102 protein-coding genes and 2 riboswitches (2 of these 104 only partly in view) are annotated in these 110,904 nt (G+C 67.9%); of the genes, 46 read left to right on the top strand and 56 right to left on the bottom strand.

The annotated features are described in order from the left end of the window. Together Q5Z10_RS01220 and Q5Z10_RS01215 are read right to left on the bottom strand one after the other, a co-directional pair. Nucleotides 1–194, bottom strand: the start of a protein-coding gene (locus tag Q5Z10_RS01220; protein WP_303637546.1) for an acyl-CoA dehydrogenase family protein. Its footprint begins 973 nt before the window's first position; only the first 194 of its 1,167 coding nucleotides appear in the window; it begins with the start codon at nucleotides 192–194; its stop codon lies beyond the left edge, outside the window. Nucleotides 195–207: 13 nt separating this feature from the next. Further along, nucleotides 208–1,713: a CoA-acylating methylmalonate-semialdehyde dehydrogenase gene (locus Q5Z10_RS01215; RefSeq protein ID WP_303637545.1), complete on the bottom strand. Its 1,506-nt coding sequence runs from the start codon at nucleotides 1,711–1,713 to the stop codon at nucleotides 208–210. 115 nt (nucleotides 1,714–1,828) lie between these two features. On the opposite strand from Q5Z10_RS01215, the gene Q5Z10_RS01210 reads away from it, so the two are divergent. Further along, nucleotides 1,829–3,196, top strand: a complete 1,368-nt coding sequence (locus tag Q5Z10_RS01210) for a helix-turn-helix domain-containing protein (RefSeq protein WP_303637544.1) — start codon at nucleotides 1,829–1,831, stop codon at nucleotides 3,194–3,196. Between the two features lie 112 nt (nucleotides 3,197–3,308). Here Q5Z10_RS01210 and Q5Z10_RS01205 read toward each other — a convergent pair whose 3' ends face one another. Together Q5Z10_RS01205 and Q5Z10_RS01200 are read right to left on the bottom strand one after the other, a co-directional pair. Then, nucleotides 3,309–3,746 carry a YfbO family protein gene (locus tag Q5Z10_RS01205; protein WP_303637543.1) on the bottom strand — a complete coding sequence of 146 codons (438 nt, stop codon included), beginning with the start codon at nucleotides 3,744–3,746 and terminating at the stop codon, nucleotides 3,309–3,311. Nucleotides 3,747–3,790: 44 nt separating this feature from the next. After that, nucleotides 3,791–5,665: a patatin-like phospholipase family protein gene (locus Q5Z10_RS01200; protein ID WP_303637542.1), complete on the bottom strand. Its 1,875-nt coding sequence runs from the start codon at nucleotides 5,663–5,665 to the stop codon at nucleotides 3,791–3,793. Between the two features lie 211 nt (nucleotides 5,666–5,876). Here Q5Z10_RS01200 and Q5Z10_RS01195 point away from each other — a divergent pair, with 211 nt between their 5' ends. The 6 genes from Q5Z10_RS01195 to Q5Z10_RS01170 all read left to right on the top strand — a co-directional run bounded on the left by Q5Z10_RS01195 (nucleotide 5,877) and on the right by Q5Z10_RS01170 (nucleotide 13,523). After that, nucleotides 5,877–6,926, top strand: coding sequence for a bifunctional nicotinamide-nucleotide adenylyltransferase/Nudix hydroxylase (locus Q5Z10_RS01195; protein ID WP_049403797.1), 1,050 nt, complete (start codon nucleotides 5,877–5,879; stop codon nucleotides 6,924–6,926). Nucleotides 6,927–6,990: 64 nt separating this feature from the next. After that, nucleotides 6,991–8,400 carry a nicotinate phosphoribosyltransferase gene (locus Q5Z10_RS01190; RefSeq protein WP_303637541.1) on the top strand — a complete coding sequence of 470 codons (1,410 nt, stop codon included), beginning with the start codon at nucleotides 6,991–6,993 and terminating at the stop codon, nucleotides 8,398–8,400. A 91-nt stretch (nucleotides 8,401–8,491) separates the two neighbouring features. After that, nucleotides 8,492–8,723: riboswitch (cobalamin riboswitch) on the top strand. Between the two features lie 220 nt (nucleotides 8,724–8,943). Beyond that, entirely contained in the window at nucleotides 8,944–11,241 is a 2,298-nt protein-coding gene (metE, locus tag Q5Z10_RS01185; protein ID WP_303637540.1) for a 5-methyltetrahydropteroyltriglutamate--homocysteine S-methyltransferase, read from the top strand. 63 nt (nucleotides 11,242–11,304) lie between these two features. Continuing rightward, complete coding sequence (locus Q5Z10_RS01180; RefSeq protein ID WP_303637539.1) at nucleotides 11,305–11,976, top strand: epoxyqueuosine reductase QueH; 672 nt, start codon at nucleotides 11,305–11,307, stop codon at nucleotides 11,974–11,976. 56 nt (nucleotides 11,977–12,032) lie between these two features. Further along, a complete protein-coding gene (gene pncA, locus Q5Z10_RS01175) occupies nucleotides 12,033–12,659 on the top strand; it encodes a bifunctional nicotinamidase/pyrazinamidase (protein WP_303637538.1) in 627 nt (208 codons plus the stop codon). Nucleotides 12,660–12,803: 144 nt separating this feature from the next. Next, entirely contained in the window at nucleotides 12,804–13,523 is a 720-nt protein-coding gene (locus Q5Z10_RS01170) for an NYN domain-containing protein (protein ID WP_303637537.1), read from the top strand. Here the strand turns inward: Q5Z10_RS01170 and purU are convergent. Next, nucleotides 13,516–14,367 (bottom strand): formyltetrahydrofolate deformylase, encoded by an 852-nt coding sequence (purU, locus tag Q5Z10_RS01165; RefSeq protein WP_303637536.1) that lies wholly within the window; start codon nucleotides 14,365–14,367, stop codon nucleotides 13,516–13,518. The two genes, Q5Z10_RS01170 and purU, sit on opposite strands and share 8 nt — an antisense overlap. A gap of 114 nt (nucleotides 14,368–14,481) precedes the next feature. Here purU and Q5Z10_RS01160 point away from each other — a divergent pair, with 114 nt between their 5' ends. Next, on the top strand, nucleotides 14,482–15,393 hold the full coding sequence (locus Q5Z10_RS01160) for a LysR family transcriptional regulator (protein WP_303637535.1): 912 nt from the start codon (nucleotides 14,482–14,484) through the stop codon (nucleotides 15,391–15,393). 3 nt (nucleotides 15,394–15,396) lie between these two features. Here Q5Z10_RS01160 and Q5Z10_RS01155 read toward each other — a convergent pair whose 3' ends face one another. The 3 genes from Q5Z10_RS01155 to Q5Z10_RS01145 form a co-directional block, all read right to left on the bottom strand. Then, entirely contained in the window at nucleotides 15,397–16,500 is a 1,104-nt protein-coding gene (locus Q5Z10_RS01155; protein WP_303637534.1) for an NADH:flavin oxidoreductase/NADH oxidase, read from the bottom strand. A 121-nt stretch (nucleotides 16,501–16,621) separates the two neighbouring features. Beyond that, on the bottom strand, nucleotides 16,622–17,428 hold the full coding sequence (locus Q5Z10_RS01150; RefSeq protein WP_303637533.1) for an NAD-dependent protein deacetylase: 807 nt from the start codon (nucleotides 17,426–17,428) through the stop codon (nucleotides 16,622–16,624). Between the two features lie 43 nt (nucleotides 17,429–17,471). Then, nucleotides 17,472–17,882: an acyl-CoA thioesterase gene (locus Q5Z10_RS01145; RefSeq protein WP_303637532.1), complete on the bottom strand. Its 411-nt coding sequence runs from the start codon at nucleotides 17,880–17,882 to the stop codon at nucleotides 17,472–17,474. Between the two features lie 92 nt (nucleotides 17,883–17,974). Between Q5Z10_RS01145 and Q5Z10_RS01140 the strand changes: the two genes are divergently transcribed. Next, nucleotides 17,975–18,610 carry a LysE family translocator gene (locus Q5Z10_RS01140; RefSeq protein WP_303637531.1) on the top strand — a complete coding sequence of 212 codons (636 nt, stop codon included), beginning with the start codon at nucleotides 17,975–17,977 and terminating at the stop codon, nucleotides 18,608–18,610. A 145-nt stretch (nucleotides 18,611–18,755) separates the two neighbouring features. Here Q5Z10_RS01140 and Q5Z10_RS01135 read toward each other — a convergent pair whose 3' ends face one another. The 4 genes from Q5Z10_RS01135 to Q5Z10_RS01120 form a co-directional block, all read right to left on the bottom strand. Further along, on the bottom strand, nucleotides 18,756–19,775 hold the full coding sequence (locus Q5Z10_RS01135) for a ribonucleotide-diphosphate reductase subunit beta (protein WP_303637530.1): 1,020 nt from the start codon (nucleotides 19,773–19,775) through the stop codon (nucleotides 18,756–18,758). A gap of 127 nt (nucleotides 19,776–19,902) precedes the next feature. Next, nucleotides 19,903–22,314, bottom strand: a complete 2,412-nt coding sequence (locus Q5Z10_RS01130; protein WP_303637529.1) for a ribonucleoside-diphosphate reductase subunit alpha — start codon at nucleotides 22,312–22,314, stop codon at nucleotides 19,903–19,905. 574 nt (nucleotides 22,315–22,888) lie between these two features. Further along, nucleotides 22,889–23,989 (bottom strand): cell division protein ZapE, encoded by a 1,101-nt coding sequence (gene zapE, locus Q5Z10_RS01125; protein WP_303637528.1) that lies wholly within the window; start codon nucleotides 23,987–23,989, stop codon nucleotides 22,889–22,891. Then, nucleotides 23,986–24,657 carry an alpha/beta hydrolase gene (locus Q5Z10_RS01120; protein WP_303637527.1) on the bottom strand — a complete coding sequence of 224 codons (672 nt, stop codon included), beginning with the start codon at nucleotides 24,655–24,657 and terminating at the stop codon, nucleotides 23,986–23,988. The genes zapE and Q5Z10_RS01120 overlap by 4 nt, the downstream gene beginning before the upstream one ends. A gap of 43 nt (nucleotides 24,658–24,700) precedes the next feature. Here Q5Z10_RS01120 and Q5Z10_RS01115 point away from each other — a divergent pair, with 43 nt between their 5' ends. Then, complete coding sequence (locus Q5Z10_RS01115; protein WP_303637526.1) at nucleotides 24,701–25,558, top strand: EamA family transporter; 858 nt, start codon at nucleotides 24,701–24,703, stop codon at nucleotides 25,556–25,558. Between the two features lie 80 nt (nucleotides 25,559–25,638). Here Q5Z10_RS01115 and Q5Z10_RS01110 read toward each other — a convergent pair whose 3' ends face one another. The 3 genes from Q5Z10_RS01110 to Q5Z10_RS01100 all read right to left on the bottom strand — a co-directional run bounded on the left by Q5Z10_RS01110 (nucleotide 25,639) and on the right by Q5Z10_RS01100 (nucleotide 28,541). Beyond that, nucleotides 25,639–27,084, bottom strand: coding sequence for an ExeM/NucH family extracellular endonuclease (locus tag Q5Z10_RS01110; RefSeq protein ID WP_303637525.1), 1,446 nt, complete (start codon nucleotides 27,082–27,084; stop codon nucleotides 25,639–25,641). A 120-nt stretch (nucleotides 27,085–27,204) separates the two neighbouring features. Further along, nucleotides 27,205–27,723: a c-type cytochrome gene (locus tag Q5Z10_RS01105; protein WP_303637524.1), complete on the bottom strand. Its 519-nt coding sequence runs from the start codon at nucleotides 27,721–27,723 to the stop codon at nucleotides 27,205–27,207. Nucleotides 27,724–27,923: 200 nt separating this feature from the next. Next, entirely contained in the window at nucleotides 27,924–28,541 is a 618-nt protein-coding gene (locus Q5Z10_RS01100; RefSeq protein ID WP_303637523.1) for a TetR/AcrR family transcriptional regulator, read from the bottom strand. Nucleotides 28,542–28,697: 156 nt separating this feature from the next. Between Q5Z10_RS01100 and Q5Z10_RS01095 the strand changes: the two genes are divergently transcribed. From Q5Z10_RS01095 to Q5Z10_RS01085, 3 genes are read left to right on the top strand one after another with little or no spacing between them, the layout of a single operon-like run. Then, nucleotides 28,698–29,861 (top strand): isovaleryl-CoA dehydrogenase, encoded by a 1,164-nt coding sequence (locus Q5Z10_RS01095; protein WP_303637522.1) that lies wholly within the window; start codon nucleotides 28,698–28,700, stop codon nucleotides 29,859–29,861. Between the two features lie 10 nt (nucleotides 29,862–29,871). Beyond that, a complete protein-coding gene (locus Q5Z10_RS01090; RefSeq protein WP_303637521.1) occupies nucleotides 29,872–31,482 on the top strand; it encodes a carboxyl transferase domain-containing protein in 1,611 nt (536 codons plus the stop codon). 8 nt (nucleotides 31,483–31,490) lie between these two features. After that, a complete protein-coding gene (locus Q5Z10_RS01085) occupies nucleotides 31,491–33,491 on the top strand; it encodes an acetyl/propionyl/methylcrotonyl-CoA carboxylase subunit alpha (RefSeq protein ID WP_442758932.1) in 2,001 nt (666 codons plus the stop codon). 24 nt (nucleotides 33,492–33,515) lie between these two features. On the opposite strand, the gene Q5Z10_RS01080 is transcribed toward Q5Z10_RS01085, so the two are convergent. Together Q5Z10_RS01080 and Q5Z10_RS01075 are read right to left on the bottom strand one after the other, a co-directional pair. Continuing rightward, on the bottom strand, nucleotides 33,516–34,679 hold the full coding sequence (locus Q5Z10_RS01080) for a putative peptide maturation dehydrogenase (protein WP_303637519.1): 1,164 nt from the start codon (nucleotides 34,677–34,679) through the stop codon (nucleotides 33,516–33,518). Then, nucleotides 34,676–34,801 (bottom strand): hypothetical protein, encoded by a 126-nt coding sequence (locus tag Q5Z10_RS01075; protein ID WP_303637518.1) that lies wholly within the window; start codon nucleotides 34,799–34,801, stop codon nucleotides 34,676–34,678. The genes Q5Z10_RS01080 and Q5Z10_RS01075 overlap by 4 nt, the downstream gene beginning before the upstream one ends. On the opposite strand from Q5Z10_RS01075, the gene Q5Z10_RS01070 reads away from it, so the two are divergent. After that, nucleotides 34,800–35,084: an NHLP-related RiPP peptide gene (locus Q5Z10_RS01070; RefSeq protein ID WP_303637517.1), complete on the top strand. Its 285-nt coding sequence runs from the start codon at nucleotides 34,800–34,802 to the stop codon at nucleotides 35,082–35,084. The two genes, Q5Z10_RS01075 and Q5Z10_RS01070, sit on opposite strands and share 2 nt — an antisense overlap. A gap of 7 nt (nucleotides 35,085–35,091) precedes the next feature. Here the strand turns inward: Q5Z10_RS01070 and Q5Z10_RS01065 are convergent, their stop codons facing one another. From Q5Z10_RS01065 to aceB, 4 genes are all read right to left on the bottom strand, one after another. After that, nucleotides 35,092–37,590: a putative peptide modification system cyclase gene (locus Q5Z10_RS01065; RefSeq protein WP_303637516.1), complete on the bottom strand. Its 2,499-nt coding sequence runs from the start codon at nucleotides 37,588–37,590 to the stop codon at nucleotides 35,092–35,094. 15 nt (nucleotides 37,591–37,605) lie between these two features. Beyond that, complete coding sequence (locus tag Q5Z10_RS01060) at nucleotides 37,606–38,649, bottom strand: GGDEF domain-containing protein (protein ID WP_303637515.1); 1,044 nt, start codon at nucleotides 38,647–38,649, stop codon at nucleotides 37,606–37,608. 323 nt (nucleotides 38,650–38,972) lie between these two features. Continuing rightward, nucleotides 38,973–40,274 (bottom strand): isocitrate lyase, encoded by a 1,302-nt coding sequence (gene aceA, locus Q5Z10_RS01055; protein WP_303637514.1) that lies wholly within the window; start codon nucleotides 40,272–40,274, stop codon nucleotides 38,973–38,975. Nucleotides 40,275–40,343: 69 nt separating this feature from the next. Further along, the gene (gene aceB / locus Q5Z10_RS01050; RefSeq protein ID WP_303637513.1) at nucleotides 40,344–41,981 is read right to left on the bottom strand and encodes a malate synthase A; all 1,638 of its coding nucleotides are present in this window, start codon (nucleotides 41,979–41,981) and stop codon (nucleotides 40,344–40,346) included. Nucleotides 41,982–42,090: 109 nt separating this feature from the next. Between aceB and Q5Z10_RS01045 the strand changes: the two genes are divergently transcribed. The 4 genes from Q5Z10_RS01045 to Q5Z10_RS01030 all read left to right on the top strand — a co-directional run bounded on the left by Q5Z10_RS01045 (nucleotide 42,091) and on the right by Q5Z10_RS01030 (nucleotide 47,302). Further along, on the top strand, nucleotides 42,091–43,059 hold the full coding sequence (locus Q5Z10_RS01045; RefSeq protein WP_303637512.1) for a LysR family transcriptional regulator: 969 nt from the start codon (nucleotides 42,091–42,093) through the stop codon (nucleotides 43,057–43,059). Between the two features lie 155 nt (nucleotides 43,060–43,214). Then, on the top strand, nucleotides 43,215–44,645 hold the full coding sequence (locus Q5Z10_RS01040) for a hypothetical protein (RefSeq protein WP_303637511.1): 1,431 nt from the start codon (nucleotides 43,215–43,217) through the stop codon (nucleotides 44,643–44,645). After that, nucleotides 44,642–46,384: a hypothetical protein gene (locus Q5Z10_RS01035; RefSeq protein WP_303637510.1), complete on the top strand. Its 1,743-nt coding sequence runs from the start codon at nucleotides 44,642–44,644 to the stop codon at nucleotides 46,382–46,384. Before Q5Z10_RS01040 ends, Q5Z10_RS01035 begins: the two co-directional genes overlap by 4 nt. 9 nt (nucleotides 46,385–46,393) lie before the next feature. Further along, on the top strand, nucleotides 46,394–47,302 hold the full coding sequence (locus Q5Z10_RS01030) for a LysR family transcriptional regulator (protein WP_303637509.1): 909 nt from the start codon (nucleotides 46,394–46,396) through the stop codon (nucleotides 47,300–47,302). Nucleotides 47,303–47,365: 63 nt separating this feature from the next. Here the strand turns inward: Q5Z10_RS01030 and Q5Z10_RS01025 are convergent, their stop codons facing one another. Then, nucleotides 47,366–48,622 carry an MFS transporter gene (locus tag Q5Z10_RS01025; protein ID WP_303637508.1) on the bottom strand — a complete coding sequence of 419 codons (1,257 nt, stop codon included), beginning with the start codon at nucleotides 48,620–48,622 and terminating at the stop codon, nucleotides 47,366–47,368. A 123-nt stretch (nucleotides 48,623–48,745) separates the two neighbouring features. Then, entirely contained in the window at nucleotides 48,746–49,372 is a 627-nt protein-coding gene (gene lepB / locus Q5Z10_RS01020) for a signal peptidase I (protein ID WP_303637507.1), read from the bottom strand. Nucleotides 49,373–49,623: 251 nt separating this feature from the next. Between lepB and Q5Z10_RS01015 the strand changes: the two genes are divergently transcribed. Both Q5Z10_RS01015 and Q5Z10_RS01010 read left to right on the top strand, forming a co-directional pair. Continuing rightward, the gene (locus Q5Z10_RS01015) at nucleotides 49,624–50,025 is read left to right on the top strand and encodes a hypothetical protein (RefSeq protein ID WP_303637506.1); all 402 of its coding nucleotides are present in this window, start codon (nucleotides 49,624–49,626) and stop codon (nucleotides 50,023–50,025) included. 3 nt (nucleotides 50,026–50,028) lie between these two features. Then, entirely contained in the window at nucleotides 50,029–50,475 is a 447-nt protein-coding gene (locus Q5Z10_RS01010) for a 3-dehydroquinate dehydratase (RefSeq protein WP_303637505.1), read from the top strand. 61 nt (nucleotides 50,476–50,536) lie between these two features. Here the strand turns inward: Q5Z10_RS01010 and dcp are convergent, their stop codons facing one another. From dcp to arfB, 3 genes are all read right to left on the bottom strand, one after another. Continuing rightward, complete coding sequence (dcp, locus tag Q5Z10_RS01005) at nucleotides 50,537–52,693, bottom strand: peptidyl-dipeptidase Dcp (RefSeq protein WP_303637504.1); 2,157 nt, start codon at nucleotides 52,691–52,693, stop codon at nucleotides 50,537–50,539. Nucleotides 52,694–52,804: 111 nt separating this feature from the next. Beyond that, the gene (locus tag Q5Z10_RS01000; RefSeq protein ID WP_442758931.1) at nucleotides 52,805–53,407 is read right to left on the bottom strand and encodes a lysophospholipid acyltransferase family protein; all 603 of its coding nucleotides are present in this window, start codon (nucleotides 53,405–53,407) and stop codon (nucleotides 52,805–52,807) included. A gap of 4 nt (nucleotides 53,408–53,411) precedes the next feature. Continuing rightward, nucleotides 53,412–53,843, bottom strand: coding sequence for an alternative ribosome rescue aminoacyl-tRNA hydrolase ArfB (gene arfB, locus Q5Z10_RS00995; protein WP_303637503.1), 432 nt, complete (start codon nucleotides 53,841–53,843; stop codon nucleotides 53,412–53,414). A gap of 133 nt (nucleotides 53,844–53,976) precedes the next feature. Here arfB and Q5Z10_RS00990 point away from each other — a divergent pair, with 133 nt between their 5' ends. Beyond that, nucleotides 53,977–54,504, top strand: coding sequence for a DUF2059 domain-containing protein (locus Q5Z10_RS00990; protein ID WP_303637502.1), 528 nt, complete (start codon nucleotides 53,977–53,979; stop codon nucleotides 54,502–54,504). An 84-nt stretch (nucleotides 54,505–54,588) separates the two neighbouring features. On the opposite strand, the gene Q5Z10_RS00985 is transcribed toward Q5Z10_RS00990, so the two are convergent. Continuing rightward, complete coding sequence (locus Q5Z10_RS00985) at nucleotides 54,589–55,386, bottom strand: pseudouridine synthase (protein ID WP_442758952.1); 798 nt, start codon at nucleotides 55,384–55,386, stop codon at nucleotides 54,589–54,591. Then, nucleotides 55,383–55,964 carry an O-methyltransferase gene (locus tag Q5Z10_RS00980; protein WP_303637500.1) on the bottom strand — a complete coding sequence of 194 codons (582 nt, stop codon included), beginning with the start codon at nucleotides 55,962–55,964 and terminating at the stop codon, nucleotides 55,383–55,385. Before Q5Z10_RS00980 ends, Q5Z10_RS00985 begins: the two co-directional genes overlap by 4 nt. A 299-nt stretch (nucleotides 55,965–56,263) precedes the next feature. On the opposite strand from Q5Z10_RS00980, the gene Q5Z10_RS00975 reads away from it, so the two are divergent. From Q5Z10_RS00975 to Q5Z10_RS00960, 4 genes are read left to right on the top strand one after another with little or no spacing between them, the layout of a single operon-like run. Further along, complete coding sequence (locus tag Q5Z10_RS00975; RefSeq protein WP_303637499.1) at nucleotides 56,264–56,875, top strand: PIG-L deacetylase family protein; 612 nt, start codon at nucleotides 56,264–56,266, stop codon at nucleotides 56,873–56,875. Beyond that, nucleotides 56,875–58,014, top strand: coding sequence for a glycosyltransferase family 2 protein (locus Q5Z10_RS00970; protein ID WP_303637498.1), 1,140 nt, complete (start codon nucleotides 56,875–56,877; stop codon nucleotides 58,012–58,014). The genes Q5Z10_RS00975 and Q5Z10_RS00970 overlap by 1 nt, the downstream gene beginning before the upstream one ends. Continuing rightward, nucleotides 58,001–58,606, top strand: coding sequence for an LbetaH domain-containing protein (locus Q5Z10_RS00965; RefSeq protein WP_303637497.1), 606 nt, complete (start codon nucleotides 58,001–58,003; stop codon nucleotides 58,604–58,606). The genes Q5Z10_RS00970 and Q5Z10_RS00965 overlap by 14 nt, the downstream gene beginning before the upstream one ends. Before the next feature lie 5 nt (nucleotides 58,607–58,611). Then, a complete protein-coding gene (locus Q5Z10_RS00960; RefSeq protein WP_303637496.1) occupies nucleotides 58,612–59,397 on the top strand; it encodes a YaiO family outer membrane beta-barrel protein in 786 nt (261 codons plus the stop codon). A 52-nt stretch (nucleotides 59,398–59,449) separates the two neighbouring features. Here the strand turns inward: Q5Z10_RS00960 and ubiB are convergent, their stop codons facing one another. Both ubiB and Q5Z10_RS00950 read right to left on the bottom strand, forming a co-directional pair. Then, nucleotides 59,450–61,105: a ubiquinone biosynthesis regulatory protein kinase UbiB gene (gene ubiB, locus Q5Z10_RS00955; RefSeq protein WP_303637495.1), complete on the bottom strand. Its 1,656-nt coding sequence runs from the start codon at nucleotides 61,103–61,105 to the stop codon at nucleotides 59,450–59,452. Next, a complete protein-coding gene (locus Q5Z10_RS00950; RefSeq protein WP_303637494.1) occupies nucleotides 61,102–61,737 on the bottom strand; it encodes a ubiquinone biosynthesis accessory factor UbiJ in 636 nt (211 codons plus the stop codon). The genes ubiB and Q5Z10_RS00950 overlap by 4 nt, the downstream gene beginning before the upstream one ends. 173 nt (nucleotides 61,738–61,910) lie before the next feature. Between Q5Z10_RS00950 and ddlA the strand changes: the two genes are divergently transcribed. Then, nucleotides 61,911–62,996, top strand: a complete 1,086-nt coding sequence (ddlA, locus tag Q5Z10_RS00945; protein WP_303637493.1) for a D-alanine--D-alanine ligase — start codon at nucleotides 61,911–61,913, stop codon at nucleotides 62,994–62,996. Between the two features lie 79 nt (nucleotides 62,997–63,075). Here ddlA and Q5Z10_RS00940 read toward each other — a convergent pair whose 3' ends face one another. The 3 genes from Q5Z10_RS00940 to oleC form a co-directional block, all read right to left on the bottom strand. Beyond that, nucleotides 63,076–63,231 (bottom strand): DUF1328 domain-containing protein, encoded by a 156-nt coding sequence (locus Q5Z10_RS00940; RefSeq protein ID WP_005407633.1) that lies wholly within the window; start codon nucleotides 63,229–63,231, stop codon nucleotides 63,076–63,078. A gap of 121 nt (nucleotides 63,232–63,352) precedes the next feature. Beyond that, nucleotides 63,353–64,339, bottom strand: a complete 987-nt coding sequence (gene oleD, locus Q5Z10_RS00935; RefSeq protein ID WP_303637492.1) for a 2-alkyl-3-oxoalkanoate reductase — start codon at nucleotides 64,337–64,339, stop codon at nucleotides 63,353–63,355. Then, a complete protein-coding gene (oleC, locus tag Q5Z10_RS00930) occupies nucleotides 64,336–65,994 on the bottom strand; it encodes an olefin beta-lactone synthetase (RefSeq protein WP_303637491.1) in 1,659 nt (552 codons plus the stop codon). Before oleC ends, oleD begins: the two co-directional genes overlap by 4 nt. 104 nt (nucleotides 65,995–66,098) lie before the next feature. On the opposite strand from oleC, the gene Q5Z10_RS00925 reads away from it, so the two are divergent. Further along, entirely contained in the window at nucleotides 66,099–66,530 is a 432-nt protein-coding gene (locus tag Q5Z10_RS00925) for a YkgJ family cysteine cluster protein (RefSeq protein WP_019338515.1), read from the top strand. 32 nt (nucleotides 66,531–66,562) lie between these two features. Here the strand turns inward: Q5Z10_RS00925 and Q5Z10_RS00920 are convergent, their stop codons facing one another. The 4 genes from Q5Z10_RS00920 to Q5Z10_RS00905 all read right to left on the bottom strand — a co-directional run bounded on the left by Q5Z10_RS00920 (nucleotide 66,563) and on the right by Q5Z10_RS00905 (nucleotide 72,074). After that, nucleotides 66,563–67,453: an alpha/beta fold hydrolase gene (locus Q5Z10_RS00920; RefSeq protein ID WP_303637490.1), complete on the bottom strand. Its 891-nt coding sequence runs from the start codon at nucleotides 67,451–67,453 to the stop codon at nucleotides 66,563–66,565. A 140-nt stretch (nucleotides 67,454–67,593) separates the two neighbouring features. After that, nucleotides 67,594–68,610 (bottom strand): 3-oxoacyl-ACP synthase III, encoded by a 1,017-nt coding sequence (locus tag Q5Z10_RS00915; RefSeq protein ID WP_008264841.1) that lies wholly within the window; start codon nucleotides 68,608–68,610, stop codon nucleotides 67,594–67,596. 101 nt (nucleotides 68,611–68,711) lie between these two features. Continuing rightward, on the bottom strand, nucleotides 68,712–69,029 hold the full coding sequence (locus Q5Z10_RS00910) for a DUF4156 domain-containing protein (RefSeq protein ID WP_303637489.1): 318 nt from the start codon (nucleotides 69,027–69,029) through the stop codon (nucleotides 68,712–68,714). A 195-nt stretch (nucleotides 69,030–69,224) separates the two neighbouring features. Next, nucleotides 69,225–72,074 carry a M16 family metallopeptidase gene (locus Q5Z10_RS00905; RefSeq protein WP_303637488.1) on the bottom strand — a complete coding sequence of 950 codons (2,850 nt, stop codon included), beginning with the start codon at nucleotides 72,072–72,074 and terminating at the stop codon, nucleotides 69,225–69,227. A gap of 405 nt (nucleotides 72,075–72,479) precedes the next feature. On the opposite strand from Q5Z10_RS00905, the gene Q5Z10_RS00900 reads away from it, so the two are divergent. Continuing rightward, on the top strand, nucleotides 72,480–72,956 hold the full coding sequence (locus Q5Z10_RS00900) for an XAC0231 family protein (protein WP_303637487.1): 477 nt from the start codon (nucleotides 72,480–72,482) through the stop codon (nucleotides 72,954–72,956). Between the two features lie 69 nt (nucleotides 72,957–73,025). Next, entirely contained in the window at nucleotides 73,026–73,505 is a 480-nt protein-coding gene (locus tag Q5Z10_RS00895) for a tRNA (cytidine(34)-2'-O)-methyltransferase (protein ID WP_303637486.1), read from the top strand. Nucleotides 73,506–73,575: 70 nt separating this feature from the next. Here the strand turns inward: Q5Z10_RS00895 and Q5Z10_RS00890 are convergent, their stop codons facing one another. Further along, nucleotides 73,576–74,739 carry an acyl-CoA dehydrogenase family protein gene (locus tag Q5Z10_RS00890; RefSeq protein ID WP_303637485.1) on the bottom strand — a complete coding sequence of 388 codons (1,164 nt, stop codon included), beginning with the start codon at nucleotides 74,737–74,739 and terminating at the stop codon, nucleotides 73,576–73,578. 223 nt (nucleotides 74,740–74,962) lie between these two features. Here Q5Z10_RS00890 and Q5Z10_RS00885 point away from each other — a divergent pair, with 223 nt between their 5' ends. Together Q5Z10_RS00885 and Q5Z10_RS00880 are read left to right on the top strand one after the other, a co-directional pair. Then, nucleotides 74,963–76,639 carry an electron transfer flavoprotein-ubiquinone oxidoreductase gene (locus tag Q5Z10_RS00885; RefSeq protein ID WP_303637484.1) on the top strand — a complete coding sequence of 559 codons (1,677 nt, stop codon included), beginning with the start codon at nucleotides 74,963–74,965 and terminating at the stop codon, nucleotides 76,637–76,639. 67 nt (nucleotides 76,640–76,706) lie between these two features. Beyond that, nucleotides 76,707–77,108, top strand: coding sequence for a c-type cytochrome (locus Q5Z10_RS00880; RefSeq protein ID WP_303637483.1), 402 nt, complete (start codon nucleotides 76,707–76,709; stop codon nucleotides 77,106–77,108). On the opposite strand, the gene Q5Z10_RS00875 is transcribed toward Q5Z10_RS00880, so the two are convergent. Beyond that, nucleotides 77,102–80,740 (bottom strand): ATP-binding protein, encoded by a 3,639-nt coding sequence (locus tag Q5Z10_RS00875; RefSeq protein WP_303637482.1) that lies wholly within the window; start codon nucleotides 80,738–80,740, stop codon nucleotides 77,102–77,104. The genes Q5Z10_RS00880 and Q5Z10_RS00875 overlap by 7 nt on opposite strands. A gap of 74 nt (nucleotides 80,741–80,814) precedes the next feature. Between Q5Z10_RS00875 and Q5Z10_RS00870 the strand changes: the two genes are divergently transcribed. The 7 genes from Q5Z10_RS00870 to pnuC all read left to right on the top strand — a co-directional run bounded on the left by Q5Z10_RS00870 (nucleotide 80,815) and on the right by pnuC (nucleotide 89,627). After that, nucleotides 80,815–81,453, top strand: a complete 639-nt coding sequence (locus Q5Z10_RS00870) for a response regulator (RefSeq protein WP_303637481.1) — start codon at nucleotides 80,815–80,817, stop codon at nucleotides 81,451–81,453. A gap of 351 nt (nucleotides 81,454–81,804) precedes the next feature. Continuing rightward, on the top strand, nucleotides 81,805–82,575 hold the full coding sequence (locus Q5Z10_RS00865; protein WP_303637480.1) for a hypothetical protein: 771 nt from the start codon (nucleotides 81,805–81,807) through the stop codon (nucleotides 82,573–82,575). Between the two features lie 108 nt (nucleotides 82,576–82,683). Next, the gene (locus tag Q5Z10_RS00860) at nucleotides 82,684–84,705 is read left to right on the top strand and encodes a peptidoglycan-binding protein (RefSeq protein ID WP_303637479.1); all 2,022 of its coding nucleotides are present in this window, start codon (nucleotides 82,684–82,686) and stop codon (nucleotides 84,703–84,705) included. Nucleotides 84,706–84,949: 244 nt separating this feature from the next. After that, nucleotides 84,950–85,357 carry a glycine zipper 2TM domain-containing protein gene (locus Q5Z10_RS00855; RefSeq protein WP_303637478.1) on the top strand — a complete coding sequence of 136 codons (408 nt, stop codon included), beginning with the start codon at nucleotides 84,950–84,952 and terminating at the stop codon, nucleotides 85,355–85,357. A gap of 120 nt (nucleotides 85,358–85,477) precedes the next feature. Continuing rightward, nucleotides 85,478–86,602: a phosphotransferase enzyme family protein gene (locus tag Q5Z10_RS00850; RefSeq protein ID WP_303637477.1), complete on the top strand. Its 1,125-nt coding sequence runs from the start codon at nucleotides 85,478–85,480 to the stop codon at nucleotides 86,600–86,602. Nucleotides 86,603–86,702: 100 nt separating this feature from the next. Further along, nucleotides 86,703–86,798, top strand: a riboswitch (TPP riboswitch). Between the two features lie 70 nt (nucleotides 86,799–86,868). After that, entirely contained in the window at nucleotides 86,869–89,046 is a 2,178-nt protein-coding gene (locus Q5Z10_RS00845; protein WP_303637476.1) for a TonB-dependent siderophore receptor, read from the top strand. Between the two features lie 8 nt (nucleotides 89,047–89,054). Beyond that, nucleotides 89,055–89,627: a nicotinamide riboside transporter PnuC gene (gene pnuC / locus Q5Z10_RS00840; protein ID WP_303637475.1), complete on the top strand. Its 573-nt coding sequence runs from the start codon at nucleotides 89,055–89,057 to the stop codon at nucleotides 89,625–89,627. A gap of 55 nt (nucleotides 89,628–89,682) precedes the next feature. On the opposite strand, the gene Q5Z10_RS00835 is transcribed toward pnuC, so the two are convergent. From Q5Z10_RS00835 to Q5Z10_RS00820, 4 genes are all read right to left on the bottom strand, one after another. Then, nucleotides 89,683–90,102 carry a hypothetical protein gene (locus tag Q5Z10_RS00835; protein WP_303637474.1) on the bottom strand — a complete coding sequence of 140 codons (420 nt, stop codon included), beginning with the start codon at nucleotides 90,100–90,102 and terminating at the stop codon, nucleotides 89,683–89,685. A gap of 136 nt (nucleotides 90,103–90,238) precedes the next feature. Beyond that, nucleotides 90,239–91,213, bottom strand: coding sequence for a Dyp-type peroxidase (locus Q5Z10_RS00830; RefSeq protein ID WP_303637473.1), 975 nt, complete (start codon nucleotides 91,211–91,213; stop codon nucleotides 90,239–90,241). A 229-nt stretch (nucleotides 91,214–91,442) separates the two neighbouring features. Further along, nucleotides 91,443–92,015, bottom strand: coding sequence for an OmpO family porin (locus Q5Z10_RS00825; protein WP_303639242.1), 573 nt, complete (start codon nucleotides 92,013–92,015; stop codon nucleotides 91,443–91,445). Between the two features lie 295 nt (nucleotides 92,016–92,310). Beyond that, on the bottom strand, nucleotides 92,311–92,685 hold the full coding sequence (locus Q5Z10_RS00820) for a hypothetical protein (protein ID WP_303637472.1): 375 nt from the start codon (nucleotides 92,683–92,685) through the stop codon (nucleotides 92,311–92,313). Nucleotides 92,686–93,188: 503 nt separating this feature from the next. Here Q5Z10_RS00820 and Q5Z10_RS00815 point away from each other — a divergent pair. Continuing rightward, entirely contained in the window at nucleotides 93,189–93,563 is a 375-nt protein-coding gene (locus Q5Z10_RS00815) for a hypothetical protein (protein ID WP_303637471.1), read from the top strand. 70 nt (nucleotides 93,564–93,633) lie between these two features. Then, nucleotides 93,634–94,110 (top strand): YybH family protein, encoded by a 477-nt coding sequence (locus Q5Z10_RS00810; protein WP_303637470.1) that lies wholly within the window; start codon nucleotides 93,634–93,636, stop codon nucleotides 94,108–94,110. 66 nt (nucleotides 94,111–94,176) lie between these two features. Here Q5Z10_RS00810 and Q5Z10_RS00805 read toward each other — a convergent pair whose 3' ends face one another. From Q5Z10_RS00805 to Q5Z10_RS00785, 5 genes are all read right to left on the bottom strand, one after another. Continuing rightward, entirely contained in the window at nucleotides 94,177–95,202 is a 1,026-nt protein-coding gene (locus Q5Z10_RS00805; RefSeq protein WP_303637469.1) for an NAD(P)H-dependent glycerol-3-phosphate dehydrogenase, read from the bottom strand. A gap of 20 nt (nucleotides 95,203–95,222) precedes the next feature. Continuing rightward, nucleotides 95,223–95,741 (bottom strand): protein-export chaperone SecB, encoded by a 519-nt coding sequence (gene secB / locus Q5Z10_RS00800; protein WP_046985370.1) that lies wholly within the window; start codon nucleotides 95,739–95,741, stop codon nucleotides 95,223–95,225. A 99-nt stretch (nucleotides 95,742–95,840) separates the two neighbouring features. Beyond that, a complete protein-coding gene (locus Q5Z10_RS00795) occupies nucleotides 95,841–96,278 on the bottom strand; it encodes a rhodanese-like domain-containing protein (protein WP_303637468.1) in 438 nt (145 codons plus the stop codon). A 56-nt stretch (nucleotides 96,279–96,334) separates the two neighbouring features. After that, nucleotides 96,335–96,766, bottom strand: a complete 432-nt coding sequence (locus tag Q5Z10_RS00790) for a hypothetical protein (RefSeq protein WP_303637467.1) — start codon at nucleotides 96,764–96,766, stop codon at nucleotides 96,335–96,337. 32 nt (nucleotides 96,767–96,798) lie between these two features. After that, on the bottom strand, nucleotides 96,799–97,266 hold the full coding sequence (locus Q5Z10_RS00785) for a YiiD C-terminal domain-containing protein (protein ID WP_303637466.1): 468 nt from the start codon (nucleotides 97,264–97,266) through the stop codon (nucleotides 96,799–96,801). Between the two features lie 35 nt (nucleotides 97,267–97,301). Between Q5Z10_RS00785 and Q5Z10_RS00780 the strand changes: the two genes are divergently transcribed. The 3 genes from Q5Z10_RS00780 (at nucleotide 97,302) to Q5Z10_RS00770 (ending at nucleotide 100,470) form a co-directional block, all read left to right on the top strand. After that, entirely contained in the window at nucleotides 97,302–98,090 is a 789-nt protein-coding gene (locus tag Q5Z10_RS00780) for a uroporphyrinogen-III synthase (RefSeq protein ID WP_303637465.1), read from the top strand. Nucleotides 98,091–98,193: 103 nt separating this feature from the next. Then, complete coding sequence (locus Q5Z10_RS00775; protein ID WP_303637464.1) at nucleotides 98,194–99,168, top strand: uroporphyrinogen-III C-methyltransferase; 975 nt, start codon at nucleotides 98,194–98,196, stop codon at nucleotides 99,166–99,168. A 6-nt stretch (nucleotides 99,169–99,174) separates the two neighbouring features. Continuing rightward, nucleotides 99,175–100,470: a heme biosynthesis HemY N-terminal domain-containing protein gene (locus tag Q5Z10_RS00770; RefSeq protein ID WP_303637463.1), complete on the top strand. Its 1,296-nt coding sequence runs from the start codon at nucleotides 99,175–99,177 to the stop codon at nucleotides 100,468–100,470. Between the two features lie 96 nt (nucleotides 100,471–100,566). On the opposite strand, the gene Q5Z10_RS00765 is transcribed toward Q5Z10_RS00770, so the two are convergent. Beyond that, complete coding sequence (locus tag Q5Z10_RS00765; protein ID WP_303637462.1) at nucleotides 100,567–101,862, bottom strand: acetyl-CoA C-acetyltransferase; 1,296 nt, start codon at nucleotides 101,860–101,862, stop codon at nucleotides 100,567–100,569. A gap of 93 nt (nucleotides 101,863–101,955) precedes the next feature. Here Q5Z10_RS00765 and Q5Z10_RS00760 point away from each other — a divergent pair, with 93 nt between their 5' ends. Continuing rightward, nucleotides 101,956–102,843 (top strand): hypothetical protein, encoded by an 888-nt coding sequence (locus Q5Z10_RS00760; RefSeq protein WP_303637461.1) that lies wholly within the window; start codon nucleotides 101,956–101,958, stop codon nucleotides 102,841–102,843. Between the two features lie 80 nt (nucleotides 102,844–102,923). On the opposite strand, the gene Q5Z10_RS00755 is transcribed toward Q5Z10_RS00760, so the two are convergent. From Q5Z10_RS00755 to Q5Z10_RS00740, 4 genes are all read right to left on the bottom strand, one after another. Continuing rightward, nucleotides 102,924–103,544, bottom strand: a complete 621-nt coding sequence (locus Q5Z10_RS00755; protein WP_303637460.1) for a superoxide dismutase family protein — start codon at nucleotides 103,542–103,544, stop codon at nucleotides 102,924–102,926. A gap of 31 nt (nucleotides 103,545–103,575) precedes the next feature. Then, entirely contained in the window at nucleotides 103,576–104,145 is a 570-nt protein-coding gene (locus Q5Z10_RS00750; protein ID WP_303637459.1) for a superoxide dismutase family protein, read from the bottom strand. Nucleotides 104,146–104,238: 93 nt separating this feature from the next. Further along, entirely contained in the window at nucleotides 104,239–105,687 is a 1,449-nt protein-coding gene (gene ntrC / locus Q5Z10_RS00745) for a nitrogen regulation protein NR(I) (RefSeq protein ID WP_303637458.1), read from the bottom strand. After that, on the bottom strand, nucleotides 105,680–106,741 hold the full coding sequence (locus Q5Z10_RS00740; protein WP_303637457.1) for a two-component system sensor histidine kinase NtrB: 1,062 nt from the start codon (nucleotides 106,739–106,741) through the stop codon (nucleotides 105,680–105,682). The genes ntrC and Q5Z10_RS00740 overlap by 8 nt, the downstream gene beginning before the upstream one ends. Before the next feature lie 139 nt (nucleotides 106,742–106,880). Here Q5Z10_RS00740 and Q5Z10_RS00735 point away from each other — a divergent pair, with 139 nt between their 5' ends. Then, nucleotides 106,881–107,162 carry a type II toxin-antitoxin system RelE/ParE family toxin gene (locus Q5Z10_RS00735; protein WP_303637456.1) on the top strand — a complete coding sequence of 94 codons (282 nt, stop codon included), beginning with the start codon at nucleotides 106,881–106,883 and terminating at the stop codon, nucleotides 107,160–107,162. Nucleotides 107,163–107,175: 13 nt separating this feature from the next. After that, nucleotides 107,176–107,472 carry a HigA family addiction module antitoxin gene (locus Q5Z10_RS00730; RefSeq protein ID WP_303637455.1) on the top strand — a complete coding sequence of 99 codons (297 nt, stop codon included), beginning with the start codon at nucleotides 107,176–107,178 and terminating at the stop codon, nucleotides 107,470–107,472. A gap of 91 nt (nucleotides 107,473–107,563) precedes the next feature. Here Q5Z10_RS00730 and Q5Z10_RS00725 read toward each other — a convergent pair whose 3' ends face one another. The 3 genes from Q5Z10_RS00725 to mltA all read right to left on the bottom strand — a co-directional run. Further along, the gene (locus Q5Z10_RS00725; protein ID WP_303637454.1) at nucleotides 107,564–109,609 is read right to left on the bottom strand and encodes a TonB-dependent receptor; all 2,046 of its coding nucleotides are present in this window, start codon (nucleotides 109,607–109,609) and stop codon (nucleotides 107,564–107,566) included. 162 nt (nucleotides 109,610–109,771) lie between these two features. Next, complete coding sequence (locus Q5Z10_RS00720) at nucleotides 109,772–110,086, bottom strand: hypothetical protein (RefSeq protein WP_303637453.1); 315 nt, start codon at nucleotides 110,084–110,086, stop codon at nucleotides 109,772–109,774. Nucleotides 110,087–110,170: 84 nt separating this feature from the next. Continuing rightward, nucleotides 110,171–110,904 carry the 3' portion of a murein transglycosylase A gene (gene mltA / locus Q5Z10_RS00715; protein WP_303637452.1) on the bottom strand. Its footprint extends 433 nt past the window's final position, so only the last 734 of its 1,167 coding nucleotides appear in the window; the start codon falls outside the window, past its right edge — the gene reads right to left on this strand; its stop codon occupies nucleotides 110,171–110,173.

Here is a 110,904-nt window from a genome sequence, read left to right as displayed (position 1 = left end):
CCGCCGACTTCCGGGTCCATGTACAGACCGCAGAAGCCCAGTTCACCGGCCTTGGCGATCGCCTCGCGCGGAAAGATGCCCTCCGCATCCCATCGCGCGGCGTGCGGCGCCAGTTCGGCCTGTGCGAAGTCGCGCGCGGCTTCGCGGTACGCCTGCTGCGCTTCGTCCTGTTCCGTCGTCATCGAGTGGCTCATGGCTGTTCCCTGCTTACTTCAGGCTGATCGTGGTGTTGACGCCGTGGCTCAGCGTCTCGTCGTCGAACCAGCGCGCGGTGACGGTCTTGGTCTGGGTGTAGAACAGCACCACCTGCTTGCCGTACGGGCCCAGGTCACCCAGCTTGGAGGCGCGCGAACCGGTGAACGAGAACAGCGGCACCGGCACCGGGATCGGCACGTTGATGCCGACCTGGCCGACATCGATGTCTTCCTGGAACCTGCGCGCGGCCGCGCCGCTCTGGGTGAACAGTGCGGTGCCGTTGCCGTTCGGGTTGCTGTTGACCAGCGCGATGGCCTCGTCCAGCGTTTCCGCTTCGAGGATGACCAGCACCGGCCCGAAGATTTCTTCCTGGTAGATGCGCATGTCGGTGGTGACACCGGCAAAGATGGTCGGGCCGACGAAGTTGCCCTTCTCGAAGCCATCGACCTGCGGCGCGCGGCCGTCCAGCACCAGCTTGGCGCCCTGCTCCACGCCCGAGGCGATCAGCCCCTCCACGCGCTCACGCGCGCTGCAGGAAATGACCGGGCCGACATCGGTGCCGGCCACGGTGCCACCGCTGACCTTCAGGGTCTTTGCCTTGGCCACCAGGTCCTGCACCCAGCCACGGGCCTCGCCCACCAGCACCAGCGTGGAAGCGGCCATGCAGCGCTGGCCTGCGGCACCGAAGGCGGCACCGACCATCGCATTGAGGGTCTGTTCCTTGTTGGCGTCCGGCAGCACCACGGCATGGTTCTTGGCGCCCATCATGCACTGCACGCGCTTGCCGGCCAGCGAGGCACGGTTGTAGACGTGGGTGCCGACGCGGGTCGAACCGACGAACGACACCGCCTTGATGTCCGGGTGGTCGCAGATCGCGTTGACCACTTCCTCGCCACCGTGGACGACGTTGAGCACGCCCTTCGGAATGCCGGCTTCCAACGCCAGTTCGACCAGGCGCATGGTGACCATCGGGTCCTGTTCGGACGGCTTGAGGATGAAGGTGTTGCCGGTGGCGATCGCCATCGGGAACATCCACAGCGGGATCATCGCCGGGAAGTTGAACGGGGTGATGCCGGCGCACACGCCCAGCGGCTGCATGATGCTGTAGGTATCCACGCCATTGGCCACGTTGTTGGCCAGCTCGCCCAGCTGCAGGTTGCCGATGGCCGCAGCATGCTCGACCACTTCCAGGCCACGGAACACATCGCCTTCGGCGTCGGGCAGGGTCTTGCCCTGTTCGGCGGTGAGGATGTGCGCCAGCTCGCTCATGTGCTCGCGGATCAACTGCTGGTACTTCAGGAAGATGCGCGCGCGGGTGCCGATCGGGGTCTTGCGCCAGGTGGTGAAGGCTTCCTTGGCGGCAGCGACGGCGGCGTCCACTTCGCCGGTGGTGGCGAACGGCACCTGGGCCAGCACGTCCTGGGTGGCCGGGTTGATCACGTCCTGCCAGTGGGAGGTGGCCGATTCAATGAACTGGCCATCGATCAGCATGCGGATACGGGGCGCTGCAACAGTCATGACGACAATCCCACAGGGTGCGAAAGATGCTTGGCATTATTCACAGCGCCGGCCTCGATTTCCGGACTGAATCCGCTTAATCTGGCCAACACGCCAGACGATTCCTGTTAATTCTGTGAATTATTCAGCCACCCAGCGGCAACTCGGCCTTCGCCTGCTGCGGCTGCGAGAACAGCGCGGCTACAGCCAGGCGGCCCTGGCGCAGGCGCTGGGGCTGTCGGCAAGCTACCTGAACCAGATCGAGCGCAACAAGCGCCCGCTGACGCCTGCGGTACAGAAGAAGCTGGGCGAGGTACTGGGCGATATTTCGGCCCTGTTCGACGAGGATGAGCCCGCGGCGCTACAGGAAGCGCTGGGCGAGACCCTGCGCGACCTGGGCCTGGCCGAGGTCAGCGCCACCGAACTGCGCGCGCTGGCCGGCAACCTGCCGCAGGTCAGCCGCGCGCTGCTGGACCTGCATCGCCGCCACCTGGCCCTGCGCGAGCACGCCGCCGCGCTGGAATTCCAGCTGGGCGAGCCCGGCGCCGGCAACACCCTGCCCGCCGGCGACCAGGTGCGCGAGTTCTTCAACCGCATGCACAACCACATTCCCGAGCTGGACGAACTGGCCGAACAGCTGTTCGCCGAGTGGGGGTTGTCGCCCGGGCACGTTGCGCCGCGTCTGCGCCAGCTGCTGGCCGATCGCCATGGCGTGCTGGTGGAGGTGGCCGCGCTGCAGGCCGGGCGCGAGAAGCGCCAGTACGACGCCGGTGCGCGGCGGCTGTGGCTGCCCGATTACCTGGAGCCGGGCCAGCAGGCATTCCAGATGGCCGCCGAACTGGCCCTGCACGGGTACCTGCCGCAGATCGATGCGGTGGTGGCGCGTGCCGGCTTCAGCGATGACGCGCGCATCGCGCAGGCACGTATCGGCCTGTCGAACTACTTCGCCGGCGCGCTGGTGATGCCCTACATGCGCTTCCTGCGCGCGGCCGAGAGCAGCAGCTACGACATCGAACTGCTGGCCCATCAGTTCGGCGTCGGCTTCGAAGCGGTCTGCCATCGGCTGAGCACGCTGGCACGGCGCAGCGCACCCGGCCTGCCGTTCTTCTTCATCCGCGTGGACCGCGCGGGCAATGTGTCCAAACGCCACTCAGCGACCGATTTCCACTTCTCGCAGGTGGGCGGCTCGTGCCCCCTGTGGATCGTCTACGAGGCCTTCAACCAACCCGGGCGCATCCTTACCCAGACCGCGCGCATGCCTGATGGACGGCGCCACTTCTGGCTGGCGCGGCAGGTCAGCAGTGGTCCTGTCGGCCATGGCCAGCCACGCAAGACGTTTGCGGTGGCGCTGGGCTGCGATCTGCAGCACGCCGAGCGCCTGGTGTATTCGCTGGGGCTGGATGTGCAGAGCCCGGGCAACTCGGTGTCGATCGGGCCGGGCTGTCGGGTGTGCCCGCGCGAGGACTGCATGCAGCGCGCGTTCGCGCAGCTGCCGGGCCGGTAGCGCCGGTCCATGTCCGGCGAGCGCAGCGGCAGCTGGCGCACCACCGGCAACGCGGTCTGAAAACAGCGTCAGATCCCGCGTCTTGCGCCAAGCGGATCTGAGCCCACCTGCATCAATCCCAGAACACGGTCAGCACGCGATGGCCGGCAGAGGGCACCGGCGCGTCGATGTGCTGCCCGTACGGCCAGCCTTCGCCAACGCCGTCGCATTCCAGGCCCTGCAGCCAGCCTTCCACGGTTGCGGCATCGGCGCGGGTCAAGACGTGAACGTTCTCTGCGGCGGGCCATTCGCTGTCGTCTTCCAATGCACTGCCCCAGTCCTGGTGCAGGCCCACGTAGACGCCTTCCACTTCAGGCTTCCCGGCGATCGCAGCCAGGCGTGCGTACAGCTCGGCGATCGGCGGGCGACCGTAACCCCACTGGTTCGGTGCGATGCACGCTTCGCAATCGTTGCCTTCGAAATACGCAGCCAGCGGTACCACCGGCAGGTGCTCCGGATCGCGTGCGTCGAGGCGTTCAAGCAGGTCCAGCAGGTCCTGGCGGGCGGACATGGGGCATTCCTTGCAAGGAGGGGCGGCGATTGTATCCGTCGCGGTCAGTAGATCGGCGTGACCTTCATCTGCGGCAGCGGGCGCGGTGCGCCGTCGGTCAGGTCCGGGCCCAGGTCTTCCCAGGTACGGCCCTGCTCCACCATCAGGCCCCACAACCGCTGCGATGCCAGCCGCTTGTCCTCCGAGCCCAGCTTGTATGACGGGGGATTGGGTTCACCACGGGCGACCATCGAGTAAGCGGCGTGGTAGGCCAGCACCTGCTGCGCCGGATCATCGGTACGCGACACCTCCAGCGTGTAGCGCTGGTAGGCCGAGGCCAGGTTGCGCCAACGGATCCAGTAGTGGTTCTGGAACGAGAACGCACAGAAGCGCGCACCGGCCAGACTGCCCTTGTCGGCGATGCGGGTCAGCACCTCCTGTGGCATGTCCAGGTTCATGCCGCCCTCGTCGCCCTGCAGGCTCACGTGCACGATGCGGTCGCGGTAGCCGGGCGCGCGCGCCTGCAGCAGATCGCGCCAGTTCTGCATGGTCGCCACCACCGCGAACAGGAAGCGGCCCAGCTCGGCAGCCGCCAGCGGCGTGGCGATCGACTGGTAGGTGCGCTGCCAGCCATGGCGGTTCTCGGTGGGCAGGAAAACCGCATGTTCCAGTGCCTGGCGGCCACTGCCGCGCGGGTTCATCTCTTCGGCATGCTGCGGATAGACCAGGTTGATGGCGAACGTCGGCCAGCGCGGCAGGGCCGCGTCGAACAGATGGATCGGGAAGTTGCTGCTGATGCCGCCGTCGGAGAACCAGCAGATGCGGAACGCGGTGATCACTGGGCCGCAGGCCTGTCCGGCACTGGTCAGGCCTTCCATGCTGTCGGCCACGTTGTGCTCCTGGTCCGGTGCGGCAGCCGACGGTTCGCAGCGGCGCTCGCGGCGCGATGGCTCGTGCAGCGGCACTGCGCTGATCAGCAGCGGGAAACTCAGGCTCATGCGCGTGGCCACCAGCACCGGCAGCTGCGGGCCCTGCGGCAGGTGGAAATAGCGCCGCCCTTCCACCTCCAGCGGCGGGCCGGCCTGCGTCACCAGCCACTGCACCACGCTGGCGGGGAACAGCTGCTCGAACTCCTCGCGCAGGAACCAGAACTGCGCGCCGCCCAGCGGCAGCGTGCGTGGTTCGTTGTGCGAGATGCAGGTGGTGATCATCTGCAGGCTGATCGCATGCGGGCTGTCCGGCTCGCCGGCATAGCGCGGTGCAGCGTGCAGGTCGGCGAAGGTGAGCGGCGCGTCCAGCGGCTTGCCGGACAGCTGCTGCAGGCAGGTGTGCAGCCACTCGGTCAGCGCGGGCGTATCCGCATCGCGACCCAGCCCGCTGCACAGGCCCAGCAGGTTGCGCCGCGCCACCCGCGCCACCCGCAGCGCGGCAGCAGCCACGCCCGCACCATAGGCGCACAGCACCGACGGCAGCAGCGTCGCCGCCACGCCGCTCCAGCCGCCGCCCCACCACCCCAGGCCCAGCAGCAGCGCCAACGACACCAGCACCTCCAGCGGCGCGATCTCGAACACGGCGACGGCCAGGCACAGCAGCTTGCGCGGCAGGCTGGCATTGCCGGTCAGCACCACCAGCAGCCGATAGGCGGCACGTGCACCGCGCGCCGGCTGGAACAGGCGGTAGATGAAGCCACGCTGCGACAGCTGCGCCGATACCGCCGACAGCCCGCCATAGCCGGCATCGTCGGGCAGCTGCTCGCCGGCCTGCTGGCGGCGATCGCCGCACGCCGCCGCCGCCGCCACCGCCGCGGCGATGGCCCCGGCCGAGGTGCCGCCGATGCTCTTGAAGCGGTAGTCACGGGCCAGCGCCAGTACCGCATTGGGGTACACGATGCCGCTGGTGATGCCGCCCTTCATGACCAGATCGCAGTACTTGTCCGCCACTGTCGTGCCCCATGCATGCCGTCCGCCGCGTGGATGCCAGTATGGCGCAGAGGCTTCTCAGGGCCTGAGAACGGCAGCCCAGTCCGGGCAGCACGCCGCGGCGTTCAGCAGACGGCATGGCTGCGGGCTTGACCGCCTGCACCATCGGCGTAGCATCTGCGGCAAGCCAAGGGACAGACCCGCGGCTGCCACAACGACATGAGGGATTCTCATGGAATTCGACTATCTGGTTTTCATCGGGCGTTTCGAGCCCTTCCACAACGGCCACGCCGCCGTTGCCCGCCTGGCCCTGAGCCGGGCCCGCAAGCTGATCTTCCTGGTCGGCTCTGCCGATACCCCCCGCAGCCTGCGCAATCCCTGGACCGTGGCCGAACGCGCCGTGATGATCCAGGCCGCCCTCGACGGCCACACCGACCGCCTGCTGATCCGCCCGCTGCGCGACCACCTGTACAACGAAGCGCAGTGGATCGCCAACGTGCAGCGCCAGGTGGCCGAAGCGCTGCGCAACGACGGTGCCGCCGCCGATGCGAAGGTTGGCCTGATCGGCATGGACAAGGATGCCTCCAGCTACTACCTGCGCGAATTCCCGCAGTGGCCGCTGGTCGATGTGCAGCACACCGCCACCCTGTCGGCCACCGAACTGCGGCGTTACCTGTTCGAAGCCGGTGACGTGGATTTCCACGGTGCGCTGCTGATGCTGCGGGGCAACGTGCCGGCGCCGGTGTACGACATGCTCGAAGCGTTCCGCAAGAGCGCACCTGCCTACGGCCAGCTGGTGGCCGAGTACCGCTTCATCGAACAGTACAAGGCGGCCTGGAAGGATGCGCCCTATGCGCCCACCTTCGTCACCACCGATGCGGTGGTGGTGCATTCGGGCCACGTGCTGCTGGTGCGGCGCCGTTCGGAACCCGGCAAGGGCCTGTGGGCGCTGCCCGGCGGCTTCGTCGGCCAGGAGCAGAGCCTGCTTGACAGCTGCCTGCGCGAACTGCGCGAGGAAACCCGGCTGAAGATCCCACTGCCCGTGCTGAAGGGATCGCTGAAGGGCCAGCAGGTGTTCGACCACCCCGACCGCAGCCAGCGTGGCCGCACCATCACCCACGGTTTCCACTTCGAGTTCCCGGCCGGTGAGCTGCCGCCGGTGCGTGGCGGCGACGATGCCGACAAGGCGCGCTGGATTCCGGTCAGCGAAGCGCTGGACATGGGCCCGCAGCTGTTCGAAGACCACCTGCACATCCTGGAGTATTTCCTCGGCCGCGGCTGACAGGCCCGGCTTTCCCACTGGCGGACAGACCGCCGGTGTCACTCGACGCGAAGGAGCTTCCGTCATGCAGTACCTCGATAATCTTCTCCTCAACACCGACAGCTACAAGGCCAGCCACTGGCTGCAGTACCCGCCGGGTACCGATGCCACGTTCTTCTACGTGGAATCGCGTGGCGGCCTGCACGACCGCACGGTGTTCTTCGGCCTGCAGGCGATCCTCAAGGATGCGCTGGCACGGCCGGTCACCCACGCCGACATCGACGACGCCGCTGCGGTGTTCGCCGCCCATGGCGAACCGTTCAACGAGGCCGGCTGGCGCGACATCGTCGACCGCCTGGGCGGCCACCTGCCGGTGCGCATCCGCGCCGTGCCCGAGGGCAGTGTGGTGCCCACGCACCAAGCGCTGATGACCATCGAGTCGACCGATCCGGCGGCGTTCTGGGTGCCCTCGTACCTGGAAACCCTGCTGCTGCGTGTGTGGTACCCGGTCACCGTGGCCACCATCAGCTGGCATGCGCGGCAGACCATCGCCGGCTTCCTGCAGCAGACCAGCGACGACCCGCAGGGGCAGCTGCCGTTCAAGCTGCACGACTTCGGCGCGCGCGGCGTATCCAGCCTGGAATCGGCCGCACTGGGCGGTGCCGCGCACCTGGTCAGTTTCCTCGGTACCGATACCGTGTCGGCGCTGTGCCTGGCCCGCGCGCACTACCACGCGCCGATGGCGGGTTATTCCATTCCCGCTGCCGAGCACAGCACCATCACCAGCTGGGGCCGCGAGCGGGAAGTGGAGGCGTACCGCAACATGCTGCGCCAGTTCGGCAAGCCAGGCGCGATCGTCGCAGTGGTGTCGGACAGCTACGACATCTTCCGCGCCATCAGCGAGCACTGGGGCACGACGTTGCGCGATGAAGTGGTGGCCTCGGGTGCGACACTGGTGATCCGCCCGGATTCGGGTGATCCGGTGGAGATCGTTGCCGAAAGCCTGCGCAGGCTGGACGAGGCCTTTGGGCACACGCTCAATGCCAAGGGCTACCGCGTACTCAACCACGTGCGCGTGATCCAGGGGGATGGCATCAACCCCGGCACGATCCGCGCGATCCTGCAGCGAACGACCGGAGACGGCTATTCGGCCGACAACGTGGCCTTCGGCATGGGTGGCGCCCTGCTGCAGCGGCTGGACCGGGATACCCAGAAGTTCGCGCTGAAGTGTTCGGCGGCCCGCATCGATGGCCAGTGGGCCGATGTCTACAAGGATCCGGTCACCGATGCCGGCAAGACCAGCAAGCGTGGCCGCATGCGCCTGCTGCGGCGGGTCGCCGATGGCAGCCTGCACACGGTGCCGCTGCCCGCCGACGGTGATGAGCGCCTGCCGCCCGGCTGCGAAGATGCGATGGTGACCGTGTGGGAAAACGGCCGCCTCCTGCACGACCAGCGCCTGGATGACATCCGCGCGCGCGCCGCGGCCCAGCACTGAGACCGCCACGCCCCGGGCCCGGCCGGCGATGCACGCCGCGCCGGGTCCTCTGCTGCTGGCTGCCGCCCCTTGACCATTGCCGCCAACCGGCCTACCTTGTGCACGCCGAAGGTATCCATCTCTTCATGCGAATGAAGGGATGGATTTAAACGGGAATCCGGTGAAGGCGCGTCGCGCGCCCATTCCGGAGCTGCCCCGCAGCGGTGAATGGAAACGAATCCTGCCAACAGCACTGGGCATGCGCCTGGGAAGCGGCAGGTACTAGGTGGGCCGCACGGCCCGTGTCCATCAGCCCGAATACCGGCCCCGGCCGGGGGACACGACCGTCCCCTGACTCGACCTGGACTCTCCGCGGGGAGGGTTGCCGGGACCAGCGACGTCCTGCCTGAGCGGGATGCGTGGTCACGTGCGCCCTTTTCACGGCATCCGGTTCGCCCGCGGGGGCGAAGGTCGCTGGCAAGGCGCCCGTGGACCGGCAACGGTACGCGTCGCCCTGCAGTTCCTTCGTTCCTCAATGCCGATACGCAATGAGGACACGCTGCAATGACCACTGTTACCAACCTGGGCTTCCCCCGCATCGGCGCCAAGCGCGAACTGAAGCGGGCGCTCGAACGCCACTGGGCCGGCGATGACGATGCCGCCACCCTGCTGGCCACCGCCGCCGCACTGCGCGCGCGGCACTGGCAGCTGCAGATCGAGGCCGGTGTGGATGTGCCGCCGAGCAACGATTTCAGCCTGTATGACCAGGTACTGGATACCGCCTGGCTGTTCGATGCCATTCCCGAACGTTACCGTGCGCTGGCGGCGCGCGATCCGCTGGCCGCCTACTTCGCCACCGCGCGCGGGCTGCAGCGCGATGGCACCGACCTGCGCGCGCTGGAAATGACCAAGTGGTTCGACACCAACTATCACTATCTGGTGCCGGAACTGCATGCCGGCCAGGCGTTCACGCTGCGGGGCGACAAGCCGCTGGCCGAGTTCAACGAAGCCAGGGCGCTGGGCATCCATACCCGCCCGGTGCTGCTGGGGCCGGTCAGCTTCCTGCTGCTGTCCAAGACTACCGACGGCAGCAACGCACTGGCCCTGCTGGACGCACTGCTGCCGGCCTACGTGCAGCTGCTCGGCCAGCTGGCCGATGCCGGTGCCGACTGGGTGCAGCTGGATGAGCCGCTGCTGGTGCAGGACCTGGGCCCCGATGCGCACGCCGCCTTTGAACGGGCCTATGCGGCGCTGGCCGCGGCGAAGCGCCCGAAGCTGCTGGTCGCCACCTACTTTGGTGCGCTGGACGACAACCTCGGCCTGGCGGCGCGGCTGCCGGTGGATGGCCTGCACGTGGACCTGGTACGCGCACCGGAACAGCTGGATGCACTGCTGAAGGTCCTGCCGGCCGAGCGCGTGCTGTCTGCCGGCCTGGTCAACGGCCGCAACATCTGGCGCACGCACCTGGACAACGCCCTGATCCTGGCCCGCTTCGCCCACGTCAACCGGGGTGCCGACAAGCTGTGGCTGGCACCGTCGTGTTCGCTGCTGCACAGTCCGGTCGACCTGTCGCTGGAGAAGAAGCTGGATGACGAACTGAAGGGCTGGCTGGCGTTCTCGACCCAGAAGCTGCAGGAACTGCGCCTGCTGGCCGATGCGCTGGACGGCAAGGCCAGCGCCGATGCCGGGCTGGCCGCCAACCGCGCCGCGCTGGAGGGCCGCCGCCGTTCGCCGCGCGTGCACAACCCGGCCGTGGCCGCGCGCCTGGAGGCGCTCACCGCCGCCGATGCCCAGCGCCACAGCGCCTACCCGCAGCGCCGCACCGCGCAGCACGCCGCGCTGCAGCTGCCGCTGCTGCCGACCACCACGATCGGCTCGTTCCCGCAGACCCTGGAGGTGCGCGAGGCACGTGCCCGGTTCAAGTCCGGCAAGCTCGGCCTGGCCGAGTACGAGGCGTTCCTGGAACAACAGACCGCGCAAGCCGTGCGCGTGCAGGAAGAGCTCGGCCTGGACGTACTGGTGCACGGTGAGTTCGAGCGCAACGACATGGTGGAGTATTTCGGCGAGCAGCTGCAGGGCTTTGCGTTCACCGGCAATGGCTGGGTGCAGAGCTATGGCTCGCGTTGCGTGAAGCCGCCGGTCATCTTCGGCGATGTCAGCCGTCCGCAGCCGATGACCGTGCGCTGGTCCAGCTACGCACAATCGCTCACCGACAAGCCGATGAAGGGCATGCTGACCGGTCCGGTGACCGTGCTGCAGTGGTCATTCGTGCGCGATGACCAGGAACGCGATGTCACCTGCCGGCAGATCGCGCTGGCGCTGCGCGATGAAGTACACGATCTGGAGGCGGCCGGCATCGGCGTGATCCAGGTGGACGAACCGGCGATCCGCGAAGGCCTGCCGCTGCGACGCGCGCAGTGGCGCGCCTATCTGGACTGGGCGGTGGAATCATTCCGCATCAGCACCAGCGGCGTGCGCGATGCCACCCAGATCCATACCCACATGTGCTACTCCGAGTTCAACGACATCATCCACTCGGTCGCCGCGATGGACGCCGACGTGATCTCGATCGAGACCTCGCGCTCGCGCATGGAACTGCTGGACGCGTTCGTGAAGTTCAACTATCCCAACGAGATCGGCCCGGGCGTGTATGACATCCACTCGCCGCGGGTGCCGGACAAGGCCGAGATGGTTGACCTGCTGCGCCGGGCGCTGGCCGTGCTGAAGCCGGAACAGCTGTGGGTGAACCCGGATTGCGGGCTGAAGACCCGCGGTTGGCCCGAAACCCGCGCGGCGCTGCAGGCGCTGGTCGCCGCCGCAGTGGAGCTGCGCAGCGAACACGAAGACGCCCGCGTCGCCTGATTCTTTCCCGCAATCCGATGCACGGGCCGCCGCCGTTGCCGGCGGCCCGTGCGGTACTGAACGATGACCGAACTCCAGCGCCCCACCCTGACCCTGCCCGACAACGGCCAGCGCCTGCTGCTGCATTCCTGCTGCGCACCGTGTTCGGGCGAAGTCATGGAGGCGATCACCGCCTCCGGGATCGACTACGCGATCTTCTTCTACAACCCCAACATCCACCCGGTGAAGGAGTACGAGCTGCGCAAGCAGGAGAACATCCGCTTCGCCGAGCAGCACGGCATTCCCTTCATCGACTGCGACTACGACACCGACAACTGGTTCAGCCGCGCGCGCGGCATGGAGAACGAACCCGAGCGCGGCATCCGCTGCACGATGTGCTTTGACATGCGCTTCGAGCGCACCGCGCTGTATGCGCATGAGCACGGCTACGACACCATCAGCTCGTCGCTGGGCATTTCGCGCTGGAAGAACATGGCGCAGATCAACGAGTGCGGTGTCCGCGCCGCTTCGCGCTATGAGGGCCTGCAGTACTGGGACTACAACTGGCGCAAGGGCGGCGGTGCCAGCCGCATGATCGAGATCAGCAAGCGCGAGCAGTTCTACCAGCAGGAGTACTGCGGCTGTGTGTACTCGCTGCGCGACGCCAACCGCCACCGCCGCGAGACGGGCCGCCCACGCATCCAGATCGGCCTGCTGTATTACGGCCAGGACAACGACGCGCCCGGCGGCGATTGACGTCCGTGCGAGGGGCGGCCACGCTGGTCGCCCCTCTTCCGTTGTACGGACCTGCCATGACCGCCCTGCCCGCCGACATCGCCCTGCTGGTGATCGACCTGCAGCCGGACTTCATGCCCGGCGGCGCGCTGGCCTGTGACCAGGGCGACGCCCTGGTGGCACCGATCGCCCGCCTGCTGGCCGAGCGCCGCTACCGCACGGTGGTGGCCACCCAGGACTGGCACCCGGCCGACCACGCCTCGTTCGCCAGCCAGCATCCGGGGCACCTGCCGTTCGAAGCCATCCTGCTGCACGCACAGCCGCAGACCCTGTGGCCGGACCACTGCGTGCAGGGCAGCGACGGTGCCGTGCTGCACCCGGGCGTGGACTGGACCGTGGCCGACCTGATCCTGCGCAAGGGCACCCGCCAGCAGGTGGATTCGTACAGCGCGTTCCGCGAGAACCATGGCCCCGATGGCACCCGTCCGGCGACCGGCCTGGCCGGCTGGCTGCACGAGCGCGGTATCCGCGAAGTGCATGTGTGCGGCCTGGCGCGCGACTACTGCGTGCTGTGGAGCGCACAGGACGCGGTGAAATCCGGGTTCCGGGTGACGTTCCTGTGGGAACTGACGCGGCCGGTGACCGAGGCCAATGACGGGATGGTGCGCGAGGCGCTGGCCAAGGCGAAGATCGCGATCCTGTAGGCGGCGTGTCGCCTCTGCCGCTTGTGTGCCTGATTCGAACCCGGCAGAATCGAAGCCATCCAGCCCTCCAAGTACGCCCCCCAACAGATCGCGGGACGGCCGAACCGGGGGCTTTTCATTGGATGAAGCCAGGAGGGCAACGGTATGCCGACGGCAGTTCTCATTGATGGCGGCTACTTCATCAAACGCTTTCGTCGCATCGAGCCCCACAGCGCCTACAACGCTCAACGCGCCGCCGAAGTCGCCCATCGATGGGCCATCGCCCATCTCAAGCATTCAAGTGGCGATCGACGGGATCTCTATCGCATCTTTTTCTACGACTGCCCACCGCTGCGCAAGAAGATGCACAACCCGATTTCCGGCCTGTGTATCGACTACTCGCGATCCGACGAAGCACTTTTCAGATCCAGCCTGCATGAGGCATTGAAGCAGAAGCGCAAAGTGGCCCTGCGTCTTGGCCACCTCACCGACTTCAGTTCGTGGACGACCGGATCACGAACCTTCGACGACCTCCTCAAGGGCAAGCGAGCGTTCGGCGATCTTCAAGCCGATGAGCTGCAGCCCAATGTGCGGCAGAAGGGCGTGGATATGCGCATCGGCATCGACATTTCCTCACTCGCACTCAAGCGCCAGGTGCGCCAGATCATTCTGATGGCCGGCGACGCCGACTTCGTACCGGCCGCGAAGCTCGCCCGGCGTGAAGGGGTGGATTTTGTGCTCGATCCGATGTGGTCGTCCATTCTCAAAGGACTGATGGAACATATTGATGGCGTGCGCTCGACCTGCCCCAGGCCCTTGGAGCAGCAGCGTGGGCATCCTGGGCACATCCCCTGTTCAATCCCCGGTACTGCCCGCGTTACCTGAACACCACCGTGCGGTGTCCGTTGAGCAGGATCCGGTGCTCCACATGCCGGCGTACCGCGCGCGCCAGCACCTGCGATTCGGTATCGCTGCCCAGCCGCACCAGTTCGCGCGGGCCCATCGCGTGGTCCACACGGGCCACGTCCTGCTCGATGATCGGGCCTTCGTCCAGATCCTCGGTGACGTAGTGTGCCGTGGCGCCGATGATCTTGACCCCACGCGCGTGCGCCTGGTGGTACGGCTGCGCGCCCTTGAAGCTGGGCAGGAAGCTGTGGTGGATGTTGATCGCCCGTCCCGCCAGGGCGCGGCACAACGTCGGCGACAGGATCTGCATGTAGCGCGCCAGCACCACCAGGTCGATGCGTTCGCGCTCGACCAGATCGATGATCTGCTGTTCCTGCGCCACGCGCGTTGCCGCATCTACCGGCAGGTGGTGGAACGGCACCTGGTAGGACGCGGCCAATGCCGCGAAGTCGCTGTGATTGGATACCACCGCCGCGATGTCCACCTTCAGCTGCCCGCTGTGGGCGCGGAACAGCAGGTCGTTCAGGCAGTGCCCCTGCTTGCTGACCAGTACCAGCAGGCGCGCCCGGCGCCGGCCGTCATGCAGCTGCCAGTCCATGCCGAAATCGGCGGCCAGCGCGGCCATTGCCGCATGCACGGTGTCCAGCGCCAGGCCGGCATCACGGTCGAAGTGCACGCGCAGGAAGAAGCGGCCGCTGTCCTCGTCGCCGAACTGCTGGGCGTCGAGGATGTTGCAGCCATGGTCGAACAGCAGGCCGGACACGCGGTAGACGATGCCGGTGCGGTCGGGACAGGACAGGGTGAGGATGGAATCGGGGCGCATCGCCCGAGTGTAGGGCAGCGCCGCGGCACGGTGGCCGATGGTCACCATTGCAACCGAATCGCTTCGGACAGACCCAAGCGATACTTGCGCTTCCGCATGGCAAGCTGGTCGGTCATGAACCTGTTGCAGCTCATCCGCAGCTTCACCCGCACCGCAGAGACCGGCAGCATTGCCGCTGCGGCCCGTACCCTTGGCATCAGTGCCACCGCGGTCGGCCAGAACATCAACCGGCTGGAAGCCCACCTGGGGGTGCGCCTGCTGAACCGCAGCACGCGGCAGCTGGCACTCAGCGAAGCCGGCACGCTGTACCTGGCCCAGGTGCGCCACATCGAAGCTGACCTGGCGCGTGCGCAGGCGATGGTCACTTCCGGTGACATCGAGCCGGCCGGGCCGCTGCGCATCGCCAGCAGCCGGGCGTTTGGCCGGCACGTGCTGGCGCCGTTGCTGCCCGCGCTGCAGCAGCGCCACCCGCAACTGCAGCTGGAACTGCGGCTGACCGACCGGGCCGTGCAGCATGGCCCGGAAACGGTCGACGCCAGCATCCGTATCGGTGCACAGCTGGAAGACGGCGTCGTGGCACGGCAGCTGGCGCGCATCCCGTTCGTGTTCTGCGCATCCCCGGCCTATCTGCAGGCGCACGGGACGCCACAGCAACCGGCGGAGCTGGCGTGCCACCGTGGCCTGCTGCACCGCTTCCCCACCGATGGCCGGCCGCTGCGCTGGGGACTGCTGAAGGAGGGCCAGCGGGTGGATGCGGCGCTGCCGCCGAGCATGGTCTGCGATGACATCGACGCCCTGGCCGAACTGGCCGCCGCCGGTGCCGGCATTACCCGGCTGGCGGCGTTCGTGGCCGCGCCCTACCTGCGCGACGGGCGTCTGCAGGCGGTGTTCGATGCCGGCAGCCCCTGGCAACCGGCACCGATGGAGGTCTTCTTCTGCGTCAGCGACCGCCGCGACTTCACCGCCAAGATCCGCGCGCTGTTCGAGCACCTGCAGGCCGGCCTGCCGCCGGCCTGGCGGGTGTAGGCGTCAGCGCACGCTGAACACACCGCGCGCATCGCGCGGTTCGCAGCGCAGGTACTGCGGCGACGGCACCACGCTGTCGCCCAGCGCGGCAGCGGCATGCCACGGCCAGCGCGGGTCGTACAGGATGCCGCGGGCCAGCGCGATCGCATCGGCCTGGTTGTGGCGCAGGATCGATTCGGCCTGTTCCGGTTCGGTGATCATGCCGACCGCGATGATCGGCATGCGCACCTTCTTGGCCTTGATCGCCGCAGCGAACGGCACCTGGTAGCCGGGGCCGGCACTGATCTTCTGGCGCTCATCCAGACCGCCGCCGGACACATGCAGGACGTTGCAGCCGCGGGCATCGAGCACCTGTGCCAGCGCCTCGCTCTGCACGATGTCCCAGCCACCCTCCACCCAGTCACTGGCAGAAATACGCACGCCCACCGCGACCTTGTCCGACACCGCCGCACGCACCGCGTCGAACACTTCCACCAGCAGGCGCAGCCGGTTGGGCAGCGAGCCACCGTAGCCATCGGTACGGCGGTTGCTCAGCGGCGACAGGAACTGGTGCAGCAGGTAGCCGTGCGCCGCATGGATCTCGATCAGTTCGAAGCCCAGCCGTTCGGCGCGCACGGCACTGGCGGCAAACGCGGCCACGACCTCGGCGATACCCGCCTCATCCAGTTCCTGCGGCGCCGGATCGCCGGCATGGAACGGCAGCGGCGACGGCGCGACCGTGGCCCAGCCACGGGCGTCGTCGGCCGGCAGCTGGCCCCCGCCGTCCCAGGGGCGCTTCACCGAGGCCTTGCGCCCGGCATGGCCCAGCTGCACGCCCAGCGGCATCGACGACCAGCGCCGCACGCTGGCCAGCACCTGCGCCAGCGCGGCTTCGGTGCCGTCGTCCCACAGGCCCAGATCGGCCCAGCTGATGCGGCCGCGCGCTTCCACCGCCGTGGCTTCCAGGATCAGCAGGCCGGCGCCGGACTGGGCCAGATTGCCCAGATGCATGGCATGCCAGTCGCTGGCGCGGCCATCTTCGGCGGAGTACTGGCACATTGGCGCGATGACAATGCGGTTGGACAGGGTCAGGGGGCCGAAGGAAATCGGCGAGAACAGCTGGCTCACGGCAGTGGGGGTGTAGCAGAGGGGGGGCGTATTGCACCGCTGTGCGGCGCGCGGATCAACCGTCTGGATGGATCGCTGTTTCGTGCGACCGCGCTGCGCGCTCGCCGGGCTTGGCCCGGCGCTACCGGCTGACGAACCCGACCAGGGCCTCGGCGCAATCGCGTTCGTCCTTGAACTGCAGCAGGTCGTCGGCCCGGGTACGCCCCCGGTTCAACGCGGCCACCGGCAGGCCTGCGCTGGCCGCCGCCTGCACGAAGCGGAAGCCGGAATAGACCATCAGCGAAGAACCCACCACCAGTACGGCGTCTGCGCGCTGCAGGTGCTCATGCACCGCCGCCACGCGCTCGCGCGGCACGTTCTCGCCGAAGAAGACCACATCCGGCTTCAGCAGGCCGCCGCAGCGCGTGCACTCCGGCACCACGAAGGCGGAGAAGTCGGTTTCCAGGTCGGCATCGCCATCGGGCGCGGTGCCCGCCTCCAGCGCGTCCCAGCCGGGATTGGCGTCAAGCAGGCGCTGCTGGAACAGCTCACGGTCGCTGCGCTGTTCGCAGCCCATGCAGCGCACCTGGTCCAGCCGTCCGTGCAGATCGATCACGTTGTGGCTGCCGGCGCGCTGGTGCAGGCCGTCCACGTTCTGGGTCAGCAACACCTGCAGCTTGCCGCAGGCTTCCAGTGCGGCCAGCGCCTGGTGGGTGCCGTTGGGCCGGGCATGGCCGAAACGCGGCCAGCCCAGCAGGCTGCGCGCCCAGTAGCGCTGGCGGGTGGCGGCCTCGCCCATGAAGGCCTGGTAGGTCACCGGCGGCGTACGCTTCCACTGGCCATCGGTGTCGCGGTAATCGGGGATGCCCGAGGCGGTGCTGCAGCCGGCGCCGGTCAGCACGAACAGGCGCTGGGCGCGGTCGATGAAGTCGGTCAGCGGCGGGCTCATGAGGGTCAGATGGGGGCGCCGGGGCGCCCCTGCAAGCAGGGCCTCAGGCGGCCGGTACGCCGGGCAGGCGCGGCACGGCGGTGGGCTGGCCGTCCTCGCCCAGCGCGATCATCACGAAGTGGCCGCGGGTGCACAGCTGGCGCTCGCCGCTGTGCAGGTCCTCGGCGATCAGTTCGACCTCGACCTTCATCGAGCTGCGGCCGACCTCGACGATGCGGCCGATGGTTTCCACCATCTGGCCGATGCGGATCGGCAGCTTGAAGTCGACCTGGTCGCTGCGCGCGGTCACCACGGTGCGCCGCGAGTAGCGGGCGGCGGCGAGGAAGGCCGCCTTGTCCATCCATGCCAGCGCCTGGCCACCGAACAGCGTGCCCATGTGGTTGGTGTGGTTGGGGAAGACGATTTCGGCCATGCGCACTTCAATCGGCGGCACGGTCTCGGGGATCGGGGTCATGACGATGCTTCGGGGGTGGGGTGCCGATGATTTTACGGCAGGGCGGTGAAGGTACGGCGTTACAATCGGCGAGCCCTCCAGGACCGCTCGCCATGCCCGCCACCTCCGATCTGCTGGCCTTCGCCCTGGTGTCGCTGGCCATGGTGCTCACCCCGGGCCCGAACATGATCTACGTGATCTCGCGCTCGATCTGCCAGGGGCCGATGGCCGGCTTGATCTCGCTGGGCGGGGTGGCGCTGGGCTTCGTCTTCTACATGCTGTGCGCGGCACTGGGCATCACCGCGCTGCTGATGACCGTGCCGTTTGCCTACGACGCGCTGCGCATCGGCGGTGCCCTGTACCTGCTGTACCTGGCCTGGCAGGCGCTGAAGCCCGGCGGCCGCTCGCCGTTTGCAGTGCGCGCGCTGCCGGTGGACGGCCCGCGCAGGCTGTTCGCGATGGGCTTTCTGACCAACGTGCTGAACCCCAAGGTGGCGGTGATGTACCTGTCGCTGCTGCCGCAGTTCCTGCACCCGGACAGCGAAGGCAGCGTGCTGCTGCAGTCGGTGGTGCTGGGCTCCACCCAGATCGCGGTGAGCGTGACCGTGAACGGCATCATCGCGTTGATGGCCGGCAGCATCGCCGGCTTCCTGGCCGCGCGGCCGACCTGGCAGACGGTGCAGCGCTGGCTGATGGGCACGGTGCTGGCCGGGCTGGCGGTGCGCATGGCGGTGGATGGACGGCGGTAGCGCAGGGCCATGCCCGGCGAGCGCGCAGCGCGGCCAGCGCTTCCCGTGGCGTCGGTTGGAATGTGCCGGGCATGGCCCGGCGCTACCCACAAAAAACCCCGGCGTTGGCCGGGGTTTTTTGTTGCGACAGGGCTGACCGGTTCGATCAGAAGTTCATGTCGAACGCCACTTCGCCCTGCACGCCCACCTGGTAGGCCGAGGCGCGACGTTCGAAGAAGTTGGTCAGTTCCTGCACGTCCTGCAGTTCCATGAAGCTCAGCGGGTTGCGCACGTTGTACTTGCGCTCCATGCCCAGGCGGTGGAAATGGTTGTCGGCGCAGTGCTGCAGGTACTGGCGCATGTCGCGGGTGGAAATGCCCGCCACGCCGCCGGACAGCACGTCTTCGGCGAACTGCACTTCGCACTCGATGGCCTCGGCCAGCATGTCGTAGACATCCTGCTTCATCTTGTCGTCGAACAGGTCCGGCTCTTCCTCACGGATCACGTCCACGCACTCGAAGGCGAAGTCCATGTGCGCGCTTTCGTCGCGGAACACCCAGTTGGTGCCCGACGCCAGGCCGTTGAGCAGGCCGCGCGAACGGAAGTAGTACACGTAGGCGAACGCGGCGAAGAAGAACAGGCCTTCGATGCAGGCGGCAAAGCAGATCTGGTTGAGCAGGAACTGACGGCGCTGTTCGCGGGTCTCGATGCGGGTCAGGTCCTGGATCGAGTCGATCCACTTGAAGCAGAAGTCGGCCTTCTTCTTGATCGAGTCGATGTTCTCCACCGCGGCGAAGGCTTTGACGCGCTCGTCCGGATCCGGCAGGTAGTTGTCGAGCAGGGTCAGGTAGAACTGCACATGCAGCGCTTCTTCGTACAGCTGGCGCGACAGGTACATGCGCGCTTCGGGCGCATTGAGGTGCTGGTACAGGTTCAGCACCAGGTTGTTGGACACGATCGAATCGCCGGTGGCGAAGAACGCGACCAGGCGGTGGATCAGGTGGCGCTCACCCGGCGACATCTTGCTGTGCAGGTCGCTGATGTCGATCTGGAAGTTGATCTCTTCCACCGTCCAGGTGTTCTTGATCGCGTTCCGGTACATGTCATAGAACTGCGGGTAGCGCATCGGGCGCAGGGTCAGTTCAAAACCGGGATCGAGCAGCATCTGCTTGGGCTTGTCGGCCATGGGTGTTTCCTTGTCTTCTCGGGTCAAAACGCCGGGCGTGGCCCGGCGCTACCTTGGTGTTTTCTGCAGTCGAGCATGGCTCGACTCGACAGAGGGGTGTGCCGGCCAAAGACCGGCACGGCCACGCTTACTGGCAGGCCTCGCAGGCTTCCGGGTTCTCCAGCGAGCAGGCAATCGCCTCTTCCGGGCTGAACACCTTCTCCGGGCCGGCGTTGGCGGCATGGCTGACCGTGGTCTTGGCAATCTTGGTGGCCGGACGCGAACGCAGGTAGTAGGTGGTCTTGATGCCCTGCTTCCAGGCGTACATGTACATGGACGACATCGCACCGATGCTCGGGCTTTCCATGAACAGGTTGAGCGAGGCGGACTGGTCGATGAAGGCGCCACGGTCGGCCGCCATGTCGATCAGCGAACGCATCGGCAGCTCCCACGCGGTGCGGTACACGTTGCGCAGGGTTTCCGGGATCTGGGTCAGGCCCTGGATCGAACCTTCGGCCAGCTTGATCGCATCGCGCATTTCCGGCGTCCAGTGGCCCAGCTTCTTCAGCTCGTTCACCAGGTAACGGTTCACCTGCAGGAAGTCACCGGACAGGGTCTCGCGCTTGAACAGGTTGGACACCTGCGGTTCCACGCACTCGTAGCAGCCGGCGATCGATGCGATGGTCGCGGTCGGCGCGATCGCGATCATCAGCGAGTTGCGCAGGCCGTGCTCCTTGATGCGCTCGCGCAGGGCATCCCAGCGCGCGCTGTCCTCGGGCACCACGTTCCAGGCGTCGAACTGCAGCTCGCCGCTGGCCGCACGGGTGTCGGCGAAGGACGGGTGCTTGCCGCGCTCCTGGGCCAGTTCCACCGAGGTTTCCAGCGCGTGGAAGTAGATGGTCTCGGCAATCTTCTTCGACAGCGCGCGGGCTTCGGCGCTGTCGAACGGCAGGCGCTTGCGGAAGAACACGTCCTGCAGGCCCATGCAGCCCAGGCCGACCGGACGCCAGCGCAGGTTGCCGCGGCGTGCCGATTCGATCGGGTAGAAGTTCAGGTCGATCACGCGGTCGAGCTGGCGCACGGCCAGGCGCACGGTGTCGGCCAGCTTGTCGAAATCGAACTCGCCGTTGCCGTCGAAGTGGTTGCCCAGGTTGATCGAACCCAGGTTGCACACCGCGGTTTCTTCGGCCGAGGTGACTTCCAGGATCTCGGTGCACAGGTTGGACAGGTGGATCACGTTGCCCGGGCGCAGGGTCTGGTTGCTGGCGCGGTTGCACTTGTCCTTGAAGGTCATCCAACCGTTGCCGGTCTCGGCCAGCGTGCGCATCATCCGCGAGTACAGCTTGCGCGCGGAAATGGTGCGGTTGGCCTTGCCCTGTGCTTCGGCCTGCAGGTAGGCAGCTTCGAAGGCTTCACCGAACAGGTCGGTGAACTCGGGCACCACGCGCGGATCGAACAGCGACCATTCCTGGTCGGCCTCGACGCGCTTCATGAACAGGTCCGGGATCCAGTTGGCCAGGTTCAGGTTGTGCGCACGGCGCGATTCGTCGCCGGTGTTGTCACGCAGCTCGAGGAAGTCCTCGATGTCGGCGTGCCAGGTTTCCAGGTACACGCAGGCCGCGCCCTTGCGCTTGCCGCCCTGGTTCACCGCCGCCACCGACGAATCCATGGTCTTCAGCCACGGCACGATGCCGTTGGAGTGGCCGTTGGTCGACTTGATCAGCGAACCACGCGAACGCACGCGGGTGTAGCTGACGCCGATGCCGCCGGAGAACTTGGACAGCTGCGCGATGTCGCCGTACTTGGAATAGATCGACTCCAGCGAGTCCTGCGGCGAGTCCAGCAGGAAGCACGAGGACAGCTGCTCGTGGGTGGTACCCGAGTTGAACAGGGTCGGGCTGGACGGCAGGTAGTCCAGGTTGCCCATGCGCTTGTACAGCGCCAGGGTTTCCGGCACGTCCTCGCTGAGCGCGCTGGCGATGCGCAGGAAGAACTGCTGCGGGGTCTCGATCACCTTGCGGGTGTGCGGATGGCGCAGCAGGTAGCGGTCGTACAGGGTACGCAGGCCGAAGTAGTCGAAGTTCAGGTCCAGCGATGCATCGATGGCATCGTTGAGCTTGCGCGCGTTGGTCTGCACGAAGTTCAGCAGGCGGTCGTTGATCAGGCCCACTTCGTGGCCACGGCCGACCGACTGCGAGAAGGCGTAGATCTCCTGGCCCGACACTTCCTTGGCGATGTAGTTGGCCAGCAGGCGCGCGGCAAGGCGGCCGTACTCCGGCTCTTCACCGATCAGCAGGGCGGCGGTACGGATGGACAGTTCGTCCAGCTCGCGGGTGGTGGCACCGTTGTACAGGCCGGAAATGGTGCGCGTGGCCACGCGCATCGGATCGACGGCGTGCAGGCCTTCGGAGGAACGCTGCACCGCGCGCACGATCTTGTTCAGATCCACCAGTTCGGTCGTGCCGTTGCGCTTGGTCACACTCATCGCGTTGGCCGTCGGCGGCGACGTCAACAGGAACTCGTTTTCCTTTTCGATGGTGGCGCTGGTCTCGGTGGTCACGGCGTGTGTCCTCTTGGCGTGATGGGTAGTGGCTCGGAGCATCGGGTGACGCAGCCCGGGACATGACAGCCCAGGGTGGCAGTTCGGTGTCGCAGGGGGTGAGACCTTGCGCCTGCCGCTGCCGTCGGCGGTTGTGGACGGGTACCGCGGGGGGCGGATCTGCCCTGACCGCACGGGTCCTGGCGATCTCCCGTGAACCCGGCGACAGGGGGTCGCCGCAACCGACAGCCACAAGATAGTGGGGGTAGTTGGACCCGTCAACGCCAAATGTAGTGAAATTCGGCAATCCCTTGCGCCGCAAGGATCGTGCCATCGGCGCCGGGTTTGGACGCTTTGGACCTGCTGGAACGGGCTGCGCAGTCAAGCCCGAAAAGCGTCGCTGCGGTGGCAATCAGCGCCCCACCAGCGGAACGATGACAGCTTCACATGACAGTGATGAAACTGGCCAGGGACAACCCTGTGGATAGGTGGTGGGCAGCCGGTGGGCAGCCGGTGGACCGGCGGTTGCGACGGCCGGCCAGCGCAGGCGGGGCGCAGCGCCCGTGCCGGCCAGCGGCCGGCGCGAGCCGGGGGCTCACGCCCGGTGCGGGGTACCCAGGTACTCGGCGCTCTGCATTTCGATCAGGCGCGAGGCAGTGCGCTCGAAGGCGCCCTGCAGGCGGGTGCCGGTGTACAGCTCCACCGGTGAGGTGCTGGCGGTGCAGACCAGGTTGACGTGGCGGTCGTACAGCTCGTCGATCAGGTTGACGAAGCGGCGCGCCGCATCCTCGTTCAACCGATCGAAGGCGGGAATGCCGCCCAGCAGCACCGTGTTGAACTCGTGGGCGATCTCGATGTAATCCGAGGGCCCACGCGGGCCCTCGCACAGCGCCGGGAAATCGAACCAGGCAATGCTCTTGCCGCGGCCACGGACGGGAATCTTGCGGCCTTCGATCTGGATGTTGCCGGCCTTGGCCGCCTGCCCGCCGCTGAGCTCGTTCCAGCGCGTGGCCAGCCAGTCGTCGCTGTCGGCGGACAGCGGCGCGCGGTACACCGGCGAGCGGGTCAGCGCGCGCATGCGGTAGTCCTCGGTGCCCTCGGCGTACAGCTCGACGCAGAAGCGCTGCAGCAGGCCGATGGCCGGCAGGAAGCTCTCGCGCTGCAGGCCGTTGAGGTACAGGTTCTCCACCGCCGTGTTGGAGGTGGTGACCAGGGTCACGCCCTCGGCGAACATCCGTTCCAGCAGGCGCGCCAGCAGCATGGCGTCGCCGATGTCGGTGACGAAGAACTCGTCCAGCACCAGCACGCGCAGGTTGCTGCGCCACTCCTGGGCGATCTTCGCCAGCGGGTCGCTCTGCCCCTGGTGCTCGCGCAGGCGCTCGTGGACGCTGCGCATGAAACGATGGAAATGCGTGCGGTACTTCTGCTTGATCGGCAGCCCGTCGTAGAACAGGTCGACCAGGAAGGTCTTGCCGCGGCCGACGCCGCCCCAGAAGTACAGGCCCTTGACCGGCTCGGGCTTCTTCCAGAACGAGGACAGGCGGTCGAGCCAGCCGTCCTCGGCGCTGTCCACCAGGCCCAGATGGATCCGGTCCAGCTCGGCCAGGGCCGCATGCTGGGCCGGGTCGTCCTGCCAGTCGCCGCTGGCAACCCCCGCCGCGTAGCGCTGCGACGGGATCAACTCGGGTGCGCTCATGCCGCCGCGCCCAGCCAGTGCTTGACGCCGTGGGTCAGTGCACCGCGCAGGTCGATCAGCTTGCGGTGGAAGAAGTGGCTGGTCTCGGGCATGCGCACCAGCTCGTGCGGGGCATCCACGCTGTCCAGCCACTGGTAGACGGCCTGCGGGTCAACGATTTCATCCTGCTCGCCCTGGATCACCAGCCAGCGGGCCGGCGGCTGCACGCCATCGAAGTCCCAGCGGCCGGCCGGCGGCGCGATCGAGATCAGTGCCTCGGGCTGCAGTTCGGCGGCGGCCTTCAGCGACACGAACGCACCGAAGCTGAAACCGGCCAGCCACAGGCGGTCATCCGGGCGTTGCGTCCGCACCCAGGCGGCGACCGCTTTCAGGTCGTCCTGCTCGCCCACACCGTGGTCGAAGGTACCGGCCGAGCCGCCAACGCTGCGGAAGTTGAAGCGCACCGTCGCCACGCCCAGCTCACGCAGGCTGTTGGCGGTCATGGTGACGACCTTGTTGTGCAGGGTGCCGCCTTCGGTGGACAGCGGGTGGCAGACGATGGCCACGATCGGCTGCACCGGCACATCGGCCTTGGGCAGGTCGACGACCACTTCCAGCGGACCAACCGGGCCATCCAGCACCAGGCATGCAGTTTCGCCAGCGGCGACAGGGAACGAGGGCTTGTGCATGGCACCATGATAGCGTCCCCCGCCCCTGCCCTGTGCCCGCCCCATGCTCTACCTGTCCCTGGCCGTGATCTGCAGCGTGTTGGTCTCGGTGCTGTTGAAGCTGGCAGCCCGCCGCCCGCTGGATGTCGCGCAGATGGTCACCTGGAACTACCTGGTGGCCGCAGCGATGACGGCCGTGGTGCTGCAGCCACCGCTGGAGGCGCTGCGTGCACCGCATGCGCCGTGGCTGGCACTGCTGGCGCTGGCGGTGGTGCTGCCGTCGATCTTCCTGGTGCTGGGGCGGGCGGTGGCCGTGGCCGGCATCGTCCGCAGCGACGTGGCGCAGCGCTTGTCGTTGCTGCTGTCGCTGGCGGCAGCCTTCCTGTTCTTCGGCCAGACCGCCACACCGTGGAAGCTGGTCGGGCTGGGCCTGGGCCTGCTGGCGATGGTGGCGATCAGCCTGCGCCCGCGCGGGCCGGCGGCGGCAACGACCACCGGCGGCTGGGGCTGGCTGCTGGGCGTATGGGCCGGCTTCGCGGTGGTCGATGTGCTGCTCAAGCAGGTGGCGCTGTCGGGCACGCCGTCGATGGCGGCGGTGCTGGCCAGCTTCAGCGTGGCCTTCGTGCTGATGCTGGTGCTGCAGCTGTGGCGGCATGCCCGCGGCCGCAGCCGGCTGGCCTGGCGCAATCTGGGCGCCGGCGCACTGCTGGGCCTGCTCAATGGCGGCAACATCCTGTTTTACGTGCATGCGCACCAGGCGATGCCGGACAGCCCGGCCACCGTGTTTGCCGGCATGAACATCGGCGTGGTGGTGCTGGGTGCGCTGGTGGGCATGTTCGCCTTCGGCGAACCGACCACCCGCTGGAACCGCGCGGGCCTGGCGCTGGCGGTGCTGGCGATCGGATTGATCGCCTGGGGCTGAAAGCCCGCCGGGCATGGCCCGGCGCTACCCATTCAACCAACGCACCACCACCGGTAGCGCCGGGCCATGCCCGGCGGACGTTACCGGTCGAAACCCAGCAGCAGCGGGTCGTGGTCGGAACTGCGCCATGGGCCCTGCACGTTGCGGCCCTGGTATCCGCTGGCCTCCTGCTCATCGGCATTGCTGTGCCATTCGGCGGCGCCGGCCAGGCGCCGGGCCATGGCCGGGCTCAGCAACGCGTGGTCGAGGCGGCCGCTGTAGCCGTTGTAGACATAGCTGTAGGGCTGTTCGACCCGGGCCACCTTGAATGCGTCCTGCCAGCCCAGGTCATGCAGGGTGCGGATGGGATCTTCCATCGCGTAGGCATTGAAGTCGCCCAGCAGCACGATGTCCTTCACCTTCAGGCGCGCGGCTTCGGCATTCACCCATTGGTTGAGCTGGCGCGCCGATTCCACGCGGGTGGCGTTCCAGCAGCCCTGGCCATCGTTCTGGTCGGCATCGGCACCGCTGGCATCGCGGCAGCCCTTCGACTTGAAGTGGTTGGCCACCACCATGAACGGCGCGCCCTTGCCCTGGAAGGCCTGCGCCAGCGGCGCGCGGCTGTGCTCGGCAAACGGGCCATCGATCCGGGTCAGCGGCTTGCCCAGCGGCTTGAACGACCCACGCTTGTAGATGATGCCGACCCGGATCGGATTGGTGCCCGGGCCTTCACCCGGATCAACCGCCACCCATTCGTCGTTCGGGTCGGTGCGCGGCAGTGCATTGAGCGCGGCCAGAAGTTCGGCGATGGCCGACTGCGGACCGTAGCCGTCGTTTTCCAGTTCCATCAGCGCGGCGATATCAGTATCGAGGGCGCTGATGGTGGCCACCAGCTTGGCGACCTGCGCCTTGTGCTCATCCAGCGTGCGCGCGCCGCGCAGGGTCGGGAAGCCGCCGCCCTGGCCATCACCATTGAAGAAGTTCTCCAGGTTGAACGCGGCGATCTGCAGGCTGCCCGGCACCTGCGGCACCGGCGGGCGCTGCAGTTCCGGCACCTGCAACGCGCCGTCCACCTGCAGGCGGGCACGGCCCTGCGCGTCCACGCGCACGGTGCCTTCCACGTTGCGCAGCTGCATGCCGGTACGCAGCACCGGATTGCCCGGCAGATAAGCCACGCTGCCGGGGTCGCGGGCATCGCTGCCGTCATCCAGCAGCAGGCGGCGGCGCTGGTTGTCGGCCATCACCTGCTCACTGCCCGCGGTGCCCGGTGCGGCCACCTCGGTCGGCTGCCACAGGCGGCCATCGAAGGCGACGGTGAGCTGGCCGAAGCGTTCCAGGCCATCGGTTCCCGCCAGCGTGAGCGGCGCGGCGATGCGCACGTGCTGCCCGTCCAGTGTGCGCCAGTCGGCGGGTGCCGCGGTGAGCACCACGGTGGCGCTGCCGCGCGCGGCCGGATCCGCGGTCGGCGCGGCCTGCGGCTGGGCCTGGGCGAACGCGGCGGCCGGCAGCAGCAGAGACAGGGCAAGGGCGAGGGAACGGCGGCGCATCGACGGGCGACTCCACGAAAGGGGCGCACAGACTAACCCCGAAATGTGCAGCGCCGCTTGCTGGCCGGGATCCGGCCTCGGTAGGCAAAGGCAGAGCCGGCCGCTGGCCGGCACGAGCCGTTACTTGAGGTTGCCCAGCATCCAGTCCACGGTGGCGTGGATCTGCTCCTCGGTCAGCGCCGGGTTGCCGCCCTTGGGCGGCATGATGCCGCCATCCGGGCCGGTGTAGCCCTCGATGGCGTGCTTGTAGAGGGTGTCCTTGCCCTGCGCGATGCGCTTGTCCCAGTGCGAGTGGTCCAGCGTCGGCGCCATGCCCACGCCGGTGGTATGGCAGGCCGTGCACAGGTTGTCGAAGATGACCTTGCCGTCCTTGGTGCCGCCGTAGGCCACCTGCGAGGCGGCCTTGGCCAGCGCCGCGGCCTTGGCGGCGGCCTGCGCGGCGGCGCCGGTGCTGCCGGCATAGACCGCGCCGGTAGGCGAGATGCGCTGTTCGGTGCGCTTGACCGCGGTGGGCGACACCTCGGGCGGAATCCGGGTATGGATGAACGCGGCAAGGAGGATCAGGCCGAGAGTGATGGCCATCAACAGCGCGATCACCATGGAGAAGCGTTTCAGGAACTCCAGATCGTAATTCCGCACTCTTCGTTACCCCTGGCTGGTAGTCGATGGACCACGGCTGAGCGACTGCGTGATGGGCCGAGTATAGAACGCCCTCCGCGCGCGACAACAGGCATCGCAGCTGGTGCGGCGCAGCATGCGGCCGTGGCCGCATGCGGGCAGCGCCGGGCCGCGCCCGGCGAGCGTGCAGCGCGGCAAGAGCCGCCGGGCATGGCCCGGCGCTACTGGTTTACGGGCGCACCGATCGCGCGCAGGCAGAAGCTGCAGATCGCGTCCACCAGCGCGCCTTCGTCGCGATGGGCTTCGCGGCTGGGGGCGGTCGGTCCCACCATCGCCTCGGTGAAGGCACCGACCAGGCAGGCGGCGGTGGCGTGCGCGTCCTGCGCGGGCAGCTCGCCGGCCGCCACGCCCTCTTCCACCAGGCGCAGGAACACGTCGCCGAACGCGCGGCGGCCACGCATGCGCTCGGCCTCCACATCCGGATCGACCGGTTCGACGATGAAGGCATGGGCCAGGCCTGGCCCGGCCAGGGCGCGGCGGACAAAGGCGGTGATCGCCAGGCGCAGGCGCTCGCTGGCCGCCTCGGGGCCGCTGGCGATGCGTTCCATGATCGCCACCTCGTGGGCCACGGCGGCGTTGAGCACCTCCACGAACAGCTCGGCCTTGGACGGGAAGTGCCGGTAGATCAGCCCGGTGGATACCCCGGCCTGGGTGGCCACGGCGGTCACCGGGGCGTTGCGCCAGCCGCCGGCGGCGACCAGTTCGCGGGTCGCCAGCAGGATCCGTTCACGGGCCCCGGCCAGGCGTTCTTCCATCAATGCAGAGCGTTTGTAGGCCATGTTCTGATTCTAGTTTCAATTTTTGAATTTGTATTCACTTCTTGTCCGAACCCCGCTACGCTGGGCCATCGCCCGCGCGGACTGCTGCCGTCAACAGCGTCCGCTCCCCCTTCCGGGTGCGTCCATTCCCCCACCTTCCCTTGTGGAGCCACCGCAATGCACGTGCCATCCCTGAACTTCGATCTCGGCGAAGAGATCGATCTGCTGCGCCAGAGCGTGGCCCATTTTGCCGCTGCCGAGATCGCGCCGCTGGCCGCCGAGGCCGACGCCACCAACCAGTTCCCGCTGGCACTGTGGCCCAAGCTGGGCGAACAGGGCCTGCTCGGGCTCACCGTGGAAGAAGCATACGGCGGCACCGGCATGGGCTACCTGGCCCACGTGGTGGCGATGGAGGAAATCTCGCGTGCCTCGGGCGGCATCGGCCTGTCCTACGGCGCGCATTCGAACCTGTGCGTGAACCAGCTGCGCAAGAACGGCAGCGAGGCGCAGAAGCAGCGCTTCCTGCCCGACCTGTGCAGCGGCGCCAAGGTCGGTGCGCTGGCGATGAGCGAGCCGGGCGCCGGCTCGGACGTGGTGTCGATGAAGCTGCGCGCGGACAAGCGCGGCGACCGCTATGTGCTCAACGGCAACAAGATGTGGATCACCAACGGCCCCGATGCCGACGTGCTGGTGGTCTACGCCAAGACCGACATGGACGCCGGCGCCAAGGGCATCACCGCGTTCCTGGTCGAGAAGGGCATGAAGGGTTTCTCCACCGCGCAGAAGCTGGACAAGCTGGGCATGCGCTCCTCGCCCACCTGCGAACTGGTGTTCCAGGACTGCGAGATTCCCGAAGAGAACGTGCTGGGTGCGGTCGGCGGGGGCGTGCGCGTGCTGATGTCCGGCCTGGACTATGAGCGCGTGGTGCTGTCCGGTGGCCCGCTGGGGCTGATGGCGGCGGCGATGGACGTGGTGATGCCGTACGTGCACGAACGCCACCAGTTCGGCGAACCGATCGGCAGCTTCCAGCTGATCCAGGCCAAGATCGCCGACATGTATGTCGGCCTCGGCGCCTGCCGCGCGTATGTGTATGCCGTGGCACGCGCCTGCGACCAGGGCCGCACCACCCGCCAGGATGCCGCCGGTGCGATCCTGTATGCCGCCGAGAAGGCAACCTGGCTGACCGGCCAGGCAATCCAGATCCTCGGAGGCAACGGCTACATCAACGAGTACCCGACTGGCCGCTTGTGGCGCGACGCCAAGCTGTATGAGATCGGCGCCGGCACCTCTGAGATCCGCCGCATGCTGATCGGCCGCGAACTGTTCCAGCGCACCCTGTAAGGCTACCGCGATGACCGTCCTGAACAGCCAGCTGCAACCGGGCAGCGAAACATTTGAAAGCAACCGCGCGGCGATGCAGGCCGTGGTCGACGACCTGCACGCCACCCTCGCGCGCACCGCGCTGGGGGGCAACGACGCCGCGCGCGCCAAGCACACCGCACGCGGCAAGCTGCTGGTGCGCGACCGCATCGACGCCCTGCTCGACCCCGGCAGCGCCTTCCTGGAGATCGCGCCGCTGGCCGCGCACGGCATGTACGAAGACGCCGTGCCCGCCGCGGGCGTGGTGGCCGGCATCGGCCGGGTCAGCGGTGTCGAATGCGTGATCGTGGCCAACGACGCCACGGTCAAGGGCGGCACCTATTACCCGATGACGGTCAAGAAGCACCTGCGCGCGCAGGAGATCGCCGAGCAGAACCACCTGCCGTGCATCTACCTGGTCGATTCCGGTGGCGCCTTCCTGCCGCTGCAGGACGAGGTGTTCCCCGACCGCGATCACTTCGGCCGCATCTTCTACAACCAGGCCAACCTGTCGGCGCAGGGCATTCCGCAGATCGCCTGCGTGATGGGCAGCTGCACCGCCGGTGGCGCCTACGTGCCGGCGATGAGCGATGAAACGGTGATCGTGCGCGAACAGGGCACGATCTTCCTCGGCGGCCCACCGCTGGTGAAGGCCGCCACCGGTGAGGTGGTGACTGCTGAAGAGCTGGGCGGCGCCGATGTGCACACGCGCATCTCCGGCGTGGCCGATCACATGGCCGACAACGACCTGCAGGCACTGGCGCGGGTGCGCGCGATCATCGCGCAGCTGAACTGGCGCAAGCCGGAACCGGCAATGGCGGTGCAGGCCAGCGAGGAACCGCTGCTGCCGGCGCACGAGCTGTATGGCGTGATCCCGGCCGATACGCGCAAGCCCTACGACGTGCGCGAAGTGATCGCGCGGCTGGTCGATGGCTCGCGCTTCGATGAGTTCAAGCCGCGCTACGGCGCCACCCTGGTCACCGGCTTCGCCCATCTGAACGGCTACCCGATCGGCATCATCGCCAACAACGGCATCCTGTTCTCCGAGTCGGCACTGAAGGGCGCGCACTTCATCGAGCTGTGCACCCAGCGCAACATTCCGCTGGTGTTCCTGCAGAACATCACCGGCTTCATGGTCGGCCGCAAGTACGAACAGGGCGGCATCGCCAAGGACGGCGCCAAGCTGGTGATGGCGGTGGCCTGCGCCAGGGTCCCCAAGTTCACCGTGGTCATCGGTGGCTCGTTCGGTGCCGGCAACTACGGCATGTGCGGCCGCGCATACTCGCCGAATTTCCTGTGGATGTGGCCCAACGCGCGCATCGGCGTGATGGGCGGTGAGCAGGCGGCGAGCGTGCTGGCCACGGTCAAGCGTGATGGCATCGAAGCCAAGGGCGGGCAATGGCCGGCGGCGGAGGAAGATGCATTCAAGGCGCCCATCCGCGACCAGTTCGAACAGCAGGGTCACCCGTACTACGCCAGCGCGCGCCTGTGGGATGACGGCGTGATCGATCCGGTCGACACCCGCCGCGTGCTGGCCCTGGCGCTGTCGGCCAGCCTCAACGCCGCCCCGCAGCAGACACGCTTCGGCGTGTTCCGCATGTAACCCGTGCCATGACCGAGTCTGTTGCCATGTTCAGCAAAGTCCTGATCGCCAATCGCGGCGAGATCGCCTGCCGCGTCATCGCCACCTGCCGCCGGCTGGGCATCGCCACCGTCGCGGTGTATTCCGACGCCGACCGCAACGCGCGCCATGTCCGCCTGGCCGACGAGGCGATCCGCATCGGCCCGGCCGCCGCGCGCGAGAGCTACCTGCGTGCCGATGCCATCCTCGACGCCGCGCGCCGCAGCGGTGCGCAGGCCATCCATCCCGGTTACGGCTTCCTGTCCGAGAACGCCGACTTCGCCGACGCCTGCGTGGCGGCCGGCATCGCCTTCATCGGCCCGCCGGCCAGCGCGATCCGCGCGATGGGTGACAAGAGCGCTGCCAAGGCACTGATGGCCAAGGCCGGCGTGCCGTTGACGCCGGGCTACCACGGCGACCAGCAGGCGCCGGAATTCCTGCGCGCCCAGGCCGATGGCATCGGCTATCCGGTGCTGATCAAGGCCAGCGCCGGCGGCGGTGGCAAGGGCATGCGCAAGGTCGAGCGCAGCGAGGACTTCGTCGATGCGCTGGCCAGCTGCCAGCGCGAGGCGGCCGCAGCGTTCGGCAACGACCACGTGCTGGTCGAGAAGTATGTGGAACGCCCGCGCCATATCGAAATCCAGGTGTTCGGCGGCGGCCGGGGCGAAGCGGTGTATCTGTTCGAGCGCGACTGCTCGGTGCAGCGACGCCACCAGAAGGTGCTGGAAGAAGCGCCGGCCCCGGGCATGACGCCCGAGCGCCGCGCCGCGATGGGCCAGGCGGCGGTCGATGCCGCGCGCGCGGTGGGCTACGTCGGTGCGGGCACGGTCGAGTTCATCGCCGGTCCCGACGGCGATTTCTACTTCATGGAAATGAACACCCGCCTGCAGGTCGAGCACCCGGTCACCGAGTTCATCACCGGCACCGACCTGGTGGAGTGGCAGCTGCGCGTGGCCGCTGGCCAGCCGCTGCCCATGCGCCAGGATGAACTGGCCATCCACGGCCACGCCATCGAAGCGCGCCTGTATGCGGAAGATGCCGACCGTGGCTTCCTGCCGTCCACCGGCACCCTGCGCCGCCTGCGCCTGCCGACGCCGTCGGCCAACGTGCGGGTGGACACCGGTGTGGAGGAAGGCGACAGCATCACGCCGTACTACGACCCGATGATCGCCAAGCTGATCGTCTGGGACGTGGACCGCGATGCCGCGCTGCGGCGCATGCATCAGGCGCTGGCCGACTGCCAGGTGGTGGGCGTGACCACCAATGCCGGCTTCCTGCGCCGCCTGGTGCAGACCGGTTCGTTCGCCAACGCGAAGCTGGACACCGCGTTGATCGAGCGCGAGCAGGCCGCGCTCACCGCGATCGCCGAGGGTGACGCGGCGTGGTGGATGCTGGCGGCGATCGCCGCCCAGGTGAGCACCCCGGCCGCCTCGGCCGATGCACGCGATCCGCACTCGCCATGGCAGGCACAGGACGGCTGGCGCCTTGGCGCGCCGGCAGCACGCGTGCTGCCGCTGCAGCAGGGCGAACGCGCGCATGCGATGAAGGTGTGGACCACCGCCGACGGCTGGCGTGTGCAGCGCGACGACGACGCCCCGCAGCACATCGTCGGCAAGGCCGATGGCCAGGCGCTGACCGTGCAGCTGGACGACCGCCGCTGGCCGCTGCAGCTGCAGCGCGACGGCGACCAGCTGTACCTGTTCGGCAGCGACGGCCAGCATCGCTTCACCCTGCACGACCCGGTGGGTGAATCCGAACAGGCCGGCGCCGATGCCGGCAGCCTGCTGGCACCGATGCCCGGCCGGATCGTGGCCACCCTGGTGGCGACCGGTACGCAGGTGACGCGTGGTACGCCGCTGCTGGTACTGGAAGCGATGAAGATGGAGCACACCCTGCAGGCTCCGGCCGATGGCACGGTGAAGGGCTACCGCGCCAAGGCCGGCGACCAGGTCGGCGATGGCGCCGTGCTGGTGGACTTCGAGACGGCGTGACCCAGGGCGGTCACGCGTTGCCGATCAACGCGTGACCGGCCACACCTGGCCGAGCGGATCCAGCTCTGCCGTCACCTGCGCGGCGGCGCGCCAGCCGGCACCGCAGACCGCCAGCACACCTTCGGCCATCGGCTGCAGGCCCAGCGCCTGCTCGGCCTCGGCCTCGTTGATCGCCGCGGTGACGAAGGCTCCCAGCCCCTGCGCCGTCGCCGCGCTGTAGATCGCCTGCGACACATGACCGGCATCCAGGGTGACCGCGCGATACGCCTTGGCGTGGCTGCGGTACTTCCAGAACGTGCGCTCGAAGCGGCATGCCAGGATCAACAGCACCTGGGCATCGGCGAACCAGTGCTGGCCCGCCAGCAGACGGTGGCAGAACCCCTCCAGATCGCCGGGCTGCGCCGGCAGCGGACCGAGTTCGTGGGCGGTGGCGTGGTAGTGATAGAGGCCGGGCGGCAGTCCCTGCACATTGCGCGCCACCACGTACGCCTCCAGCGGATGCAGACTGCCAGCCGATGGCACGTTCTTCTTCAGGAAGCGCACACCGGGCCCGGTCTCCACCTGCGCCTGGGCCATCAGCACCTGCTGCAGCAGCCGGGCCAGCATCGGCAGCGGCAACGGGCGCGCGCTGTCGTAGTTGCGGCAGGTCGCACGCATCTGCAGCTGTGCCTGCATCGGATCGTCGTCGCAGCGCGGCAACGGCCACGCGCCGGGCAGGCGGGCAGGTGCTTCCGCGGGCGGCGGGCCGAAGCTGCGCACCAGGTCCTGCGCGGTCACCAGCTGGCTGCGCTCCATGTCGCCGAGGCTGTCCACGCCGTCCCAGCGCGAGTGCTGGTAGTGCAGCGCCGACAGCGGCCACCACTGGCTGTCGCGCACCTGCTGTTCGACGGCTGCCGCTGCCGCATGCGCCGGATCGTCACTGACCAGCAGCCCCTGCTCCAGCAGCGCCAGCACCCGTTGCCGGGCCTCCGGCTCCTGCGGCAACGGCTGCCACTGCTCTGCGCTGCACTGGAGCAGCCACAGGCAGCTGGCCGCATCGACCGCGCGCGGCGTCGGCAGATGCGCCGCACGCACCTGCAGCGAATGCTCGAAGCCGACGCCACTGCCACCGGCAAGCAGCGCATCCAGGTCGAAACGCGCACGCTCCAGCGGCTCGACGATCATCGTCCTGCAGCGACGGACCTTCATTCGATGCGCATCCGGGGGCGGAGGTGGCTGGCGATCATAGCGTGCAGCGCGATTCCCGCCATCAATTCCCTGCGCGCGCCGCCGATATTGTTTTTTTCCCCTCCCTGCCGGTAGTGAATCATGTCCCGTTCTCCTCTCTCCCCCGAAGTGGTCCAGACCCTGCTCAAGCGCCTGTCCAGTGACGATGAGTTCCGCGCCGCGTTTGCCGCCGATCCGGCCAAGGCCCTGATCGCGCTGGGCGCCGACGCCGACACCCTTGCCGCCTGCCACACGCCGCTGGACTCGCTGGGCGGCAAGGAGGAATTTGCGCGGGCGGCAGCACTGATGAGCGAACGCCTGGCCGTGGCGGGCCCGTTCAACGTGCCCTTCATGTTCGAAAGCGGCCTGAAGGGGCTGCAGGACTGATCGTCGTTCAGGGCGTTCCTGCCTGCGGCTGGCCATTCGCATCGGCCAGCCGCCGCGCGTCTGCCACGTTCAGCGGCAGCAGGACCAGGCCACCGGCATCTTCGGCGAAGGCCAGGCCGGTGCGCTGGCGCAACCAGCGTTCCCGGCGCTGCACGGCCTGATCGCGGCCGAGGGCGCGGTCGACATCCAGCTGCAGCACATGCCACTGGTACAGCGTGCCCTTGGCCAGCGGCTTCATCAGCGCCGCCGCGGCCTCTGCCCTGCCGGCGTCCAGCTCGGCCCGCGCGCGCAGCAGCAGCCACAGTTCCTGCAGCCGCGGATCGGTACTGCGCTCAACCAGCGCTTCCAGTGCAGGCCGACGGCTGCGCAGCTCGGCATCCAGGCCGGCACGCTGCAGGTGGTAGGCCACCGACAGCGCGACGAAGGCGCGATGGCGCGGCGCGGCGCCGACGCCTTCACCGACTGCCGCCAGCGTGCGGTCCAGCAGCCGCGCGTACTGCTGGCGCGGGCGGCTGCCTCCCGCCTGTGCAGTCCAGGCCAGCGACTGCAACGCCAGGATGTCGCACAGCTCCGGCACGCTCGCGCACTGCTCCACCGCCTGCGCCATCTCGGTCGCCGCTTCGGTGGCCTGCCCCTGCAGCGCCAGCAGCCCGCTGTAGGCCATGCGCCCGGCGAACCCGCGCGAGGTGATGGCTTCATGGCGCTCGCGCGCCTTCTGTGGCTCGCCATCCAGTGCCAGCGCAACCGCTTCGAGCATGTCGCCACGCCAGTTCGGCTGCGCACTGGCTTCCTGGAACGCGGCCAGGGCCGCCTTGACCTCGCCACGCGCCAGCTGCACGCGGCCAACGAAGGACAACACCAGTGCCCGCTGCGCGTGATGGCGTTCCAGCAGCGGCATCATGTCGGCCAGTGCGCCGTCGTAGTCGCCATAGGCGAACAGCGCCAATGCGTGATTCATCCAGCCAGCCGGATCGTCCGGGTACAGCTGGGTCAGCATCCGCCACTTCTCCGCACTGCGCTGCGGCGGGGCGCCGCTGAAGTCCGCACCCCAGGCATCCAGGTACAGCTGGTCGCGCGCACTCAGCCGGGTGCGCCCGGATACGGCCTGGCGGTACAGTTCGCCGGCCGCCGAGACATTGCCCATGGCGTACTGCAGCCGCATCTGCCCGATGTAGGCGAAGGTGAACTGCGGATCCAGGCGGGTGGCCTGCTGGAAGAACAGCAGCGCATCGTCGAAGTGCCCCTGCACCAGCGCATCGGAGCCCTTGGCGTAGGCATGCAGCGCATCGAGATTGGCGGTCGCCACGGTCGGCAGGGGCTTCTGCTCGCGGCTGACATCATGCAGCGCTTCGCCCAGGTCGCTGCGCAGCGCCTTGACCACGGTATCGGTGGAGGCCAGCACCGAATCCAGGCCATTGCCATCGGCGTAATGGGTGTACACGGTCTGCCCGCTGCGAGGATCCACCACTTCCACGCCCACCCGTACCTTGCCGTTGAGCTCGAGCACGGTGGGCATCAGCACGGCGCGCGCGCCGTCGCGCAGCGCGACCTCGATCGCCAGCGCGCGGTCCAGCCGTGCGTTGGCCGGGCGCTGCATCAGCTGCAGCGTATCGCGCACCTTCAGTTCGCTGAGGATGTTGACGAAGCGCGATTGCCCCAGGCTGATGTAGAGCGCCTGTTCCAGGCTGGAATCCAGCTGCGGGTAGCCCGTGCTGTTGCTCACCGCTGCCAGGATCACCCAGTCGCGCTCGGCGAAGGCGATGGCCGGCGCCGGCCGCAGCAGGGTCCACATCACCACGGCCAGCACCACCGCCAGCGCCGCTTCGGTGAACAGCGCCGCTGGGCGCCGCCACAGCGGCAGATCGCGCCATGCCTTGTCACCCGAACGCGGCCGGCGCATCGGCGCGCTGCCGCGGATGCCGACCTCGAACACCTGCTGGCGGTCACTGATGCCCTTGAAGCGCCACAGTCCATGGTCCTTCCAGCGCAGTTCGTCCGCCGTCCACGGCAGTTCGCTGCCGGCCCGCCGCGCCATCTGCTCGGCGGCCGAGGACAGCAGCACCTGGCCGGGCCACGCCAGCTGCATCAGGCGCGCGGCCATCGGCTTGGCCAGGCCTTCCACTTCCACCGGTTTTGCGCCGTGGGCCACCGCCTCGCTGCTGTTGTTCCACAACAGCACGTCACCCACGTGCAGGCCGGCGCGCGCGCGCAGGTCGATGCCGCGTTCGCGCCCCATCGCATGCACCGCGCTCTGGTAGGAAAGGGCGAACCCGATGCCATCGACGGGGCGTTCGAACAGCACGAACAAGCCATCGGAACGATCGATCAGCTGGCCGTTCCAGTGCTGCTGCAGGCCCAGCACCAGGCGGTCATGCTGCTGGAAGAACTCGGCCGCGGCGACGTCGCCGATACGTTCGACCAGCTGCAGTGAATCGCACAGGTCGGTGAACAGCAGCGCCCGCAACTGCGGGCTCTGCAGTGGGGAAGGCGTCTGTGCAGTGTCCATTGCCACCTCCGTTGCTCATTGACCGCTGTCGGAATCCCGGGCCCAGCGCAGGCAGTTGCCGCCGGCGCGCTTGGCCTGGTACAGCGCCCGGTCCGCGCGTGCATACCATTCGCTCCAGTCCGCCTCCGGCGCCAGCAGGCTGGCACCGATGCTGGCCAGGCTCACGTGCGGCGTGCCGTGGCTGCGTTCCAGCAGGCCGTGCACCGCGCTGAGGATGAACTCGGCGGCGTGCTGCACGATCTCATGATTGCCCCGGCGCAGCAGCAGGCAGAACTCGTCGCCGCCCAGGCGGCAGGCCAGATCGTGCTCGCTGGCCATCGAACGCAGGATGTTGCCCATGCTCTGCAGCACCCGGTCGCCGGCCTGGTGGCCATGGCGGTCGTTGATCTGCTTGAAGCGGTCGCAGTCGATCAGCAGCAGCGCCTGCGGTGGCCCTTCGGCCTGGGTGCGGCATTCCTGCAGGTACAGGGCCAGGCCCCGCCGGTTGTGCAGGCCGGTCAGTTCGTCGGTGCGCACCAGCTCACGGGTGTGGGTCAGCTGGTGGGTGGTGATGTACAGATTGTCGAGCGCGGTTTCCAGGTCATGGTTGCGCCGCCGCAGCTGGCTGATCAGCGCCTGCTCGTTGGTCAGCACGCGCATGATCGTGCGCCGCAGGAAATAGGCAACCAGGCCGGGAGCGGAATCGACCAGGCGATGGAAGTCGTCCGGCCCCAGTTCCAGGACCTCGCAGTCTTCCAGCGCACGCGCGCTGGCGCTGCGCGGGTGGTCGCCGACCAGCATGCCCAGTTCACCGAAGAATTCGTGCCGCCCCAGGGTCTTGATCACCAGGTCCTCACCGAAATCCAGTTCGATCTGCCCGTCGAGGATCACATACATCCGCTCGCCATGGTGGCCGCGCTGGAACAGCCACTGGCCGGCCTCGAGCTTGCACGGCCGGGCGAACTTCGCGAACAATGCGATCTCGTCTGCGGTCAGCAGGGCATGCACGATCTCGGCCATCGCCACGCGGGCGATACCGGTCGTCGTGTCGATGTTCTCGGCCGCACCCCTGCCGGTCATTCCCTGCACCCGCCGCCAGCGTCCCCTGGTGAGCCGCGGAGCATAGCAGTGAATCAAACTGTGCGCCGCATCTCATTTTAGTCGTTGTCGCCGCGGCGACCGCGCGCGGCCCGGGCAACGCGCATTCAGGCGCCTGCGCCCGGCCGTGAAAATCCCATGGGATCAGCCACATGGCAGGGCGGCGTGGACCCATTGTCGCGGCGCTCCGCGCACACAACAACGCCGGCAGGTCCCCCGACCTGCCGGCGTCGTCTGGCCCTTCCCTGGCCACCCTGATCGTCCCGCCCCGTCCGTGCCGGCCAGCGGCCGGCCCTGACGAGTGGTCAGGCGGCGCGTTCGCTGCGCGCGCCGTGGAACTGTTCTTCCTCGGTCGAACCGGTCAGCGCGGTGGTCGAGGACTGGCCCTGCTGGATCGCCTGGGTCACCGCGTCGAAGTAGCCGGTACCCACTTCGCGCTGGTGCTTGACCGCGGTGAAGCCGCGCTCGGCCGCTTCGAACTCGGCTTCCTGCAGCTCCACGAAGGCGCTCATCTGGCGGCGTGCGTAGCCGTGGGCCAGATTGAACATGCCGTAGTTCAGGGCGTGGAAACCGGCCAGGGTGATGAACTGGAATTTGTAGCCGTAGCTGCCCAGTTCGCGCTGGAATTTGGCGATGGTGGCGTCGTCCAGGTTCTTCTTCCAGTTGAAGCTGGGCGAGCAGTTGTAGGCCAGCAGCTTGCCGGGGAACTTCGCATGGATGGCCTCGGCGAACTTGCGCGCGAATTCCAGGTCCGGCTTGCCGGTCTCGCACCACACCAGGTCGGCATAGGGCGCATACGCCAGGCCACGGCTGATCGCCTGGTCCAGGCCGTTGCGGGTCTTGTAGAAGCCTTCCACGGTGCGCTCGCCGGTGGCGAACGGCCTGTCGTTGCCGTCGATGTCGCTGGTCAGCAGATCAGCGGCTTCGGCATCGGTCCGCGCCACCAGCAGGGTCGGCACGCCCAGCACATCGGCAGCCAGGCGCGCGGCGTTGAGCTTTTCGATCGCCTCGCGGGTCGGCACCAGCACCTTGCCGCCCATGTGGCCGCACTTCTTCACCGAGGCCAGCTGGTCCTCGAAGTGCACGCCGGCCGCGCCGGCCTCGATCATCGCCTTCATCAGTTCGAACGCGTTGAGCACGCCGCCGAAACCGGCCTCGGCATCGGCCACGATCGGCTGCAGGAAATCGATCTCATCCTTGCCTTCAGCGTGGTGCAGCTGGTCGGCGCGCAGCAGGGTGTTGTTGATGCGCTTGACCACCGCCGGCACCGAATCGGCCGGGTACAGCGACTGGTCCGGATACATCTGGCCGGCCAGGTTGGCATCGGCGGCCACCTGCCAGCCGGACAGGTAGATCGCCTTCAGCCCGGCCTTGACCTGCTGCATGGCCTGGTTGCCGGTCAGCGCGCCCAGCGCGTTGACGAACTCGCGCTCGTGCAGCGATTTCCACAGCTTCTCCGCACCCAGCCGGGCCAGCGAATGCTCGATGTGCACGGTACCGCGCAGGCGCACCACGTCGGCAGCGCTGTAGTTGCGCTGGATGCCTTCCCAGCGCGGGTTGGTGTCCCAGTCGTGCTGGATCTGTTCGGCAGTGGGCAGCGTGCTCATGTCTTTCTCCAGTTCGGTTCGTGCGGATGCAACGGGGAGGGAAACAACCGGCCGCAGCGCAGGCAGCGCTCAATCGATGCGTGCGTAGGCCGGCAGGGTCAGGAAATCGGTCAGCTCTTCGCTGCGGCTCAGTTCGCCGAGCAGGGCGATGGCTTCACCGATGCGGGCACCGCCGGGCAGCGCCGAGGTATCGCCCAGCCGCGCCGGCAGCTGCGCCAGCGTGCTGTCGAGCAGGGCCAGGTCGATCGCGGTGCCGTCGTCCAGCTGCTGGCCCGGCGTGTGCAGCCACTGCCACAGCTGGCTGCGGCTGATCTCGGCGGTGGCCGCGTCCTCCATCAGGTGATGGATCGGCACGCAGCCGTTGCCGTCCAGCCAGGCGGCCAGATAGCGCACGCAGACTTCCACGTTGCCGTCGAAACCGGCCCGGGTGATGGTGCCCGGCGGCCGTGCAACCAGCTCATCGCGGCCCACGCGCACATCCTGGCGCAGCACGTGATGCTGGTTGGGCGTGGGCATGTGTTCGTCGAAGATCGCCAGCGCCACCGGAATCAGCGCCGGGTGCGCGACCCAGGTGCCGTCATGGCCGGCGCTCACCTCGCGCAGCTTGTCCGCACGCACCCGCGCCATGGCCTGCTCGTTGGCGGCGGCATCGTTGTTGATCGGAATCTGCGCGGCCATGCCGCCCATCGCATGCGCACCGCGGCGGTGGCAGGTCTGGATCAGCAGCTCCGAATACGCCTTCAGGAACGGCTGGGTCATGGTCACCTGGCCGCGTTCGGGCAGCACCCGGTCGGCGTGGCGGCGGAAGGTTTTCAGGTACGAGAAGATGTAATCCCAGCGCCCGCAGTTCAGGCCGACGATGCGGTCGCGCAGGGCATGCAGGATCTCGTCCATCTCGAACACCGCCGGCAGCGTTTCGATCAGCACCGTCACCTTGATCTGGCCGTGCGGCAGGCCGAGCATGCCCTCGATGTGCGACAGCGCGGTCTCCCACAGCGCGGCCTCTTCCATGCTCTGCAGCTTGGGCAGGTAGAAGTACGGGCCGCGGTCCTTGCCCTGCAGCGCGCGGGCGTTGTGGAAAGCGAACACCGCCGCATCGAACAGGCCACCGGCCAGGAACTGACCGTCAACGCGCACATGCTTCTCGTCCAGGTGCCAGCCACGCGGGCGCACGATCAGTACCGCCTGCTCGTCGAACGGGCGCAGTCGGTAGTGCTTGCCCGGCTTGCCGTTGGCCGCCGGTGCGCTGAATTCCAGGTCGCCACGCACGGCGGCGGCCAGGGTCTGCTGCCCGGCCAGCAGGTTGCGCCAGGTCGGCGAGGTCGAATCCTCGAAGTCGGCCATGAACACCTTGGCGCCGGAGTTCAGCGCGTTGATGACCATCTTCGGGTCGGTCGGGCCGGTGATCTCGACGCGGCGGTCCTGCAGCGCCGCCGGCAGCGGGGCAACACGCCAGTCGCCGCTGCGGATCGCGGCGGTGTCTTCGCGGAAGTCCGGCAGGCCGCCCTGGTCGAAGAACGCCTGGCGCTCGCGGCGCGCCTGCAGCCGTGCCTGCCGGCCCGGTTCCACTGCCCGGTGCAGCGACACCAGCAGGGCCAGCAGCGGCGCCGGCAGCACGGTGGCCTGGCCGGCCACCTGGGTCGCCAGGGCGATGCCCGGGGTGGCCTTGGCGGCAGTGGAGGGAACAGCGGAAGCGACGGCGGACATGGGACGACTCCAGCGTGGGGGAACGCCTCCACGGTGCCGTCCGGGCCGAGTATTTGGCAAAACAGTTTTTGCAATGTTCTACATAACTTGTGCTAATACTTATGACGCCATGCCCACGCGCCCCTCGCCAAGTCCGCGTTTTTCCTACAAATCCGATCGGCTGAAGCCGTTGCGCGCGTTCTGTCAGACCGTGCGCCTGGGCTCGGTCTCACGGGCGGCTGAGGCCCTTTTCGTCAGCCAGCCGGCCATCAGCCTGCAGCTTCAGGCCCTGGAGCGGGAGCTGGGTGTGCCTTTGTTTGAACGCAGCGGCCGGCGCCTGGTGCCCAGCCGCGAGGGCCAGCTGCTGTATGAAATGGCGCAGCCGCTGGTGGAGAGCCTGGATGGGCTGGAAGCCCGCTTCCGCGACAAGGTGCGCGGGCTGGACGCCGGCGAACTGAACATCGCCGCCAACAGCTCCACCATCCTGTATCTGCTGCCGAAGATCGTCGAGCGCTTCCGCCAGCACCATCCGGACGTGCGCCTGACCCTGCACAACGCGATCAGCGCCGACGGCACCGATCTGCTGCGCGAGGACGCCGCCGACCTGGCGATCGGTTCGATGACCGACGTGCCGGCGGATCTGAGCTACGCGCCGGCCTACCGGTTCGAACAGGTGCTGATCGCGCCGCACGATCATCCGCTGGCCAGCGGCGGCGAACTGGAACTGGCCGACATCGCGCGCTACCCGCTGGTGCTGCCGCCGAAACGGCAGATCACCTACCGGCTGGTGGACCAGGTGTTCCAGCGCCACCGCATCGCCTACACGGTGGCGCTGGAGGTGGGGGGCTGGGAGGTGATCAAGCAGTACGTGGCGATGGGCATGGGCATTTCCATCGTGCCGGCGCTGTGCCTGAACGAGGCCGACCGCGAACGGCTGGCGGCGCGGTCGATGAAGCGCTGGTTCCCGGAGCGCAGTTACGGAGTGATCGTGCGGCGGGGCAAGGCGCTGTCGGCGCAGGCGCGGGCGTTTGTGGAGCTGATCCAGCCGGAGCTGTTCAGTCCGCGCGACTACGACCAGAGCGGGCATTCGGAGCGGTAAGGGGCGGCCAAGCCTCCTACCCAAGGGTGAGCATTCTCACTAGATTACGTAGATCGAGCTTGGTGGGCTGATCTCTAGAAACAGCTTAGTAGATCTAGACAGCGATCGAATCCGATTAGTAGATACTGGGGCGACGATTCATGATGACGAAAGACATGGAAATAGAACTGGCGAGCATCCAAGGAGCCGAAAGCCTTCAGTCATTGAATCTGTTACTCACAGAGTCGATGAAGCGCATGCAGATACAGCAGCTGATTAGAGGGGACAACCTTACCGAGATTGTATCGACTGTCCTTGAGCTAGCCGCGACCTGCCCGATCGAACACGAGCTTTTTGCGTCCGCAATTTTGGGACGTCTCGCGGCGGTCGCTAGAGGCAGGGAAAATGAGGTCTTCTCCCGCGCCCCAGAGCTCTTCAGCGATGAGCCCGGATCGCTTGAAACACTCGGCGACGGCGACGAGAAGGAGTATGCGGCCAGGGCTATTGCTCACACAGGCGCAAACTGGCTCGCCTCCTACTGCGCGCGCGAGGCCCTTGCACTCGACACGGCAAACAACGCTCGCAAAGAGGTTTTGAAGACTCTGTTGATTGGAGCTGGCAGCATATCCGGCTGCATCGCGCATCTCTCTGAAGCACAGGCGATTGTAAGGAACATTGAACAGCTCGACTCTCGCATCAAACGAGTCAGGCGAATCTTTGACGCCTTAGCTGAAGTCGTCCGCAACTATGACGGAGAAGTTGGGGCTGAGCCAGGAAGGGCAATTTCGCTTCTTATGGACACTTTCCTTCGCGGCGCTTATAGCAGCGACACTGACGCGACACACGCAACAATCGACTCAGCCATCTCCGTCGTCGTTCGAGTGATCGAACTTCGTTTCTCGCACGCACTTCACGCCGAAACCTACAGCGTCCTTCAGTCTGGGAAGAAGCTCCTGACAGTTGGACCGTGGACCCGATTCCTCGAATCCTCACAGAACATCCGCAAGGTGCAGATGAACCTGCTAGAGACCGCCGTCGTTCTAGCGCGTCAGAATCGGACGGACAAAGAGATCCTTCGCGCGATGGAGGCAAGCTGGCCTTCGATAGCATTCATATCAGTCGCCATCAGACTTCATTTCAAGGAAGCCGTTGATATCGATCCAGAGATCTTAGACTACTGGATGAAGGTCGGTAGGGTTCCCCAGAGTGAGCGTGCCGCCGAGCACAAGCTTGGCAATACTGAAGATCAGCAGATTGGTGAACTGCTGATTCAGCTAGACGCAAATCGCGACAACATGGCAAAACTGCACCGCGCCGTCGTCCCGGTCCTCGAGACATTTGACCCGATCCAGGCAGCGACAGTTCGACGGGCCGCAAATGGCTATGAGAGCATCGCTCAGGTGGCAGAGCGTCTTGCTCGGATGCGGAAACTGACGAAGACTGATTTCCTTGGCGATTTGATTGAATACAACCCCATAGAGCACGATATGGAGGGCGGCCATCGCACGGGCATACGCAACGTAAGAGTTGTTCGAGACGGCATACATAAAGAATTTGGCGGAAAGAAGAAAACACTGGTCAAACCACGGGTGGAGCCTGAGAAATGAGCATGGACATCGCGAAGGCCAGAATTATTCTGGGCAATTTGAGAGAAAGAATTGAGATCGGCGATGACGGAAAGTTCCGTCTCTCAGGCATCATTACTCAGAACGAACTGAATGCACTTGAGCTACTTTCATCTGATGTTCCACCTCAGCAGGCGCCTCCTCTCGAAGCAGCCAACCTGCTACATACTTCTACTCCCCCCCCGGAATCCAATGTCATCGCATTCCCATCTGGAACGACCGCAGATGTGGTCGAACCTGAAGAAGCGGTAGAGCTAAATCTATCTACGCTCTACTTGGCCGACGCAGACTCTAGCTATCGAGTGTGCATGGACTTCGGGACTGCCATGTCCAAGGCGACTTTCGTGAAGGACGATGCTGATGGCTTTGAGCACGTCCAAGTGCTGCATCTCGGAGTTCCAGGAGACCAAGAACAGATCGACGAGATCATGCTCGTGTCTTCGGTCTTCATTGATGGCGACGGCCTAATTTGGTTTGGTCAGCGCGGAGTGGAACAGGCGCAGCTTGCACCTGAGGGCAGGAATCTACGGATGGACAACATCAAGCGCGCGCTCTCTGAAGGCGTGTTGGGTGAGCCTGTTCCATTCGCATTCAATCCGACCTCTGAAGACTTGACGAACGAAGACGTTGTGCTGGCTTACCTGTCGTTCTTCACTTGGGCCGTCAATCAGTCATTGAAGCAAGAGGTCGACGCCATTAACGTTTCCCGGAATTTTGCACGGAGATTTGCCATGCCGTGCTTCCCTAGGGCAAACGCAAAAATTGTTGAGTCCAAACTTAAGGTATTGCTCGGCGAGGCGCAGATCTTAGCGGACACCTTTGAGCATAGAATGAATAGCGGCATACCGCTTAAAAGCTTCTTGAATGCCTGCCGAGAACTCCGAGACCAGTCGCGAACTTACTCATTCATTGAGTGCAGCGTGACTGAGCCTTTGGGAGTTGCTGGCTCGCTGCTCAGTTGGAATGCCTCGCAGGACTCTCTCGCACTGGTAGTTGACATCGGCGCCGGCACTAGTGACTTCAGCTTGTATCGGCTGAATGTTGTTGTTGACGAAGACGGTGAGATCGTCAATGCATCGGCAGGCGAGGTTGACAAAGCAGCGCGGGGCATAACGGAAGCCGGGAACCACCTCGACAAGCTTCTGCTTGGCCATATATTGATGAAGGCGGGGGTATCTTCAAGCGACCCGAAATTCAAAGTCATAACACATGATCTGGAGCGCAGCATTCGTGACTACAAAGAGTCCTTGTTCAACGGTGGCGTAGCCGCTGTGACACTGAAGAATGGCGATAGTGTTGAAGTAGCTCTTGAAGAGTTCCTTGCATTAGACACCGTTCGCGCATTTGAGGAATCACTTCGAAGGACTCTAGTTGAGACACTGGAATCTTCGCACCCTGACTGGATCGAGTGGGTTAGAGCTAGCGCCAGCAGATACCTCACTGTCGTGCTAACCGGAGGCGGTGCGATGTTGCCCATGGCCAAGAAGCTTACCGAGGGGTTTGTAACTGCCCACGGGATTCGCATTCCGGTAATTGCTGCTAAGCCTTTCCCAGAGTGGCTAAGCAAGGACTACCCAGACTTGGAGGATCACTACTCTCGAATTGCAGTCTCGCTAGGTGGCGCTCGTCAGAAGACGATTTCCTCGATGGGTGTCCTGCGGTCCACCGGCATTGGAATTGGTGGCTATAGGCTAGATCGTTTCCAGTCGAGAGGAGGTTGACCGTCTTCCATGTCCATCGAACTCCGCCACCTGCGCTACTTCCTCGCCGTTGCCGATACGCTGCACTTCGGCCAGGCGGCGGAGCGGCTGGGGATGTCGCAGCCGCCGCTCAGCCAGCAGATCCGGCAGCTGGAAGACCTGATCGGTGCGCGCCTGTTCGTGCGCAGCCATCGTCGTGTGCAGCTGACGCCTGCCGGCGAACTGCTGCAGGAACGTGCACGCGCCATCGTGCAGCAGGTGGAAACGGCGGTGGACGAGGTGCAGCGCGCGCAGCGCGGCGAGCAGGGTGAGCTGCGCATCGGGCTGACCCGGGCCACGCCGCTGTCACCGCAGATTCCGCGTTCGATCCTGCACTACCGCCAGCAGTATCCGCAGGTGCGGCTGCAGCTGAGCGAGATGAACACCCTGCAGCAGATCGATGCGCTGCTCGATGGCAGTCTGGACGTGGGCATCATCCGCAAGCGCGCGTTGCCGCCGGAACTGGTGGCGCACAGCCTGTTCGTCGATCCGCTGGCGTTGATCGTGCATGCCGGCCACCCTGCCCTGCACAGGCTGTCGAAGCAGGGCACGCTGTCGCTGCGTGATTTCGCCCAGGAGCCGTTCGTGGCATTCCGCCGCAGCGCCGGGGCGGGCATCCATGACCACATGATCGCGTTGTGTGCGGCGGCGGGCTTCACTCCGCGCATCGTGCAGGAAGCCGGTGAAGCGTCGACGCTGATCAGTCTTGCGGCTGCCGGCCTGGGTGCGGCGATCCTTCCCTCCTCGTGCGACCACATCCGGGTGGAGGGCGCGCGCTTCGTGGCGCTGGTCGATGCCGGGGCACATTCGGAAGTACAGCTGGCGTGGCACCGCGAGGGCGTGACGCCACTGATCCGCAACTTCGCCGCGCTGCTGCGCGGGGCGTTTGCGGGCGGGTAATACGCCGCGCTGGGCGCTCGCCGGGCATGGCCCGGCGCTACCGCGGGCCATGCCCGGCGAACGTCAGGCGGTCAGCGGCTGCGCGGCACGCTGCTGCAGCGCCCAGACGATGCCGCCGCCGACCAGGGTCAGCACGGCAGCGAACGCGCAGACCCCGCGCCAGTCCCAGGCGGCATAGGCCAGCCCGCCGACGGCACCGAGCACGCTGGAGCCGAGATAGTAGGCAAACAGGTACAGCGCGGAGGCTTCGGCACGCAGGGCGCCGGCGCGGCTGCCAACCCAGCTGCTGGCCACCGAGTGGCCGCCGAAGAAGCCGAAGGTCACCAGTGCGATACCGAGTGCCATCGTGCTCAGCCACGGCATCGCCAGCAGCACGATACCGGCGCCGATCAGCGCGAACGAAATGGCGAGGATGCGTCCACGCCCATGGCGCGTGGCCTGCTGGCCCATCCATGCCGAACTGAAGGTACCGACCAGGTACACGCTGAAGATCAGCCCGACCACGGTCTGGCTGAGGCGGTACGGCGGCGCCAGCAGGTGATAGCCGAGGTAGTTGTAGAGGGTAACGAACACCCCCATCAGCACGAACGAGGTGGCGAACAACCACGGCAGGCCCGGATCGGCGAACAGCCTGCGCCAGCGTGACGGCAACTGGCGCAGGCCGTCGCGGCGCGCCTGGAAATGTCGCGACGGCGGCAGCTGCAGCCACAGCAGCACGGTGCTGGCGACGGCGATGATCGAGACCACGCCGATACCCCAGCGCCAGCCCCAGTGGTCGGCGATGATGCCGGCCAGCAGGCGTCCGCTCATGCCGCCGATGGCATTGCCGCCGATGTACAGGCCCATCGCCAGGCCCAGCGCGCGGCTGTCCATCTCCTCGACCAGGTAGGTCATCGCCACCGCCGGTACGCCACTCAGGGCCAGCCCCAGCAGGGTGCGCAGCACCAGCAGCGTGGTCCAGTCATCGACCAGCGCGGTGCACAGCGACAGCGTGGCCGAGGCCAGCAACGCACCGATCATCAGCGGGCGCCGACCCACTGCATCGGACAGCAGCCCGGCCAGCAGCATCGCCACGGCCAGGGTGCCGGTGGTCAGCGACAGCGACATCGCACTGCCGGCGGCGGACACGCCGAAGTGGCGGCTGAACTCGGGCAGCAGCGGCTGCACCGTGTACAGCAGGCCGAAGGTGGAGAAGCCGGCCAGGAACAGCGCCAGCGCCGTGCGCCGGAAGGCCGGCGTGCCCTGCTGGATGCGGTGCTCGGCGGCGGGGTCGATAGTGGGGGCGCGGCGTTCGAGGGCCGCCGCAGTTTCGCCAGTCATGGGATCGGTAGGCCGGTGGGGGCGGCCGGGGGCAGGAGGGAACGGGCCCAGACTAGGCCCGTCCATCCAGTCGATCCATAACCTGATAGGTCAGGATTGATACATACTAAGTATCGATTCAGTTCACAGGCGCTGCCACTCGAAACCGTCGCCCCGGCGGTAATACACCGCCACCGCGCGGCCGTAGACCTTGTCGGCATCGACAAAGCCGAAGAAGCGGCCATCGAAGCTGTTGCCACGGTGGTCACCCAGCACCAGCAGTTTGCCGGCCGGTACCACCAGGTCGCTGATGTCCGGACCACCGCCCACATCCAGGTCGAGACGCGCGCGGCGCTCGCCGAAGGCTTCGGTATCCCCCAGGTCGGCGACCTGCAGCGGCTGGCCATTGATGCTCAGGTGGCCATCGCGCAGCTGCACGTGGTCGCCGGCCACGGCCGCCACGCGCTTGATCAGCCGGGTGCCATCGGCCGGCGAATCGAACACCGCGACTTCACCGCGCTGCGGGGTGCCGGTGGCCAGCATTGCGGTGCGGGTGAACGGCACGCGCAGGCCGTACGCACGCATGTCCACCACCACCCGGTCACCCGGCTGCAGGGTCGGCTGCATCGAGCCGCTGGGCACCACGTAGTGGTTGGCCAGGGTATCGCGCGCGGCGGCCAGCAGGCCCAGCATCACCAGCAATGGCAGCGCTTCCTTCTTCAGCCAGACAAGCGCGCGCGTGGAAAACGAGGGTCGGGCAACGGCGTCCATGGCGGGTTCCGGTGGAGGGTGTCGGCATCAGACTGCGATCAGGCACCGGAGGTTCCCGGTAGCGCCGGGCCATGCCTGGCGGGCGCACCGCGCGGCCGCGTTCCCGCCATCCGCCGGGCATGGCCCGGCGCTACCGGCGCACGGGTTACGCAGGTTTTACGCCTGCGCCGGTCGCCGCGCATCGCACCTTTACGGCCCGCGCGCGCATCGTGTGTCCACCGCGCCACAGGGCGCATTCCGCAAGGTGTTGTATGACCCTCCTGGTGATCCGCCACGCGTCGGCGTCGGCGCCGCGCCCACAGCTGCCGACGCAGCTGTCCGGCCACCGCGTGCTGTGCAGCGACTGCGCCAGCCTGTCCGAGGTCCGCCAGTGCCTGTGCCAGCCGCAGGCGCGCTCGGCCGACTGGGTACTGCTGGATGTCGGCGTGGCCGACGAGGCGCAATGGCAGGCCGAGGGTGGCGCGCTGCAGGCAGCGCTGGAACGGCTGCCGGCGCCGTACATCGAGCTGCAGGCCCCGAGTGAGCGGGGCCTGGAGGCACGCCTGCGCCTGCAGCACGGCCCGGCCGCGGTGGTCATCGACCAGCGCAGCCAGCAGGCCGGTTACCCGCTGTCGCTGGCCATCGTCGGCCGCCGCCTGGCGCAGGAGGGCTGAGCCATGTCGATCTTCATCATCCGTGGCCCGGAAGCCGCTGGTGCGTTGATCCGCACCGCGACGCCACTGCCGGCGCCGGTGCTGAAATCGCTGGTGCATCGCGCGATCGACGCCGGCACCAGCGTGGCGATCCGCGCCTGCGGTTCGGAACAGGAACTGCTGGATGCCCTGCGCGTGGCCGACCACAGCCGCGGCGAGGTGACCCTGCTCGATCCGGGCGCGTGTGCCGGCAGCCTGCGCCTGCAGCGGCTGCTGCCCTACCTGCACAACGCCTACGTGGAAGTGCATGACGATGGCGCGGTGGCCGAACCGTGCCTGCCGGCGGGCATCGGCCAGCGCCTGGGCATCGCCGCCGGGTATGGCGCGCAGAGCTATGTGCTGGCGCTGGATATCGCGCTGGACCACCTCGGCCTGGCCGAGCAGGCGAACCGGGTGCACGTGGGGACGTAACGCTGTTTGTATCGTCGACACAACGAAAAACGGCGGGGTTGCCCCCGCCGTTTTCATTTTCTTATTTCAGCCCGCGGAACTTCAGCAGCGGCTCCACCGACGGGTCCTTGCCGCGGAAATCGCGGTACAGGGTCGACAGCTCCACGCTGTTGCCGCGCGAGAGGATCTTGTCGCGGAACTCCTGGCCGTTGGCCGCCGTCAGGCCACCGTGTTCGGTGAACCACTGGTAGGCGTCATGGTCCAGCACTTCGGCCCAGAAGTAGGCGTAGTAACCGGCCGAGTAACCACCCCCCCAGATGTGGTCGAAGTAGGTGGTGCGGTAGCGCGGCGGCACCTGCGGCAGGTCAACCTTGAACTTCTTCAGCGCGCTGGCTTCGAACGCACCGACGTCCTGCAGCGGGGCATCGGCCTTCTGCGTGTGCCAGGCCAGGTCGAGCAGCGCGGCCGACAGGTACTCGGTGGTCGCATAGCCCTGGTTGAAGCTGCGTGCCTTGAGGATCTTGTCGACCAGTTCCTGCGGCATCGCTTCGCCGGTCTTGTAGTGCTTGGCGTAGTTGGCGAACACCTTCGGGTCCAGCGCCCAGTGCTCGTTGAACTGCGAGGGGAACTCGACGAAATCGCGCGAGGTGGCGGTGCCGGCGATCGACGGGTACTTCACGTTCGAGAACATGCCGTGCAGCGCATGGCCGAACTCATGGAACATCGTGGTGACGTCGTCGAAGCTGATCAGCGCAGGCTGGCCATCGGCCGGCTTGGTGAAGTTGCAGACGTTGTAGACCACCGGCTTGGCACCGGTCAGGCCGTCCTGTTCGACGAACACGTCCATCCAGGCACCGCCGGACTTGGTGTCACGCTTGAAGTAGTCGGTGTAGAACAGCGCCAGCGAGGTGCCGTCCTTGTCGAATACCTCGTACACCTTCATGTCCGGGTTGTAGGTCGGAATGTCGGTGCGCGGCTTGAAGGTGATGCCGTACAGCTGGGTAGCGGCGTAGAAGACGCCGTTCTGCAGCACGTTGTCCAGCTCGAAGTACGGCTTGATCTGCGATTCATCCAGATCGTACTTGGCCTTGCGCACCTGCTCGGCGTAGAAGTCCCAGTCGGACGCGGCGACCTGGAAACCGCCCTTCTGCGCATCGATCACCTTCTGGATCTCAGCGGCTTCGGCACGCGCCTTGGCGGTGGCCGCCGGCACGGTGTCGGTCAGCAGCTTCAGTGCGGCGGCCGGGGTCTTGGCCATCTGGTCGCCCAGCTGGTAGTCGGCAAAGGTGTCGAAGCCGAGCAGCTTGGCCTTCTGCGCACGCAGCTGGGCCAGGCGCTGCACGGTCTGCCGGGTGTCGTTGGCATCGCCACGCTCGGCGCGGGTTTCCGAGGCCTTCAGCACGGCGGCACGCTGGTCGCGGTCGCTGAGCGAGCCGAGCACCGGCTGCTGGGTGGTGTTCTGCAGCGGCAGCACGAACTTGCCGTCCAGCTTGCGTTCCTTGGCGGCCGTGGCGGCATTGTTGACCGCGTTGTCGTCCAGGCCAGCCAGCTTGGCCTTGTCGTCAACGACGACGGCGGCGGCGGCGGTGGCTGCGACCAGGCGGGTATGGAACTGCGTGGACAGGGTGGTCTCTTCCACGTTGAGCTTGCGCAGGCTGGCCTTGTCCGCGTCGGACAGCTGCGCACCGGCGCGCACCAGGCCATCGTAGTAGTGCTCGACCAGGCGCTTCTGCACCGGATCCAGCTCCAGCGTGTCACGCTGGTCGTACAGCGACTTCACGCGCGCGAACAGCTTCGGGTCGAGGTTGATCTCGTCCTGGTGCGCGGCCAGCCTGGGTGCGATGTCTTCCTGGATCTTCTGGCGCGCTTCGGTGCCGTCAGCCTGGACCAGGCCGAAGAAGATGCGCGACACGCGGTTCAGCGTCTCGCCGCTGCGCTCCATCGCCACCAGGGTGTTGTCGAAGGTGGCCGGCTCGGGGTTGTCGGCGATCTCGCGGACATCAGCCAGGTGCTGGCGCATGCCTTCCTCGAAGGCCGGCAGGTAGTCGCTGTCCTTGATCTTGTCGAACTGCGGCGCCTGGAACGGCAGCGTGCTGGCGCTCAGCAGTGGATTGGTGGACGCTTCGGCCGGCTGCTGGGCCGGGGTCTTCTGGGCTTCTGACACGGGGGTGGACTCCTTGCCGGAACAGGCCGCCAGCGCCAGGCTGATGGCGGCGGCCAGGACTACGGTACGCGACATGTAAAACGCTCCTTGGGCGGACGGTATGGGATACCAGCCCTCCACCCTACTCCTGTCGCGCACGCCCGGCATGTGCCGGACGTGGCGTCTGCGCGGGCGCCAGCGGCCGGCTCACACCGTGCCGCGGGTCTTGCCGATCCAGGGCCGGTAGAACTCGCGGATCGCGGCCATGTCGGCCACATCATCGCCGCTGGGGTGGAACATCGGGCCGATGCCGATGGTCTTCTCCGGGTAATGGAAGTAGGCGGCCAGGATCGGCACGTCGGCCATCCGCGCGATCTTCAGGAAGCCGGCCTTCCAGTCCTTCACCGCCTTGCGGGTGCCCTCGGGGGTGATGGCGAACCACATCCTGTCGTTGTTGCGGATCAGGTCCACCGCCTGGCCGACGGTACCCTGCGGCGAACTGCGGTCCAGCGGGATCACCCCCAGGCGGTGCAGCAGCGGGCCCAGCGGCCACCAGAACAGCGAGGCCTTGCCCAGCACCTTCACCTTCATGCCCAGCGCGATCTTGGCGGCCATGCCCCACAGCCCGTCCCAGTTGGACGAATGCGGCGCGATGATGAAGACCAGCCTGGGGATGTCCGGCAAGGTGCCCACCACTTTCCAGCCGCCCAGGCGCAGAGTGCAGCGCGCCAGCCAGCGCAGGAAGGCGTTGGGTTTGACCTGCGGCATGTTCGGCGGAACGGCCGGCAGCAACGGCGTCGGGTTGTTCAAGCAATCACTCCCAGTCACGTGATGAGCGCCCGCGCTTGACCTGCGCGCGCCCGCGTTTGGCGTCCAGACGACGCAGTTTCGACCCGAGGGTCGGCTTGGTGGCCTTGCGGGGCTTGGGCACGTGCAGGCCCGCCTGGATGAAGGCCGCCAGCCGCTCGCGCGCATCCTCGCGATTGCGATCCTGGGTGCGGAACCGTTGCGCATCGATGACCAGCACGCCTTCGCCGGTCATGCGCCGGTCGCGGCGCGCCAGCAGGCGTTCGCGCAACGGCTCGGGCAACGAGGGCGAGCCGGCCACATCGAAACGCAGTTCCACCGCAGTGGAGACCTTGTTGACGTTCTGACCGCCGGCACCACTGGCACGCACGAACCGCTCGACGATCTCGCCGTCGGGGATCTCAAGCTGCGCGTTGATGGTGACCGGTCCACTGCCCATGCGCGCATTGTAGCGGGAGCCGCGCCACCGTGGCCGTGATCACGCCCCCTATGCCGCCGATCAGGCACCGAACACGCCGCCTTCGCCTTTGCCGGGGGTATGCTGGTGGCCCCGTGATTGCAGGAAGCTCCGCATGACCCGCTTCGTCTCCGTTCTGCCGTCCCGCCTGCGCCGTGCTGCCCTGCTGCTGGCGCTGGTGGTGGCCAGTGCGCCGGCGCTGGCCGCCGCGCCCACCGATGGCGATATCAACCGTCTGCTGTCGGCCTCGCGCGCGCAGAGCATGATCGACACCATGCTGCCGCAGATCGAAGCGATGCAGCAGCAGCAGTTCCAGCAGGTGGCGGCCCAGCGCCCGCTCACTGCCCAGCAGCAGGAGCAGCTGAAGCGGATCCAGGCGCGGACCAGCCAGACCCTGCGCCAGGCCCTGTCGTGGCAGCAGCTGCGGCCGATGTACGTGGACCTGTACAAGAAGACCTTCAGCAAGGAGGACGTGCTGGCGATGGCCGAGTTCTACGAGAGCCCGGCCGGGCAGAGCCTGCTGGACAAGACCCCGGCGCTGATGCAGAACGTGATGGTGGCCATCCAGCAGCGGATGCAGCCGTTGTTCACCGACCTGCAGAAGGACCTGGAAGCGATCGTCAACGAACCGGAAAAGAAATGAGGCCGTAGCGCCGGGCCATGCCCGGCGAACACGAAACGCGGTCGTTGCATCGCCGAAGCCGCCGGGCAGGGCCCGGCGCTGCCTTCAGTCGACCTGCCAGCCGAACAGGTCCAGGGCCTTCTGGAACTCGCCGTCCACCGGCGCGCGCACGTCCAGCGTGCCGCCGTCCGGGTGCGGGAAGCGCAGGCGCTCGGCGTGCAGCAGCATGCGGTGCACCCCCTGCATGCGGAAGTTGCGGTTGTGGCGTCCATCACCGTGGCTGGTGTCACCGATCAGGTGATGCGACAGATGCTTCAGATGGCGGCGGATCTGCCGGAAGCGGCCGGTCAGCGGCTGGCAGCGCAGCAGCGCGTAGCGCGAGCTGGCGAACTCCCCCACCGGTACCGACAGTTCGCCGGTCGCCAGGCGCTGGAAGTCGGTCACCGCCGGCTTCTTCAGCGGTTTGCCCGGGCCGCCATCCAGGTCGTGGTCGACCTGCCAGGCGTCTTCGGCCGGCCAGCCACGGCAGATGGCCAGGTAGTCCTTGCGTACTTCGCCGCCCATCAGCGCCTTACCCAGTGCGCTGGCCGTATCGCGGTCGAAGGCCAGCAGCAGGCAGCCACTGGTCGCCCGGTCCAGGCGATGCACGAGAAAGATCGGGCGGCCCAGCTGCTCGCGCAGACGGTCGGCCAGGAAATCATCTTCGCCGCGGGCCAGCTTGCTGTCGTGGACCATCAGCCCGGCCGGCTTGTTGACCACGGCCAGGCGTTCATCCAGGTGCAGCAGCTGCAGCGGGGCGGTATCGGTCTCGACCGCGGCGAGGGGGTTGGGTTCGGTGCTCACCGCAGGATTATACGGGGGCGCGGCACCGGGGCCGCGGCCTGCGGTCGCGCCCTCCTTCAGGTCTCGCGTACAGCCAGCAGCTCGCCCTTGCCCACCGGCACCAGGCTGCTGCTGAACGCCATGTCGGCAGCCAGCAGGGCGCGCAACGGCTCCATCTGCGCGGCATGCGAGATCGCGTTGTCCACCACCAGCAGCCCTCCCGGCCGCAGCACGCGTCGCAGCTGCGGCCACCAGCCGGCGTACTGACCGCGGTCCGAATCGAGGAACAGCAGGTCGATGCTGCCTTCGGCGGCCTGTGCCAGCCACTGCCCGGCATCGGCGTGGACCAGCGTGATGCGTTCACCCAGGCCGCTGCGCGCGAACGTGGCACGTGCCATCGCCACTTTGTCTTCGGCCTGTTCCAGCGTGGTCACATGGCCGTCGACGGCAGCGGCGGCCTCGGCCAGCCACAACGTGGAGTAGCCGTTGGACGTGCCGATCTCCAGTACGCGCCGGGCCTGGCCGAAGCGCACCAGCACCGAGAGGAACGCACCGGTATCCGGCGTGATGTTGAGCAGGCGCCGGCCGCGTTCGGTTTCGCGCGCGTCGTTGGCCTCGCCGTAGCGGGCCAGCTCGTCCTTCAGTGCGGTCAGGTCCATTGCAGCGCCCCCGTGCGCGTTGCATCTGTGCGGGATCTGCACTGTCGTCGCTCTGCCGTGCGCTGCACAGCACCGTTGGATCAATGACGTGATCGGCGCGGCTGGCGGATCATCGCGTGGCGCACACAGCGTGCCACGCGCCGATACAGCGCGCAGCGGTGGCGTCGTCCTGCAACCGATTTCAACTTTCAGATTTGTTGCATCGTTTTGGCGCGTCCGCGCTGCGATAGTCCGGTCCCTTCCAGCAGGCGCCGCCGATGCGGCCGTCTCGGTTTTTCCCTTCCTGCAAGGACACGGCCATGGCCCACGACATCCTGGCAATCGGCGCCCATCCCGATGACATCGAACTCGGCTGCGGCGGCAGCCTGGCAAAACACGCCGACGCCGGCGCCCGCATTCATGCACTGGTACTGAGCCGCGGCGGCCGCGGCTGCCACGAAGGCATCGACCGGAGCGATGAATCGCATCGCGCACTGCATCGCCTCGGTGCTGTGCGGATCATCCAGCATGATTTCCCCGATACGCGCTTCCCGGCCTGCCGCAACGAGATCATCGCGGCGATCGAAGCAGCCTGCGCCCAGGTGCGGCCGCACCGGGTGTACACGATGTGCGGCGAAGACCATCACCAGGACCATCGCACCGCGCACGAGGCCTCGATCATCGCCTGCCGCAGCGTGCCGCAGATCCTCTGCTACGAAAGCCCCAGCACCCTGCCGCAGTTCGCCCCGCAGGTGTTCGAGGACATCAGCGCGCAGCTGGACCTGAAGATCCGCGCGCTGCGCGAACATGCCAGCCAGTGCAGCCGCCACTACATGCAGGAAAGCCACCTGCGCTGCCACGCGCAGTTCCGCGGCCAGCAGATCGGCATCGGGCCCAGCGAGGGTTTCCACCCTTACCGGCTGGTGCTGTGATGAAAACCCTCCTGTTCCTGGCCATGTGCCTGTTCATTGTGGTGCGGCTGGTGATGCACGCTGCGCGCAGGCCGAGCGCGCGGCTGCACAGCATCGATGCGATCGTGCCGGCCTACAACGAGGCGCCCTGCCTGCAGCGCTCGCTCACCGACCTGCTGCGCAATCCCTACATCGCCCGCGTGATCTGCGTGAACGATGGCTCCACCGATGGCACCGCACAGGTACTGGACACACTGCAGCAGCAATGGCCCGGGCGCCTGGTCGCCGTGCACCAGGCCAACACCGGCAAGGGCGGCGCGCTGATGCACGGGCTGCAGCATGTGACCGCCGCGCAGGTCTTCCTGACCGATGCCGACACCCGCGTCGATCCCCGCAGCGACGGCCTCGGCCACCTGCTGTCCGAGATCGAACGCGGTGCCGATGCGGTCGGCGGCGTGCCCTCATCCTGCCTGCAGGGCGCCGGTTTCCTGCCGCACGTGCGAGCCAGCCTGAAGCTGCCGATGATCGTGATCAAGCGTAGTTTCCAGCAGTGGCTGGGCGGTGCGCCCTTCATCATTTCCGGCGCCTGCGGGCTGTTCCGCACGTCGGTGCTGCGCACGGTCGGTTTCTCCGACCGCACCCGGGTCGAAGACCTCGACATGTCGTGGTCGCTGGTGGCACAGGGCTACCGCGTGCGCCAGAGCATCCGCTGCGTGGTCTACCCGCAGGAATGCAACACGCTGCGCGAAGAGTGGCGGCGCTGGCGCCGCTGGATCGTTGGCTATGCGGTGTGCATGCGCCTGCATCGTGGCCTGCTGCTGACCCGGTTCGGCCTCTTCAGCATCCTGCCGATGGTCCTGCTGGCGCTGGTTGGCATTGTCGCTGCGCTGCAGCTGTGGTTCGGTGCGATGACCGTGCATGGCCCCGGAGGCGTGGCGCTGGCGGTGATGCCGCTGGCCTGGATCGCCATCGTGATGGCGCTGGGCATGATCAGCGCTGTACACCACCGTCGCGCGCTGCTGGTGCCGGCTGCGGCCTTTTCAGTGGTGTACGTGCTGCTGGCCTACGCGATCTGGCTGCTGCACGGCCTGAAGGGACTGTTCACCGGGCGCGAGCCGATGCGCGACAAGCCGACGAGGTACCCGCGTGTGGTGGAGTGAGCTGCAGGCCCTGAGCGCGGACCTGTCCACGCTGGTACCGCGGATCGATCCGCGCGCCGACATCGCGGCCAGCGCAACCCTGCGCGGTGCGGTGCACGTCGGCGCTGGCAGCCGGATCTGCGATGGCGCCTGCATCCAGGGCCCGGTGTGGATCGGCCGCGGCTGCATGATCGGCAACCAGGCCCTGCTGCGCGGTCCACTGCGCATCGACGATGGGACCCGCGTCGGGTTTGCCACCGAGATCAAACACGCGATCGTCGGCAGCCGTGTGACGATCGGCCCCCAGTGCTTCATCGGCGACAGCCGCATCGATGACCATGCCTACCTCGGTGCGCTGGTACGCACCAGCAACCACCGGCTCGACGGCGCCACGGTGACCGTGCGGGTCGATGGCGATGCCATCGACAGCGGCTGCGACAAACTCGGCGCCTGGATCGGCGCACATGCCGCACTCGGTGTCGGCGTGATCATCCTGCCCGGGCGCATCGTCGCGCCGGGCAGCCAGTTCGGCCCGCGTATCACCGTGGAACGGAACCTGCCACCAGGACGCTACCGCCTGGTGCAGCAGCTGCACTCTCAACCCCTGGAGTAACCATCATGCGATTCATCGTTCGCGGCGCGCTTCCGTGCGCCCTGCTGCTGGCCGTGGCCAGCGCTCATGCCGGCATCGATCGGGCATCCCTGCAACTGGACCACGCCGACTACAACGACGGCTTCGGCAAGCGCGACGTACAGACCCTGGACGTGGCCGGTCGTGCCGGCGCCAACCGCTGGCAGCTCGGGCTGGCGCACGGTGTGCGCGACTACGGCAATGCCCGCTTCAGCGGAAACCGCATGCAGGGCTCGCTGCACCACGTCTGGTCACCGCAGCTGTCCACCCGCACCGCGGTGATCGCTTCCAATGACGATCCGGTCTTCGTCAACCGTCAGGTCAATCAGGACCTGTACTGGAACGTGGCCGAGCAGACCGTGCTGAGCCTCGGTGGCAAATACGCCGAGTATCACGGCAGTGGCTACGTGAGTGGCTGGTCGGTGGGTGCCTCGCACTACCTACCGCGGGTGATGGTCTCCATCAAGCATGAACGCCATCGCCAGTCGAACGGTCCCAATGGCCACGGCACCACGGTGTCGCTGCGCCTGAAGGATGCCCAGGGCCGTGGTTCGACCCAGCTGTGGATGGGCAGCGGCACCTCCGGCTACAGCGCCGAGGCCGACCCGCTGCTGCTGCGCGAGCACGATGCCCGGCGTGTGTTCCTGCGCCGCAGCCAGCCGCTGGGCGAGCATCTGGCGCTGGACATGGGCATCGGCAAGACCTGGCACAAGACCCGGCTGGATCGCTTCCAGAGCGTGCAGTCGCACCTCGGCCTGGGCTACCACTGGTAGGCGTGCGGCCGGTCGGCGGCGCACGTCGCCGCCGACCCTCGATCAACCGGGATCAGCGCCACCACGCGCGTGCCAGCGCCAGCGCGCCAACGGCACCGGACACCCAGCTCCACATCGGCAGGTCGCCCCAGTACCAGCCCGGCGGCTGCAGCACGTACATCAGCGCGGCGATGGCCAGCAGGCCGACGCCGGTGATCGCTCCCACCGCGCGCTTCTGCAGGCGCTGCAGGCTGGCGTCCAGCGCGACCAGATCGCGCGAACGCATCGCCAGTTCGTGGCGGCCTTCCACCTGCTGGGTCAGCCAGGCGTGCACCAGGCGCGGCATGTCCGGCGCGTGGGTCATGATTTCCGGCAGGCGCTTGCCGATCTCGCGCACCACCCGGCGCGGGCTGTAACGCTCGCGCAGGATCTTCGCCAGCACCGGTTTGGCCACCGCCCAGATGTCGATCTGCGGGTCCAGCTGGCGGCCGACGCCCTCGATGTTCAGCAGGGTCTTCTGCAGCAGGATCAGCTGCGGCTGCAACGTCAGCTGGTAGCGCTGCGCCACGCGGAACAGCTTCATCAGCACTTCGGCCAGCGAAATCTGCGACAGCGGACGGGTGAAGTACGGCTCGCACACCGAGCGCACGGCCGCTTCCAGATCGTCGATGCGTACGTGGTCGGGCATCCAGCGGGCCTGCACGTGCAGTTCGGCGATGCGGCGGTAATCGCGGTTGAAGATGGCCATGAAGTTCTCGGCCAGGTAGTACTGATCTTCCTGCGAGAGCTGGCCCATGATGCCGAAGTCCAACGCGATGAAGCGCGGGTTGGCACGGCGTGCCGGATCGGTGTCGACCCAGATGTTGCCGGCGTGCGCATCGGCGTGGAAGAAGTTGTCGCGGAACACCTGGGTGTAGAACACCCGCACACCCTTGGCGGCCAGCGCCTTGCGGTCGATGCCGGCCTTGTCCAGCGCGGCGATGTCATCGGACGGAATGCCCCACACCCGCTCCAGGGTGAGCGCGCGCTCGGCGGTGTGGCTCCAGATCACTTCCGGCACGTACAGATCGTCGCTGTTTTCCCAGAAGCGGCGCAGCACGCTGGCATTGGCACCTTCGCGCTGCAGGTCCAGCTCGGCGGCCAGGGTGTTCTCGACCTCGGCCACCACTTCGCGCGGGCGGATCTTGTCGGCGCGCGGGTGGGTACGCTCGACCAGGGCGGCCAGCGAGTTGAGCAGGGCGATGTCGGCGTCGATCTGCTTCTCGATGCCCGGGCGCAGGACCTTGACCACCACCTGCCGGCCATCGGCCAGCGTGGCCGCATGCACCTGCGCGATCGAGGCCGAGGCCAGGGGTTCGGTATCAAAGCTGGCAAACGCCTCGCTGACCGGCAGGCCGAGGGCGTCCTCGACGATGCGGCGTGCGGTATCGCCATCGAACGGCTTGACCCGGTCCTGCAGCAGGGTCAGCTCGTTGGCCACGTCCGGTGGCACCAGATCGCGGCGGGTCGACAGGATCTGGCCGAACTTGACGAAGATCGGGCCGAGGTCCTGCAGCGCCAGGCGCAGGCGTGCACCGCGCGACTGCGCGGCGATGGCGACCGAAGCGCGCGGCACGAACGGCTTGGCCAGGCGCAGCCAGCGCTCGGCCGGCGTGCCCTGCAACAGGTCATCAAGGCGGTAACGCAGGATCACCCGGCCGATGCGGCTGGCCCGCAGCACGGCCTTCATGCGGCACCCCGCAGGCGCTGCACGCGTGCACCAAGACGCTCCACGTCATCGCGCAGTACATCCACGTCGTCGTGGAAGGCATCGAGCTCGGCGCGCGGCACCACGTCGCGCGATTCCTCGGTGATGAACTCGGCGGCGCTGTGCGCCAGATCGATGGCACCCTGGCGCGCGTGCTGCAGGGCACTGCGCAGGGTGTTGGCCACCTGCACGCCCAGTACCTCGCCGAATACCGTCACGAAGGGCTGCTGCCAGTCCGGGTCGAAGCCCTTGGCCAGCTGCTGCAGGCGGCGCGCCAGTTCGGCATCGCCGGCCACGCGCACGCGGCCCTTGCCGGCGGCGTCGGCATGGCGAGCATTGGCCAGCAGCGGCAACTGCGCCAGCACGCCGGCCAGGCTGCTGCGTACAGCCAGATCGGCTTCCTGCGCGTCCACCGGCCCGACCCGCAGCTGGTCACCTTCAACGCTGATGCGCATCGCCAGCGGCGGCGCTTCCAGGGTCAGGTCGATGTGCCGGCCATCCAGGCTGGCCAGCGCGTGGCGGGTATCCGGATCCAGCGCCAGGGCGCGGTTCAGGGCGATCTGCAGGGCGCGGCCGGCGACCGGCTTGAGGGACTTGAGCAGGGAAAGAGCCATGTGCGCATTCTACCCGCGCCGGTGGTGGGCTTGGGCCGGGCTGCCGCCCGCCACCGCCAGGGGCGGCGTCGGCGAGGCGGGGAATGCCACTGCCGGTTCATGCGTGCCTCACCTGGTGGGCTGCGGAAGGTTCATGCTGTACGGCCACGCTACGCACAGGACAACGCATTCCCATGGCACGGACCCGGGTCGGGATCATTTTCGGGGGCAGCTCCTCCGAGCACGAAGTGTCGCTGCAGTCGGCGAAGAACATCCTCGACGCGCTCGACCGCGAGCGCTTCGAGCCGGTGCTGATCGGCATCGACAAGCAGGGCCAGTGGCATCTGAGCCAGCCCGACAACTTCCTGCTGAACGCCGATGATCCCTCGCGCATCGCGCTGCACCGCTCCGGCAGGGCGCTGGCGGTACAACCCGGGGCCGAACAGGCGCAGCTGCTGGCGGCCGATGCCGGCGGCGCGCTGGGCCGGATCGACGTGGTGCTGCCGATCGTGCATGGCCCGCTGGGCGAGGACGGCGCGCTGCAGGGCCTGCTGCGCATGGCCAACCTGCCCTTCGTCGGCTCGCCGGTACTGGGCTCGGCGGTGGCGATGGACAAGGATGTTGCCAAGCGGCTGCTGCGTGACGCAGGCCTGCCGGTGGCGCCCTGGGTGAGCATCCGCCGCCATGACGCCGACCAGGTGGATGTCGATGCGCTGATCGCCGGACTCGGCCTGCCGTTGTTCGTGAAACCGGCCAACCAGGGCTCGTCAGTCGGCGTCAGCAAGGTCAAGGATGCCGCCGCCTTTCCCGCCGCGCTGCAGGCCGCGCTGCGCTACGACCACAAGGTACTGGTGGAATCGGCCGTGGTCGGCCGCGAGATCGAGTGTGCGGTGCTGGGCAACGCGCGACCACAGGCCAGTGTCTGTGGCGAGGTGGTGCTGCACGACGAGTTCTACGCCTACGACACCAAGTACATCAACGAACACGGTGCCGATGTGGTGGTGCCGGCCGCCATCGATGCGGCGGTGCAGGCGCGGATCCAGGACATCGCGCTGCAGGCCTACCAGGTGCTGGAATGTGCCGGCATGGCACGGGTGGACGTGTTCCTGACCGGCGATGGCCGGATCGTCATCAACGAAGTCAACACGCTGCCCGGTTTTACCCGCATCAGCATGTATCCGAAGCTGTGGGGTGCCAGTGGCCTGGGCTATACCGCGCTGATCACGCGGTTGATTGAACTGGCGCTGGAACGGCATGCGGCCGATCGGGCGCTGCTGTGACGAGCTTCTGTAGAGTCGAGCCGCTCGACTGCGTTGTGATCAGCCGAGCATGGCTCGACTCTACAGAAAGCGGTATCGGCTACCCGCGCTTGCGGAACATCGAGATCACCGCCAGGATCAGGAACACCACGAACAGGATCCAGGCGATGTTCGTGGCGGCACCGGCGATGCCGGAGAAGCCGAGCACGGCGGCAATGATGGCGATGACAAAGAAGATGATGGCGTAATGCAGCATGGCGTTCCTCGCGGGTGGTTCGGCCGGTTCGGCGTTGGGACCATCCTGCGCACTGGCCGGTGTGCAACCGGTGATGGCAACTTCTGCGATTGATGAAGCCTTCAGCGCCGTGACGCGGCCGTCATGACGCGGCCTTCAGCCGGCGCAGGCCTTCTTCGATGCTGACCTGCGGCACGTAGCCGAAATCGCGCCGTGCCGGCTCCATGCTGTACCAGTGCGGGGTGCACAACTGTTCGGCCAGGAAGCGGGTGAGCGGCGGTTCGCCACGCAGCCGCAGCAGCGGCCACAGCCGCTCGCAGACGGCGCCGATGCGGTAGGCGGCCTTGAAGCTGAGGCTCTTCTGCACGGCCGGCGCACCTACGGCGGCCAGCAGCTTGTTGAGCAGTTCGCGCATCGGCAGCGGCTCGCCGTTGGAGATGAAGTACGCCTTGCCCGCACAGGCGGCGCCGGGCGCCAGGGCATCCAGGGCGAGGAAGTGCGCCAGCGCGGCATTGTCGATGTAGGTGGTGTCGACCTTGTTGCTGCCATCGCCGACCAGGCGCAGGCGTCCCTGGCGGGCGCGCTGGGCCAGGCGCGGCACCAGTTGCTGGTCGCCCGGTCCCCAGATCAGCCGCGGCCGCAGCGCCACCGTTGCCAGAGTGGCGTCGTTGGCCGCCAGCACGCGCTGTTCGGCGATCGCCTTGGTCGCCGCATACGGCGCCTGGAAGTTCTCGCCATAGGGCACCTCGTCGGCGCCCAGGCCCTCCACCGGATGGGTGGCACGATGGGTCACGCTGGGCGTGGAGGTGTAGACCAGTTTGCCGATGCCGTGCGCGCGGCAGGCTGCGATGACGTTGTCGGTGCCGACCACGTTGGCCTGGTGGTAGCTCTCGTAGCTGCCCCAGGCGCCGGCCTTGGCCCCGTTGTGGAACACCGCATCGACGCCGGCCACCGCGTGCAGCACCGCCTGCGCATCGGCCAGGTCACCGCGTATCTGGCCGACCCCCAGCGCCTGCAGCGCCGGGTAATGGCTGCGGTTGAACGCCAGCACCTGGTGGCCACGCTCGACCAGCCCGCGGCACAGCGCCTGGCCGAGGAAACCACCACCACCGGTGACCAGGATCTTCATGCGCGCTTCTCCAGTTCGGCGCTGGCCCAGACGGCGAGCTTCTCGCGGCCGATCTTGGCGTTGTGACGGATATCGACGGGGAATGCCGGGTGCACCAGGAAGTGCTGCAGGCCGGCGTCGGCCGCGCGGGCCGCCGCGTGCGCCCGCAGCGCTTCCTGCAGCGCCGGGCTGTCACTCCTGCCACGCTGGCACTCCACGCACAGCACCGGCACCTGCGCACCGGCCGGGCCAACGCCGACCAGCGCCGTGCGCGCCACGCCGGGCACGGTATTGAACACCGGTTCGACCTGTTCGGTATACAGCGGTCCCTGTGCGGTTTCCACGCGGTGGCTCTTGCGACCGCAGAACCACAGCCGGCCCTGCGCGTCGAAGTAACCGACATCGCCCATGCGGTGCACGATGCGCACGCTGCCATCGGCCAGCGTTTCACTGATCTTCGCCGCGGCAGTGGCCTGCGGCCGGTTGAAATAGCTGTCGGTTGCGGTCGGGCCGGCCACGGTGATCTCGCCCACCTCGCCCACCGCCAGCACGCGCACCTGCGACCAGTCCGGCAGCGGCGCGTCGTCGATGGCGATGATGCGTACCTCGTTCGGCGCAACCACGCTGCCGACGCAGGTGCCGGCACCGGTCTCGGTGGCCGCGCGGGTACGTTCCAGCTCGCGCCCTTCCACCACGGCCACCGGCAGGCATTCGGTGGCGCCATACGGCGTCCAGAACTGGGCGTCGGCAGGCAGCAGGCTGCGGATGGTGGCGACCACATCCGGCGGCACCGGCGCACCGGCCGAGGTCACCCGGGTCACCGTCGGCAGCGGGCGCCCGTGCCGGGCCAGCACGCGCATCAACGCCGGCGAGCCGAACAGCTGGGTTACCCCGAAGCGCTGGATGGCATCGTGCAGCCGCGCCGGGTCGGCCTGCGCCGGCCGCGTCGGGTCCATGTCCGGAATCACCGAAGTCAGGCCGAGCGCCGGATCGAACAGGGCGAACGGCGGGAAGGTCGGCAGGTCCACCCCGCCCGCTTCCATGCCGAAGGCGCTGCCCAGCAGCTGGATCTGGCCGACGAAATGGCGGTGGCGGTAGACCACGCCCTTGGGCACACCGGTGGAGCCGCTGGTGAACAGGATGGCGGCGGTGTCCTCGGCGTCGGTCGCAGCCAGCATCGGCCCGCTCTTGGCACCGGCGCGTTCCAGCGCGGCCAGCGTGGTACCGCCCCAGCCCAGGCGCCGGCCGACGGTGACTAGGCGTGTCGCCGACGGTGCCCAGCGCAGCACCAGCCGGGCCACATGGGCCAGCGGGATGCCGATGAAGGCCTGCGGCTGCGCTTCGTCCAGGCACTGCTTCAGTGCCCGCCTGTCGATGCCCGGGTCGACCAGCACCGGCACCGCGCCCAGCTTGAACAGGGCGAACATCAGCAGGAAGAATTCCGGCGAGGGCCGCACCATCACCACCGTGCGCACGCCGCGGCCGATCCCGTAGCCGGCCAGGCCTGCGGCCATGGCATCGCTGCGGGCGTCCAGCTGGCGGTAGTCGAGGGTCACGTCATAGGCGGCCATGCCGTTGCCGGCACCGCGGCGGCCGGGGCAGCGGATGGCGATCTGGTCGGGGCGTTCACGGGCCAGCTCGGGCAGGCGCGCGGCGATGTTGCAGGGTCCGTTCATCCGTTCATTGTCGCCGCTTACGGAATTTCTTGCGCGGCGGCCCACTTCGTGGAAAATCCGCAGCCTCGTTCCCGATTCCGACTGCCGCCCGAGGCGGCGTGCCCATGCAACATCCCTGCATGACCTGCGGCGCCTGCTGCACCCAATACCGCGTGGCTTTCCACTGGATGGAATCGGACGAGGTCACCCCCGGCGGCGTGCCGCACCAGCTGACCGAGGTGCTCGATCCCCATCGCCTGTGCATGCGCGGCACCCACTCCAAGCCGGTGCGCTGCGTGGCGCTGGATGCGCAGATCGGCGTGTATTCGCGCTGCACGATCCACCCCAACCGGCCCAGCGTGTGCCGTGAAGTGGACGCATCGTGGGAGTACGGCAAGGCCAGCCCGCAGTGCGACAAGGCCCGTATCGCCTACGGCCTGGATCCGCTGACCCTGGCCGACTGGCGCTGGCGCGACGACGCGGACAACGACGACGACCATCCGGACGACAACGGCAACAGCCCGTCCTCGCCGCCGCAGGCCCCCATCGCGGCATAGTCCGGCGGGCCGACCCACGGTCGGCTCGGCCCTCAGAGCGGGTTCCTGTCCAGGAACGCGCGGATCTCCGGCACCAGCACTTCGTGCTTGTCTTCCAGCACGTAATGCCCGGCGTCCTCGAAGGCATGCACCTGTGCCTGCGGCAGCGCGGCCTGGAAGCCTTTCAGGAAGTGGTGATCGAACACGAAGTCACGCAGGCCCCACCCGATGAAGGCCGGTCGGTCGGCGAACGACGGCAGCGCCTTGCCGGCGCGCTCCAGCAGCGACCAGGCCTTGTCGGCCGGCGACAGCGGAATGTCCTGCATGAAGCGGATCGTGCTGATGCGGTTGGCGTAGCTGTTGTACGGCGACACATAGGCGCGGCGCACGTCGGCCGGCATCTTCCGCTCCACGCCCAGCCACGAGGCACCGGACGAGAACGCGTTGAAGCTGCGGATGATCCACTCGCCGATCGTCCAGTGGCGGCCCAGTGCGATCTGCCACGGCATCTTCTTCGCCGCCGGCATCGGGAACGAAGCGGTGTTGAGCACCACCAGGCGCTTGACCTGGTCGTGGTGCGACAGCGCCCAGCCGAAACCGATCATGCCGCCCCAGTCGTGCACGGCCAGGGTCACCGGGCCGGTGATGCCCAGGTGCTTGAGCAGCGCATCGAGGTCGTCCACGCGCGACTGCAGCGTGTACTCGTAGCGGCGGTCATCGGGCTTGTCCGACAGGCCCATGCCGATGTGGTCGGGCACGATGCAGCGGTACCTGTCCGACAGGCCGGCCACCAGCGTGCGCCAGTAATAGCTCCACGACGGATTGCCGTGCACCATCACCACCACCTCGCCGTCGCGCGGACCTTCGTCGAGATAGCTCATCGACAGGCCAGGGCGCACTTCGAAGCGCTGCGGGTGGGCGGGGTAACCGGGAAGATCGCGCATGCGGAGCACCTAAGGAGAGTCGCGGCGCAGTGTAGAGCCGAGCCGGTGCTCGGCTGCTCTCCGGTCCGCTGCGGAAGAGCCGCGCTGCGCGCGTGAGCCGAGCATGGCTCGGCTCTACAGGAGGTCGGGCAGCGGGCTGCTTACCAGACCACTTCAGCCATCGAGCAGTTCAGGCCGGAACCAATGCCCAGAAGCGCGATGCGGTCGCCCTTCTTCAGCTTGCCCAGCTGCTTGAGCTTGCTCAGCACGATCGGCACCGAGGCCGGGCCGATGTTGCCGTGCTCGCCGAAGATGGTCATGACCTTCTTCGGGTCGATGCCGAAATTCTTGATGAACGCAGCGGTGTGCGGCTGGCTGACCTGGTGGATGACGAACTGGTCCAGCTCTTCCACGGCCCAGCCGAGGGCGATCTTGGCGGCAGTGAAGGTCTTCTGCGCCAGCTTGATGCCTTCGATCAGCAGCAGGCGGGTGTCGGTGACCATGCGGTCCAGGTTGCCCAGGCACAGCTGGTTCCACTCGGTGGCCGAACGGGTCACGCCACCCTTGTAGCGCGGCGCGTCGGGCACCAGTTCCGAGCGCGCCATCACCATGGCCGCGGCACCGGAGCCGGTGGTCAGCGCCGCCAGCTCGTTGCGGAAATCGTCGGCGGTGACGTCCGGGGCGGTCATCCGCTCCAGGGTCTTCTCGTACACCAGGTTGGCGGTCTCGCCATCCACCACCAGCGCGTAGTCGATGTCGCCACGCTCGATCATGCGTGCCGCGATATCCATGCCGTTGATGAAGGCCAGGCAGGCGTTGGCAACGTCGAAGGTCATGCACTCGTCGCTGACGCCCAGGTTGCCGGACACGATCGACGCCGTGGACGGTTCCAGGTAGTCACGGCTGACCGAGGTGTTGACCAGCAGGCCGACCTGGGTCGCTTCGATGCCCGCGTCTTCCAGCGCCTTGCGGCCCGCCATGGTGGCTGCGTCGGACGCCAGGACGCCGTTGTCCCACAGGCGACGTGCGTGGATGCCGGCGATATCGCCGAGCACGTCGGTGCGGATGCCCAGGCGATCCAGCGTCGGCTGCAGCCGTTCGTTGATTTCCTTGGTCGTCAGCGTATGCGGCGCATCGACGTGTGCGAGGCCGGCGATCGAGACATTCTTGAAGAGCATCGAGGTTAGCGCCAAGGCTCAGGCAAAGGGGGCGCTATTCTATAACCCCCGGCCCTTCACCGCATCTTTACGGATTCAGCCTTGGCCGTATGGTGAAGGATTCAGCGCGGCGGGCACTGGAACGCCGCGAAGCGCTGGCTGCCATCGGCCGGTGCAGCGGCGGCCTGGACCGCATTGGCGCCGGTGCTGGGCGCCTCGTTGCGGGCCAGGGTTTCCAGCTCTTCCTGCACACGCAGCGGGTTGCGGTTGTAGAAACCGACCTTGCTCTTCACCGTCACCACCACCTCGCCCTTGGCGATGCAACCGGCCGGAACCGGGCCTGCCGGCAGCACGCGGGTCGCCTTGCCGGCCGGTTCGATCGGCACCCACGTACACGCGGTGACGGTGAGCAGCAGGGAGGACAGCAGCAGAACGCGCATGGGCAGATCCTGGAAGGGTATGGGGGGATTCTGCCTGAACAGCCTGAATCAGGGGTAGCCGGGCGATGCCCCAGTAGTGCCGGGCCATGCCCGGCGAGCGCGCGGCGCGGCATCGCCGGCCGCCGAAAAAGAACGCCGGGCGCGGCCCGGCGCTGCCACAGCAGGCCTGCCCGCCGGAGCGGGCAGGCACGTCCCTTATTTCTTCACCGGGTTGCCTTCGGCATCGATCACGGTCACCTCGCCCAGGTTCAGCGCGCGCACGGCCGCTTCGGTCTGCTTGAGGTCGCCCACCACCACCCAGGTCAGGGCCTGCGGCTTGATCTCGGCGGCAGCCTGCTGCACCTGGGCCGGGGTCATCGCCTCGATCTCGGCCTTGCGGCGCAGCACGTAATCATCCGGGCGCTTGAACTGCACGATGTTGCCGATGGTCGAAGCCACCGCAGCAGCCGTTTCGTACGCACCGGGCAGGCTCAGCGTCTGGATGTTGCGGATGCGCGCCACTTCGGCATCGGTGGCCGGCTTGCTGCCACTGGCGAACTCGGCGATTTCCTTGCGCATCTCCGCCATGGCCGGGCCGGTCTTGTCGATCTGCACCGGCGCCATCGCCATCCACGGGCGCTGGCCCACGGTGTTGCTGGCGCTGGTGCGGGCACCGTAGGACCAGTGCTTGTCCTCGCGCAGGTTCATGTTCAGGCGCGAGGTGAAGTCGCCACCAATCACGCCGTTGGCGATGTCGAAGCGGGTCGAGCCGGCATCGCTGGACGGCGCCACCACCTGGCCGGCGAACAGGTTGGCCTGCACCGCGCCAGGCTGGTCGATCAGGAACACGCGCGGGCGCTGCGGCAGCGCGACGGCCGTGGTGGCCTTGATGGTCGGCGCCTCACCGCTGGCCTTCCAGTCGCCCAGCTGCTTGTCCAGCAGCGGCACGATCTCGGCCAGGGTGGTATCGCCCACCACGATCAGCGTGCCGTCCTGCGGGCGCAGCCAGTCACGGTGGAAGTCCACCAGGTCCTCGCGGGCCAGGCTGGCGATGGCGGCTTCGTCGCCGCTGCCGGTGAACGGGATCGCGTACGGGTGGCCCTTGCCGTACAGCAGCGGCGGCAGCACCCGCATCGCCACCGCGCCCGGGTTGACCTTCTCCTGCTGGATGCCGGCGATCCAGCTCGCCTTGACCCGGTCGATCTCGCTCTGCTCGAAGCGCGGCTCACGCAGCAGGCTGGCATACAGCGCCAGCGACGGTGCCAGGTTCTCCTTCAGCGCCGACAGCTCCACCTCCACCGAATCCAGCCCGGCCGAGGCGTCCAGGCTCGCGCCCAGTGCGTCGGCGGCGTCGGCGAAGGCCAGCGAGCCCAGCTTGCCGGCGCCTTCGGTCATCAGGCTCATGGTGAAGTTGGCGGTGCCCGGCTTGCGGCCCTGGTCGGCGGTGAAGCCACCGGGGAACTGGTAGCTGAACTGCACCACCGGGATCTCATGGCGTTCGGCCAGCACCACCGTGGTGCCGTTCTTCAGCGTGGCGCGCTGCAGTGCCGGGAACTTCAGCTGCGGGAATTCGCGGGTCTGCGGCACGCCGGCCTTGCGGTCGACCTGCTCGGCCAGGGTGCTGTACTTCTTGTCCACGGCCGGCACGTTGAACGGCTTCGGCGCCTGCGACGGCTCTTCCTTCAGCGCGACACGCTCACCCGGTTCCACCACCAGGGTATGGCTTCCGGTGTCCAGCCACTGCGCGCCCAGGCGCTTGAGATCGGCGGCACTGGCCTTGTCGATGTTGGCCAGCGAGGTCCGGAAGCAGCCGGGGTCGCCGGTATAGACCGTGCACTCGGCCAGCGCGTCGGCCTTGCCACCGAAGCCGCCGATGCGCTCGATGCCGCGGATGAAACCAGCGCGGAAGCCGGTCTTGGCGCGCGCCAGCTCGTCGGCGGTCGGGCCTTCCTTGATCAGGCGGGCGATCTCCTCATCGATGATCTTTTCCACCTTGGCCGGATCCTGGCCCTGCTTCACCGTGGCCATCACCATGAAGTTGGAACCCAGCTGCGAGGCGTAGGCGCCGGCGCTGATGTTGTCCACCAGCTTGTCCTGGTGCTGCAGGCGCTGGCTCAGGCGCGAGGATTTGGCGCCGCCCAGCACCTGCGCCAGCAGCTGCAGCTGGTCGATGTCGGTGGTGCCGACCTGGGCCACGTTCCAGGCGCGATAGATGCGCGCCTGCGGCACCTTGTCGGTCATCACTTCGCGGGTATCGGCATCGCGCCTGGCCACGTCCACCTTGGGCTGCGCCATGCTCGGCCCGGCTGGAATGCTGCCGAAGTACCGGGTGACCTTTTCCTTGGCGGTGGCCAGGTCGATGTCACCGGCCAGCACCAGCACGGCATTGTTCGGGCCGTACCAGGTACGGAACCAGGTCTTGACGTCATCCAGCGATGCAGCGTTGAGGTCGTTCATCGAGCCGATGACGCTGTGGTGATACGGATGCCCGGCCGGATACAGCGCGCGGTTGAGCTTTTCCCACACCTGGCCGTAGGGCTGGTTCTCGCCCTGGCGCTTCTCGTTCTGCACCACGCCACGCTGTTCGTCCAGCGCGGCCTGGTCGATCGCGCCCAGCAGGTGGCCCATGCGATCGGATTCCATGAACAACGCCATGTCCAGCGCGGTGGTCGGCACGTTCTCGAAGTAATTGGTGCGGTCGGTGTTGGTGGTGCCGTTCTGGCCGGTGGCACCCACCTGCTTGAAGGGTTCGAAGTACTCGCCGTCGTGGTTCTCGCTGCTCTGGAACATCAGGTGTTCGAACAGGTGCGCAAACCCGGTACGGCCGGCCGGCTCGTCCTTGCTGCCGACGTGGTACCAGACATTGACCGCCACGATCGGCGCCTTGCGGTCGGTGTGCACCACCACGCGCAGGCCGTTGGGCAGGGTGAACTGCTCGAACGGGATATCCACCTTGCTGGGCGCGGCCGGCTTTGCCGCCAGCGCAGAGGTCGGCGCAAGCGTGCCGAGGGCGGTACTGAGGGCAACGGCGAGCAGGGCAGCGCGCGGGCGCAGGGCGAGAGACATATCCGGGTCCTTGGTCACGTAGGTGAATCCCGATCCTAGCGTGCGTGCAGCGTGCCCGGTATCGGCCACCAGTCACTGGGGGTGATCCGGCAAACGGGCCATCCGGCCCCGGCGTGCGGCGGTCACGTCTGCGGCAACGCGGCGTCCGGACAGTGTCCGCAGTACCGCGAATGGACAGGTGTCCGCCCTGCGGACACCTTCCGTCCGGCATAAAACCCTTGAAAATCAAAGATTAAAAGTTGGCACGCGGTTTGCTTTGTACTTCCTGCGCCAGGAAGGGCTTCAGACGAAACCTGACTGAAGACTGAACAAATGCACGGAATCAGAGATTTTCCTTGCATCCCCAGAACTGGTGTTCTACCTTACTACCACACCACTGCTCACCAACACTAAACAGGCCCCGTCATGAACACCAAGACCATTGCCATCGCCATCGCCCTGATTGCCGGCACCGCGGTTGTTTCGTCGGTGCAGGCCTCCACCCCCATCAAGACGCTGGACACCGTCCAGGTCCGCCCGGCCGCCGACCAGCTGGCCCAGCAGGCCTGGGAACAGGCCAGCGGCATCCCGACCCTGGCCACCGTGGAAGTGCGCCCGAGCGCCGACCAGCTGGCCGAGCGCAACGGCTACGTCGCCGCCCCGGTGGCTGCCGCGATGCCGATCACCACCCTGGCCTCGGTGGAAGTGCGCCCGAGCCTGGAACAGCGCGTCGCCCTGGCCGCCGAGCTGGAAGCCCAGCGCTACGCCGCCACCCTGGCCGCCGCCGCCACCAGCGTCGCCAACACGGTGATCGTCAACCTGCCGGCCCTGCAGGTGCGCCCGAGTGCTGCCGACCTGCAGGTGCTGGCCACCGAGACCGCCCAGGTCCTGCTGCGCCCGTAACCGGTGCCGCCCTGCCCCGCGCAGGGCGTGCGCCGTAAAGGCGGCGGTCGTCGCAGGTACACTGCGCCGATGAATGCCGCGCCCCAGTTCCACGTGATCCTGTTCCAACCGGAAATCCCGCCCAACACGGGCAACGTGATCCGGCTCTGCGCCAACACCGGCGCGCAGCTGCATCTGGTCGAGCCGCTCGGCTTCGCACTGGAAGACAAGCAGCTCAAGCGCGCCGGGCTGGACTACCACGAGTACTCGCGCCTGCAGGTGCACCCCGACCTGGACACCGCGCTGGCGCGGATCGCACCGAAGCGGTTGTTCGCCCTGAGTACGCGTGCCAGCGTCCGCTACGACAGCGTGGCGTTCGACGACGGTGATGCCTTCCTGTTCGGCCCGGAAAGCCGCGGCCTGCCGCAGGAGGTGCTGGATGCCCTGCCCGATGGCCACCGGCTGCGCCTGCCGATGCGGCCGGACAACCGCAGCCTCAACCTGTCCAACACCGTTGCGGTGGTGATGTACGAGGCGTGGCGCCAGCACGGGTTTGCCGGCGGCGCGTAATCCACGCCCCACCGCCCTGCCGACCCGGGTCGGCAACGGCCCGTGGATCCACGCCCTGCGTGGATGGCACTCAGAACGCGTTGATGCCGGTCAGTTCGCGGCCGATCACCAGCTGGTGCACGGTCTCGGTGCCTTCATAGGTGATCACCGATTCCAGGTTCAGCGCGTGGCGGATCGCCACGTGCTCGGTGGTGATGCCGGCCCCGCCCAGCAGATCGCGGCATTCGCGGGCGATGTCGATGGCCATGCGGCAGTTGTTCCACTTGGCCAGGCTGACCTGCTGCGGCTGCAGCTGGCCGGCTTCCTTCAGGCGGCCCAGCTGCAGCGCCAGCAGCTGCGCGGTGGTGATGCGGCGGGCCATTTCAGCCAGCTTGATCTGCGCGCTCTGGGTCGCGGCCAGCGGGCGGCCGAACAGCACGCGTTCCTTGGCATAGCCCAGCGCTTCATCCAGGCAGGCGATGGCCGAACCGATCGGCCCCCAGCTGATGCCGAACCGGGCCTGGGTCAGGCAGCCCAGCGGCCCCTTCAGGCCCTTCACGTTGGGCAGGCGGTGGCTGTCGGGCACGCGCACGTCATCGAAGTACAGCGCGCCGGTGAGCGAGGCGCGCAGGCTCATCTTGTGCTTGATCTCCTGCGTGGTGAACCCGGCCATGCCCTTCTCCAGCACGAAGCCCTGGATACCGTCCTCGGTCTGCGCCCAGACAATGGCCAGATCGGCCACGGGACCGCTGGTGATCCACATCTTGCTGCCGTTGATCCGCCAGTCGTCGCCATCGCGCACCGCGCGGGTCTTCATGCTGGCCGGATCGGAACCGCCGTGCGCCTCGGTCAGGCCGAAGCAGCCGATCAGCTCGCCGCGTGCCATCGCCGGCAGCCACTGCCGGCGCTGTTCCTCGCTGCCATAGGCATAGATCGGGTACATGCACAGCGAGCTCTGCACCGAGACGAAGCTGCGCAGGCCTGAATCGCCGCGCTCCAGTTCCTGGCAGATCAGGCCATAGCTGACCGCACCGAGGTCGCCGCCGCCATACTCGGCCGGCAGCGTGGCGCCCAGCAGGCCCAGCGCTGCGATTTCCGGCACCAGTTCGGACGGGAAGCGGGCCTGGTCGAAGGCATCACCGATGATCGGCAGCACGCGCTCGTCAGTGAAGCGGGCCACGCTCTCCTGCACCGCACGCTCTTCCTCGCTGAGCAGGGAACGGACATCGAACAGATCGTACGGATGCAAAGCCATGGCACTCACGCGCAGTCAGGACCAGGCCATTGTCGGTCATTCGGCGCTCCGACATTACGCTGCACTGCAGCAAACGCGGTGTGAACAGCGTCGATCTAGCTCGATCACGCGCAGCCCGGTACCCTGACACATTCAAACAACCGTTTCGCCCGTGGCCGCACGCGCGATTCCCAGGCACCGCCGGTGGCCCCGATGCCGGCCCTACCCACGAGTCATGCAATCGATGAGCGCTGAAGCCAACGCCCTGCCCCCGCGTGAAGTAATGGAATTCGACGTGGTGATCGTCGGTGCCGGCCCGGCCGGCCTGGCCACCGCGATCCGCCTGCGCCAGCGCGCGATCGAAGCCGGTCGCGAGTTGTCGGTGTGCGTGCTGGAAAAGGGCTCCGAGCCGGGCGCGCACGTGCTGTCCGGCGCGGTGATGGACCCGCGCGCGCTGACCGAACTGTTCCCGGACTGGGCCGAGCGCGGCGCACCGCTGAAGCAGAAGGTCACCCGTGACGAATTCCTGTTCCTCAGCGAAACCGGCGCCCGTACCACCCCGCACGCCCTGCTGCCGGAGTGCTTCCACAACGAAGGCAACTACATCATCAGCCTGGGCGAAGTCACCCGCTGGCTGGCGCAGCAGGCCGAAGCGCTGGAGGTGGCGATCTTCCCCGGTTTCGCGGCCGCCGAAGTGCTGTACGGCGACGACGGCGCGGTGATCGGCGTGGCCACCGGCGACATGGGCATCGAGAAGGACGGCAGCGTCGGCCCGGCGTTCGAGCGCGGCATGGCCCTGCACGCGAAGTACACCGTGTTCGCCGAAGGCGCGCGCGGCCACCTCGGCCGCCAGCTGATCGCCCGCTACAGACTGGACGAAGGCAAGGATCCGCAGGCCTACGGCATCGGCATCAAGGAACTGTGGCAGATCGACCCGGCCAGGCATGAGCCGGGCCTGGTGGTGCACGCCGCGGGCTGGCCGCTGGACAGCGACACCTACGGCGGTGCGTTCCTGTACCACGCCGACGGCGGCAAGGTCGCCATCGGCTATGTGGTCGGCCTGGACTACAGGAACCCGTGGCTGAGCCCGTTCGAGGAATTCCAGCGCTTCAAGACCCATCCGTCCATCCGCAGGCACCTGGAAGGCGGCACCCGCATCGGCTACGGCGCGCGTGCGATCACCGCCGGTGGCCTGCTGTCGCTGCCGAAGACCGTGTTCCCGGGTGGCGCGCTGGTCGGCTGCGAGGCCGGCTACCTCAACGCCAGCCGCATCAAGGGCAGCCACGCCGCGATCAAGACCGGCATGCTGTGCGCCGACGCCGCCTTCGACGCCCTGGTCGCTGACCGCCAGCACGACGAACTCAGCGCCTATCCGGCCGCGTTCGAAACCAGTTGGCTGCATGACGAACTGAAGCTGTCGAAGAACTTCAAGCAGTGGTTCAAGAAGGGCCAGACCGTGGCCACGCTGATGACCGGCATCGAGCAGTGGCTGCTGCCCAAGCTGGGCGTGCGCAATCCGCCGTGGACCCTGCGCCACAGCACCCCGGACCACGCCTGCCTGGAGCCGGCATCGAAGCACACCCGCATCGCCTACCCCAAGCCGGATGGCGTGCTGACCTTCGACCGCCTCAGCTCGGTGTTCCTCAGCAGCACCAATCACGACGAGAACCAGCCCAGCCACCTGACGTTGAAGGACGCCAGCATTCCGGTGACGGTGAACCTGGCCGAATACGCGGGCCCGGAGGCACGTTACTGCCCGGCCGGCGTGTACGAGTTCGTCGGTGAGGCCGACAACGCGCGGCTGCAGATCAACGCGCAGAACTGCGTGCACTGCAAGACCTGCGACATCAAGGACCCGACCCAGAACATCGTCTGGGTGACGCCGCAGGGCGGCGGCGGCCCGAACTATTCGGGCATGTGATCGGCCCCCGGGCTGCGACCGCCGGTCGCAGCCCGGCACGCTGCACCCCCGGTTATCCTGCCCGGCCATGCGCGCCTTTTCCCTGCTCCCTGCCCTGGCCATCGCACTGGCCGCCAGCGCATGCCAGCGCCCGCCGGCAGCGCCTGACACACCGGAACAGGCGCGTCAGCAGGCCATGCAGCAGGCCTTCGAACTGTGTGCCGGCTGCCACACCGTCAAGGCAGGCGGCATCCACCGCTACGGGCCCAACCTGCATGGGGTGATCGGCCGCCGCGCCGGCAGCCTGCCCGACTACGCCTACTCGCAGGGCATGCGCCGCGCCGATATCGTCTGGAGCGCGCAGACCCTGGACAGCTTCCTGCAGTCACCGACCCATGTGGTGCCCGGTACCCGCATGTACAACGCATTCCCCAGCCCGCAACGGCGCGCGCTGGTGATCGCCTACCTGCAGGAACACGCGGCTCAGTGAGCCAGGCGGTGCAGCTGCTGCTGCAGGGTCACCACGAACGCGGCGGCATCGGCCAGCGCAGGCGCCCGCTCCGCAGCGGCGGCCGCCTGCAGGCGCTCGACCAGTCCATTGGCGCGCGCAGCCAGGCCGCGCGCGCCGACCGCACCCAGCGCACCGGCCTGACGATGCAGATGCGCGGCGGCGGTGACGTGGTCGCCGGCCTGCAGCGCGCGCTGCAGCACCGCGATGTCCTCGGTGCTGGCCTTGAGCAGGCTGTCGCGCAGCTGCAGGGCAACATCGCGCGAACCGAAGCGCCGCTGCAGTGTCGCCAGGTCGGGCAGCTCCGCGCCGTCGCCGTCGCCGTCGCCGTGGTCACTGCCGCCGCCGTCACCGGCATTGTCAGCGGTGCTGTCAGCGGCGGCCGCCACGCTGCGGCCTTCGGTACGCGGCAACCAGCGCAGCAGCGCCTGGCGCAGCGTGGCCAGCGACAGTGGCTTGGCCAGCACGTCGTCCATGCCGGCTTCGCGGCAGCGGCGTGCATCGTCATCCAGCACGCTGGCGGTCAGCGCCAGCACCGGCAGCCGCGCCTGGCCGTTGCGGCCCTCGCGCTCGCGCAGCAGGCGGGTGAAGCCGAATCCGTCCAGCACCGGCATCCGGCAATCGGTGATGACCAGATCGAAGGACTCCTGCGCCAACCGGTCCAGCGCCTGCTGTCCATCGTCCACCAGCACATGCGGCACGCCCAGCTGCTGCAGGCGCCAGGCCATCATGGCCTGGTTGGTGGGGTGGTCCTCGATCACCATCACCCGTGATTGGCGCAGGTCCACCGGAAGCAGCGCGGTCTGCTCCTGCTCGGACTGCAGCGCCGCTACGTCTTCGCTGCGCGCCTCGATCAGCGACAGCAGCACCTCGACCCGGGTGCCCACACCGAGCGTGCTTTCCAGCCGCAGCTCGCCGCCCATCTTCTGCACCAGCCTACGGCAGATGCTCAGGCCCAGCCCGGTGCCGCCATGATCACGCTGGATGTAGGCACCGGCCTGGGTGAACGGTTCGAACAGGGTGGGCAGATGCTCGGGCGCGATACCGATGCCGGTGTCGACCACGCTCAGGCGCAGCGGCTGGCTGCCATCGTCCGCGCTCGGACCCAGCACTTCCAGCTGCAGCCGTACCGATCCCTGCAGGGTGAACTTGATGGCATTGCTGACCAGGTTGAACACGATCTGGCGCAGGCGTACACCGTCCACCTCATGGGCCTGGGCCAGCTGCGGATCGATCTCCAGCTGCAGCTCCAGGCCCCGCGCCGCGGCCTGCGCCGACAGCAGCCGGTGCACGCCTTCCAGCAGCGGGCGCACCGGCAGCGGCACCGGTTCCAGGCGCAGTGCACCCGCCTCCATCCGCGAGTAGTCCAGGATGTCATCGAGGATCTGCCGCAGCATCTGCGCCGAGTCCTCGATCACGCCGAGAATGCGCTGCTGTTCGGCATCCAGCGGCGAATGCGCCAGCACTTCCAGCATGCCCAGCACGCCACTCATCGGCGTGCGGATCTCGTGACTCATGGTGGCCAGGAACCGCGACTTGGCCGCCGCTGCCTGCTCCGCTTCGACCTTGGCCGCCGCCAGCGCATCGGCTTGCGCCCGCGCCTGGCTCACGTCCACCCAGTAGCCGCTCCAGGTCACCGCACCGGCCTCGGTGGAATACGGATGCGCCTGGCTGCGCACCCAGCAGGGCGGCCCATCGCCGCGGTGGATGCGGAACTCGAAGGACAGCGGTGCGAAGTTGCGCGCGGCCTGCTCGATGGCCAGCAGCACCTGTTCGCGGTCATCGTCATCGATGCGCGCCAGCAGGACCTGCGCATCGGCTTCGGCCTGCTGCGGGCTGATCCCGAACATCGCCTGCACGTCGCCGGCGATGAAGGGGAAACTCAGGGTGCCGTCTGCTTCACGGCGGGCCTGGTAGACGATGGCCGGCAGGTTGTCGGTCACTTCCGCCAGCCGCTGTTCCAGCACGCGGCGGCCGGCCACCTCGCGGCGCAGGCGCCAGTGGCCCACGCCGTGCACCACCATGCCGGTGGCCAGGATCAGCAACAGCGGAATGCCCCAGCGCAGCAGCGTGTCCCAATCCATGCCGTCGCGGTACTCCACCGACAGCCAGTCGCCCTGCAGGGCCTCGCGCCTGCGCGGGCCCAGCTGCAGCAGCAGGCGGTCGAAGGTGGTGGCAAGCGCAGCATGGCGGCGCTCCACCGCCAGGGCCAGCTGGTCATTGAAACCCGCGGGGGCGGCCAGCTGCAGGCGACCGGGGAAGCGGTTGCGCAGCAGCTGGTCGACCAGCGCCAGGTTGCCCACGTAGGCATCGGCCTCGCCATCGGCCAGCCGCTGCAGCGCCTGCTCGGTACTGCGCGCGGCGATGATCCTGGCCTGCGGCGCCTGCTGCTGGATGTAGCCGCGCACCCGCTCCGGATCGGACAGCAGCACGCGCTTGCCCTGCAGGTCCGACAGGCCCAGCATCGAAGGGCTGTCATGGCGGGTGACGATCACGTTGGGCACGGTGATGAAGGGCTGGCTGAACACCCATTCCGGTCCCAGGTAGCGCGAATCGGCGGGGATGCCCATCACCGCCTGCAGCTGGCCGCTGCGGGCCTTCTCCCGCACCTCGTACCAGTCATGGCTGGATTCGACCTGGAGGTTGGCGCCCGCCTGCATCAGCCGCTGCAGGTATTCATTGGCCAGACCGCTCGGCTTGCCGTCCTCGTCGGCAAACGACAGCGGCGCGGCATTGGGCGCGAAGCCGATCTTCAACGGCTGCTGCAGCACGCGCTTCTCGGCCTGGCTGAGCGCCAGCTGCGCCGACGCCGACCATTTCGGCGGAGGCAGCCAGCGCTGCGCCAACGCATCGCGCTGGGCCTGGCTGGTGGCGGCCAGCGCAAGGTCCAGTGCTTCCGACAGCGGCTGCTTGCTGTTGGGCACACCGAAGTGAAGCCGTTCCGGCGGCAGGTCGCTGGGACGCAGCAGCACCACGCCCTGCAGACGCGCGCTGGCGATCAGCTCGGTGGCCACATAGGCATTGCCGATGAAAACGTCGGCTTTGTCGTCTCTGACCATACGCAGCGCACTCAACGTGTCTTCTGCGACAAGCTGGCGTGCGCGTGGGAATCGCGCGCGCACCTGCGGGGCGGTCATGAAGTCCTGCTCGATCACCACGCGCAGCCCGTCCAGGTCCGGCATCTCCGAGGCACGCAGGTCCTGCGGGCGCCCGACCATGGCCAGCGGGGCCTCGGCATAGGCGGCGGTGTAGACCATGCAGCGGGTGCGCTCGGCGCTGAGCGCGATGTTCATCACTACGTCGATCTCGCCGCGGCATGCCGCATCCAGCACGGCTGGCCAATCAGGATAGCGGCGGGTCTCGATGCTCAGGCCGAGCTGACGGGTGAGAAGCGACAGGTAATCCGGGCCGAGGCCGACCTGCGTGCCGTCATGAATCGACTCGAACGGCGGCCAACCGCTGTCATACTGTCCGACGACGACAACAGGATGTGCAGCCAGGTAGTCGCGCTGGAGGGGGCTCAGCGGCAACGGACCCGGCGCCGGCTGGGCGGCGGCCGCCCAGCCCAGCAGGGTCATCAGCAGGATCACGCCACGCACGGCCCAGCTGCCCATCTGCGACGATCTCCTGGAAGTCCTGCCAGGGACCGCGACGGTCGCGGTCCGGCGTGCCGGTGCCATACTAGAGCATGACCTTGCGCATCATCATCGCAGACGATCACCCCGTGGTCCGCATCGGAACCCGCGCCGTCATCGAATCCAGCGGGGTCGGCAGGGTCGTCGGCGAGGCCGACAACGCCCAGGCGCTGATGGCGCTGCTGAAGAGCCAACCCTGCGACCTACTGGTCACTGACTATTCCATGCCCGGCAGCGTCCAGGCCGATGGCTTCGCCATGATCGGCATGATCCGCCGCCACCATCCGGACCTGCCGGTGCTGATGCTCAGCGTCTCCAACAACCTGGCCATCCTGCGCATGGTGCTCGACAGCGGGGTCCTCGGCCTGGTCGACAAGAGCTCGTCGATGGACGAGCTGCCGCAGGCCATCCAGGCGGTCTACCGGGGCCAGTCCTACATCAGCCGCAGCCTGCGTGAACGGGTCGAGCAGGCCGGCAGCTGGCGCATGCGCGAGGGCGATGGCAAGCCGCTGTCGCCGCGCGAAGTGGAAGTGCTGCGTCTGCTCGGCACCGGCATGACGGTGAAGGAGATCTCGCTGCAGCTGCACAAGAGCGTCAGTACCATCAGCCGGCAAAAGGGCGATGCCATGCTCAAGCTGGGGCTGAAGGGTGACGCCGAGCTGTTCGACTACCTGCGCGACGGCAAGATCTGAGACCGCGATCACAGTGGCGGATGCCCCGCGGGCGCCCCCTTTGATCGCTGGGCCATCTGTGCCATCATCAAGGGCGATGGGTTGTTCTTGCGAGGTCGAAGGAATCGACCGGCCCCTCACGACACTCCGCCTGGCCGGGGTGTTTCCTGCGTTGGCTTTCCTGCCCGACGCCCGCAATCCATGGAGAGGTGCATGTTGATTCTTCCCCCGTTCCGATCGGTCCGCGCGCAACCACGCCTGTGTGCGGGCGTCGCCTGCCTGCTCGTTTCGCTGCTTGCCAGCGCATGCTCCCCTTCGACCTCGACCGCGTCACCACAGGGCGCCCCCGCGCCACGACAGGATGTTGCCCCGATGCAGAGCTCCCCTACGCCCGCCGCCGCCGCAACGCCGCCCGATGCCGGCAGCGTGCTGTACTTCATCTACGACGTCGATGGCGACGGTGCCGTCTCCTATGAAGTCGCCAACGGCAGCGTCGCCTCGTTCTGGTTCGGCCATGCCTTTGAACTGGCCGGCACCCGCTACTACACCGGCTTTGCCTGGAACACGCCGCAGAAGTTCGGCAAGCCCGGCGAAGACGACGTCGGCCCGGACAGCCGGGTCACCCTCACCGAAGCCACCTTCACCCAGACCGGCGACAAGCCGGACCGTCCGTGGGTGCTGAAGGGCGCCGAGCGTTCGATCGGGTCGGTCGGTGCCTATGGCACGGCGCCGGAGATCGACAGCAAGCGCAAGCCGCAGGAATACCGCACCCCGGCCGGCAAGCTGGTGCTGGCGGTGCCGACCAGCACCTTCGCCACCGGCACCAGCGTGGAAAGCTACACGGTGCTGGTGTTCAACCCCGACTATGAAAAAACCGAGGACGGACAGGTCTGGAGCAGCCTCGGCACGATCATCACCGGCGAAGACAACTCGGCCGCCTGCGACGAGGGCCAGGTGATGCCGTGCGTCAGCAGCCAGGGCGCGCTGTCCTTCAGCGCCGGCGCCGGCAGCGACCTGCCGACCCTCACTGTCACCCCGTCCGGCACCACCGTCTCCGGCCCGGGCCAGACCCGTGCACTGGGTACGGGCGACGCCGTGCACTACACCTACGACGCAGCCACCAAGGCCTACGTCCAGAAGTAACCGGTTCGTTTACGCAGCACCTGTTGACCGACATGTTGATGACTCACGGATGAGTCCGGTTGGCGTATCGCGGCATCGCGCCGCTCCATCAACCCCAGAGGAAATGTCATGGCACAACGTGACTACAGCAAAAAGGAAGTTCTCGACATCATCGAGCAGGTCGCACAGCGCAAGGGCATCCCGAGCGAGGATTTCCTGCGCTTTGCCCACATCGAGACCGGTGGCCGCTTCGACGAGCGTGCGCACAACGACAGGACCGATGCCAAGGGCCTGTTCCAGTTCCTGCCGTCGTCGGCGCGCCAGTACGGCCTGAGCGGCCATGAGTACGACCCGACCCGCAATACCGAAGCGGCCGCGGAGATGTTCAAGCGCAACCTGGCGGACATGGAAAAGCGCCATGAGCGTACCGGGCACCCGTACCTGTCCGGCGAAGCCACGCCGACCGGCCTGGACCTGTACCTGGCCCACCAGCAGGGTGCGGCCGGCTATGGCTCGGTGCAGACCGCGATCGCCACCGGTACCTTCGGCGTGGTCCGCGACGGCCGCGGCAACCCGATCGACATGCGCCCGCGCATCATGGGCCAGATCGGCAGCGACGTCGAAGCGTTGACCGGCCATACCCGTGCCGAGATGCGCACGATGAACGATCGTGACCTGGCCAGTACCTTCGCCCAGTACTACGACCGCAAGTACGATGCGATCAGCATTCCGGAGAAGAACATCGCGCCGATCAGCGAGGCGCAGGCGCGCCCGGCCCCGGTGCAGGCAGCGCCGGCACAGCCGGTGACCCCGGCGGCGCAGGCCGCTGTGGCGGCCGGTGCGGCCACCGTGGCCGCCACTGCCGCCGCCGCCAATCAGGATGCGCCGGGTATCTCGCTGGAGGCCGCATACAACGCCGGCGTGAAGTACGACAACGTCAAGTACGCCATCAACATTGAATCCAGCCGGTACTACCGGGGCAACGGCATCACCGGCAAGAACGTCGACCAGGGCTACATCGATTGCTCCGGCTGGGTCGGCACGATGCTCAACAAGACCCAGGACGAGATCAACCAGAAGGCCGGCCGCGCCGTCTTCACCGATGCCGACAAGATCAAGCTGGGCTTCGCCGGCTCGGGCGGCATCGTGCATGACGCGTACAAGGACTCGGGCGTACTGCTCAAGCGCGACGACATCCTGGTGCCGGGCGCGCTGAAGGAAGGCATGGTCATCGGCCTGGATACCGCCAGGACCAAGCACGAGCACTGGAACGGCATCGACCACATCGTGATGGTGGTGCGCGACCCGAACACCGACAAGCTGCTGATCAGCCAGTCCACCGGCAGGCTGGGCGTGCATACCATGCCGGTGGAGGATTACCTCAAGCAGGTCAAGGACAACCCCGACTGGAAACTGTTCGCCTCCGACCCGCTGCACCAGGCGCGCGACCTGCTGGAGAACCGCAGCCAGCAGCAGGACCAGGCACAGGCCAGGGGCGCGGCCGGAGCAGCACCGACGGCGCAGGACAAGGCGCCGACCGGCAACGAGATCCACAGGCACGGCGCGCACAACGAAAGCGTACGCAGGGCGCAGGAAGACCTGGGCCACCTGGGCTATGTGGGGGCCGATGGCAAGCCGCTGGTCGAGGACGGCCGGCTCGGCCGCAATACCGAGGCCGCGGTGCGCCAGCTGCAGAAGGACAACGGCCTGACGGTGGACGGCATCATCGGTCCGAAGACCCTGGAAGCGATCAAGGACGCACGTGAGCGTCCGCTGCTCAACGACGAGCGCCACCCGCAGAACCCGATGTACAACCAGGCGGTGACGGGCCTGGAAGGCCTGCCGGCCGGCACCTTCAAGGACCGGCATGCACTGGAGGCCGCCGCCGCCGCGCTGACCCGGGAAGCCCAGGCCAGCGGCATGCAGCGCATCGATGCGGTGGTGCCGAGCAGCAACGGCGAGCGGATCTTCGCCGTACAGGGCACCGCCGGCGATCCGGCCGCCTGCCGCGCTGCGGTGGAAACCCGCGCGGCCAGTGAGCAGAGCCTGGCGTTCAGCAGCGGCGCGGTGCACGGTGCACCCAATGTGCTCCAGCAGCAGGACGCCCAGCAGGAGCAGGTGAAGCAGGCCCAGCGCAGCATGGGTCACTGAACCCCTCCGGCAGGCAGGCAAAGGGGCCGCGCAGTGCGCGGCCCTTTTTCCTTTCTGGCAGCTGAGCGGCGGGCGCGCTTTCAGCCTTGCTTCATGCCGCCTGCCGCTAGATGAATGCGCACGCCGCACGGGCGCCCACGCAATGTTCCGGCAATGTCCGGATCCCAGCGTGGAACCCACGGCAGCCGGGGCGCCCCGCGCCCTCCCTGCCCACCGTGGCATGCACCTCACAGGAGAACCCAACATGCTCAGCACTTCCGCACCCAGCTTCCGTGGACTGGCGATGGCCCTGGCACTGCTTGCCGGCATGGCCGTGGTCAGCGATGCCAGCGCGATGTCGAGGAAGGACAAGCGCACCGTGGTCGGTGCCGTCGTCGGCGGCGTGGCGGGCCACCTGATCTCCAACGGCGACCCGGCGGCCACCGTGGGTGGCGCCGTTGCCGGCGGCGCCATCGGCAACCTGACCACGTCCGACCGCCACGACCGCCGCTATGACGGGCGCTACGACCGTCGCTATGACCGTCGCTATGACCGTCGCTACGACCGTGGCTACCACCGCGGCTACGGCTACGATCGCGGATACGACCGGCGCTGGCAGCGCGACCACGATCGCCGCTACTACCACGATCGCGGCCGCCATCGCGGCTGGTAAGGCGCACAGCGCGCGCAGCAGCCCGGGCGGGCGGGTCCATGACCCGCCCGTTTGCGTCTGTGCCGCGCATGGCGTTGAATGCGCAGCCTCGGATGTTCCTTGGCAACCAGCGGCCGTGGCATGACTTCTTCCCTTCATCGCGTGCAGGGCCTCAACAACGACGAGGTCGCCGCCGACTGGCCGCCCATCGTCGCGGCCGACATCGCCGCGCTGCGGGCGCAGTTCCCGCAGCTGGCCATGAACGCCCAGCCGCGCTGGCACAGCCCGCGGCCGTTGTCTGCCGCCGCCCTGGTCGATGGCGTGCAGGGCCTGCTGTTCCTCAAGCGCCACCACCGCAGCGTGCGCAGCGCGGCTGTCCTGGAAGAAGAGCATCGTTTCATCGCGCACCTGGCGGCGGCGGGCCTGCCGGTGGCCTCGGTGCTGGCCGCCCGCAGCGGCCACACCACGATCGAACACGGGCCGTGGACCTACGAGCTGCACGCGCTGGCTGCCGGTGACGATCTGTACCGCGATGCCGCCTCGTGGACCCTGCTGACCGACACCGGGCAGGCGCGCGCGGCCGGGGCCATGCTGGCCCGCCTGCACCGCGCGGCGTCCGGCCATCGCGCGCCGCAGCGCAGCACCCATCTGCTGGTGGCACGCGATGACCTGATCCGTGCCGACGATCCCATCGCCGCGCTGAAGGCCGACCTCGGCCAGCGGCCGGGCCTGGCCCGCTATCTGGCGCGCATCCCCTGGGAAGCGCAGCTGCGGCGCGATGTGCTGCCGTGGCACAGCGGCCTGGCCGCACGCCTGCGCGACGAGCCACGGCTGTGGGCCCACAACGACTGGCATGTCTCCAACCTGCTCTGGCAGCACGGCACGGTCAGCAGCGTGCTGGATTTCGGGCTGGCCTCTCCCACCAGCGCAGTGTTCGACCTTGCCACCGCGATCGAACGCAACGCGGTGGCGTGGCTGGAACTGGAGCGCGGCGCCGATGCGGTGCGCATCGACGTGGCATTGGCCCTGCTGGACGGCTACCGCCAGGTGCTGCCGCTGTCGTCCGCGCGCGTGCACCTGCTGGCCGACCTGCTGCCGATCGTGCACTTCGACTTCGCACTGTCCGAAGTGGAGTACTTCGAGGGCATCACCGGCTCGACCGCCAATGCGGATGTGGCCTGGCAGCCGTTCATGCTCGGCCATGCGGCCTGGTTCCGCACCGCGCCGGGACAGGCGCTGCTGCAGGCGCTGCACGCGGCGGCGTGAATCCGGCGCCGCGGACTGCGCGGGGCGCGCGGCGGATCGACGCCAGGCGTCGCCTGAAGGGTGCCGGCTCGCAAATCCGTACCATTTGTAGTGAAATGGTCACCTGAAGCGGGGGTGCCTGGATCTGCCAGGCTGAGAGAGTCCCTTGGAACCTGATCCGGTTTGCACCGGCGTAGGGAGCTTTGAGCCACAGCCACACCCCCGTTCCGGGCCGGTGCAGCTGCGCGCCGTCGCTTCGTCTCCCTTGTTGTCTGAAGACGAATCGAATGAACCGTTCCCTGCGCCCCACCCTGCTCGCTGCCGCCCTCTGCGCCGCTCTGCCGTTGCATGCCAGCGACCTCGACAGCAGTACCGCCGACACCCCGCGCACGCCCACCGAGCTGGCCGCCGTGCGCGTGCAGGCCGGCAGGCCGGCTGCCGATACGTCGCGCGTCAATGCCTTCGGTGGCGGATCGTGGAAGGACACCCCGGCGTCGGTGAACGTGCTTGAACGCGATTACCTGGACCGTCGCCAGGTACGCTCGCTGTCCGAGCTGGCCAGCAATGACGCCTCGCTGGGCGATGCCTATGCGCCGGTCGGCTACTACCAGAACATCGCCATCCGCGGCTTCGCGCTGGACACCGCCACCGGCTACCGCTTCAACGGCCTGTCCATCGCCGGCGAGCAGCGGCTGGCGCTGGAGAACGTGCAGGCGGTGGAGATCCTCAAGGGTGAAGCCGGCCTGGCGGCCGGGGTGATGGCACCCGGTGGCATCATCAACTACATCGGCAAGCGGCCGGCCGAGGTGCGCACGGTCACCCTGGGCACCGATTCGGAAGGCTCGCGCTATGCCGCAGTCGATGTCGGCCACTGGATCACCCCGCGCTTCGGCGTGCGCCTGAACGCTGCATGGGATGCGTCCGATTCCTACGTCGAGCATGCCGATGGCCGCCGCAACTTCTATTCGCTGGCCGCCGACTGGCTGATCGGCGAGCGCGGCAAGCTGGAGGTGGATGCCAATTACCAGACCAGTTCGCAGCGCTCGGTCTCCGGCTACCAGCTGCTCGGCGCACGCGATCTTCCGCGCGGCGTCGACCGCGAATTCCTGCTCGGCTTCCAGCCGTGGCAGCGCCCGGTGGATATCGCCAGCACCAACATCACCGCGCTGCACACCTACGACTTCAACGACGCCTGGCAGTCGCGCGTGTCGGTCGGCCACAGCCGTTCGGTGATCGATGACAACGTGGCCTTCGCCTATGGCTGCTACTACGCCACGCAGTGCGCCGATGGCAGCGTACCGGGCAACTACTTCGCGCCCAATGGCGACTACGATGTCTACGACTACCGCAGCCCGGACGACACCCGGCGCAACCAGCAGGCACGCGCCGAGCTGCGCGGCCGCTTCCAGACCGGCAGTGTCGGCCACCAGCTGACCGTCGGTGCCGACTACTTCCGCCGCACCGTCGACAAGCGCCCCAGCGTCAACGAGTACGTCGGCACCAGCAACATCCACGATGCACAGGTGCCAGTGTTCGCGCCGTCGCCGCTGATGCCGGGCCTGTCCGCGCGGCGCCTGGACAGCCGTCAGACCGCCGTGTTCGCACTGGACCGGATCAGCTTCGGCGACGATTGGCAGTGGCTGGCCGGTGGCCGCTTCGTGCGCCTGGACGAACGTGCCTACGACAAGCGCGGCACCCCGCAGCGGCACAGCCGCCTGTCGCGCTTCCTGCCGCAGACCGCCGTGGTGTGGAAGGCGACCGACCAGCTCAATGCCTACGCCAGCTACGTGCGCGGCATTTCGCTGGGCCAGGAAGCGCCGTTCTGGACCAGCAACGCCGATACCTTCCTGCCGTCGGTGCAGTCGCGGCAGCTGGAAGTGGGCGTGAAGTACGTGCCGGTCGAGGCGCTGACCCTGGGGGCGGCGGTGTTCCGCATCTCGCAGCCCTACCAGTACGCCAAGCCAGACAGCAGCGATGTCGGCTACACCTTTGTCGAAGAAGGCACGCAGACCCACAGCGGCCTGGAGCTGACCGCCAACGGCCAGCTGACGGACGCGCTGCAGATCGTGGCCAGCGCCAGCGTGCTGCAGGCGCGCGCACGCGATACCGGCACGCCCACCCAGGAAGGCCATCAGCTGGTGAACGTGCCGAAGGTGCGCGCCAGCGTGCACCTGGCCTACGCGCTGCCGTTCGTGCAGGGCCTGGACGTGACCGGTGGCTGGCGCTATGCCGGCGCCAACGTGGCACGCGCCGACGGTGGCGTGCGCGCCCCGGACTACTCGGTGTTCGATGCCGGCCTGCGCTTCCGGCATCGCCTGCACGACCGTGCGGTGACCTGGAACCTGTCGGTGGACAACGTGTTCAACCGCTTCTACTGGCGCGATACCGGCAGCAGCGGCGGTGACTACTACCTGTTCCCCGGCGCACCGCGACAGGCCCGCCTGTCGGTGACGTTCGCGCTGTGAGCGGGGCAATGCTCGAGTGGAGCGCCGCGCTGTGCAGCATCCTCGGCGTCTGGCTGATGGCCCGGCGCCGGCTGGTCGCGTGGCCGGTGGGCCTGCTGTCGGTGACGCTGTACGGGCTGGTGTTCGCCGAAGCCAAGCTGTACTCGGACACCCTGCTGCAGGTGATCTTCGGCGGCTTCCTGGTCTATGGCTGGTTGAACTGGCGCCAGCATGCGGCCGAAGAAGGCAGCATCCGCATCGTGCCACTGGCGCGCGGCACGCTGCTGCGCGACCTTGCCATCGGCGTGAGTGGTGGTCTGGCCCTGGGTGCGGTCATGCACAGCTTCACCGACGCCGCGCTGCCTTGGCTTGATGCCCTGCTGACCGGGCTGAGCCTGGTCGGGCAGTGGTGGCAGGCACGCCGGCACGCGGCCTGCTGGTGGGTGTGGATCGCAGTGGACGTGGTGTATGTCGGCGCCTACCTGTTCAAGTCGCTGCACGTGACCGCCGCGCTGTACGTGTTCTTCCTCGGCCTGGCCGTGTTCGGCCTGCGCGCCTGGCGTGCGGCCGCGCGCGAACCGCAGGCGGCCCACGCCCGGTAGCGCCGGGCCATCATGCCCGGCGAATGCCGCAGCGCCGCCTGCGCGGGACGCCGATCTACCGGGGCGCCAGCACCAGGCCCAGCCTTAGCGGCTGGCGCATGTCGGCCGGCGGTGCTGCCTGCAACGGCGCGGCCTGCAACGTCGCGCGCAGGTCGGCGTCGACCTGCGCGTCGCCCAGGCTGACGAACTCCAGCTTCGAGATGCGACCGTCCACCCCGATCCACACGCTCACCGGCAACGGCGTCGGCGTGTCCGGGTGTGCCTGCAGCCATTCCAGCACGCGCTGCGCCTGCGGGTCCTGCTCCTGCTGCAGGCGCTGCTGCAGTTGACCGCCCACGGCGGCGGCATAGGCCATCCAGTGCGCAGGGGCGTCCTGCGCGGAAACGCTGGCACTCCCCAGTGCCAACGCCCCGAACATGGCGGCCAGCGGCCGCCACCAGCGACGTGCGCCGCTCCTGTTCCCGGTCCTGGCCATCGCCTGCCTCCTGCACTCCCATCCAGCGCGCCATGGTGGGCGCCCTAGATGACAGGCAGATGGCGGGCGCTGGCGCCGCACCCGGCGTGGCTGCTCCGCGCGCTCTCCACGCCCCGTCGATGCAGCGCGTGGGGAGCTACCCGCCCAGGTCGGCCAGCACCTTGCGCGCAGGCGCGAAGAAAGTCACGCCGGTGGTGGCGGTGGAGAAATCGAGGATGCGGTCGTGCAGCGGCGCGGGATTGCCGATGAACATGCGCTCGAGCATCTGCTCGATCACCCACAGGCGGCGGGTGTAGCCGATGAAGTAGGTGCCGTACTCACCACGGCCCGGATTGGCGAACGGCATGTTGTCGCGCAGGATCTCGTGCTCGCCGTCGGCGTCTTCGATGGTGCACAGGGTCTTGTGCGATTTCTGCGCATCGGCCGGCGCATCATCCAGCTCGATGTTGTCGTGCTTGGTCCGGCCGATGATCGCCTCCTGCGCCTCGGTCTTCTGCGCGCGCCACGCGTCGAGGTTGTGCAGGTACTTCTGCACCACCACGTAGCTGCCGCCGGCATGCGCGGGATCTTCCTCGCCCACGATCGTGGCTTCCGGCAGCGCCAGTCCTTCCGGGTTGGCGGTGCCATCGACGAAGTCGAGCAGGTCGCGGCCATCGAAGTAGCGGAAGCCGGCCACCTCATCGACCGTCTCCACCGCATCGCCAAAGGCCATCAGCAGGTTACGCTCGAACGCCACGATCAGATCCTGGGTGCGTGCACGGATGTGGTACAGCAGGTCACCGGGCGTGGACACGGCGGTGTGGGTCGCGCCCTTGATCTCGCGGAACGGGGCCAGCTCGCGCGGCGGCGTGCTGCCGACCAGCGATTGCCAGACGCGGTGGCCGATGGCCACGTTGCAGGTGAAGGTGCGCTCGATGTCGCGGATGGCGGTGTTCTTGATCAGGTCGTCGGTACTGCCCAGCACCTCGCGCACCTTCGCCAGCGATGCCGCATCGTCCTTCACCGTCAACACCAGGAACGCCGCCGAATGGGTCAACGGCGCGGTGATCTGCTGCGGTTCGTTGTCGAGCGTGTGGTTGAGCGCGGTGATAGGTGCGGGCTGGGAGTTCACGACGGTTCCTGCGGGCTTGAGGCGGGCGCATCGCGCGGCGCGATGTGCGGCGATCATAGCGGAACGCTCCTGCAGTGGACGGAGCGGTTCTCAGTCCGGTTCCCGCAGGCGCATCCTCCAGCGCGATTGATCGCAGAAAAAAAAGAAGCCCGGCGCGAGGCCGGGCTTCGGATGGCGGGTGGGAGAGAGGTCACACGCCATTTACACGCACTAACGACAGAGCGATGTCTTACCAGCTGAAACGCGGGCCCACGAACCACTCGCGGTCGCCGGCCTTGGCCAGCTTCACTTCGCCACTCACGCCCCAGTTCTGGTTGAACTTGGCGGTGGCGCCGACGCGGCCGTAGAACTCGCCGTCCGGGTTGATGCCGTGCTTCTTGCTGTAATCCTCGTAACCGGCCAGGGCGTAGCCCTCCAGGTACGGGTTGAACGCGGTGCGCACGCCGACTTCGGTGGAGTAGCCGTTGAAGTCCAGGCCGTGCTTCATGTCGAACTTCTGGTACGCCACGCGCGCCACCAGATCGGTGTTGGGTGCGATGCCGTAGTTGTAGCCGGCACCGATGCGCCACTGGTCGACATCGTTCTTGAACGTGTCGGTCTCCTGCGCGCTGTAGTCGCCGAAGATGTGGAAGTTCGGGTGCACGGCGACCGAGCCCTTCACGCCCCAGCCGTCGGCGTCGCCGCCCTTGGCATCGGTGTTCACATAGCCGCCTTCAACGTAGTTGTACGACAGGCCATCTGCCGCCGATGCCGCGAACGGCAGGGCAGCCAGCAGACCCAGGGCAAGCAGCGAATTCTTGATCATCGGGACACACCTTTCATTATTTTGGTTTCGTCGAACGCCCCTCGGGAGGGGAGGGAAGAGGGGCGTTCGACAGGTGTGAATTATCCGTTTGCTGGTGAAATCGACCCTGAATATTGTACTGACCGGTACATGAATGAAGTTGCCGTTCAGGGAACTCGGCGGTGATGTACCCGCGAGTCCTGAAGCCACCAAACGGCGCTGCGGGGTGAACGATGTCGGGGTGGCCGGGGTCTGTTGACGGCGGCCCGCTGCGCCAACGCTGACTGCGGCCGTGCCGTTCGGCCAGAGCGACCTAGAGCCGGCCCAGCGCGCGGTAACGGGTCGTGCCCTGCGCGACCAACCGCGCCAGCTCATCCATCAGCACCGGATCCCAGCGCTCGAAGTTGAAGCAGGATCTGCCCTGCATGCGCTTCTTCAACGCCGGGCTGATGTCGGCCAGCAACTCGGGAAATTCGTAGACCGGCATGAAGTGGAAGGCGTGCTTGCGCCCGGACACCTTCACGGCACCGAAGAACTGCGGCTTGCCCTTGGCATCCGGGTGGGGGGCGTTGGCGTAGAAATGCGAGGACGTGTCGTGCACTACCTGCAATGAACCGGCGGCATCGCGCAGCAGGCTGCGCAGTGCCGCGAACAGCTCGGGGGCGGGCGTCGTTGTGGCATCCGTCATGGGTCAGGCCCGTATCGGAACAACGTGGAGGAAGGTGCAGCGCTTGGTGCCCAGCCTAGCACCGTGGAGCTGTCGCAACTGGCCCCAGATGGCACCGGGGCGGGAAGCGCGATCAGAACCGCTGTCGCATATCGACCACGCGCTGCGCTCGCCTGCGTCACTACGGCCGGCCGGGGTTGGGCGGCATGGGACACTGCGTGGGTGCGGTGCACGGCGCTGCGATTGCAACTTGTCTGATGGGCGCAGCGGCGTTGCGCGGGTAGACAGGATGGGCCACCAGCCTACCGGTGGCCGGGCCTCGAAAACCCGTGCTTCTGCTTGATTACGCTTGCCAGCCGGCGTCACTTCACGTGGCGCCGGCTGGCAATCCGTCTGCCGGCCATGGCGGGCGGAGCGTGGAGGCCTTGTGCCTGCCGGTTCTGCAGAAGCCCCGGTTTTCGAGCCACGTCTCCGCCCGCCACCTTTGTGTGGCGGCCACCGTTCGTCCTGCACGGAGCCCCGCCATGACCACCCCCGAGTTCCCCCGCCTGCACCCGCACCGCGCTGCCGCCAGCGGCGAGCCGGCGGCCACGGCCGACACCGCCGAACTGCCCAGTGCCTTCGTTGCCACCCTGCGCCGCATCGGCCAGGGCGCGGCGGCCGACGGCCAGCCCTGGCCGGAGCGCCAGTTGATGCCTGGCCGACAGCAGGCGCTGGCAGACGCCGAATGCGCGCTGGCCGGGCTGCGCGTGGGCCTGGAAATGCTGCTGGCCGCCGAACGCATCCGCCGGGACGGTCCGCTACACGATCACCCCGGTGACCGGGTGGTGGAAGGGCTGATGATGGCGTGCCTGGCGATGACCGCGCAGATCAGTACGCGCCTGCGCCCAGAGGGGTGAGGCCGCGCAGTGTGCTCACGCTGCGGCAGAATGCATTCACGACGTTCCATCATCACCCGGAGCTGGATGCATGCGCGCTGTTGGACTCACCGTGATCGCCTGTTGTGCCCTGCTGCTGGCAAGGCCGGCCCTCGCCCACGATGCGGAAGGCGCGAAGCCGGCGCCGCCGCTTCCCGCTGCATCCCTGCCGGCGCCGCTGGAGCGCGTGCTCCGCGACTACGAGCAGGCGTGGCGCAAGGGTGACGCCACGGCGCTCGCCGCGTTGTTCGCAGCCGATGGCTTCATCCTGCAGAGCAACCGGCCACCGCTACGCGGCCGCAGCGCGATCGAGGCGGCGTATGCCGGACAGGGTGGCAGCCCGCTGCGGCTGCGGGCTCTGGCCTACTCGGCGGAGGGGCACACCGGCTACATCATTGGTGCGTACAGCTACGGCGACAACGTGGGCGACACCGGCAAGTTCACGCTGACACTGAAGCGCGCCGACGGTGGGCCGTGGTTGATCTTCTCGGACATGGACAACAGCAACGCACCGCCGCGGGCGCGGTGACGACGCTCCGCGGCATGGGCCGGCGCTGCCAGAAAAAACCCCGGCACGGGGCCGGGGCTTTTCGATTCACTTGAACAGCGTGTCCGGGTACTCCGGCTTCTGTTCGCGTGCCAGCAGTGCACGCAGGCCTTCTTCCGGGGTCTGCTCACCGTGCAGCACGGCGCGCACGCGGTCAGAGATCGGCAGGTCGATGCCATGACGGCGCGCCTGTCGCATCACTTCGTCGGCGGTCTGCACCGACTCGACTACCTGGCCGATTTCGCGCACGGCATCCTGCAGCGACTGGCCACGGCCCAGGGCCAGGCCCAGGCGGCGGTTGCGCGACAGGTCGCCGGTGCAGGTCAGCACCAGATCACCCAGGCCGGCCAGGCCCATCAGCGTTTCCGGCTTGGCGCCGATCGCAGCGGCCAGGCGCAGCATCTCGTTGAGGCCGCGGGTGATCAGGCCAGCGCGGGCGTTGAGGCCCAGCTGCATGCCATCGGCGACGCCGGTGGCGACCGCCAGCACGTTCTTCATCGCACCGCCCAGCTCGGCGCCGACCATGTCGTCGCCGGTGTAGGCGCGGAACGCCGGGCCGTGCATCGCTTCGGCCACCGTCTGCGCGAACTCGGGCACGTCGCCATGCACGGTGATCGCCGTCGGCAGGCCCAGCGTGACTTCCTTGGCGAACGAGGGCCCGGTGACCACGGCCAGCGGCACATCGTCACCCAGGATCTCGCGCGCCACTTCATGCAGGAAGCGACCGGAACCGGGCTGGAAGCCCTTGGTGGCCCAGGCCACGCCAGCGCCGGCCGGGCGCAGTGGCGCCAGCGCGCGCACGGTTTCATTGAACGCGTGCGAGGGCGTCACCACCAGGATCCAGGCCGCGCCTTCCACTGCCGACGCGAGGTCGGTAGTGGCCCGCAGCGATTCGGGCAGCGGTATGCCCGGCAGGTAACGCGGGTTCTCGTGGCGCTGATCGATGGCGTCGACCACGGCGGCATCGCGCCCCCACAGCACGGTCTGGCGACCGTGCCGGGCGAGCAGCGTGGCCAGCGCGGTTCCCCAGGAACCGGCGCCGAGCACGGCGATCTTGTCAGCGGTAGTGCTCATCCGTGACGTCGCGGCAGGGATCAGGCGTTGCCAGCCGGCTCGGAGTCAGCCAGCGACGGTGCGTCGCCCTGCTCCTGGCGCTGGCGCAGGGTCTCTGCGTACAGGCCTTCGAAGTTGATCGGCTGCAGGAAGAACGGCGGGAAGCCGCCGGCCTGGATCAGGTCGCTGACCAGCTGGCGCACGTACGGGAACAGGATGTTCGGGCACTGGGTGCCGAGCAGCACGTCGATGGACTGCGGGTCCAGGCCGACCAGACCGAACACGCCGGCCTGCTTCACTTCGGCCACGTAGGCGGTGCGCTCACCGGCCTGGCAGGTCAGGGTCACGGCCAGCACGACTTCGAAGGCGTTCTCGCCCAGGCGCTGGACCTGCTGGTTCAGGTTCAGCTGCAGCTCCGGCTGCACCTGGTCGTTGAAGATGGTCGGTGCATTCGGCGACTCGAAGGAAACGTCCTTGACGTAGATCTTCTCGACGGTGAACGCGGGGCCGGTGGCGGCATCGGCCGGCGCAACGGCGCCGTTGGTGGTCTCTTCGGACATTTCCAGGAACTCCAGTGAATGCAATGAAAACGATGGTCGAATTACTGCGATGGGGGCGGCGGCGGGCTCAAACAAGGCCACATCCGCCACCGCCTGCGATCAGTTGCGGCCCTTGACCAGCGGCAGGTCGGCCTGCTGCCACGCCGGGATGCCACCGTCGAGCACGAAGACCTTTTCGAAACCGGCCTTCTTCAGCGCCTTGGCGGCGGTCTCCGACGCGTTGCCGCTGCGGCACACCAGTACCACCGGGGCCTGCCTGGCGTTGGCCACCAGCTTGTGTTCCGGCCCGAACGCGCTGGCCTGGGCATTGCGGCTGCCGGCGATGTGGCCCTTTTCGAAGTCACCGCTGGGCGACAGATCGACCACCACCGTGCCGCCCGCGTTGATCAGCTGGGTCAGTTCGGCCGGCTTGATGCCCTTGAAGCCCCGGAACAGGCGGCGGATTTCGGTGACGATGAGGGCCACGGTCAGGCCGACCAGGGCCGCAGACAGCATCGGGTTTCGGCCTGCGAAGGCCAGCAACTCTTCGTAATTCACTCAGGTCACGGGTCGATTAGCGGGCGCCGATTGTCGCACAAGCCGGCCGTGGCCCGTCACTGCCCCTGCCACAGGTCGGGCAGGCCCGCGCTCTGCCACCAGCGCTTGGCCTCCGGATCCCAGCGCCAGCGCTCGGTGACCACCACGGTGCGCTCGGCCTGGGTGTTCTGGTTGATCACCCCGATCTCGACCCGGCGCTCGACCTGCCCGCCGTCCAGCGCGGCGGTGCTGCGCTCGCGATAGGACGACACCCGCAGCTGGGCGTAGCGGTTGAGCTCGAACTCGGTCGGCGGCTTTGCCTTGCGCAGCTGCGGGTCCAGATAGGCAATGGCATCGTCCATGCTGCCCCAGCGGATGGTGGCCCCATAGGCGATCTGGGTCTCTTCCAGCATCTTGCGCTGCTTGCGGGAGAGATCGTCGGCGCCGGCAGCGACGGCAACGCCGAGCAGCAGCAGGGAACACAGGAGGGTCTGGAAGAGGCGGCGCATCGGTGGTTTCCGCAGGGCGTCAGCCTGCCATCCTACCCTTTGGCGAAGGCAACGAAGCGACCGCTGAATTCGGCGGCGGCCTTGCCATCGGCCGCCGGCTGGCGGGCCACGATGCTGATGCGGGCCTTGCCACGCTGGCGGAAGGTGGCCAGGAAGGTGTCCCACGCGCTGCTTTCGGCCGCCTCGGCGTGGGCATGCAGGTCCTCGTAGACCGGGGCCAGGTAGCGCAGATTGCTGTCGGCCACATAGACCTCGGCGTCGTGGCCGGCCAGGCGCAGACGCAGGCTGACCAGCGCCCAGCCGGACAGGGTCAGCACCGAGGCCAGGCTGCCACCGAAGGCATTGCCCTTGTCGTTGACGTTGGCGGCCAGCGGCGCGGTGATGCGCAGCACGCCATCGGCATAGCCATCCAGGCGGATCTGCATCGCGCGGACCGCGGGCATGCAGTCCAGCACGTCCTGCAGGGCGGCCAACGAAGAGGTCAGGGCATCAACAGCCATCAGAGCAGCAACCACGACAACGAAGGGCCCGCATAATGACGGCAATGGCCAACCATACGATACCCACTGGCTGGACCCTGATCTCGCTGCGCCCGCAGGGGCAGCACGCGGCATTGCGCCGCGCGGTCGCTGAACTGGGCGGTACCACCGTCGCGCTGTCGCCCTGGCGGCTGCAGCGGGCGCAGGGCAGCGCCGCACGCCAGCATCTGCTGCAGGCACTGGACGCTGACCGGGTGATATTCACCAGCCCGGCGGCCGTGGCCGCGGCGGCCAGCCTGCTGCCGCTGGCCGCGGCGCAGCGCAGCCCCTGGCTGACCGTGGGCGAAGGCACGGCCCGCGCGCTGCGGGCCGAGGGCGTGGACCAGGTGCATGCGCCGCAGCGGATGGACAGTGAAGGGTTGTTGGCGCTGCCGGTGCTTGCAGGCGTGCAGGGCCTGCGAATCGGACTGGTGACCGCCCCCGGCGGCCGTGGCCTGATCGCCGCTGAACTGGACGCTGCCGGCGCGCGGGTCATCCGCGCAGATGTCTATCGACGGGTGCCCCTGCGTTTGTCGCGCCGCACCTTGGCGCGTTTGGCCCATTCCGCCGCGCCGTGGCTGTTGGCTGTCAGCAGTGGCGAGGCCTTGCAGCGGTTCTGGCAACAGCTGCCGGCAGCGTGGCAGCACCGCATGGCGACGGAGGCGACCGCCGTGGTCGCCAGCGACCGTCTGGGCGCCCAGGCGCAGGCGCTGGGCCTGGGCCGCGTGGTGCGCAGCGCCGGCCCGGGCAACGCCCAGCTGATCGCCGCTGCACACGCCACGCTCACCGGCCCCGCAGCGACCTGAACAGGCACCCGACCCTGGCTTGCCGGTGCCGCCGCCAACAGTGATGCTGTGCACAACGCTGCCTGCCGGACCCACCCGGCGTTGCTGGCGACAAGGAAGCCCGATGAACGATGCCCTGCCCCCTGCCCCGTCCCGTCGACCGCCGCGTTGGCTGCTGCCGCTTGCCGTGCTTGCGGTGCTGGGCGCGGGCGGCTACGCCGGCTGGCGCTACTGGCAGCAACAGCAGAGCGACCAGCAGGCCCAGGCGCAGACCACGGCGGTGCAGCTGAAGGGACTGGAGGCCACGGTGGAGGCACTGCGCCGGGACCAGCGCGCCACCAGCCAGCGGCTGCAGGATGCGGCGGCCACCAACCGGGTGCTGCGCGATGAAATGCTGGGCCTGTCGCAGCGCAGCGCCCTGCTCGAGGAGAATCTCGCCAGATTGGCCGACAGCGCCAACCAGGGCCGCCAGGCCGTGCAGCGTGATGAGGCCGAGCTGCTGCTGACCCAGGCAGCGCAACGGTTGGCCTTCGCCGACGACGTGGACGGCGCGCGCCGCCTGTATGCACAGGCCGCCGCGGCGCTGGCCGAGCTGCCCGACAGCGACGGCCTGAACCTGCGCCAGGCGCTGGTGCAGGAGCGCGATGCGCTGGATGCGCTGGGCGCCGGCCCGCGGGCGCACGCGCTGCAGCGCCTGGATGCGCTGGACAAGGCACTGCAGGGGCTGCCCGCGCAGATCGCGCAGGCGCCGGCGGCCACGGCCAGGCCGTGGTGGCAGGCTGCGCTGGCGCCGTTCGTGGATATCACCCCGAGCCGCCTGAACGGTCCACTGACCGCTGCCGAGCGCACCACCCTCGACACCGCGTTGCAGCTGGAACTGACCCTGGCCCGCGCGGCGATCGAGCGCGGCGATGGCAGTGGGCGTGACGCCGCGCTGAACCGCATCGACCACTGGGCGCAGCGGCGCTGGCCGGATTCACCGGACCTGCGCGCACAACGTGCTGAACTCGATGCCCTGCGCAAGCTGCCGCTGCACGCCGACAACACGGTGCTCGGCAGCACCCTGCAACAACTGCGTACCCAGACCGACCGGAGGTAAGCCCCTATGAAACCCCTGCAATCCCTGGTCGTGCTGTTGCTGGCCGTGGCCATCGGCGTGGTTGCCGCGCAATGGCTCGGCACCGATGACCTGAACCGCTACGGCGAAGTGACCCTGCGTTATGCCGGCTATGACTATCACAGCAACCTGCCCAAGGTGGCGCTGCTGACGGTGATCGGCGTGCTGGTGCTGTGGCTGCTGTGGAGCCTGATCGCCGCCCCGTTCCGTGCCTGGGGCCGGTACCGCCGCAAGCAGGGCCGGGTGCGCCTGATCGACGGTCTGCAGGCCTACGAGCATGGCCAGTGGCAGCGAGCGGAGAAGCTGCTGGACGGTGCCGCCAAGGATACGGAAGTCAGCGCAGTGGCCCTGGCCAACGCGGTGCGCAGCGCACAGGCGCGCGCCGACGTCGCCGGTGGCGAGGCGCTGCTGCAGCGGCTGGGCGAAAGCGATGCGACCCTGCATGCGCTGCTTCGCGCCGAACAGCTGCTGGCCAACGACCTGCCGGTGGATGCGATCAACGCGCTGGACGTGGCCGCGATCCAACCGCTGCCGCCGCGCGGTCTGTGGCTGCGCACCGAAGCCCTGGCGCGCGCCGGCCGCGCGCATGAGGCGTACGGCCAGCTGGGCGCGCTGCGCCAGAGCAAAGTGCTGCCGGCCGATTCCAGCAGCGAGCTGGAAGCCCGGCTGGCCGCGCAGGCGCTGCTGGAAGCTGCCGACGTCAACGCCTTGGCCGCACAGTGGGAAGCCACGCCGAAGGCACTGCGTCCGACCCCGGACGTGGTGGCCGCCTACGCGACCCGCGCGGTCGCCCTGGACTGGGACGAACCGGCGTTGCTGGCGCTCGAGCAGGCGCTCGACCACCGCTGGGACGACGAACTGGTGGCGCTGTATGGGCGGCTGCCGGTCGAGCGGCTGGCGACCCGCCAGGCCAATCTGCAGCGCTGGCGCAACGTGCACGATGATTCGGCGGCACTGCGTCTGGCGCAGGGCCGTGTCGCACTGGCACAACAGCAGTGGGATGCCGCCGACGCCTTCCTGCATGAGGCCATTGCTGCCGGCGCCGGTGCACCGGCGTGGGAAGCGCTCGGCGAAGCCTTCGCGCAGCGCGGCGAGCCCGCGCTGGCCGCGCAGTGCCTGGCCAATGCGCTGCGCCTGCAGCGTGGCGAAGACAGCGTCGCACTGGTGCGCGGCACCGATGCGCCGCTGCGCGCCACGGTGGAGGAGCAGCTGACCGCGCCGCAGCCGCCGGTGTACGACGCCAACGAAGAGCGCGACGCGTTCGGCAACCCGCGGTTGCCGTGACCCTGCAGCGTGCCGGCCAACGGCCGGCACCCACCGCAGCAACAACGAAAACGCCGCCCATCGGGCGGCGTTTTCATGTGGGGTGCGCGGTGCGGATCAGCGTTCGACGATCGCCACCACGCCCATGCCGCCGGCGGTGCAGATCGATACCAGCGCGCGGCCGCCGCCGCGTTCGGCCAGCTGCTTGGCCGCCGTGGCGATCACGCGGGCGCCGGTGGCGGCGAACGGGTGGCCGGTGGCCAGCGACGAACCCAGCAGGTTGATCTTGTCCGGGTCGATGCGCCCCATCGGCGCGTCCAGGCCCAGACGGTTGCGGCAGTAATCCTCGCTCTCCCAGGCACGCAGGGTGCACAGCACCTGCGCGGCGAAGGCTTCGTGGATCTCGTAGATGTCGAAGTCCTGCAGGGTCAGGCCGTTGCGCTTGAGCATCTCCGGCACGGCGACGGTCGGTGCCATCAACAGGCCTTCGCCATGCACGAAGTCCACCGCCGACACGTGCGCGTCGCGCAGGTAGGCCTGCGGCTCATGGCCGTGCGCACGCGCCCACTCTTCGCTGGCCAGCAGCACCGCAGCGGCACCGTCGGTCAGCGGCGTGGAGTTGGCGGCGGTCAGCGTGCCGCGGCCGGAGACCTTGTCGAAGGCAGGCTTCAGCGTGGCCAGCTTTTCCAGCGAGGTATCCGGACGCAGGATGTTGTCGCGCTCGACGCCGCGGAACGGTGCGATCAGGTCGTTGAAGAAGCCGCGCTCGTAGGCGGCGGCCAGCTTCCTGTGCGACGACACCGCCCATTCGTCCTGCGAATCACGGGAGATGTTCCATTCCTTGGCCATGTCCTCGCAGTGGTCGCCCATGCTCTTGCCGGTGCGCGGCTCGGCCACGCCTGGGAATTCCGGCTTGAGCTCGGCGAACTTGAAGCCGGCGGTGAGCGCGCGGATCTTGTCGCCGGTGCTCTTGGCGCGGTTGGCCGCCAGCAGGCGCGCGCGCAGCTTCTTGCCATACACGATCGGCACGTCGGAGGTGGTGTCCGAGCCGCCGCCGATGCCCGATTCGATCTGGCCCAGCGCAATCTTGTTGGCCACGGTGATGATGCTGTCCAGCGAGGTGCCACACGCGCGCTGCAGGGTGATGCCCGGGGTCAGCGGCGACAGGCCGGAGGACAGCGTGGCTTCGCGGCCCAGGTTCCAGTCGCTGGAGTGCTTGATGACCGCACCCATCGCCACTTCGCCCAGCTGCTGGCCATGCAGGCCGAAGCGCTCGACCAGTGCGCCCAGTGTCCGCACCGACATGCCGAGGTTGCCGACATCCGAATACGCGGTGTTCTGGCGGCAGAACGGAATGCGGACGCCACCGAGGATGGCGACGGGACGAGCGTTGGGCATGGAGATACCTGGCATGGATGAGGGTGTCTGCAACATGGCCTGCACGACAGAGCAGGCATAATGGGGCCAAGTGTAGCTGCCGCCCTGTGATGGGCCAACCGTGGAACCATGAGCAAACCCGACCCTGCGATGAATGCCCTTGGCGTGCTGGCCCTGGAACTGGCCGGCGGTGAAACCCCCCGCCAGGCGGTGCTCAGCGCTGAACATGCCGGCGAACTGGCCGAGCGTGTCGGCCGCGATCTGGCCAAGCTGGTGCCGCAGGTGGCCGAGCTGGACCTGGTGTTCGCCGCCGCCCATTTCGACCCGGCCGAAGTACTGCGCCCGGGCTGGCCGATCCATCGCCGCCTGGAAGAACTGCAGATGCGCGCGCCCGGCCGCAACCAGGGGCCGCGCCTGCTGGCGTTCGGGGCCGGCGCTGACGGCGATGTGCCGTTGCCGTTCCAGGCCGACCCGGGTCTGGTGGGCGGGGGCCTGCGGGTGGTGCCGTTCCTGCTGACCGGCAGCGACGCGGCCACCATCTCGGCCGTGGCCGATGCGCTGGAAGAGGTGTTGCTGGCCAATGGCATGGCGCATGCGGATACCGCATTGATGGCGCAGAACAACTTCGGTGCCCGGGTCGAGCACGCGCGCTATTTCACCGTGAACGATCTGGCCGCGATGATGTCGATGCAGTACGACAACCAGGGCCTGGCGGCGCTGTGGCCGTTGATCGAAACCGCGATCCTGGCCCCGGGCCAGGATGAATGGCTGGACGCGGCGCCCGAGCCGCTGCTGCGCTACACGCAGGGCGAGGCGCGCATGGCGCTGTTCGATCCGGCCGGCTGGTGCGCGTACTACAACCACGGCACCGGCGACTGCGACCGCCTGCAGGGCATCTACGAGCAGTTCCTGATGCGCCAGCGGCAGATGGCCGCGGTGCTGGAAGCGCATGGCGTGCCGGTGCTGTTCGTGCACTGCGAGGCCGGGCAGGACGCGCGCGCGCTGTTGGCGCGCTGAATTCCGTACGCATGTCGCCGGGCATGGCCCGGCGCTACCGCGAGGAAAAACGCCGGCTTGCGCCGGCGTTCTTCTTTTTCTTACGGGGCCTTCTGGATGACTGCGCAGGCCAGGCGCGCTCCCGCGTTGCCGGTCGGCTGGGTCGTGTAGTCGTCCGGGTCGGCGTGGACGATCAGGCCGCGGCCGATGATGTCGAAGTCATCCCCCTTGCCGATGTTGACGTTGCTCGACACCGGACCATCGATGGTGGCAACACCCTTGTCGTCGGCCTTGATGTTGGGCATGTCGCCGCCGTGGTGCGGGTCGGCGGCTACGCTGCCGTGGTCCTGCTTGCCCGGGTTGAAGTGACCGCCGGCGCTCATGCCGTCCGGCGCACTGCAGTCGCCCTTCTCGTGGATATGGAAGCCGTGCTCGCTGCCCGGCTTGAGGCCGGTGATCTGGCCGGTCACGTGCACCTTGCCGTCGACGACCTTGAAGGTGACGCTGCCCTTGGTCTGGTTGCCCTGGGTCGGGGCCAGTTCGGCGGTGGCCGAGGTATCGGCGGCCGGGGGAGTGGCCGCCGCCGGTTCCGCCGGCGCGGCAGCAGCTTCGGCCGGGGGCGTGGTCGGGGTTTCCGCCGCCGGCGCGGCCGGCTGCTGGTTGCAGGCCGCCAGGCCCAGCGCGGCGATGGCCGCAAACAGCGAAGTGTGGATCAGACGCATGGAATCTCTCCTTGGGAAATGCCGGTAGCGATCAGCGGGTCACCCGGATCACGCCGCAGGCGATGCGGACGCCGGCATTGCCGGCGGGCTGGCTGCGATAGTCGTCGGCCCGGGCATGCACGACCAGTGCACGTCCGGCGATATCGGTGGCGGCGCCTCCGCCAAGGGTAACGCCCTTCAGATGGACATCGACGTTGGCGCGGCCCTGGGCGTTGGCCTGCAGGTTGTCGATGTCGCCCAGGTGGTGCTTGCCGCTGCCGGCGCGACCGTGCGCGACGCCAGCGGGATTGAAATGGTTGCCGGCACTGCTGGCATCCACCGCGCTGCAGTCGCCGCGTTCGTGGATGTGGAACCCGGCCTGCTGCATCGGCTGCAGGCCGCCGACCAGGCCGGTGAGATGCACGCCGCCGCTTTCCGGCTTCAGCACCAGGCGCCCGCTGACGATGCTGGCCGAGGCCGGGGCGAGGTTGGCTTCGGCCTGCTGCGCGGTGCTGACCACGGTGGCGGGCGGTGGGGTGGGCTGCGGCGTCTTCGGTGCGCTGCCACAGGCAGACAACAGCGCAGCGGCGGACAGCGGCAGGATGGCAACAGACAGGCGCATCGACGACTCCTTGCAGGTGACACTAAGCGTTGCATCGTCCATGAACGATCAACAGTTCGGCAAGCGGGTGCGAGGATCGCGTGCAGGGACCGTTCAATGGCCCCCGCGGCGACGCCCGGCACCCAGCTTGCGGGTAAGCGTGTTGCGGCCCAGCCCCAGCCGGGCCGCGGCTTCGGCACGGCGGCCATGGGTAATCTGCAGCGCGGCCTCGAGCAGCGCGTGATCGACCCGCTCGCGCACCTGGGCGTGCAGCCCCTCGGCGCCTTCGGCCAGCTGCCGCCGCGCCCATTCCGCCAGCAGTGCCTCCCACTGGGCCGGATCGGCACCGGCGGTGCTGCCGCGGCGACTGCGCGCCCGGTTCAGTGCGGTATCGACATCGGCCACGCCGATGGTGTCGGCCGCGGCCAGCGCGGCCATCCGCCAGCACACGTTCTCCAGCTCGCGCACATTGCCGGGCCAGTCGTGTTCGCGCAGCGCCTGCAGCGCGGCCGCGGTCAGCCGTTTGGGCGGTGTGTCCAGCCTGCGCGCAGCGGCGGCAAGGAAGGTGCTGGCCAGCTGCGCGATGTCCTCGCGGCGCTCGCGCAGCGGCGGCAGCTGCAGGCGCACCACGTCCAGGCGGTGCAACAGGTCGGCACGGAACCTTCCTTGTGCGACCAGCCCTTCCAGGTCCTGGTGGGTGGCGGCGACCACGCGCACATCGACCCGGATCAGCTCGCGGCCACCGACGCGGAAGAATTCGCCCTGCGCCAGCACGCGCAGCAGGCGGGTCTGCAGCGGCAGTGGCATGTCGCCGATCTCGTCGAGGAACAGCGTGCCGCCGTCGGCCTGTTCGAAGCGGCCGATGTGGCGGCGCTGGGCGCCGGTGAAGGCGCCCGCCTCGTGGCCGAACAGTTCGCTTTCCAGCAGTTCGGCCGGGATCGCCGCCGTATTGAGCGCAACGAACGGCGCGTGCGCGCGCGGCGATTCACGATGCAGTGCATGGGCCACCAGCTCCTTGCCGGTGCCGGTTTCACCGGTGATCAGCACCGCCAGCGGCGCCTGTGCCAGGCGGCCGATGGCGCGGAACAGCGCGCGCATCGGCGGTGTATCGCCCACCAGCTGTGGCGGCTGGTCGCTGCGGCGTTCGATGTCGGGCGTGGGCGCCGCCATCGCTGGCGCCACGGCCGGCAGCACCCGCTGCGCCAGCGCCACCGCATCGTCCAGATCGAACGGCTTGGACAGGAACTCGTGCGCACCGCCGCGGAACGCGCCGGCGGTGCTGGCCACATCGGTATAGGCCGACATCACCACCACCGGCAGCTGCGGCAGCATGGCCTTGAGCTTGTCCAGCAGCACCAGTCCATCGTCGCCGGGCATGCGTACATCGGTGAACAGCAGCGCCGGCGGCGGGCCCTCGCTCAACGCCTGCAGGGCGGGAGCGGCGCTGTCGAAATCAACAACCGGGTAGCCGGCCTCGCGCAGCGCGGTGCACAGCACGAAGCGCACGGCGCGGTCGTCGTCGACCACCCAGATGCGCTGCGCGGAGGTAGGTGACTCAGACATCGCGCGAGGCCTCCTCGGCCGCTGCGGCGCCACTACCGATCGGCAGCAGCAGGGTGAACACGGTATGTCCCGGGCGCGAGCGGTAGGTCAGCGTGCCGCGATGCTCGCGCGCCACCTGCTGCGCCAGCGCCAGCCCCAGTCCAGTGCCTTCGGCACGACCACTGACCAAGGGCAGGAACAGATGCTCGGCCAGTTCCTCGGGCACGCCACGGCCGTCGTCGGCGATTTCCAGGCGCAGGGCCAGCGTGTGCAGCTGTTCGGCGATGCGTACGCCGTGCTCGACGCGGGTGCGCAGGGTGATGCTGCCGGCGCCGGCCTGGATCGCGTTGCGCACCAGGTTCCACACCGCCTGGGTGAGGCGGTCGGCGTCGCCGTGGAATTCGGGAATGCTCGGGTCGTAGTCGCGCTGCAGACGTACCGCCCAGCCGGCCTCGTTCTCGGCCAGCCGCAGCACGCGCTCCAGCGCGGCATGGATGTTCAGTTCGGCGTGCGGCGCCGCCGGGGCCGGCGATAGCAGCTGATCGAGCAGGCCATTGAGGCGCTCGATCTCCGAGCCGATCAGCTCGATCAGTTCGCGTTCGCTGGCGTCGCGCTGGGCGGCGCGGCGGGCCAGCAGCTGGGCCGCGCCCTTCAGCCCGGCCAGCGGGTTGCGCAGTTCGTGGGCCAGGCCCTTCAGCGCCGCGCTGAGCGCGCTGGGCAGGGCCTGGGTCGGGTCGAGCCCGGGGAACTCATCGACCGGATGCGCCTCCAGCAGCCAGCCGCCATCGTCGCGGCGGCTCATCCAGCCCTCGGCGAAGCGCGGCGCCTCGCCAGGCACCGCCAGCGCCAACCGGTGCAGGCGCAGGCTGTCGCGCTCGTCGCGTGCCAGGAAGTGGGCCAGTGCTTCGCCCTGCACTTCCAGTGCGGCCAGCGGCTGGCCGAGCAGGCGGCGACCACTGACGCCCAGCCAGCGGCCAAAGGCCGGGTTGCAGCCGATGATGCGGCCATCGGCCCCGGCCCAGGCCAAAGGCGTGCCGAGGGCATCGAGGGACGGCGGGGGTGCGGGGTCGGACATTGCACCAATGTAGTGCAAAACGGGGGTCGGCCATCAGATCGCATCGAGTGCGTCACCGGACGTCGTGCTTGGGAATTACCTGTCAGGCTTGCTGGGCGGATACTAACGGCTTACGATACTATCGACAAACGTTACTATCATGCCGATCCAGTCGTTCGCCTGCAAACGCACGAAGGCGCTGTTTGTTGGCCAACGCGTACCGAGGTGGCGCCACATCGAAGCCGCTGCTCTGCGCAAGTTGGCGATGCTCAACGTTGCGGCCGATCTGCGGGATCTGCGCATACCTCCGGCCAATCGACTGGAGGCGTTGCACGGAAACCGGTGCGGCCAGTACAGCATCCGCATCAATGATCAGTTCCGGCTGTGCTTCGTCTGGACCCGAGAAGGCCCCGCCGAAGTCGAGATTGTCGATTACCACTGAAGGAGCCGCGCGCATGCGAACCGCCCCCTACCCCGCTCCCGGCGAGATCCTGCTGCATGAGTTCCTGCAGCCGCTTGGTATCACCCAGTACCGCCTGGCCAAGGCAATTGGCGTTTCGCAACGTCGCATCGGCGAGATTGTTAACGGCCAGCGTGCCGTAACGGCAGATACCGGACTGCGGCTGTCCCGTTACTTCGGCGTGTCCGACAGGTTCTGGATCGGACTGCAGGCGGATTTCGACGCGGCGATGACCAAGGAGAAGCTGGCCGAGGTGCTGGCGCGGATCGAGCCTTACAACGCGGTGGCATGAACCTGTCCGGGGTCGGATCCCTTTGCGTCAGAAAAGGGCCCTGCCCCCTGCAGGTCGAGCAAGCTCGACCCTTACCAGATGCGTGGCCGTGCTACAGCTTCATGTTCAGGCCGACGAACACGCTGCGACCCGGGGCCGGCGAGAACATCGGGCGGGCGCTGTCCCAGAAGAAGCTGTCGTACCAGGCGTAGGCGTACTCGCGTCCGGTCACGTTCTTCAGCTGCAGGTCCACGCTCCAGCGCGGGTTGATCTGGTACGCGGCGCTGAGGTCGAGCACGGCGAAGCCGCCGAACTTGCCGGCCACGTTGCGCTCTTCCAGGTAGTAATCGCCCTGTGCCCGCGCCTGCAGGCCGAGGCGCAGCGCGTCGCTGGCGCGGTAGTCCACACCCAGGTTGCTGATATGGCGCGGGGTGGCGGCCACTTCGCGGCCCTGCAGGGAAACGCTGGCATCGCGGTCGTCGCGGGTGATCTTCGCTTCCTGGTAGGCGTGCGACGCCCATACCGTCCAGTCGTCGCCCAGCTGCAGGCTCACCTGCGCATCCACGCCGCGTCGGCGGGTCTTGCCCAGGGTGACCGTGGTGCCGGTGGCCGGCATGTTGGATACCTCGTTTTCCGCGTCCTGCTGCCACACCGCCAGGCGCGCCTGGCTGCCGGCGAACGGTTCGAACTTCAGGCCCAGCTCCATGCCGGTGTTGGTGGACGGCTGCATCGGCGCCTGCCCCGGGGTCAGATAGGCCGGTGCGGTGGAGCCGGTGAGTACCTGGAACGTGCGGCCCCAGTTGGCGTAGACGTGGGTGGTCTGGCCCAGGCTGTGGATGACGCTCAGCTTGGGCTGGCCGATGCTGCCGTACTCCTGCAGGCGACCACTGACACCGTTCATCAGGTGGGTGCGGCCACTGAAGCGGTCGACGCGGTAGGCCGGCACGATCTTCCATGCCTCGGCCGGCTGGTAGATGGCCTGCACGTAAGCGCCCCAGTTGTCGAAGCTGTGGCGGTCGTTGTTCTGCACGCGCGCCGGTGGCTGGCTGAAATCGGTGGGTTCGGCGTAGGCGTAGCGCTCGCGGAGGTAGCCGTTGTCCTGCTGCTCGTAGTTCAGGCCGCCCTCGACGGTAAGTGCGGGGCTGGCCTGCCAGGTGAGCGTGCTGAGCAGGCCGGCCTGGCGCTCGTCCCACACCCGGCGCTGGCGCGGCAGGTTGCCGCTGGGCAGGTCACTGAAGGTCACGCGGCGGTCGTCTTCATAGCGGTTGTAGTACAGCCGCGTGCCGAAGGTGAGCGCGTCGGACAGCTTCAGGTCCAGGTGCGCGGCGACTTGGCGCATGTCGCGGTCATCACCGTCGTTGCCATTGCGCAGGTCGCTGCCACGGCGGTGCTCGCGCAGTTCGTCGGCGGTCATGAAACCGGGTTCGTCGGCCTCATGGTGGTAGGCGCGCGCGCTCAGGCCCACGCGCAGACCGTCCTCCAGCGAACCGAAGAACCACTTGCCGCCCAGCGAATACTTCTTCGAGGTGTCGTGGTCGCGGTAGCCATCGCTGGCCTGGGTGCCGATGAAATAGTTCTGCGCAAAGCCCTTGGCTTCACGGCCGACCGCCAGCTGCGCATCGCGGGTGTTGTAGCTGCCGTACGCCAGGCGCGCGTCGGTGTAGGTGCCGCCCTGGCGCGTCCCGAAGTTCACGTTGCCGCCGATGTTGTGCAGCCCGTAGCGCGGATCGTTGGTACCGCGCACCACTTCGATGTAGCTGATTTCCAGCGGGAACAGCATGTCGATGAAGCGCTGGTTGCCGCTGTTGACGTTGCTGGGGATGCCGTCGATGAGGGTCTTGATGGCGTTGAGGTAGCCCTCGCCGTTGAAGGCGCGGAAGCTGACCTTGCCCGATTCCGCACCCTGCCGCGTTTCGGTGAGCTGGATGCCGGGCATCTGCCCCAGCAGCTCCCAGCTGTGCGAGACGTTGCGGTCTTCGATCTGGTCCGCGCCGAGGACGTCCACCGAGGTCAGCACCTGGTGCGCGCTGAGCTGGCCTTCGCCGTGCTGGTGCACCTGCACCTTGCCGAGGGTGAGCGCGGCGTCGGCCGACTGTGCGAAAGCTTCAGGGGCGAACGGGGCGGCCGCGAGGGCGGCCACCAGCGTGGAGGTCTTCATGGGGAGGGGGAAGGCGCGGATGAAATGTAATCATATAACATTGCGTGCCGAGACCCGTAGCGTCGAGCTTGCTCGACCCTCACTTTTTGTAGCGTCGAGCCATGCTCGACGGGTGTTGCCAGAAGCAGTCGAGCATGGCTCGACGCTACATGGCTGGGGCTGTTACACCGGGTAGCCGGTGGCTTCCCGGGCCTTCTTCCAGGCGCTCTCGAATTCGCGCGCGCTGATCTCGTCGTCTTCGTCGAAATCGAGGAACGACACCGGCTGGTCGGCCAGCAGGAAACGATCGTCGCTGTGGGCATGCTCGTCGGCCCAGACCATCTTGGTGCCGTAGATTTCCACCTGGCGCACGATCTTCTCGCCGCGCGCTTCCATCAGCACGTTGCCCTTGCCCAGGGCCGATTCGGCCCAGTGCTTGTAGTACTTCTTTGCGGCGGATTTCGCGCCGGATCTGGCGTTGTGCTTTGCGTAGGTCATTGCAGAGGTCCTGGCCGCAGACGCGGCCGGAAAGTTCGGAATGGCGCCATTATCGCCCGGCCACGCAGCCCGCAGGTGGACGCTTCACGGGGCTGGCGCCGGCAGCGCCACACCCTTCGGCCACAGCATCCAGAGATTGCCCTTCTGCTTCATGTCGCCGGCCAGCTTGCCTGCAGCATCGCCACTGCCCCAGTACAGGTCGGCGCGCACTTCGCCGGCAATGGCGCCGCCGGTGTCCTGCGCGGCCACGGGGCGCACCACCGGGCTGCCGTCCGGGCGCGTGGTGGACAGCCACAGCAGGCTGCCCAGCGGCACCACGGTGCGGTCCACCGCCACGCTGTAACCAGCGGTGAGCGGCACGTTCAGCGAACCACGCGGACCCTCAGCGCTGTCCGGGTTGCGCACGAAGAACACGTAACTGGGGTTGCTGCGCAGCAGTTCCGGTACGCGCGCGGGGTTGGCCCGGGCCCAGGCACGGATCGCGTCCATGGTGACGTCTTCCTTCTTCAGCTGGCCCTGGTCCACCAGCCAGCGGCCGATGGCGCGGTAGGGGTGGCCGTTCTGCTCGGCGTAGGCCAGCCGCACCTGCGTGCCATCAGCCAGGCGCACCCGGCCGGAGCCCTGGATCTGCAGCAGCTGCAGGTCCATCGGGTCGGTCAGCCAGGCCAGCACCGGGGCCTTGGCGCCCTTGGCCGCGATGGTGCCGGCGTCGTCATAGGGCTTGAGCACCTTGCCTTCGACGCGCCCGCGCAGGCGCTTGCCTTTCAGTTCCGGGTAGAGGCTCTCCAGCTGCACCACCACCAGATCATCCGGCGTGC

Source organism: Stenotrophomonas sp. 704A1 (assembly GCF_030549525.1).
GTDB lineage: Bacteria > Pseudomonadota > Gammaproteobacteria > Xanthomonadales > Xanthomonadaceae > Stenotrophomonas > Stenotrophomonas tuberculopleuritidis.
Note: the sequence above shows the minus strand (reverse complement) of the source record. Positions and strands in the feature narration are given on the sequence as shown.

Excerpts from the sequence above, each read along its gene's own strand:
- Q5Z10_RS01215 (WP_303637545.1), bottom strand. The coding sequence starts at position 1,713 with ATGACTGTTGCAGCGCCCCGTATCCGCATGCTGATCGATGGCCAGTTC.
- Q5Z10_RS01205 (WP_303637543.1), bottom strand. The coding sequence starts at position 3,746 with ATGTCCGCCCGCCAGGACCTGCTGGACCTGCTTGAACGCCTCGACGCA.
- Q5Z10_RS01195 (WP_049403797.1), top strand. The coding sequence starts at position 5,877 with ATGGAATTCGACTATCTGGTTTTCATCGGGCGTTTCGAGCCCTTCCAC.
- Q5Z10_RS01190 (WP_303637541.1), top strand. The coding sequence starts at position 6,991 with ATGCAGTACCTCGATAATCTTCTCCTCAACACCGACAGCTACAAGGCC.
- metE (WP_303637540.1), top strand. The coding sequence starts at position 8,944 with ATGACCACTGTTACCAACCTGGGCTTCCCCCGCATCGGCGCCAAGCGC.
- Q5Z10_RS01180 (WP_303637539.1), top strand. The coding sequence starts at position 11,305 with ATGACCGAACTCCAGCGCCCCACCCTGACCCTGCCCGACAACGGCCAG.
- pncA (WP_303637538.1), top strand. The coding sequence starts at position 12,033 with ATGACCGCCCTGCCCGCCGACATCGCCCTGCTGGTGATCGACCTGCAG.
- Q5Z10_RS01170 (WP_303637537.1), top strand. The coding sequence starts at position 12,804 with ATGCCGACGGCAGTTCTCATTGATGGCGGCTACTTCATCAAACGCTTT.
- purU (WP_303637536.1), bottom strand. The coding sequence starts at position 14,367 with ATGCGCCCCGATTCCATCCTCACCCTGTCCTGTCCCGACCGCACCGGC.
- Q5Z10_RS01160 (WP_303637535.1), top strand. The coding sequence starts at position 14,482 with ATGAACCTGTTGCAGCTCATCCGCAGCTTCACCCGCACCGCAGAGACC.
- Q5Z10_RS01150 (WP_303637533.1), bottom strand. The coding sequence starts at position 17,428 with ATGAGCCCGCCGCTGACCGACTTCATCGACCGCGCCCAGCGCCTGTTC.
- Q5Z10_RS01145 (WP_303637532.1), bottom strand. The coding sequence starts at position 17,882 with ATGACCCCGATCCCCGAGACCGTGCCGCCGATTGAAGTGCGCATGGCC.
- Q5Z10_RS01140 (WP_303637531.1), top strand. The coding sequence starts at position 17,975 with ATGCCCGCCACCTCCGATCTGCTGGCCTTCGCCCTGGTGTCGCTGGCC.
- Q5Z10_RS01135 (WP_303637530.1), bottom strand. The coding sequence starts at position 19,775 with ATGGCCGACAAGCCCAAGCAGATGCTGCTCGATCCCGGTTTTGAACTG.
- zapE (WP_303637528.1), bottom strand. The coding sequence starts at position 23,989 with ATGAGCGCACCCGAGTTGATCCCGTCGCAGCGCTACGCGGCGGGGGTT.
- Q5Z10_RS01120 (WP_303637527.1), bottom strand. The coding sequence starts at position 24,657 with ATGCACAAGCCCTCGTTCCCTGTCGCCGCTGGCGAAACTGCATGCCTG.
- Q5Z10_RS01115 (WP_303637526.1), top strand. The coding sequence starts at position 24,701 with ATGCTCTACCTGTCCCTGGCCGTGATCTGCAGCGTGTTGGTCTCGGTG.
- Q5Z10_RS01110 (WP_303637525.1), bottom strand. The coding sequence starts at position 27,084 with ATGCGCCGCCGTTCCCTCGCCCTTGCCCTGTCTCTGCTGCTGCCGGCC.
- Q5Z10_RS01100 (WP_303637523.1), bottom strand. The coding sequence starts at position 28,541 with ATGGCCTACAAACGCTCTGCATTGATGGAAGAACGCCTGGCCGGGGCC.
- Q5Z10_RS01095 (WP_303637522.1), top strand. The coding sequence starts at position 28,698 with ATGCACGTGCCATCCCTGAACTTCGATCTCGGCGAAGAGATCGATCTG.
- Q5Z10_RS01090 (WP_303637521.1), top strand. The coding sequence starts at position 29,872 with ATGACCGTCCTGAACAGCCAGCTGCAACCGGGCAGCGAAACATTTGAA.
- Q5Z10_RS01085 (WP_442758932.1), top strand. The coding sequence starts at position 31,491 with ATGACCGAGTCTGTTGCCATGTTCAGCAAAGTCCTGATCGCCAATCGC.
- Q5Z10_RS01080 (WP_303637519.1), bottom strand. The coding sequence starts at position 34,679 with ATGAAGGTCCGTCGCTGCAGGACGATGATCGTCGAGCCGCTGGAGCGT.
- Q5Z10_RS01070 (WP_303637517.1), top strand. The coding sequence starts at position 34,800 with ATGTCCCGTTCTCCTCTCTCCCCCGAAGTGGTCCAGACCCTGCTCAAG.
- Q5Z10_RS01075 (WP_303637518.1), bottom strand. The coding sequence starts at position 34,801 with ATGATTCACTACCGGCAGGGAGGGGAAAAAAACAATATCGGCGGCGCG.
- Q5Z10_RS01065 (WP_303637516.1), bottom strand. The coding sequence starts at position 37,590 with ATGGACACTGCACAGACGCCTTCCCCACTGCAGAGCCCGCAGTTGCGG.
- Q5Z10_RS01060 (WP_303637515.1), bottom strand. The coding sequence starts at position 38,649 with ATGACCGGCAGGGGTGCGGCCGAGAACATCGACACGACGACCGGTATC.
- aceA (WP_303637514.1), bottom strand. The coding sequence starts at position 40,274 with ATGAGCACGCTGCCCACTGCCGAACAGATCCAGCACGACTGGGACACC.
- aceB (WP_303637513.1), bottom strand. The coding sequence starts at position 41,981 with ATGTCCGCCGTCGCTTCCGCTGTTCCCTCCACTGCCGCCAAGGCCACC.
- Q5Z10_RS01045 (WP_303637512.1), top strand. The coding sequence starts at position 42,091 with ATGCCCACGCGCCCCTCGCCAAGTCCGCGTTTTTCCTACAAATCCGAT.
- Q5Z10_RS01040 (WP_303637511.1), top strand. The coding sequence starts at position 43,215 with ATGGAAATAGAACTGGCGAGCATCCAAGGAGCCGAAAGCCTTCAGTCA.
- Q5Z10_RS01035 (WP_303637510.1), top strand. The coding sequence starts at position 44,642 with ATGAGCATGGACATCGCGAAGGCCAGAATTATTCTGGGCAATTTGAGA.
- Q5Z10_RS01030 (WP_303637509.1), top strand. The coding sequence starts at position 46,394 with ATGTCCATCGAACTCCGCCACCTGCGCTACTTCCTCGCCGTTGCCGAT.
- Q5Z10_RS01025 (WP_303637508.1), bottom strand. The coding sequence starts at position 48,622 with ATGACTGGCGAAACTGCGGCGGCCCTCGAACGCCGCGCCCCCACTATC.
- lepB (WP_303637507.1), bottom strand. The coding sequence starts at position 49,372 with ATGGACGCCGTTGCCCGACCCTCGTTTTCCACGCGCGCGCTTGTCTGG.
- Q5Z10_RS01015 (WP_303637506.1), top strand. The coding sequence starts at position 49,624 with ATGACCCTCCTGGTGATCCGCCACGCGTCGGCGTCGGCGCCGCGCCCA.
- Q5Z10_RS01010 (WP_303637505.1), top strand. The coding sequence starts at position 50,029 with ATGTCGATCTTCATCATCCGTGGCCCGGAAGCCGCTGGTGCGTTGATC.
- dcp (WP_303637504.1), bottom strand. The coding sequence starts at position 52,693 with ATGTCGCGTACCGTAGTCCTGGCCGCCGCCATCAGCCTGGCGCTGGCG.
- arfB (WP_303637503.1), bottom strand. The coding sequence starts at position 53,843 with ATGGGCAGTGGACCGGTCACCATCAACGCGCAGCTTGAGATCCCCGAC.
- Q5Z10_RS00990 (WP_303637502.1), top strand. The coding sequence starts at position 53,977 with ATGACCCGCTTCGTCTCCGTTCTGCCGTCCCGCCTGCGCCGTGCTGCC.
- Q5Z10_RS00980 (WP_303637500.1), bottom strand. The coding sequence starts at position 55,964 with ATGGACCTGACCGCACTGAAGGACGAGCTGGCCCGCTACGGCGAGGCC.
- Q5Z10_RS00975 (WP_303637499.1), top strand. The coding sequence starts at position 56,264 with ATGGCCCACGACATCCTGGCAATCGGCGCCCATCCCGATGACATCGAA.
- Q5Z10_RS00970 (WP_303637498.1), top strand. The coding sequence starts at position 56,875 with ATGAAAACCCTCCTGTTCCTGGCCATGTGCCTGTTCATTGTGGTGCGG.
- Q5Z10_RS00960 (WP_303637496.1), top strand. The coding sequence starts at position 58,612 with ATGCGATTCATCGTTCGCGGCGCGCTTCCGTGCGCCCTGCTGCTGGCC.
- ubiB (WP_303637495.1), bottom strand. The coding sequence starts at position 61,105 with ATGAAGGCCGTGCTGCGGGCCAGCCGCATCGGCCGGGTGATCCTGCGT.
- Q5Z10_RS00950 (WP_303637494.1), bottom strand. The coding sequence starts at position 61,737 with ATGGCTCTTTCCCTGCTCAAGTCCCTCAAGCCGGTCGCCGGCCGCGCC.
- ddlA (WP_303637493.1), top strand. The coding sequence starts at position 61,911 with ATGGCACGGACCCGGGTCGGGATCATTTTCGGGGGCAGCTCCTCCGAG.
- Q5Z10_RS00940 (WP_005407633.1), bottom strand. The coding sequence starts at position 63,231 with ATGCTGCATTACGCCATCATCTTCTTTGTCATCGCCATCATTGCCGCC.
- oleD (WP_303637492.1), bottom strand. The coding sequence starts at position 64,339 with ATGAAGATCCTGGTCACCGGTGGTGGTGGTTTCCTCGGCCAGGCGCTG.
- oleC (WP_303637491.1), bottom strand. The coding sequence starts at position 65,994 with ATGAACGGACCCTGCAACATCGCCGCGCGCCTGCCCGAGCTGGCCCGT.
- Q5Z10_RS00925 (WP_019338515.1), top strand. The coding sequence starts at position 66,099 with ATGCAACATCCCTGCATGACCTGCGGCGCCTGCTGCACCCAATACCGC.
- Q5Z10_RS00920 (WP_303637490.1), bottom strand. The coding sequence starts at position 67,453 with ATGCGCGATCTTCCCGGTTACCCCGCCCACCCGCAGCGCTTCGAAGTG.
- Q5Z10_RS00915 (WP_008264841.1), bottom strand. The coding sequence starts at position 68,610 with ATGCTCTTCAAGAATGTCTCGATCGCCGGCCTCGCACACGTCGATGCG.
- Q5Z10_RS00910 (WP_303637489.1), bottom strand. The coding sequence starts at position 69,029 with ATGCGCGTTCTGCTGCTGTCCTCCCTGCTGCTCACCGTCACCGCGTGT.
- Q5Z10_RS00905 (WP_303637488.1), bottom strand. The coding sequence starts at position 72,074 with ATGTCTCTCGCCCTGCGCCCGCGCGCTGCCCTGCTCGCCGTTGCCCTC.
- Q5Z10_RS00900 (WP_303637487.1), top strand. The coding sequence starts at position 72,480 with ATGAACACCAAGACCATTGCCATCGCCATCGCCCTGATTGCCGGCACC.
- Q5Z10_RS00895 (WP_303637486.1), top strand. The coding sequence starts at position 73,026 with ATGAATGCCGCGCCCCAGTTCCACGTGATCCTGTTCCAACCGGAAATC.
- Q5Z10_RS00890 (WP_303637485.1), bottom strand. The coding sequence starts at position 74,739 with ATGGCTTTGCATCCGTACGATCTGTTCGATGTCCGTTCCCTGCTCAGC.
- Q5Z10_RS00885 (WP_303637484.1), top strand. The coding sequence starts at position 74,963 with ATGAGCGCTGAAGCCAACGCCCTGCCCCCGCGTGAAGTAATGGAATTC.
- Q5Z10_RS00880 (WP_303637483.1), top strand. The coding sequence starts at position 76,707 with ATGCGCGCCTTTTCCCTGCTCCCTGCCCTGGCCATCGCACTGGCCGCC.
- Q5Z10_RS00875 (WP_303637482.1), bottom strand. The coding sequence starts at position 80,740 with ATGGGCAGCTGGGCCGTGCGTGGCGTGATCCTGCTGATGACCCTGCTG.
- Q5Z10_RS00870 (WP_303637481.1), top strand. The coding sequence starts at position 80,815 with ATGACCTTGCGCATCATCATCGCAGACGATCACCCCGTGGTCCGCATC.
- Q5Z10_RS00865 (WP_303637480.1), top strand. The coding sequence starts at position 81,805 with ATGCAGAGCTCCCCTACGCCCGCCGCCGCCGCAACGCCGCCCGATGCC.
- Q5Z10_RS00860 (WP_303637479.1), top strand. The coding sequence starts at position 82,684 with ATGGCACAACGTGACTACAGCAAAAAGGAAGTTCTCGACATCATCGAG.
- Q5Z10_RS00855 (WP_303637478.1), top strand. The coding sequence starts at position 84,950 with ATGCTCAGCACTTCCGCACCCAGCTTCCGTGGACTGGCGATGGCCCTG.
- Q5Z10_RS00850 (WP_303637477.1), top strand. The coding sequence starts at position 85,478 with ATGACTTCTTCCCTTCATCGCGTGCAGGGCCTCAACAACGACGAGGTC.
- Q5Z10_RS00845 (WP_303637476.1), top strand. The coding sequence starts at position 86,869 with ATGAACCGTTCCCTGCGCCCCACCCTGCTCGCTGCCGCCCTCTGCGCC.
- pnuC (WP_303637475.1), top strand. The coding sequence starts at position 89,055 with ATGCTCGAGTGGAGCGCCGCGCTGTGCAGCATCCTCGGCGTCTGGCTG.
- Q5Z10_RS00835 (WP_303637474.1), bottom strand. The coding sequence starts at position 90,102 with ATGGCCAGGACCGGGAACAGGAGCGGCGCACGTCGCTGGTGGCGGCCG.
- Q5Z10_RS00820 (WP_303637472.1), bottom strand. The coding sequence starts at position 92,685 with ATGACGGATGCCACAACGACGCCCGCCCCCGAGCTGTTCGCGGCACTG.
- Q5Z10_RS00815 (WP_303637471.1), top strand. The coding sequence starts at position 93,189 with ATGACCACCCCCGAGTTCCCCCGCCTGCACCCGCACCGCGCTGCCGCC.
- Q5Z10_RS00810 (WP_303637470.1), top strand. The coding sequence starts at position 93,634 with ATGCGCGCTGTTGGACTCACCGTGATCGCCTGTTGTGCCCTGCTGCTG.
- Q5Z10_RS00805 (WP_303637469.1), bottom strand. The coding sequence starts at position 95,202 with ATGAGCACTACCGCTGACAAGATCGCCGTGCTCGGCGCCGGTTCCTGG.
- secB (WP_046985370.1), bottom strand. The coding sequence starts at position 95,741 with ATGTCCGAAGAGACCACCAACGGCGCCGTTGCGCCGGCCGATGCCGCC.
- Q5Z10_RS00790 (WP_303637467.1), bottom strand. The coding sequence starts at position 96,766 with ATGCGCCGCCTCTTCCAGACCCTCCTGTGTTCCCTGCTGCTGCTCGGC.
- Q5Z10_RS00785 (WP_303637466.1), bottom strand. The coding sequence starts at position 97,266 with ATGGCTGTTGATGCCCTGACCTCTTCGTTGGCCGCCCTGCAGGACGTG.
- Q5Z10_RS00780 (WP_303637465.1), top strand. The coding sequence starts at position 97,302 with ATGACGGCAATGGCCAACCATACGATACCCACTGGCTGGACCCTGATC.
- Q5Z10_RS00775 (WP_303637464.1), top strand. The coding sequence starts at position 98,194 with ATGAACGATGCCCTGCCCCCTGCCCCGTCCCGTCGACCGCCGCGTTGG.
- Q5Z10_RS00770 (WP_303637463.1), top strand. The coding sequence starts at position 99,175 with ATGAAACCCCTGCAATCCCTGGTCGTGCTGTTGCTGGCCGTGGCCATC.
- Q5Z10_RS00765 (WP_303637462.1), bottom strand. The coding sequence starts at position 101,862 with ATGCCAGGTATCTCCATGCCCAACGCTCGTCCCGTCGCCATCCTCGGT.
- Q5Z10_RS00760 (WP_303637461.1), top strand. The coding sequence starts at position 101,956 with ATGAGCAAACCCGACCCTGCGATGAATGCCCTTGGCGTGCTGGCCCTG.
- Q5Z10_RS00755 (WP_303637460.1), bottom strand. The coding sequence starts at position 103,544 with ATGCGTCTGATCCACACTTCGCTGTTTGCGGCCATCGCCGCGCTGGGC.
- Q5Z10_RS00750 (WP_303637459.1), bottom strand. The coding sequence starts at position 104,145 with ATGCGCCTGTCTGTTGCCATCCTGCCGCTGTCCGCCGCTGCGCTGTTG.
- ntrC (WP_303637458.1), bottom strand. The coding sequence starts at position 105,687 with ATGTCTGAGTCACCTACCTCCGCGCAGCGCATCTGGGTGGTCGACGAC.
- Q5Z10_RS00740 (WP_303637457.1), bottom strand. The coding sequence starts at position 106,741 with ATGTCCGACCCCGCACCCCCGCCGTCCCTCGATGCCCTCGGCACGCCT.
- Q5Z10_RS00735 (WP_303637456.1), top strand. The coding sequence starts at position 106,881 with ATGCCGATCCAGTCGTTCGCCTGCAAACGCACGAAGGCGCTGTTTGTT.
- Q5Z10_RS00730 (WP_303637455.1), top strand. The coding sequence starts at position 107,176 with ATGCGAACCGCCCCCTACCCCGCTCCCGGCGAGATCCTGCTGCATGAG.
- Q5Z10_RS00725 (WP_303637454.1), bottom strand. The coding sequence starts at position 109,609 with ATGAAGACCTCCACGCTGGTGGCCGCCCTCGCGGCCGCCCCGTTCGCC.
- Q5Z10_RS00720 (WP_303637453.1), bottom strand. The coding sequence starts at position 110,086 with ATGACCTACGCAAAGCACAACGCCAGATCCGGCGCGAAATCCGCCGCA.